Annotated in this window: 108 protein-coding genes, 1 tRNA gene and 2 pseudogenes (2 of these 111 running past the window's edge); 51 read left to right on the top strand and 60 right to left on the bottom strand. The window is 50.3% G+C overall.

The window, feature by feature from the left end; genetic code table 11:
• The 17 genes and pseudogenes from IPK30_08550 to IPK30_08470 form a co-directional block, all read right to left on the bottom strand.
• A protein-coding gene (locus IPK30_08550; protein ID MBK8103317.1) for a cyclic nucleotide-binding domain-containing protein crosses the window boundary here: on the bottom strand, positions 1-876 show its 5' portion. The gene continues 219 nt to the left of window position 1, outside the view; only the first 876 of its 1,095 coding nucleotides appear in the window; its start codon is at positions 874-876; its stop codon lies beyond the left edge, outside the window.
• A gap of 113 nt (positions 877-989) precedes the next feature.
• On the bottom strand, positions 990-1,628 hold the full coding sequence (locus IPK30_08545) for a hypothetical protein (GenBank protein ID MBK8103316.1): 639 nt from the start codon (positions 1,626-1,628) through the stop codon (positions 990-992).
• A gap of 59 nt (positions 1,629-1,687) precedes the next feature.
• Positions 1,688-2,314, bottom strand: coding sequence for a hypothetical protein (locus tag IPK30_08540; GenBank protein MBK8103315.1), 627 nt, complete (start codon positions 2,312-2,314; stop codon positions 1,688-1,690).
• A gap of 89 nt (positions 2,315-2,403) precedes the next feature.
• Positions 2,404-4,541, bottom strand: a pseudogene (gene pnp, locus IPK30_08535) (polyribonucleotide nucleotidyltransferase).
• Between the two features lie 60 nt (positions 4,542-4,601).
• Positions 4,602-4,871, bottom strand: coding sequence for a 30S ribosomal protein S15 (gene rpsO, locus IPK30_08530; GenBank protein MBK8103314.1), 270 nt, complete (start codon positions 4,869-4,871; stop codon positions 4,602-4,604).
• Positions 4,872-4,946: 75 nt separating this feature from the next.
• The gene (gene truB, locus IPK30_08525; protein ID MBK8103313.1) at positions 4,947-5,891 is read right to left on the bottom strand and encodes a tRNA pseudouridine(55) synthase TruB; all 945 of its coding nucleotides are present in this window, start codon (positions 5,889-5,891) and stop codon (positions 4,947-4,949) included.
• 11 nt (positions 5,892-5,902) lie between these two features.
• Entirely contained in the window at positions 5,903-6,289 is a 387-nt protein-coding gene (rbfA, locus tag IPK30_08520; protein MBK8103312.1) for a 30S ribosome-binding factor RbfA, read from the bottom strand.
• Between the two features lie 15 nt (positions 6,290-6,304).
• Positions 6,305-9,046 (bottom strand): translation initiation factor IF-2, encoded by a 2,742-nt coding sequence (gene infB / locus IPK30_08515; GenBank protein ID MBK8103311.1) that lies wholly within the window; start codon positions 9,044-9,046, stop codon positions 6,305-6,307.
• Positions 9,047-9,097: 51 nt separating this feature from the next.
• On the bottom strand, positions 9,098-10,579 hold the full coding sequence (gene nusA, locus IPK30_08510; protein MBK8103310.1) for a transcription termination/antitermination protein NusA: 1,482 nt from the start codon (positions 10,577-10,579) through the stop codon (positions 9,098-9,100).
• A gap of 43 nt (positions 10,580-10,622) precedes the next feature.
• Positions 10,623-11,174: a ribosome maturation factor RimP gene (gene rimP, locus IPK30_08505; GenBank protein ID MBK8103309.1), complete on the bottom strand. Its 552-nt coding sequence runs from the start codon at positions 11,172-11,174 to the stop codon at positions 10,623-10,625.
• A gap of 159 nt (positions 11,175-11,333) precedes the next feature.
• Positions 11,334-11,410 (bottom strand) — tRNA-Met (locus IPK30_08500).
• Positions 11,411-11,513: 103 nt separating this feature from the next.
• A complete protein-coding gene (locus IPK30_08495; protein ID MBK8103308.1) occupies positions 11,514-12,698 on the bottom strand; it encodes a cytochrome P450 in 1,185 nt (394 codons plus the stop codon).
• Between the two features lie 90 nt (positions 12,699-12,788).
• Complete coding sequence (locus IPK30_08490; GenBank protein MBK8103307.1) at positions 12,789-14,294, bottom strand: RNA polymerase factor sigma-54; 1,506 nt, start codon at positions 14,292-14,294, stop codon at positions 12,789-12,791.
• Positions 14,291-14,812, bottom strand: a complete 522-nt coding sequence (locus IPK30_08485) for a DUF615 domain-containing protein (GenBank protein MBK8103306.1) — start codon at positions 14,810-14,812, stop codon at positions 14,291-14,293. Before IPK30_08485 ends, IPK30_08490 begins: the two co-directional genes overlap by 4 nt.
• A gap of 16 nt (positions 14,813-14,828) precedes the next feature.
• Positions 14,829-16,187 (bottom strand): magnesium transporter, encoded by a 1,359-nt coding sequence (mgtE, locus tag IPK30_08480; GenBank protein ID MBK8103305.1) that lies wholly within the window; start codon positions 16,185-16,187, stop codon positions 14,829-14,831.
• 101 nt (positions 16,188-16,288) lie between these two features.
• Complete coding sequence (gene cysK, locus IPK30_08475) at positions 16,289-17,254, bottom strand: cysteine synthase A (protein ID MBK8103304.1); 966 nt, start codon at positions 17,252-17,254, stop codon at positions 16,289-16,291.
• Entirely contained in the window at positions 17,251-18,321 is a 1,071-nt protein-coding gene (locus IPK30_08470) for a DUF2066 domain-containing protein (protein ID MBK8103303.1), read from the bottom strand. Before IPK30_08470 ends, cysK begins: the two co-directional genes overlap by 4 nt.
• Before the next feature lie 78 nt (positions 18,322-18,399).
• Between IPK30_08470 and IPK30_08465 the strand changes: the two genes are divergently transcribed.
• From IPK30_08465 to IPK30_08455, 3 genes are read left to right on the top strand one after another with little or no spacing between them, the layout of a single operon-like run.
• The gene (locus IPK30_08465; GenBank protein ID MBK8103302.1) at positions 18,400-20,226 is read left to right on the top strand and encodes an adenylate/guanylate cyclase domain-containing protein; all 1,827 of its coding nucleotides are present in this window, start codon (positions 18,400-18,402) and stop codon (positions 20,224-20,226) included.
• Positions 20,227-20,237: 11 nt separating this feature from the next.
• Positions 20,238-20,726 carry an SH3 domain-containing protein gene (locus tag IPK30_08460; protein MBK8103301.1) on the top strand — a complete coding sequence of 163 codons (489 nt, stop codon included), beginning with the start codon at positions 20,238-20,240 and terminating at the stop codon, positions 20,724-20,726.
• 4 nt (positions 20,727-20,730) lie between these two features.
• The gene (locus tag IPK30_08455) at positions 20,731-21,606 is read left to right on the top strand and encodes a M48 family metalloprotease (GenBank protein ID MBK8103300.1); all 876 of its coding nucleotides are present in this window, start codon (positions 20,731-20,733) and stop codon (positions 21,604-21,606) included.
• A 64-nt stretch (positions 21,607-21,670) separates the two neighbouring features.
• Here the strand turns inward: IPK30_08455 and IPK30_08450 are convergent, their stop codons facing one another.
• The 3 genes from IPK30_08450 to IPK30_08440 all read right to left on the bottom strand — a co-directional run bounded on the left by IPK30_08450 (position 21,671) and on the right by IPK30_08440 (position 25,053).
• On the bottom strand, positions 21,671-22,678 hold the full coding sequence (locus tag IPK30_08450) for an aspartate carbamoyltransferase (GenBank protein MBK8103299.1): 1,008 nt from the start codon (positions 22,676-22,678) through the stop codon (positions 21,671-21,673).
• The gene (gene sbcB / locus IPK30_08445; GenBank protein MBK8103298.1) at positions 22,678-24,108 is read right to left on the bottom strand and encodes an exodeoxyribonuclease I; all 1,431 of its coding nucleotides are present in this window, start codon (positions 24,106-24,108) and stop codon (positions 22,678-22,680) included. Before sbcB ends, IPK30_08450 begins: the two co-directional genes overlap by 1 nt.
• A gap of 78 nt (positions 24,109-24,186) precedes the next feature.
• Complete coding sequence (locus IPK30_08440) at positions 24,187-25,053, bottom strand: OmpA family protein (protein ID MBK8103297.1); 867 nt, start codon at positions 25,051-25,053, stop codon at positions 24,187-24,189.
• Positions 25,054-25,266: 213 nt separating this feature from the next.
• Between IPK30_08440 and IPK30_08435 the strand changes: the two genes are divergently transcribed.
• From IPK30_08435 to greB, 10 genes and pseudogenes are all read left to right on the top strand, one after another.
• Complete coding sequence (locus IPK30_08435; protein ID MBK8103296.1) at positions 25,267-25,674, top strand: hypothetical protein; 408 nt, start codon at positions 25,267-25,269, stop codon at positions 25,672-25,674.
• A gap of 3 nt (positions 25,675-25,677) precedes the next feature.
• Positions 25,678-26,427: a sulfotransferase domain-containing protein gene (locus IPK30_08430; GenBank protein MBK8103295.1), complete on the top strand. Its 750-nt coding sequence runs from the start codon at positions 25,678-25,680 to the stop codon at positions 26,425-26,427.
• A gap of 26 nt (positions 26,428-26,453) precedes the next feature.
• A complete protein-coding gene (locus tag IPK30_08425) occupies positions 26,454-27,047 on the top strand; it encodes a LemA family protein (protein MBK8103294.1) in 594 nt (197 codons plus the stop codon).
• Entirely contained in the window at positions 27,048-28,406 is a 1,359-nt protein-coding gene (locus IPK30_08420) for a M48 family metallopeptidase (protein MBK8103293.1), read from the top strand. It abuts the gene before it with no gap.
• Positions 28,407-28,431: 25 nt separating this feature from the next.
• Positions 28,432-28,986 (top strand): hypothetical protein, encoded by a 555-nt coding sequence (locus tag IPK30_08415; protein ID MBK8103292.1) that lies wholly within the window; start codon positions 28,432-28,434, stop codon positions 28,984-28,986.
• The gene (locus IPK30_08410) at positions 28,983-29,969 is read left to right on the top strand and encodes an NAD(P)H-quinone oxidoreductase (protein ID MBK8103291.1); all 987 of its coding nucleotides are present in this window, start codon (positions 28,983-28,985) and stop codon (positions 29,967-29,969) included. Before IPK30_08415 ends, IPK30_08410 begins: the two co-directional genes overlap by 4 nt.
• The gene (locus IPK30_08405; GenBank protein ID MBK8103290.1) at positions 29,966-30,295 is read left to right on the top strand and encodes a stress response translation initiation inhibitor YciH; all 330 of its coding nucleotides are present in this window, start codon (positions 29,966-29,968) and stop codon (positions 30,293-30,295) included. Before IPK30_08410 ends, IPK30_08405 begins: the two co-directional genes overlap by 4 nt.
• A 93-nt stretch (positions 30,296-30,388) precedes the next feature.
• Complete coding sequence (locus IPK30_08400) at positions 30,389-30,628, top strand: DUF4160 domain-containing protein (protein ID MBK8103289.1); 240 nt, start codon at positions 30,389-30,391, stop codon at positions 30,626-30,628.
• A complete protein-coding gene (locus IPK30_08395) occupies positions 30,588-30,848 on the top strand; it encodes a DUF2442 domain-containing protein (GenBank protein ID MBK8103288.1) in 261 nt (86 codons plus the stop codon). The genes IPK30_08400 and IPK30_08395 overlap by 41 nt, the downstream gene beginning before the upstream one ends.
• A 142-nt stretch (positions 30,849-30,990) precedes the next feature.
• A pseudogene (greB, locus tag IPK30_08390) lies at positions 30,991-31,499 on the top strand (transcription elongation factor GreB).
• Here greB and IPK30_08385 read toward each other — a convergent pair.
• Genes IPK30_08385 through tusA form a run of 3 tightly spaced genes read right to left on the bottom strand, consistent with a single transcriptional unit; the run spans position 31,468 to position 32,827 of the window.
• Positions 31,468-32,166, bottom strand: coding sequence for a hypothetical protein (locus IPK30_08385; GenBank protein MBK8103287.1), 699 nt, complete (start codon positions 32,164-32,166; stop codon positions 31,468-31,470). The pseudogene greB and the gene IPK30_08385 sit on opposite strands and share 32 nt — an antisense overlap.
• A 24-nt stretch (positions 32,167-32,190) precedes the next feature.
• On the bottom strand, positions 32,191-32,574 hold the full coding sequence (gene gloA, locus IPK30_08380) for a lactoylglutathione lyase (protein ID MBK8103286.1): 384 nt from the start codon (positions 32,572-32,574) through the stop codon (positions 32,191-32,193).
• Position 32,575: 1 nt separating this feature from the next.
• Positions 32,576-32,827: a sulfurtransferase TusA gene (gene tusA / locus IPK30_08375; protein MBK8103285.1), complete on the bottom strand. Its 252-nt coding sequence runs from the start codon at positions 32,825-32,827 to the stop codon at positions 32,576-32,578.
• A gap of 117 nt (positions 32,828-32,944) precedes the next feature.
• On the opposite strand from tusA, the gene IPK30_08370 reads away from it, so the two are divergent.
• The 3 genes from IPK30_08370 (at position 32,945) to IPK30_08360 (ending at position 36,877) form a co-directional block, all read left to right on the top strand.
• Positions 32,945-34,207: a serine hydroxymethyltransferase gene (locus IPK30_08370; GenBank protein ID MBK8103284.1), complete on the top strand. Its 1,263-nt coding sequence runs from the start codon at positions 32,945-32,947 to the stop codon at positions 34,205-34,207.
• 85 nt (positions 34,208-34,292) lie between these two features.
• Positions 34,293-35,864: a cobalamin-dependent protein gene (locus IPK30_08365; protein MBK8103283.1), complete on the top strand. Its 1,572-nt coding sequence runs from the start codon at positions 34,293-34,295 to the stop codon at positions 35,862-35,864.
• Complete coding sequence (locus IPK30_08360; GenBank protein ID MBK8103282.1) at positions 35,861-36,877, top strand: SPASM domain-containing protein; 1,017 nt, start codon at positions 35,861-35,863, stop codon at positions 36,875-36,877. The genes IPK30_08365 and IPK30_08360 overlap by 4 nt, the downstream gene beginning before the upstream one ends.
• On the opposite strand, the gene yfbR is transcribed toward IPK30_08360, so the two are convergent.
• Positions 36,878-37,477 carry a 5'-deoxynucleotidase gene (yfbR, locus tag IPK30_08355; GenBank protein ID MBK8103281.1) on the bottom strand — a complete coding sequence of 200 codons (600 nt, stop codon included), beginning with the start codon at positions 37,475-37,477 and terminating at the stop codon, positions 36,878-36,880.
• A gap of 54 nt (positions 37,478-37,531) precedes the next feature.
• On the opposite strand from yfbR, the gene nrdR reads away from it, so the two are divergent.
• Genes nrdR through IPK30_08340 form a run of 3 tightly spaced genes read left to right on the top strand, consistent with a single transcriptional unit; the run spans position 37,532 to position 39,783 of the window.
• Positions 37,532-37,993 (top strand): transcriptional regulator NrdR, encoded by a 462-nt coding sequence (gene nrdR / locus IPK30_08350; GenBank protein MBK8103280.1) that lies wholly within the window; start codon positions 37,532-37,534, stop codon positions 37,991-37,993.
• Between the two features lie 11 nt (positions 37,994-38,004).
• Positions 38,005-39,096 (top strand): bifunctional diaminohydroxyphosphoribosylaminopyrimidine deaminase/5-amino-6-(5-phosphoribosylamino)uracil reductase RibD, encoded by a 1,092-nt coding sequence (gene ribD, locus IPK30_08345; GenBank protein ID MBK8103279.1) that lies wholly within the window; start codon positions 38,005-38,007, stop codon positions 39,094-39,096.
• Between the two features lie 21 nt (positions 39,097-39,117).
• The gene (locus IPK30_08340) at positions 39,118-39,783 is read left to right on the top strand and encodes a riboflavin synthase (GenBank protein ID MBK8103278.1); all 666 of its coding nucleotides are present in this window, start codon (positions 39,118-39,120) and stop codon (positions 39,781-39,783) included.
• A gap of 25 nt (positions 39,784-39,808) precedes the next feature.
• Here IPK30_08340 and IPK30_08335 read toward each other — a convergent pair whose 3' ends face one another.
• The 3 genes from IPK30_08335 to IPK30_08325 form a co-directional block, all read right to left on the bottom strand.
• Complete coding sequence (locus IPK30_08335; GenBank protein ID MBK8103277.1) at positions 39,809-41,386, bottom strand: FG-GAP repeat protein; 1,578 nt, start codon at positions 41,384-41,386, stop codon at positions 39,809-39,811.
• A gap of 457 nt (positions 41,387-41,843) precedes the next feature.
• Positions 41,844-43,523, bottom strand: a complete 1,680-nt coding sequence (gene recJ / locus IPK30_08330) for a single-stranded-DNA-specific exonuclease RecJ (GenBank protein MBK8103276.1) — start codon at positions 43,521-43,523, stop codon at positions 41,844-41,846.
• A gap of 61 nt (positions 43,524-43,584) precedes the next feature.
• Positions 43,585-45,222 carry a hypothetical protein gene (locus IPK30_08325; protein MBK8103275.1) on the bottom strand — a complete coding sequence of 546 codons (1,638 nt, stop codon included), beginning with the start codon at positions 45,220-45,222 and terminating at the stop codon, positions 43,585-43,587.
• 149 nt (positions 45,223-45,371) lie between these two features.
• Here IPK30_08325 and IPK30_08320 point away from each other — a divergent pair, with 149 nt between their 5' ends.
• The 11 genes from IPK30_08320 (at position 45,372) to IPK30_08270 (ending at position 55,257) form a co-directional block, all read left to right on the top strand.
• Complete coding sequence (locus IPK30_08320; protein ID MBK8103274.1) at positions 45,372-45,740, top strand: response regulator; 369 nt, start codon at positions 45,372-45,374, stop codon at positions 45,738-45,740.
• 26 nt (positions 45,741-45,766) lie between these two features.
• On the top strand, positions 45,767-46,213 hold the full coding sequence (locus IPK30_08315) for a chemotaxis protein CheX (GenBank protein ID MBK8103273.1): 447 nt from the start codon (positions 45,767-45,769) through the stop codon (positions 46,211-46,213).
• Entirely contained in the window at positions 46,201-47,157 is a 957-nt protein-coding gene (locus IPK30_08310; GenBank protein ID MBK8103272.1) for a methyltransferase domain-containing protein, read from the top strand. Before IPK30_08315 ends, IPK30_08310 begins: the two co-directional genes overlap by 13 nt.
• Positions 47,144-48,520: a chemotaxis protein CheW gene (locus tag IPK30_08305; GenBank protein ID MBK8103271.1), complete on the top strand. Its 1,377-nt coding sequence runs from the start codon at positions 47,144-47,146 to the stop codon at positions 48,518-48,520. The genes IPK30_08310 and IPK30_08305 overlap by 14 nt, the downstream gene beginning before the upstream one ends.
• A gap of 33 nt (positions 48,521-48,553) precedes the next feature.
• Positions 48,554-48,979: a response regulator gene (locus tag IPK30_08300; GenBank protein MBK8103270.1), complete on the top strand. Its 426-nt coding sequence runs from the start codon at positions 48,554-48,556 to the stop codon at positions 48,977-48,979.
• 79 nt (positions 48,980-49,058) lie between these two features.
• Positions 49,059-50,357, top strand: coding sequence for an Hpt domain-containing protein (locus IPK30_08295; protein MBK8103269.1), 1,299 nt, complete (start codon positions 49,059-49,061; stop codon positions 50,355-50,357).
• Complete coding sequence (locus tag IPK30_08290) at positions 50,318-50,779, top strand: chemotaxis protein CheW (GenBank protein MBK8103268.1); 462 nt, start codon at positions 50,318-50,320, stop codon at positions 50,777-50,779. The genes IPK30_08295 and IPK30_08290 overlap by 40 nt, the downstream gene beginning before the upstream one ends.
• Positions 50,766-51,275 carry a chemotaxis protein CheW gene (locus tag IPK30_08285; protein MBK8103267.1) on the top strand — a complete coding sequence of 170 codons (510 nt, stop codon included), beginning with the start codon at positions 50,766-50,768 and terminating at the stop codon, positions 51,273-51,275. The genes IPK30_08290 and IPK30_08285 overlap by 14 nt, the downstream gene beginning before the upstream one ends.
• A complete protein-coding gene (locus tag IPK30_08280) occupies positions 51,265-52,317 on the top strand; it encodes a chemotaxis response regulator protein-glutamate methylesterase (protein MBK8103266.1) in 1,053 nt (350 codons plus the stop codon). The genes IPK30_08285 and IPK30_08280 overlap by 11 nt, the downstream gene beginning before the upstream one ends.
• A 27-nt stretch (positions 52,318-52,344) precedes the next feature.
• Positions 52,345-52,992: an Hpt domain-containing protein gene (locus tag IPK30_08275; protein ID MBK8103265.1), complete on the top strand. Its 648-nt coding sequence runs from the start codon at positions 52,345-52,347 to the stop codon at positions 52,990-52,992.
• Between the two features lie 84 nt (positions 52,993-53,076).
• Positions 53,077-55,257 (top strand): chemotaxis protein CheW, encoded by a 2,181-nt coding sequence (locus IPK30_08270; GenBank protein MBK8103264.1) that lies wholly within the window; start codon positions 53,077-53,079, stop codon positions 55,255-55,257.
• A 9-nt stretch (positions 55,258-55,266) separates the two neighbouring features.
• Here IPK30_08270 and IPK30_08265 read toward each other — a convergent pair whose 3' ends face one another.
• The 5 genes from IPK30_08265 to IPK30_08245 form a co-directional block, all read right to left on the bottom strand.
• Entirely contained in the window at positions 55,267-56,184 is a 918-nt protein-coding gene (locus IPK30_08265) for an HD domain-containing protein (GenBank protein ID MBK8103263.1), read from the bottom strand.
• Between the two features lie 120 nt (positions 56,185-56,304).
• On the bottom strand, positions 56,305-57,015 hold the full coding sequence (gene purC / locus IPK30_08260; GenBank protein ID MBK8103262.1) for a phosphoribosylaminoimidazolesuccinocarboxamide synthase: 711 nt from the start codon (positions 57,013-57,015) through the stop codon (positions 56,305-56,307).
• 2 nt (positions 57,016-57,017) lie between these two features.
• Entirely contained in the window at positions 57,018-57,821 is an 804-nt protein-coding gene (locus IPK30_08255; GenBank protein ID MBK8103261.1) for an MBL fold metallo-hydrolase, read from the bottom strand.
• Positions 57,821-58,813, bottom strand: a complete 993-nt coding sequence (gene bamC / locus IPK30_08250; GenBank protein MBK8103260.1) for an outer membrane protein assembly factor BamC — start codon at positions 58,811-58,813, stop codon at positions 57,821-57,823. The genes IPK30_08255 and bamC overlap by 1 nt, the downstream gene beginning before the upstream one ends.
• 32 nt (positions 58,814-58,845) lie before the next feature.
• Positions 58,846-59,721 (bottom strand): 4-hydroxy-tetrahydrodipicolinate synthase, encoded by an 876-nt coding sequence (locus IPK30_08245; protein MBK8103259.1) that lies wholly within the window; start codon positions 59,719-59,721, stop codon positions 58,846-58,848.
• Positions 59,722-59,885: 164 nt separating this feature from the next.
• Here IPK30_08245 and IPK30_08240 point away from each other — a divergent pair, with 164 nt between their 5' ends.
• Positions 59,886-60,497, top strand: a complete 612-nt coding sequence (locus IPK30_08240) for a class I SAM-dependent methyltransferase (protein MBK8103258.1) — start codon at positions 59,886-59,888, stop codon at positions 60,495-60,497.
• A gap of 19 nt (positions 60,498-60,516) precedes the next feature.
• Here IPK30_08240 and genX read toward each other — a convergent pair whose 3' ends face one another.
• Positions 60,517-61,458, bottom strand: a complete 942-nt coding sequence (genX, locus tag IPK30_08235; GenBank protein ID MBK8103257.1) for an EF-P lysine aminoacylase GenX — start codon at positions 61,456-61,458, stop codon at positions 60,517-60,519.
• 75 nt (positions 61,459-61,533) lie between these two features.
• Positions 61,534-62,103 (bottom strand): elongation factor P, encoded by a 570-nt coding sequence (gene efp, locus IPK30_08230; protein ID MBK8103256.1) that lies wholly within the window; start codon positions 62,101-62,103, stop codon positions 61,534-61,536.
• 57 nt (positions 62,104-62,160) lie between these two features.
• On the opposite strand from efp, the gene epmB reads away from it, so the two are divergent.
• Together epmB and IPK30_08220 are read left to right on the top strand one after the other, a co-directional pair.
• On the top strand, positions 62,161-63,162 hold the full coding sequence (epmB, locus tag IPK30_08225) for an EF-P beta-lysylation protein EpmB (protein MBK8103255.1): 1,002 nt from the start codon (positions 62,161-62,163) through the stop codon (positions 63,160-63,162).
• An 89-nt stretch (positions 63,163-63,251) separates the two neighbouring features.
• Positions 63,252-65,360, top strand: coding sequence for an EAL domain-containing protein (locus IPK30_08220; protein MBK8103254.1), 2,109 nt, complete (start codon positions 63,252-63,254; stop codon positions 65,358-65,360).
• A gap of 14 nt (positions 65,361-65,374) precedes the next feature.
• Here the strand turns inward: IPK30_08220 and IPK30_08215 are convergent, their stop codons facing one another.
• From IPK30_08215 to IPK30_08160, 12 genes are all read right to left on the bottom strand, one after another.
• Positions 65,375-66,691 (bottom strand): DUF3391 domain-containing protein, encoded by a 1,317-nt coding sequence (locus tag IPK30_08215; GenBank protein ID MBK8103253.1) that lies wholly within the window; start codon positions 66,689-66,691, stop codon positions 65,375-65,377.
• A 146-nt stretch (positions 66,692-66,837) separates the two neighbouring features.
• Positions 66,838-67,896 (bottom strand): uroporphyrinogen decarboxylase, encoded by a 1,059-nt coding sequence (gene hemE / locus IPK30_08210; protein ID MBK8103252.1) that lies wholly within the window; start codon positions 67,894-67,896, stop codon positions 66,838-66,840.
• A gap of 76 nt (positions 67,897-67,972) precedes the next feature.
• Positions 67,973-69,436: a glutamate synthase subunit beta gene (locus IPK30_08205; GenBank protein ID MBK8103251.1), complete on the bottom strand. Its 1,464-nt coding sequence runs from the start codon at positions 69,434-69,436 to the stop codon at positions 67,973-67,975.
• Positions 69,437-69,505: 69 nt separating this feature from the next.
• Positions 69,506-74,176 carry a glutamate synthase subunit alpha gene (locus IPK30_08200; protein MBK8103250.1) on the bottom strand — a complete coding sequence of 1,557 codons (4,671 nt, stop codon included), beginning with the start codon at positions 74,174-74,176 and terminating at the stop codon, positions 69,506-69,508.
• Positions 74,177-74,290: 114 nt separating this feature from the next.
• Positions 74,291-75,088: an SPOR domain-containing protein gene (locus IPK30_08195; protein ID MBK8103249.1), complete on the bottom strand. Its 798-nt coding sequence runs from the start codon at positions 75,086-75,088 to the stop codon at positions 74,291-74,293.
• 5 nt (positions 75,089-75,093) lie between these two features.
• Positions 75,094-76,185, bottom strand: a complete 1,092-nt coding sequence (gene aroB, locus IPK30_08190; protein ID MBK8103248.1) for a 3-dehydroquinate synthase — start codon at positions 76,183-76,185, stop codon at positions 75,094-75,096.
• Between the two features lie 28 nt (positions 76,186-76,213).
• A complete protein-coding gene (locus IPK30_08185) occupies positions 76,214-76,732 on the bottom strand; it encodes a shikimate kinase (GenBank protein ID MBK8103247.1) in 519 nt (172 codons plus the stop codon).
• Between the two features lie 47 nt (positions 76,733-76,779).
• Entirely contained in the window at positions 76,780-78,918 is a 2,139-nt protein-coding gene (locus tag IPK30_08180) for a type IV pilus secretin PilQ family protein (GenBank protein ID MBK8103246.1), read from the bottom strand.
• A gap of 72 nt (positions 78,919-78,990) precedes the next feature.
• Positions 78,991-79,551 carry a pilus assembly protein PilP gene (locus IPK30_08175; GenBank protein ID MBK8103245.1) on the bottom strand — a complete coding sequence of 187 codons (561 nt, stop codon included), beginning with the start codon at positions 79,549-79,551 and terminating at the stop codon, positions 78,991-78,993.
• Positions 79,548-80,231, bottom strand: a complete 684-nt coding sequence (locus tag IPK30_08170) for a type 4a pilus biogenesis protein PilO (GenBank protein ID MBK8103244.1) — start codon at positions 80,229-80,231, stop codon at positions 79,548-79,550. The genes IPK30_08175 and IPK30_08170 overlap by 4 nt, the downstream gene beginning before the upstream one ends.
• Positions 80,231-80,818, bottom strand: a complete 588-nt coding sequence (locus IPK30_08165) for a PilN domain-containing protein (protein MBK8103243.1) — start codon at positions 80,816-80,818, stop codon at positions 80,231-80,233. The genes IPK30_08170 and IPK30_08165 overlap by 1 nt, the downstream gene beginning before the upstream one ends.
• On the bottom strand, positions 80,818-81,885 hold the full coding sequence (locus IPK30_08160) for a pilus assembly protein PilM (protein ID MBK8103242.1): 1,068 nt from the start codon (positions 81,883-81,885) through the stop codon (positions 80,818-80,820). Before IPK30_08160 ends, IPK30_08165 begins: the two co-directional genes overlap by 1 nt.
• A gap of 211 nt (positions 81,886-82,096) precedes the next feature.
• Between IPK30_08160 and IPK30_08155 the strand changes: the two genes are divergently transcribed.
• Entirely contained in the window at positions 82,097-84,448 is a 2,352-nt protein-coding gene (locus IPK30_08155) for a penicillin-binding protein 1A (GenBank protein ID MBK8103241.1), read from the top strand.
• Here the strand turns inward: IPK30_08155 and tsaB are convergent.
• The 6 genes from tsaB to cysM form a co-directional block, all read right to left on the bottom strand.
• Positions 84,445-85,128, bottom strand: a complete 684-nt coding sequence (tsaB, locus tag IPK30_08150; protein ID MBK8103240.1) for a tRNA (adenosine(37)-N6)-threonylcarbamoyltransferase complex dimerization subunit type 1 TsaB — start codon at positions 85,126-85,128, stop codon at positions 84,445-84,447. The two genes, IPK30_08155 and tsaB, sit on opposite strands and share 4 nt — an antisense overlap.
• Before the next feature lie 65 nt (positions 85,129-85,193).
• The gene (locus IPK30_08145) at positions 85,194-85,700 is read right to left on the bottom strand and encodes a histone (protein ID MBK8103239.1); all 507 of its coding nucleotides are present in this window, start codon (positions 85,698-85,700) and stop codon (positions 85,194-85,196) included.
• A 191-nt stretch (positions 85,701-85,891) separates the two neighbouring features.
• The gene (hemH, locus tag IPK30_08140; GenBank protein ID MBK8103238.1) at positions 85,892-86,872 is read right to left on the bottom strand and encodes a ferrochelatase; all 981 of its coding nucleotides are present in this window, start codon (positions 86,870-86,872) and stop codon (positions 85,892-85,894) included.
• A complete protein-coding gene (gene adk / locus IPK30_08135; GenBank protein MBK8103237.1) occupies positions 86,869-87,507 on the bottom strand; it encodes an adenylate kinase in 639 nt (212 codons plus the stop codon). Before adk ends, hemH begins: the two co-directional genes overlap by 4 nt.
• Before the next feature lie 126 nt (positions 87,508-87,633).
• Positions 87,634-89,877 (bottom strand): bifunctional (p)ppGpp synthetase/guanosine-3',5'-bis(diphosphate) 3'-pyrophosphohydrolase, encoded by a 2,244-nt coding sequence (locus IPK30_08130; GenBank protein ID MBK8103236.1) that lies wholly within the window; start codon positions 89,875-89,877, stop codon positions 87,634-87,636.
• Between the two features lie 34 nt (positions 89,878-89,911).
• Positions 89,912-90,808, bottom strand: a complete 897-nt coding sequence (cysM, locus tag IPK30_08125) for a cysteine synthase CysM (GenBank protein ID MBK8103235.1) — start codon at positions 90,806-90,808, stop codon at positions 89,912-89,914.
• Positions 90,809-90,882: 74 nt separating this feature from the next.
• On the opposite strand from cysM, the gene IPK30_08120 reads away from it, so the two are divergent.
• Entirely contained in the window at positions 90,883-93,720 is a 2,838-nt protein-coding gene (locus IPK30_08120; protein ID MBK8103234.1) for a response regulator, read from the top strand.
• 13 nt (positions 93,721-93,733) lie between these two features.
• On the opposite strand, the gene IPK30_08115 is transcribed toward IPK30_08120, so the two are convergent.
• The 4 genes from IPK30_08115 to IPK30_08100 are packed head-to-tail and all read right to left on the bottom strand — an operon-like array spanning position 93,734 to position 96,602.
• On the bottom strand, positions 93,734-94,798 hold the full coding sequence (locus IPK30_08115; protein MBK8103233.1) for a glycosyltransferase family 2 protein: 1,065 nt from the start codon (positions 94,796-94,798) through the stop codon (positions 93,734-93,736).
• Positions 94,795-95,181, bottom strand: a complete 387-nt coding sequence (locus tag IPK30_08110; protein MBK8103232.1) for a hypothetical protein — start codon at positions 95,179-95,181, stop codon at positions 94,795-94,797. Before IPK30_08110 ends, IPK30_08115 begins: the two co-directional genes overlap by 4 nt.
• A complete protein-coding gene (locus IPK30_08105) occupies positions 95,153-95,842 on the bottom strand; it encodes a glycosyltransferase family 2 protein (GenBank protein MBK8103231.1) in 690 nt (229 codons plus the stop codon). Before IPK30_08105 ends, IPK30_08110 begins: the two co-directional genes overlap by 29 nt.
• The gene (locus IPK30_08100) at positions 95,835-96,602 is read right to left on the bottom strand and encodes a sulfotransferase (protein ID MBK8103230.1); all 768 of its coding nucleotides are present in this window, start codon (positions 96,600-96,602) and stop codon (positions 95,835-95,837) included. Before IPK30_08100 ends, IPK30_08105 begins: the two co-directional genes overlap by 8 nt.
• Before the next feature lie 90 nt (positions 96,603-96,692).
• Between IPK30_08100 and IPK30_08095 the strand changes: the two genes are divergently transcribed.
• Complete coding sequence (locus IPK30_08095) at positions 96,693-97,535, top strand: glycosyltransferase family 2 protein (GenBank protein MBK8103229.1); 843 nt, start codon at positions 96,693-96,695, stop codon at positions 97,533-97,535.
• A gap of 3 nt (positions 97,536-97,538) precedes the next feature.
• Here the strand turns inward: IPK30_08095 and IPK30_08090 are convergent, their stop codons facing one another.
• On the bottom strand, positions 97,539-99,068 hold the full coding sequence (locus tag IPK30_08090; protein ID MBK8103228.1) for a hypothetical protein: 1,530 nt from the start codon (positions 99,066-99,068) through the stop codon (positions 97,539-97,541).
• Positions 99,069-99,186: 118 nt separating this feature from the next.
• Here IPK30_08090 and IPK30_08085 point away from each other — a divergent pair, with 118 nt between their 5' ends.
• Together IPK30_08085 and glpE are read left to right on the top strand one after the other, a co-directional pair.
• Positions 99,187-100,626 (top strand): YdiU family protein, encoded by a 1,440-nt coding sequence (locus IPK30_08085; protein ID MBK8103227.1) that lies wholly within the window; start codon positions 99,187-99,189, stop codon positions 100,624-100,626.
• Positions 100,627-100,695: 69 nt separating this feature from the next.
• Complete coding sequence (gene glpE, locus IPK30_08080) at positions 100,696-100,971, top strand: thiosulfate sulfurtransferase GlpE (GenBank protein ID MBK8103226.1); 276 nt, start codon at positions 100,696-100,698, stop codon at positions 100,969-100,971.
• Between the two features lie 12 nt (positions 100,972-100,983).
• Here the strand turns inward: glpE and IPK30_08075 are convergent, their stop codons facing one another.
• Both IPK30_08075 and IPK30_08070 read right to left on the bottom strand, forming a co-directional pair.
• On the bottom strand, positions 100,984-101,460 hold the full coding sequence (locus IPK30_08075) for an NAD(P)H-dependent oxidoreductase subunit E (protein MBK8103225.1): 477 nt from the start codon (positions 101,458-101,460) through the stop codon (positions 100,984-100,986).
• Complete coding sequence (locus IPK30_08070; GenBank protein ID MBK8103224.1) at positions 101,457-101,948, bottom strand: nitroreductase family deazaflavin-dependent oxidoreductase; 492 nt, start codon at positions 101,946-101,948, stop codon at positions 101,457-101,459. The genes IPK30_08075 and IPK30_08070 overlap by 4 nt, the downstream gene beginning before the upstream one ends.
• Positions 101,949-102,090: 142 nt before the next feature.
• Between IPK30_08070 and IPK30_08065 the strand changes: the two genes are divergently transcribed.
• The 12 genes from IPK30_08065 (at position 102,091) to IPK30_08010 (ending at position 113,519) form a co-directional block, all read left to right on the top strand.
• The gene (locus IPK30_08065; GenBank protein ID MBK8103223.1) at positions 102,091-103,092 is read left to right on the top strand and encodes a PstS family phosphate ABC transporter substrate-binding protein; all 1,002 of its coding nucleotides are present in this window, start codon (positions 102,091-102,093) and stop codon (positions 103,090-103,092) included.
• On the top strand, positions 103,076-103,993 hold the full coding sequence (pstC, locus tag IPK30_08060; protein ID MBK8103222.1) for a phosphate ABC transporter permease subunit PstC: 918 nt from the start codon (positions 103,076-103,078) through the stop codon (positions 103,991-103,993). Before IPK30_08065 ends, pstC begins: the two co-directional genes overlap by 17 nt.
• A 1-nt stretch (position 103,994) precedes the next feature.
• Positions 103,995-104,954 (top strand): phosphate ABC transporter permease PstA, encoded by a 960-nt coding sequence (gene pstA, locus IPK30_08055; GenBank protein ID MBK8103221.1) that lies wholly within the window; start codon positions 103,995-103,997, stop codon positions 104,952-104,954.
• A 49-nt stretch (positions 104,955-105,003) separates the two neighbouring features.
• The gene (gene pstB, locus IPK30_08050; GenBank protein ID MBK8103220.1) at positions 105,004-105,777 is read left to right on the top strand and encodes a phosphate ABC transporter ATP-binding protein; all 774 of its coding nucleotides are present in this window, start codon (positions 105,004-105,006) and stop codon (positions 105,775-105,777) included.
• Positions 105,778-105,789: 12 nt separating this feature from the next.
• On the top strand, positions 105,790-106,479 hold the full coding sequence (gene phoU / locus IPK30_08045; protein ID MBK8103219.1) for a phosphate signaling complex protein PhoU: 690 nt from the start codon (positions 105,790-105,792) through the stop codon (positions 106,477-106,479).
• A complete protein-coding gene (gene phoB, locus IPK30_08040) occupies positions 106,479-107,162 on the top strand; it encodes a phosphate regulon transcriptional regulator PhoB (GenBank protein MBK8103218.1) in 684 nt (227 codons plus the stop codon). Before phoU ends, phoB begins: the two co-directional genes overlap by 1 nt.
• A gap of 15 nt (positions 107,163-107,177) precedes the next feature.
• Positions 107,178-108,449, top strand: coding sequence for a phosphate regulon sensor histidine kinase PhoR (gene phoR, locus IPK30_08035; protein MBK8103217.1), 1,272 nt, complete (start codon positions 107,178-107,180; stop codon positions 108,447-108,449).
• Between the two features lie 96 nt (positions 108,450-108,545).
• Positions 108,546-108,986 (top strand): hypothetical protein, encoded by a 441-nt coding sequence (locus IPK30_08030; GenBank protein ID MBK8103216.1) that lies wholly within the window; start codon positions 108,546-108,548, stop codon positions 108,984-108,986.
• A complete protein-coding gene (locus IPK30_08025) occupies positions 108,986-110,098 on the top strand; it encodes a porin (protein ID MBK8103215.1) in 1,113 nt (370 codons plus the stop codon). Before IPK30_08030 ends, IPK30_08025 begins: the two co-directional genes overlap by 1 nt.
• Positions 110,099-110,241: 143 nt before the next feature.
• Positions 110,242-111,414: an ATP phosphoribosyltransferase regulatory subunit gene (locus IPK30_08020; protein ID MBK8103214.1), complete on the top strand. Its 1,173-nt coding sequence runs from the start codon at positions 110,242-110,244 to the stop codon at positions 111,412-111,414.
• A 64-nt stretch (positions 111,415-111,478) separates the two neighbouring features.
• The gene (locus tag IPK30_08015) at positions 111,479-112,798 is read left to right on the top strand and encodes an adenylosuccinate synthase (protein MBK8103213.1); all 1,320 of its coding nucleotides are present in this window, start codon (positions 111,479-111,481) and stop codon (positions 112,796-112,798) included.
• Between the two features lie 52 nt (positions 112,799-112,850).
• Positions 112,851-113,519: a FecR domain-containing protein gene (locus IPK30_08010; protein ID MBK8103212.1), complete on the top strand. Its 669-nt coding sequence runs from the start codon at positions 112,851-112,853 to the stop codon at positions 113,517-113,519.
• Between the two features lie 12 nt (positions 113,520-113,531).
• Here IPK30_08010 and IPK30_08005 read toward each other — a convergent pair whose 3' ends face one another.
• Positions 113,532-115,046: a mechanosensitive ion channel family protein gene (locus IPK30_08005; protein ID MBK8103211.1), complete on the bottom strand. Its 1,515-nt coding sequence runs from the start codon at positions 115,044-115,046 to the stop codon at positions 113,532-113,534.
• Positions 115,047-115,148: 102 nt separating this feature from the next.
• On the opposite strand from IPK30_08005, the gene IPK30_08000 reads away from it, so the two are divergent.
• On the top strand, positions 115,149-115,343 hold the beginning of the coding sequence (locus IPK30_08000) for a prolipoprotein diacylglyceryl transferase (GenBank protein ID MBK8103210.1). It continues 606 nt past the right edge of the window; only the first 195 of its 801 coding nucleotides appear in the window; the start codon lies at positions 115,149-115,151; the stop codon falls past the right edge of the window.

Here is a 115,343-nt window from a genome sequence, read left to right as displayed (position 1 = left end):
GCAAGACAAAGGTATATTCTCAGATTGATGTAGGCGCGCAACATCAAATTCCTCTAACAAGCGCACATCGATGCAAATTGCATCCGCAGCCAGTTCAGCACTCAAATCGGCTGACTTGATATGCTTCACTGCAGGCTCACGCAATAGCAACATAAAATCAGGCTTATCAAGACGCATCAACAAACCATCACTCTTCATGGTTACCGTAGCGTTGCGCACAGTGTTATGGATCAGAGCATCTTCACCAAAGCAGCGGCCGTAACCAATATCTGCCAAATGATGCTCCACATCATCTTCAGAGCGCCGCGTTACTGCAGCTCTGCCTTGACGAATAAAATAACAACCGTCTCCATGATCACCTTGACGCAGAATGACATCGCCAGCATTCACACGCATGGGCTTTAATTGTGAAAATATTTGATTCACATTTAACGGGGGCACTTTGAGAAATAAATTGGAACGCAGTAGCGTCAAGCGCCAGCTGGCTTCATCATCTTTTTCTGGGCGATAGGAAAGATCCAACTCAATAGCTGATGCCACATGATCCCAGCACAACTGTTTATCCAACATGCTGCGTTCAATACGCAAGCACACACAGTCCGTCAACGCAGTAGCAAATTGCAGGTCATTCAACCCATAACCAATAGGGAAAATCTGCTCCGCTGTATGCACAATACTGCCGGTAGTACAGCTAACCTGCGCTTCGCCCGATAACAAATAGAAATAAAAGCGTGCATTATCCGCTGCGGAGAATAGCGACAGCCCTTGCCCAATCAGCGGCCATTCACTCTGTTCCAATAACGACTGCAAAGAACCTTCACTCAGTCCACGCAAGGGCACAAGTCGTCGAACCAAAGAGAGAGGCAGACTGCGCATAGCGAATTCTCTACAAAATACTATTCAGGAAATCTTACCTGAATAAAACATAAAAAAAGCCCGCATGTCATCCATACGGGCTTTTAAATGGAGCAAATCAAGCTAACCGTACATTACGGAGCTACAACAGGAACCTTTGTAGCAGCCAAAGTGGCAGAGAATTTACCTGGTTTTGCAAATTTACCCGGCTTGGGTGGACCACTAAAATCATTCAGTTGTGAACCGCTGACTGAAATATTCAGTGTGCCTACACCATTTTTGACGACCAGAGTATTTTTCTTGATCAAGGTTGACGGCTGGACAAATGTAACGCTCTGTGTGCCACCAGTCTTGATTTTACAAGTCATACCACCAACAGCGGCTTGAAGGCTGTCGAGGAAGTCATCCAGTGTTCCTGCCGGTGGGGGAATAGTAGGATCCAGGCTCGCTACCACATCCGGGTCATCAGGAGCCGGCGCGAAAACATCCGGAGTCATGTAAACGGTGTAAGTGGTTGGCGATTTCCCAGCCAGCTTGAACCATGTACCTTTTAGCACGGTAGTGCTGGCATTGGTATCTGTGATGCTGTAAGTGCCGTCATCATCAAACACCACGGAAGCCTGAATAGGTGTTGATAATGTTTTACAGCCAGATACTGCCAGTGACTGATTAACTGTACCTGTCACTTCTATTTGCGTTGCAGAAAAAGCTGTGGAAGCAGACATCAGTGAAAATGATGCTACTGCAGCTGTAATTATTGAAGTCTTTTTCATGTTATACCTCTGTTTTTTTAAGTTATCGGATAACAAAATCTCAATAACATCTAGAAGGGTTAAATCTCTACCCAAGTGCCGCCTTTCAGTGTCGCTTTAACACTGAACTTACCCACTGCATTTAGAGACCCTTTTTGATCGTTATGCTGCTGACCAGTAATCTGTAAAGTACCAGTAGCTGTCCCTTTCTTGATGTTAAACACCAGCGTATTTTTCTTTACCAATGCTGTAGGCGCCAAGAAGTCCAACTGCGTCATGCTAGCCAGTTTTGGATTTGTCTTACAGTTTGCCAAACCGGCGTCATCCAAGTCACCCAACAAGTCAATCATTGATGCTGAGTTGATCGACAAGTAGAATGTGTCACTACTCTTTCCAGGCACCTTAGACCAAGAACCGGTCACGATAGTATCCGGTGTACCACTGAAGTCGCCTGTAGCATAGCGATATAACGCGTAGCTACCGTTATCAAATAGAGCAACTGTGTTGAATGTCGAAGGACCTGTTTTGGTCTTCTTGATGCTCAGCGTTTTACAGCCTGACACAGCCAAGGTCTGCGTCATTTCTGCATTAATTAGTTTGTACTGTTCATTAGGGTAGGTAGCATTCAGCGGCTTTTTCCAATCTGGAAGAGCCAACGCGAAAGCGCCACAAACGGCAGCCAAGGTAAAGACGGTGGTCTTTTTCATAGTGTTTCTCCGTTGTAATACTTCTTATGGGCGTACTATAACCAAACAGGGGGGCGATCAACCCCCTCTGTGCATTTTGTTTATCTTAATCAGCCTTCTGTCGGCGCATCGGCTGGCGCAGTATCAGCAGCGGCAACCGCTTCTTCTGGCATCGCCTCTTTAATCGACAGCTTAATGCGGCCGCGATTATCCACATCCAGCACCTTCACTTGCACTTCTTGGCCTTCTTGCAGACGATCAGACACGGACGCGATGCGCTCATGGCAAATTGTGAAATATGCACCAAGCCATCTTTGCCCGGCATAAATTCAACAAACGCACCAAAATCTACGATGCGCACTACTTTACCAGTGTAGATAGCTCCAATTTCTGCTTCAGCAGTAATCGACTCAATGCGGCGCAAGGTTTCTTGTTGCGCTGTGGCATCCGCCGCGTAAACGCGCACTACGCCAGTGTCTTCGATGTCAATTTGCGAACCAGTGGCTTCGGTAATAGCGCGGATAGTTGCACCACCTTTACCGATCAAGTCGCGAATTTTTTCTGGATCAATTTTAATCTGCGTAAAGCGTGGCGCAGTCTCTGCAATCGCTGTGCGCGGCGTACTGATAACTTTGTTCATCTCCGCAAGAATTTGCAGACGCGCAGCGAGAGCTTGCTCTAAAGCGCGATCCATAATTTCTTCGTTGATGCCTTCAATTTTGATATCCATTTGCAGCGCAGTAATGCCGTTGGCTGTACCGGCCACTTTGAAATCCATATCGCCGAGATGATCTTCGTCGCCCAAAATATCGGTCAACACTGCAAAGCGATTGCCGTCTTTCACCAAGCCCATCGCAATGCCTGCTACGGGTGCTTTCAATGGCACGCCAGCATCCATCAATGCCAAGCTGCTGCCACAAACAGAAGCCATAGAGCTAGAGCCATTGGATTCCGTAATTTCAGACACTACGCGTATGGAGTAAGGAAACGCTTCTTGCGCCGGCAACATCGCCGCTACACCGCGACGCCCCAAACGGCCGTGACCAATCTCGCGGCGACCTGTGCCACCCATGCGACCACACTCGCCCACCGAATACGGCGGGAAGTTGTAATGCAACATGAACGGATCTTTGCGTTCGCCTTCCAGCGCATCAATGGCTTGCGCATCGCGCATAGAACCCAAAGTGGCGACAACAATTGCCTGCGTTTCGCCGCGCGTAAACAAGGCCGAGCCGTGCACAGAAGGCAATACACCTACTTCGATAGCCAATGCACGCACAGTGCGATTATCACGGCCATCGATACGCGGCTCACCATTCAATACGCGATTGCGAACAACTTTTTTCTCCAGTTTGCCAAACATATCGGCAACATCTTTTTCATTAAAGCCGGCTTCATCACCGGCTACTTTTTCGATAGCCAGTTGACGCAATTCATCCAAACGCGCATAGCGCTGTTGTTTTTCTGTGATGCGATACGCTTCACCGATTTGCGGACCAACTGCTGCGACAACGCGATCTTGCAAGCCGCGATTTTCAGCAGGAGCCTGCCAATCCCAACGCGGTTTGCCAGCATCGGCTGCCAATGCGCTGATTGCAGCGATTACGACTTGCAGTTCGCGGTGAGCAAACAACACCGCGCCCAACATGATGTCTTCTGGCAATTCTTTGGCTTCGGATTCCACCATCAATACGGCATCTTTTGTGCCGGCCACCACCATGTCCAATTCAGATTCGGACAGTTTTTTGTAGCCAGGATTGAGAATATAACCCGCTGCATCGGTATAGCCCACACGCGCCGCGCCGATAGGGCCATTGAAGGGAATACCAGAAATAGCCAACGCAGCAGAAGTGCCGATCATGGCGATAATATCGGGATCGGTATCTTTTTCTGCCGAAACTACTGTGCAAACAACCTGCACTTCGTTGTTGAAATCGTTAGGAAACAACGGACGGATAGGACGATCGATCAAACGCGAAGTCAGCGTTTCTTTTTCGCTCGGACGACCTTCGCGCTTAAAAAATCCGCCAGGAATTTTTCCAGCCGCGTAGGCTTTTTCTTGGTAGTGCACAGACAGCGGAAAAAAATCTTGTCCCGCTTTAGCTGTTTTTGCACCCACAACGGTACACAACACCGTGGTTTTGCCCATGGAGGCCAACACTGCACCCGATGCTTGACGCGCAATGCGCCCCGTTTCCAGAGTGACAGTCTGGTCGCCGTATTGAAATTTTTTAATGATTGCTTTCACGATATTTTCCTTCTCTCTTCTACTGACAAAAATGCCGCGCTTTTGGCGCGGCATCTTCACTTAGCGACGCAAGCCGAGTTTAGCAATGAGCTGCGCGTAGCGATTGACATCTTTGCGTTTCAAATAATCCAACAATTTACGACGCTGATTAACCATGCGAATCAAACCGCGACGCGAGTGGTGATCTTGTTTATGCGCACCAAAATGTCCTTGCAGCTTGTTAATATTCGCTGTCAACAAAGCAACTTGAACTTCTGGTGATCCAGTATCTTTTTCACCTTGGCCGTGTTCTTTAACGATTGCAATTTTTTCTTCAACTGACAGTGCCATGTAACTAACCTCTTAAATATGCATAAATATTTCACAAACAGCCGTGCATATTTACAGCTGTGGTGATCTGCTGCCTTATTGCAGCAACCTTCTGGGAGCAATTCTGCCGTCGGCAAGAATTTCTGCCACCCCAAGGAACTCGCCATTATCCAGCATTAGCCGGACGATTTCACCCACCGCGACCGCGCGCAACGCACTTGTATCCAATACCGGCTGCCCTTGACGCAAGTAATAACCCAAAGACTCTGGCAGCGTTACCGTTTGCATATGCTCCAAAGCTGCTGCGACAGGAAGCAAATAGCGATCAAGTAGTGCGGCGTTTGCATCATCATCGCCGCGCAGCGCCACTAACTCGTCCAGCGTGACGCAAGCTGCTTCTGCAAACCGCCCCGCCTTGATACGACGCAGCGCAGCCACATGCGCGCCACAGCCCAATTTCGCGCCAATATCCTCCGCCAAAGTGCGGATGTACGTTCCTTTGCTGACGCTCACTTCAATATCTGCTTCCGGGTAGTCGCCCGCCCTAAAATCCAGCAGCACAAGGCTATAAATCGTCACCACTCGTGGCGCGCGCTCGATCTCCACACCCTCTCGCGCCAATTTATACAGCGGCGTACCTTGGTGTTTTAGCGCAGAAAACATCGGCGGCACTTGCTCGATTTGACCGATAAACGCGGGCAACACTGCCTGTACCGCAGCGCGCGTCAGCTCAGGCGCAGGCTGATTGTTCAGCTCCTCACCCTCCGCATCTGCTGTGGTGGTGGTGATGCCAAAACGGATAGTGCAGCGATAGGCTTTGTCCGCATCCAGTAAGTGCTGTGAAAACTTGGTTGCCTCACCAAAACACAGCGGCAGCACACCTGTTGCCAAAGGATCCAAGCTGCCGGTATGTCCCGCTTTAGCCGCCGAGAAGAGCCATTTCACTTTTTGCAGCGCAGCGTTGGAACTCATGCCGAGCGGCTTATCCAATAGCAAAATGCCATCGACACGCCGACCGCGCGCTTTGCGTGGCTTGCTCACTGCGATACGTCCTAAGATTCTTTGGGTGCTTGCAAGTGACTGTCAGCAGCGATGGCTTGATCAATCAAAGCTGAAAGATGCGCGCCGCGCTGCACGCTGACATCCAACACAAAATGTATACGCGGCGTGGTGCGCATGTGATTGTTTGACGCAATGCGGCTGCGCAAAAAACCTTGCGCCGTATTCAACACTTTCAATGCCTGCGTATTGATTTCGTCTGTGCGATCACCCACAAAAGTCACAAACACTTTCGCGTGCGCCAGATCGCGACTCACTTCCACTTCGTTGATATTCACCATGCCCACACGCGGATCGCGCAGTTCCTGCTGAATCAACAGCGCCAACTCGCGCTTGAGATAATCTCCCACGCGCTGAGTGCGACTGTATTCCTGCGCCATCGGTGCTGCCGCCAATTACAAAGTGCGCGCAATCGTGGTGACTTGATACACCTCGATTTGATCGCCCACTTGGACATCGTTGTAATCTTTCACGCCGATACCGCACTCGATGCCGGCGCGCACTTCGGAAGCGTCGTCTTTGAAGCGGCGCAAAGACTCCAACTGACCTTGGTAAATCACCACGTTGTCGCGCAACACGCGAATCGGTTTGTTGCGATACACAATGCCTTCCACCACCATACAGCCGGCAATCTGACCAAACTTCGGTGAGTTGAACACATCGCGCACTTGCGCAATACCGACAATTTCTTCGCGCGTTTCTGGCGCCAACATACCGGCCAACGCCAACTTCATTTCATCCAACAAATTGTAGATGATGCTGTAATAGCGAATTTCTACGCCTTCTTGCTCTGCGCGTTTGCGCGCTGCACCTTCGGCGCGCACATTGAAACCGAGAATGACAGCGCTGGTTGTGACGGCTAAGTTCACATCGGTTTCTGCAATACCACCGACGCCACCACTGACAACACGCACTTCGACTTCATTGTTACCCAAACCAGCCAGCGCCGATTGAATCGCTTCCAACGAACCGCGCACATCCGCTTTCAACACGATGTTGAGCACTTTTTTCTCATCCGCGCCCATGTTGTCGAACATGTTTTCCAAATTGACGGATTGCTGACGACCGTGACGCGATTGCCGTTGTTTTTGTTCACGGAATTGCGCCACTTCACGCGCACGGCGCTCATCAGGCACCACCATAAAACTGTCGCCTGCATTCGGCACACCATCCAAACCTAACAACTCCACCGGCACGGATGGACCGGCTTCGGTAATCGCATGACCAGTGTGATCAAACATCGCACGCACGCGACCGTAGTTCAAACCTGCCAGCACAATATCGCCACGACGCAGTGTGCCGCGCTGTACCAACAAACTCGCTACCGCACCGCGACCTTTATCCAAACGCGATTCGATCACGACACCTTGTGCTGGGATATCCGCAGGTGCGCGCAGCTCTAACATCTCCGCTTGCAACAACACCGCTTCCAACAAACTGTCGATGCCTTCACCCGTGTGCGCAGACACAGGAATAAATTGCGTGTCACCACCCCATTCTTCTGGGATGACTTCGCGCTGTACCAATTCATTTTTGACGCGTTCAGGATCTGCAGCCGGCTTATCAATTTTATTGATCGCCACCACAATTGGAACGCCCGCCGCTTTCGCGTGCTGAATCGCCTCTACGGTTTGTGGCATCACGCCATCGTCGGCGGCAACAACGAGAATAACGACATCCGTTGATTGCGCACCGCGCGAGCGCATCGCCGTAAACGCCGCGTGTCCTGGCGTATCCAAGAAAGTGATAACGCCGCGCGCCGTTTCTACGCGATACGCACCGATGTGCTGCGTAATACCGCCCGCTTCACCTGCCGCCACTTTCGCTTTGCGGATGTAATCGAGCAGCGATGTTTTGCCGTGGTCAACATGACCCATAACCGTAACAACCGGCGCGCGCGGAGCAGCAGTACCCTCATCACCCGCCAATAGCGCTTCCAGATCTTCTTCTACAGCATTTTCAGAAACTGAAACAGCCGTGTGCCCAAACTCTTCAACGATCAGTGTTGCAGTATCGCGATCAACCACTTGGCTGATATTCGCCATCACACCAAGCTTCATCAGCGCCTTCACCACTTCAACGCCTTTGACATTCATTTTCTGCGCCAAATCGCCCACTGGAATTTCTTCAGGCAATGCCACTTGCAACACTTGCTTCTCCGTAGGGCGCTGGAAGGTGTGCTTATTACTCATTTTTACTTTGTGCTTGCCCGTGCCACGCGTGAAAGGACGAAAATCCATATCTTCACTGTGACGCTCAACATCCTCTTCATCGAGAATTTCAAACACATCGTTGCGATTCGGCTTGGCACGCGCCGCTTTTTCGCGCGTTTTTACCGCACCTTTTTTCTTGTTCTTATCATCTTCTTCATCTTGCTTGGCGCGTTTTTTTACAGCATCTTGACGCGCATCACCCGTTGCTGCCGCAGCTTCAGCAGCGGCAGGTGTGGCAGCTGCTTTTTGTGCTTTTTGGCGCTCCGCTTCCGCCTCCAGCTGTTTTTTCTTGCGTGCTAATTCTAATTTTTCAACTTCGTCCGCTGCACGGCGCGCGAGAATCGCGGCTTGACGGCGCTGCTCTGCATCATCCAGTGCCGAACGGCCTAAGATTTTTCCCGCCAGTTTTGAAGGTGCGCGCACTTCCGGCGCAGGCACTTCTTCCACAACTTCTACAACAGGCGCTTCTTCCGCAACCACTTCTTCAACCACAGCAGGAGCTTCCGGCTCTTCAACAACCGGTGGTACTTCTTCTGTAGTTACAGGCGCCTCAACAACTGCTTCAACAGGCGCCAGCACTTCCTGCTCGACTTCTGCTGCGCTTTCCACTTCGTCAGCCGCTGCATCTTCGCGCTTCACATAAGTGCGTTTTTTTCTGACTTCAACGCTAACGGTTTTACGCGCCGTGCCTGTACCGGTTTTCAAGGTACTAACAGTTTTGCGCTTGAGCGTAATTTTTTTCGGTCCGCTATCAACTTCACCGTGCGACTCACGCAGAAATTTCAGCAACACTTCTTTTTGCTCATCCGAAACGGAATCGGACGCTTTGCGCTGTGGCAAACCCGCGTCTTCCATTTGCTTTAGCAAACGCTCAACGGGCGTGCCAATATTTTCTGCCAACTGACTTACAACAACATCGCTCATGCAACACTCCTCTACCTGATCTACCTGACGCGTTTCTACCGACTCAAGCGATCAAGCAAACCACGGCGCACGCGCCGTCATGATCAAACTGGCAGCTTTTTCTTCACCCAACTCAGGTGCAATTTCCAATACATCATCAACAGCTTGTTCTGCCAAATCTTCCATCGTGCAAATACCTTTGGCTGCCAATTTATACGCCAAGGCTTCATCCATGCCATCCATACCCAACAAATCAGCCGCAGGTTGACCACCCGCTTTTTCTTCCGAGGCCAAGGCGCGCGTTAACAGCGCATCTTTGGCGCGATTGCGCAATTCAGTGGCGATTTCTTCATCGAAGCCTTCGATGTTCATCATTTCGTCGAGCGGCACATAGGCCACTTCTTCCAAAGAAGTGAAGCCTTCTTCCACCAACACGGCTGCGACATCTTCATCCACTTCCAAAGCCGCCATGAACAGTTCAAGAATTGAACCCGCTTCTTGTTGTTGACGCGCTTCTGCTTCTTCGGTACTCATCACATTGATAGCCCAACCGGTCAGTTGCGAAGCCAGCTTCACATTTTGACCACCGCGACCAATTGCCTGTGCGAGATTTTCTTCCGCCACGGCAACATCCATCGTGCGCGTGTCTTCATCCATCACGATAGATTCCACTTCTGCAGGCGCCATGGCGCTGATCACCAACTGTGCTGGGTTGTCGTTCCACAACACGATATCAATGCGTTCGTTGTCGAGCTCGCCAGACACCGCTTGCACACGCGAACCGCGCATACCCACGCACGCGCCGACGGGATCAATACGACCATCATTAGTCTTCACGGCAATTTTTGCGCGTGAGCCAGGGTCGCGCGCGGCCGCGCGAATTTCGATCACTTGCTCGGCAATTTCCGGCACTTCAATTTTAAATAATTCCACCAGCATTTCTGGGCAACTGCGCGACAAGATCAACTGCGGGCCGCGTTGATCTTGACGAATTTCGATCAACACTGCGCGCACGCGATCGTTCATGCGGAACAATTCACGACCTACCAAATGTTCGCGCGGCATCACCGCTTCAGCATTGCCACCCAAATCGACAATGATGTTGTCGCGCGTGACTTTTTTCACCGTGCCATTGACCAACTCGCCGATGCGATGGCGGTACATTTCCACCATTTGCGCGCGTTCTGCTTCACGCACTTTTTGCACGATAACTTGTTTGGCAGTTTGCGCAGCAATGCGACCAAAGCCGATGTTTTCTACTACTTCTTCATGCACATCGCCCGCTTTGAGATTCGGGTTAATTTCATGTGCTTCTTCTAAAGTGAATTGTGTACCAAGTTCAGCCAGCACATCGTCTGGCATTACCGCCCAGCGTCTGACTGTGGTGTATTCGCCGCTGTGGCGATCTATCGTCACTTCGATGTCGGCATTTTCGTCATAGCGTTTTTTGGTGGCTGAGGCGAGCGCCTGCTCCAAAGCCTGGAAAATCATTTCCTTGTCTACGCCTCGCTCGTGGGAGACAGCATCCGCTACCAAAAGAATTTCTTTGCTCATCGTGAAACTCCTAGACTGTAATTAAACCGATTATGGCTATTGATTATTTGTGATCTGCATCGCGCGCCGGTTCGTCACCCATGACATCCCCTTCGCGCACTGCACCTGTTACAGCAGCATCACCCGCTTGTTCTTCTGCTGCGCCGAATACGGGCACCACTTGCGCTTTATCAATGGCATCCAGCGGCAGCAAAAATTCTGTGTCTTCAACTTGCAACACCAAATCGCCATCTTCCAAACCGTTCAATCTGCCTTGAAAGCGGCGGCGACCTTGATACGGCATGCGCAATTTCACTGCCACCATTGCACCGATGTAACGCGCAAACTGTTCTGGTTTATGCAACTGACGATCCAAGCCTGGCGACGACACTTCGAGTGTGTACGCACTGGTAATCGGGTCTTCTACATCCAACACCGCGCTGACTTGGCGACTGACGCGCTCGCAATCATCCAAAGAAACACCGTCGGGTGAATCAATAAAAATACGCAACAGACTGCGACGACCTTGCATAGAGAACTCAAGGCTCCACAACTCACAACCCTGCGCCGCAACTACGGGCGCCAGTAAGGTTTCTAGATCGTCTGCTCTGCTCATGAATCTCCGAACAGTTTCAAAAGTATTTCGTTACACCATAAAAAAATGGGCACAAGGCCCATCACTGCTAGCGCCGCCAACAGCGGCAAACGCCAGATAACAAAAAGCCCCATAAAGGGGCCCCGTCACAGGCAGTGAACAATCACCACCTCGATGATTTGGTAGCGGGGGCTGGATTTGAACCAACGACCTTCGGGTTATGAGCCCGACGAGCTACCAAGCTGCTCCACCCCGCAATCACACAACCTTTACAGCAGTACCACTGGCTAGAAAGCCAACCTGCTGCTGCAAGGGACGCGAAGTATAGGGAGCGTCTGCGCCTCGGTCAATGAAAAATCGTCAGAAAGTCACCGGCACATGGGTGTAGCCGCGCACATTCGCTGAATGCATGCGCTGCAGACCACTCCACTCCACCTCGTAGTTCGGCATCATTTTGAGAATTTCTTCAAATGCGACTCTGCCTTCCATGCGCGCCATGGCTGCGCCCACACAAGAGTGAATGCCAAAGCCAAAGCCCATGTGATCACGGTTATTGCGCGCGAGATCAAACACTTCGGGATTTTCGTAGTGGCGCTCGTCGCGATTGGCCGACACCAGCAACATGCCCACGCGCTTGCCCGCTGGAATTGTCACGCCGTGCAGGGTGACTTCCTCGGTGGTTACGCGCCCGATCAACTGCGTAGAGCCTTCCATGCGCATGGTTTCTTCCACGGCTTTGGCAATCAATGAAGGGTCAGCCACGCACTGCGCGCGCGCAGCGGTTTGGCGTGCCAATGTCACCGTCATGTTGCCGATCAACTTGGTGGTGGTTTCATTGCCGGCGATGCCGAGTATCATCAAAAAGCCGATCACATCTTCGTGCGTGATTTCACCTGAGCGCTTGGCCTCCAGAATTAAACTCAGCAAATCACCCGTTTCCATGTGCTGCTCGCGCTCTTTCACAAAATCCTCAAAATACTGCGCCATGTTCAAATAGCTCTCGGCGACGATGGGCGGCATGGCCATCACGCCGTCTTCGCGCTCCAGCAGGTTGTCGGTCCACACGCGGATCTGGTCGTGATCGCTTTCGGGGATTTTCAGCATGGTGCCGATCACATACATCGGCAAATACGCGCCGAAATTGGCGACTGTGTCCATGCAGCCTGTGTCGCGGAACGGCTCCAGCAATTTGATGGTCTTGGCGCGCGTCATGGGTTCCAGTGCGGCCACGCTGTCGGGCGTGAGGACACGGCTGATGACCTTGCGCGTGCGCGTGTGCTTGGGCGGCACCATGGTGATCACCATCGGGTAGCCTTTGGCGGCATCCGCCTCTAACGCCACGCCCTCTTCGCTGGAGAAACGCTTGAAATCGCGCATCGCCATCTGCACATCATCAAAGCGGCTGAGAATGTAGAAATCGCCGTCTTTGTCGTAATGCACAGGTGCGTTATCGCGCAGCGATTTGTAATAGGGATACGGGTCGTCGTGCACATCGTGCGAATAGGGGCTGTACAGACCGAGATGATCTTTTTGAGCGGCGTTCATGGCGGTTTCCTCGACGCGAGACATAACATGACGAGGATGGTAAGAACGCCCAGAGATTTAGTCAAGCGAACTTGACTAAATAAGGCCCGATCAAGTCAGGCGCTTACGCTCGCTGGAGGGCGAGATATTCAACTGCTCGCGGTATTTGGCCACTGTGCGGCGCGCTACATTGATGCCCTGCTTTTCCAACAAGGTGACAATGGCGCTGTCAGATAAAGGCTTGCTCGCACTCTCTTCCTCAATCAATTTTTTGATCATGGTGCGCACGGCGGTAGAAGAACACTCGCCGCCACCGGCGGTACCGACATGGCTGGAGAAAAAATACTTCAACTCAAACACACCGCTGGGTGTGTGCATGTATTTTTGATTCACCACGCGCGAAATGGTGGATTCGTGCAAACCGACAGTTTCGGCAATATTTGCCAACACCATCGGCTTCATCGCCTCGGTGCCGTACTCCAGAAAGCCGCGCTGGTATTCCACAATCGCTGTCGCCACTTTCATTAGCGTTTCATTGCGGCTGACCAAACTTTTCAAAAACCAGCGCGCCTCTTGCAAGCAATCGCGCAGAAAAGCGTTATCCGCCGAAGAATCGGCACGGCGCACCAGTGCGGCGTAATCGGCATTCACGCGCAGACGCGGTGCAATTTCTGGATTTAATTCCACCACCCAGCGCGAGCGTTTGCGGGTGACATACACATCCGGCACCACATATTCCGTTTTTTCCGCTTCGATATACGCGCCCGGCTGCGGCTTGAGGCTGCGAATCAGCTCCATCGCTTTTTTTAGTGTGTTTTCGCGAATCTCGGATTTTTTCATCAGCTGTTTGTAATCACGCGCTGCCAATAAATCCAAATAATCTGAAACGATCAGTTTGGCATCCAACAACCACGGCGTATCTTCGTGCAGTTGATTGAGCTGGATTAGCAGGCATTCGCGCAGATCGTGTGCGGCGACTCCTGGTGGATCAAACTGCTGCACGCGATGCAACACCGCCAGCACTTCATCGCACTCCAGCACATCTTCGTCTTGCCACTGTTCTAACAAACCTTGATAAATATCTTCGGCAGAAATTTCAAGAAAACCGCTGGGCGCAACAGCATCAACAATTGCCAGCGCAATAATGCGATCGCGATCCGTCATCGGCGTGAGATTCAACTGCCACAACAAATGCTCTTGCAGTGTTTCTGTCGCCGCATTGCGACTGTCAAAGCTGTAATCGTCATCTGCCGCGCTTGTGGGACTCGTGCTGGTTTCATAGACATCGCCCCACTGGCTGTCTACCGGCAATTCCTCGGGCAGGTATTCATCCTGCCATTCGTCAACGGATTCCGTTGCTTGTTCGGGCGCACTGAAATCAATCACTTCATTGGAGGTTTCGCGCAAACGCGCAAGGTCTTCTTCGCTGATTACGGGTAAATCATCTTCAGCGGATTCGCCTTCTTCCAACATTTCCAACATGGGGTTGGATTCCAGCGTCTGCTGAATTTCCAGTTGCAACTCTAGCGTTGATAACTGCAACAGTTTGATCGCCTGCTGCAACTGCGGCGTCATCGCCAGCGATTGCCCCTGCCTGAGCTGCAGCGTGGGCTTCATGCTGTTTGATACCGCTTCAAATACTGGAACAATTTACGCGCCGCTGCCGGTGGTTTTTCCTGCTCTATTTCTCGTTTGGCATCACGAATCAGTTGACGCAATTGCTGCACATCCACGCCGACAAATACCAACAACGCCTCGCCGATTGCTGCATCACCTTCTTTCAACAAACGGCTGCGCCAGTGTTCCAGTTCGTGCAGCGCGCGCGTTGCCGCCACACTGCTCGACTGTGTTTCCAAAAAAGCGTTTTGAATGGCATCGACATCGGCCACACGCATCAATTTGCCGATCAACTGCAAATGCCTGCGCTTGGCCTCGTGTTGCGGCATTTTTTGCGCCTGCAACAGCGTTTCCAACAAGCGTTCATCCAATGGCATTTTTTGCAGCACATCGGGGCGCAGTTGCAGCAACTGTTCGCCCAATTCTTGCGCGGCTGTCATATCGCGTTTGCGCTGCGACTTGCTGGGTTTTTCATCCAGCTCAGCGTCTACTTGCTTTGATACGCCGCGAGTTCGCATGACTGACAAAATCTCACTAGAGATAAAACAAAGAAGCTAAGCCTAAAAAGGCGAAAAAGCCCATGCAGTCGGTGAATGTCGTCAGCACCACACTGCCCGCCAAGGCTGGATCAATTTTCATACGCTTCATCATCAACGGCAACAGCACGCCAGACAGCGCGGCAACAACCATGTTGATAATCATCGCCGCGCCGATAATCAGCCCCAACTTCACATCCGAGAACCAGTACGCAGCCACCACGCCGACCACCACGCCCCAAATGATGCCGTTGAGCAAACCGACGATCATCTCCCGCGAAAACAGCCAGCCTATGTTGTGGCGCGACAACTGCCCCAGCGCCAAACCGCGTATCACCACCGTCAAAGTCTGCGTGCCGGACACGCCGCCTTGGCCCGCCACAATCGGCATTAACACCGCCAGTGCCACGACTTTTTGAATAGTGCCTTCAAACATGCCCACCACCCACGACGCTAAAAAAGCGGTGGCGAGATTGATGCCCAGCCAAACCGCGCGCAGATGCACAATTTTGCGCGCCGGCGCGAAAATATCTTCTTCTTCGGCGATACCCGCCATGCTCATCAGAGAGTGATCGGCTTCGTCGATGATGACATCGATCACATCATCAACCGTGATACGCCCCAACAGCTTGCCGTCCGCATCCACCACCGGCGCGGTGATCCAGTCATAGCGTTCAAACAACTGCGCCACTTCACTCGCCTGCATGTCGGCGGAAATGGATTGCAGATGCGTCACCATCACTTCACGCACCGAAACCGCAGGATCCGTGGTCAAAATTTTCGCAATCGGCAGCAAGCCGACCAATTGATCATCACTGTTGACGACAAACACGCAGTCTGTGGTCGGCTGCAGCTCTTTGTGCATGCGCAGGTAACGCAACACCACATCCAGCGTTACACGCGGATGAATGGTGATGGTGTCGGTATTCATCAAACGGCCGGCGGTGTCTTCGTCATACGACAGAATTTGCTCAACGCGCTGGCGATCTTGCTCCGTCATCGACGACAGCACTTCTTCGATCACCGTCTCTGGCAGGTCTTCCAAAATATCGGCGATATCGTCGTCGTCCAGCTCGTCGATCATGTCGGCCAAACGATCGGTGTCGATGTCTTTTAGGAAGTGGCTTTGAATTTCGTCGTTCAACCAGAGAATGATTTCCGCTTGGCGATCAACATCCACCAACTGCCACAACACCGCGCGGTTTTTTGGTGAACTGGATTCCAACAGCGCGGCAATATTGGGGGGCGACAAGCTGTTCAGCATGTGTCGCACTTGCAAAAAGGTTCCGCTAGATAGCGCGTCGTTCAGCTGCTCCAGCTTCAGCTGGGTCTGCTGTTTGTCGAGTACTTGCGACATGCGGGCAGTCCATCATGAATGGGGTGGGCGGGTGGACGAACAAAAAAGAGGGCGCGCGATTTTAACCGGCTGCGCCCGAAGAATACATTGCGCGCGGCGAATTACTGCTGCTTTTCCTGCTCGCTAAACAAGCCCTCAAACAGCGGCGACGACAAATAGCGCTCGGCGGAATCCGGCAGCACCACCACCACGGTTTTGCCTGCGTTTTCTGGGCGCGCCGCCACGCGCTCGGCCACGGCCATGGCTGCGCCGCTGGAAATGCCGGCGAGTATGCCCTCCTCTTTCATCAAGCGGTGCGCCCACTGCACGGCTTCCGCATCGCTCACTGCTTCCACAGCATCCACCATCGCCATATCCAGTGTGCCCGGAATAAAACCCGCGCCCAATCCCTGAATTTTGTGCGGTGCATGTTTCAAGTCTTTGCCTTCTTTCACAGCGCGCATCACATAGGACGATTCCGGCTCTACGGCCACCGAGGTAATGGCCTTGCCCATCCGCTGTTTGATGTAGCGCGAAACGCCAGTAATGGTGCCGCCCGTGCCGACACCGCTGATCAAAATATCAATTTCGCCGTTGGTGTCGCGCCAAATTTCTGGCCCCGTGGTTTGCTCATGCGCTTGTGGATTGGCTGGATTTTCAAACTGCTGCAACATTAAAAAATGCGCGGGATTACTCGCCACGATTTCTTTTGCTTTAGCAATGGCGCCGTTCATGCCGAGCGCAGGATCTGTCAGCACCACATTGGCACCCAGCGCTTTCAATAACTGACGGCGCTCCAAACTCATGCTGGACGGCATGGTTAAAGTCACGGCATAGCCTTTTGCAGCGCCGACAAAAGCGAGCGCAATGCCGGTGTTGCCGCTGGTTGGTTCTACCAATTCCATACCCGCTTTTAACACGCCGCGCTGCTCGGCATCCGCCACCATGTTGGCACCGATGCGACACTTTACCGAGCCCGCTGGATTACGGCTTTCAATTTTTGCAAAAATTTTATGTTGCGAAATACGGCTGAGTTGAATCAGCGGGGTACCACCAATGCTCTGACTGTTATTTTGAAAAAGACTCATTGCACGCCTCCATCGATCCAAAGATAGTGCCACACAGGCACAGCTGCTGCTTCACCTTCTTGTATTGGTGAAGCGATTTCTTCTTTCCATTGCACGGATTTAAACAGCGCAAATAAATTGCGAAAACTTTCGCGGCCTTTCACATCCAAATCCACCATTACGGTACTGCCGTTGATTTGCATGCCGCGAACGCGCTCCACCGTATCCAGCTGTTCTAAATACTGGCGCAGCTGCATAAACGCCGCATAGCTGCGCACATCGTCAATCTGTAAACGCAGTGCTGCAGGGCCGGTATCCGTGGTAACACTGTTGCGATAACTATTTGACAACCATTCTGCCGATCGACGCATCACAGCATCCAACAACGCAGCCAGCGTTGCTGCTTTTTCTGTCAACTGCTGCTCTTGCTCACCCGCACGCAACACCCACTGACCCAACCAGCCTTTTGCGTCACTGCCGCTAACATTGCCCAACAACAGCGCGTTGGCACCGCGTTGTATCGCCAGCGGCAGTAGCGCCGCTGCATCCAAACTCTGCACGCTGGCTGTCGTGGTGATATCCGTTGTCGCTGCATCCAATAACAAGACCGGCACACCACGCGCTAAACCTACTTGCTGCATCATTGTCGCGGCCGCTTCGTTATCGCTCGCTGATAACAAACGGTTTTGTTCATCCACCATCAGTAACAACACTTGCGGGCGATCCAGCGGCCACACAGCAATGCCCGCATCGCGCAAAAGTTTTTCTATCGCCGTTTGTTGAAACACTAAATGCAAACGCCAGCCCAAGATTTTTCCATCCGCCGTTTTGTCCTGCAAATAAGAAAACTGCGCGACGAAATTTTCGGCTTTATTTTGCGTAGCGGCGATTTGCGTGTTGCCATCCAAGCGCTGGCCACTCATTTTTTCCAACACACGCAACAAACCGGCGCGCTCAGCAACAACTCTGTCTTCAGCCGATTGACTCGCCACGGGCACATCCACCGCATACGGCTGTTCCAAACGCACAGCGTGCGCAACGCTGCAACAGCACAACAAAAACAGAGCGACGACAGATGAAATTTTCATAGCGCAGACAACAAGATGAGGTAACAGAAAGCGGCGGTCAGACTGCTACAATACTGCTGCCATTACAAGGATTGACACATGTTGGCACGCCCACTTTCCCCCACACTGCTCGTCACTACGGCACTGGCCGTACTCGTTCTCTGCTTGCCCGCACTGTGGCCTGCCAGCGCGCGTTTGGATTTTCTGTGGCTGGATAAACTCACCGCGCAACAAGCCCTGCGCGAGCGCGCCGACAGCGACATCGTGTTGATCGACATCGACGACTACAGTTTGCGCGCCATGGCCGACAGCATTGGTCGCTGGCCCTGGCCGCGCGCCACTCACGCCGAGTTGGTGGAGTGGCTGTTGGCGCAAGGTGTACGCAGCGTGGTGTTTGATATCTGGTTCAGCGAGCCGGATATCCAACGCCCAGAATTCGATCAATATTTCGGTGAAGTGCTGAATCAACACAGCAACATTTTTCTGCCCACTCTGCTGATGAATACCGCACAGCCTGAGCAAGCAAGATTGCTGAGCAACTATCCCAACAACCTCCCGCTGCAACGCACAACGCAAGCACAGGCCGATGCACGCGGCGATTTGCTGCTGCCCGCTATGGGCGCGCCCGAACACTGGCAACTGGGTTTGATCAACTATTTAGCCGATGCCGATGGCATTGCGCGCCACTATCAAACACGGCAGGAAAAACAGGGCTGGCAGCTACTCTCGCTGCCGCAGGTTGTGGCGGATACACAGCAACTCGACACGCGCAACACGCCCTCTCCACTGCGTATTGCATGGCGCGGCAACGGCGTAGATTCCCCGCATGCACGCCATAGCTACGCGGATATCTGGGTCAAGGTACAGGCGGGGCAGTCGCAGGATTTCGCGGGGAAAACCATCTTTATTGGCGCCACCGCCGCCGGCCTGCACGACCTGCGACCCACCCCGCTCAATGCGCAATACCCGGGGCTGTATTTGCTGGCCAACACCTTCGACAACCTGAAAAACCAGCAGTGGCTGAACTACCACGCTGGGGCTGGCGTGCTGATCGGCCTGCCCTGGTTGCTCTGGCTGCTGTGGCGCTTGCAACAGCAAAAACCGCTGTTGGCGACAGCGTGGCAATCAACCCTGATCGCCGCACTCTTGGCTACCGCCAGCCTGTTGGCCATCCGCCAACACCAGCTGTTGCCGATCATTTCACCGATGATCGCCAGCTTGCTGTTGCTCGGCACCGGCACAGCACTGCGCTACTGGCAGGAGCGCGCCGCCAAGCAGGCCGCCATCGATATGTTTGGTCGTTTTCTTGACCCTATCGTGGTGCAGCAGCTTGCCGAACAAGGCTTAAACGCCGAGACACAGGCAAGTAAACAGTGCGAGATCAGCGTGCTGTTTTCGGATATACGCGGCTTTACCAGCATGTCGGAAAAAGCGAGTGCTGCCGAAATCATGGCGCTGTTGAATGCTTACTTCACGCGGCAGGTGGGCGTAATTTTTAAAAACCACGGCACGCTGGACAAGTTTATTGGTGACGCCATCATGGCCTTCTGGGGCGCGCCGCTGGCGGATGAGCGACACGCGATCAACGCCGTGTCTGCCGCACTGGACATGGTGGACGAACTGGAGCAGTTCCGCGCCGAACACAATCTCAGTGAGTTTGATGTGGGCATCGGCATACACTCCGGCCCCGCCGTGGTCGGCATGTTGGGCTGTGACCAGCGCTTGGAATACACTGCCATCGGCGATACTGTGAACCTCGGCAGCCGCTTGGAAGGTGTTACCAAGGGCATCGCCCGCATACTGGTCTCGCAGAGCACGCGCGATTTGTGCGGCGAGCAATTTGATTTCATACCGCACGGAGCCTGCACGGTAAAAGGCCGCGAAGAACCCGTGAATCTTTACGAACCTAGGAGGAAAGCACCGTGAGGAAAAACACCATGACCAATACACGCACCACCGCACCGCGGCTGTTGTTAAGTAGCTGCCTGCTAGCTACGGCGCTCGCCGCGCAAGCCGACACAGGGCAAACCACCGCTGCTACGGAGCTGAAGCAGGCACCGAATGCCAGCAGCGCCACGGTCAGCCAGCTGTCTTCCGGCCAGACTCTGCAAATTGGCACGCGCCAAGGCGCTTGGTACCAAGTAAAAACGCCGCAAGGCGAAGGCTGGGTGCGCATGCTGAGTGTGCGCCTGCAAGGCGGCGCCACGCGCGGTGGTGAATCCACCATGAGTGGACTGGCGAGTTTGGCGCAAGCCTCGCGCAGCAACACTACCGTGGCCACCGGTGTGCGCGGGCTGTCACGCGAGCAATTGCAGAACTCGCAGGAAGATCTCGCCGAAGTTGCGCGCATGAATCAATACCAAGTGAGCGCAGAAGAAGCGCGTCAATTTGCTCAGGCCGCTGGCCTGCCCGCGCCAAGGAGATAAGGCCATGCGCTATTCAAAAGTGATTTCTCGTCTTTCCATACTGCTTGCTTCTCTGCTGCTGATGAGTTGTGCCGCGATGCGTGGCGTGAATGTCGGCGGTTATGACCTAACGCCACTGGCCGACGCCGGCGACAAGCTCGCCAAAAGCTCGGCCGGTACCACCGAACAGGAAGAAACCGAAATCGGCCGCCACATGGCTGGCACGCTGCTCGGCGCTTCTAAACTCAGCCGCCAGCAAAATCAGCAGCGGTATGTAAACCGCGTAGGGCGTTTGCTCACTCTGCACAGCACGCGCCCCGGCTTGAACTGGCATTTCGGCGTGTTAAATGACAACGATGTGAACGCTTTTGCCGCACCCGGTGGTTATGTGTTTGTCACCAGCGGTTTGCTGAATATGTTGGACAGCGAAGCGCAACTGGCCGGTGTGTTAGCGCACGAAATCGCGCATGTGACACACAAGGATTACCTCAACGCGATGCGCAGCAATAACCTGCTCGGCGCAGCCTTGGATGTGGGCGCGTTTGTCGGCTCGGCTGCCACGGATGGACGCATGAGCAGCACTGAGCGCGAGTTTGCGCAGCGCGTGGTAAATGCCTCCAAACAAGTGTACGCACGCGGTTTGGATAAGAGCGACGAGTACGCCGCCGACAAAGCCGCCTTGGATCTGATGACAGATGCCGGTTACGACCCTTACGCGTTTGTCGCCGTGATGCAGAAACTGGAAGCGCGCTCGGCGCGTGACAGCGGCATGGCGTTATTGCTGCAAACGCACCCTAGCCCTACGGATCGTTTAACAGAAATGAGCACCACCATGGACAGCATGCGCGTGCCTTCCACAGTGCAGACTTTGGAAAAACGCTTCCAACAATCTGTGCGTTAAACCCCTCAAACAAACTGGCGCGACGACACCATCGTCCGCCAGTTTTTTTATTTCCGCTCGCTGCTTATCGCCCGCGAAACCAGCGCACATCCAGCGCGTGTTTATCCACCAACTCCACCACATCCAACACCAGCGCAAACAGCGCCATGCGGATCAACACGCCGTTGTCTGCTTGACGAAAAATAGCGAGGTTGGGGTTTTCATTTAAGTCGTTATCTAATTCATTCGCTTCTGCACGCGAATCGCGCGGCAACGGATGCATGATCACGGTGTTCGGTTCGCAATATTGCGTATAAACCTGTTGATTGAGACGAAACTTGCCGCGATACACATCCGCTTCTGCCTTGCTGGAAAAACGCTCTTCTTGAATGCGCGTGGAGTAGGCAATATCCACCTTGCCTATGCTCGCTTCCAGTTGATCCGTTTCTGTCACGCGTATGCCGGCACTGCGCATCATCTCCACCAGCTCCGGCGGCATCGCCAATTCTTTGGGAGAAATTAATGTCACTTGCACACTAGGGTACAAACAAAATAATTTGCACAAGGAATGCACGGTGCGACCGTATTTCAAATCGCCAATCATCGCAATGCGCAACTCCGACAAACTGCGCCCGCGCGATTCAATTTCTTTGCAGATGGTGTACAAATCTAGCAATGCCTGACTGGGATGCTCGTTCGCGCCATCACCGCCGTTAATTACCGGCACGCGGCTCGCTGCGGCAAACTCCGCCACGGAACCCGCTTGCGGGTGGCGCATGCAAATCACATCGCTGTAGCCAGACAGCACGCGCGCGGTATCGTGCAGCGATTCGCCTTTTGCCAAGGCCGAGGATTCAAAACCGGTGGTTTCGCGCACTTCGCCACCGAGCAAATTAAATGCGCAACCAAAACTCACGCGCGTGCGTGTGCTCGGCTCAAAAAACATATTGCCGAGAATCGCGCCTTCCAACACCCGCGTAACGCGCTTGCGCTGTGCGTAGGGTTCCATGCGATCAGCTACCGCAAAAATGCGCTCAATATCGGCGCGTTCAAATGACGCAATAGAAAGAATATGTGATCCGGGAAAATGCATCAGTGAACCTCCGATTCCCACGCCCGCAACGCACTCAGCACGGCTAAGTTTTCTGGCGTTTGTTGCTGAGCTTGTTCTAGTTCTTGCAGTTGTGTGAGATAACTCTCTCGCGTCAACCAATCGTCGCTTATTTTAGTGTGCAAGCGGTGCTGGCGAAACTCATCCCATTGCGCCTTTTCATCCGCCGACAAAGATTCAGGGAAATTGCGCGCACGATAGCGAAACAACAACTCGGCTAAGCGACCATCGTGGAAAGAAAAATTTCGCGCTGCTAGTTCCTGCGGCGCGGCTTTGCGCACGGCCTCTTGCTCGCGTTTATCGGATGGACTAAAAAAGCCATCGTAGATAAGAAACTCTGCATCGCGCACTGTGGGCTCGTATGCCTGCTGAAAAACTTCCATCAATTTGCTGCACACTTGCGGCAATGCCGTTTGCAATACCTGCCAATGTTTTTCACACAGACTGCGATCTACACCCAAACGCGCTGCAACCGTTTCATTCAATAATTCTAGCGGTGCCAGCATGGGAGATTTATTTCTGTGTACGGTTTTGATCGCCAACCTTTCCACGCCTTCTTCCAAATCGGCACTGGCAGTAAAAATGCGGCGGCGAATTTCATCAGCAGATAATGCGATCAGCGCCGCAGGATCCTGCATCAAATCAAAAACCACCACACCGTTACTATTGGTTGGATGTGGCATCAAGGGCATCACCAAGGTAGTGAATAAGCGTTTGCCGCCTAACTTGCCTGAAGTGTGCAGCACTGGCCGATGTGTTGTTAAATCCAGCAAATCGGCTACATTTTTTTTATCGCGTAAGCGAAAAGCAAAATCATAAAAACGCGGCTGTGCCTGTTTCAATTTTCGTGCGATGGCAATCGTCGCACGCACATCCACCAAGGCATCGTGCGCGCCGGCATGTTCAATACCGTTGGCCGCCGTTAGCGCCTCTAATTTCATCACCGGATTGCCCAGCTCATCCACCGGCCATTCGATGCCCTCCGGTCGCAGCGCGCGCGCCATGCGCAGCACATCCAAAATATCCCAGCGCGAATTGCCGTTTTTCCATTCGCGCTCGTACGGATCGTAAAAATTGCGGTACAGCAGTTGCCGCGTAAATTCGTCGTCAAAACGGATGTTGTTAAAACCCACACCGCAAGTGCCGGGGCGGCTCAATTCGCGCAACACTTGTTTGGCGAACTGCACATCCAGCACGCCGTGTTGACGACAAAACTGTGGCGTGATGCCCGTAATCAGGCAGGCGACTGGGTCAGGCCAGCTGTCTTGCGGCGGCTGGCAATACAGCATCAGCGGTTCGCCAATTTCATTGAGATCTTCATCCGTGCGAATGCCGGCAAACTGAGCAACACCACACCAGCGCGGGTTGCGGCCGAAAGTTTCGTAGTCATGCCAATAGAGCGTCGTGCTCATTGTTTTCCTCTGCTAACTCAAAAATTCTGGGCATAAAAAAACCCGGCGAACCGGGTTTTTATTCTACGCATCTAGCACTTATTGTGGCAGACCAGTCACAACAGCTTCGATACGGCGGTTGGCTTGACGGCCAGCAGAAGTCTCGTCGCTTTCAACAGGCTCCAACTCGCCACGACCAGAAGTTTCGATAGCGTCTTGGTTTCCACCCTCTTCTACCATCCCTTTCTTAAAGGCATCAGCGCGACGCTCAGACAGACCTTGGTTATAGGCATCTGACGCTTGGCTGTCAGTGTGACCTACGATAGTCGCTGTGCTGCCTGGGTTGGCTTTCATTGCTTGTGCAACAGGGATGATCTCTGCGCGGTCAGCTGGACGCACTTTGCTCTTATCAGTGTCGAAGTGAGCGTGCAGGGTTTTGGTCATTACTACAGCTGGCGCTACTTTTTCTGGCTCTGGCTCAGCAACGGCTTCTTCATGTGTGCCGAAGTGATAGTTCACAGACAAGGTGCTAGTCATGTATTCGGTATCTTCAACACCGCCCAACACAGTGAGGCGCGCCTCAACATTGTCAGTGAAGTAGTGAGATACAGCCACGCCCAATACTGGCTCTACTTCGCTGTTGGTGTAGCGCAGGTTCTGAATACCACCCACAGCCAAGATCTGAGTTTGCTCGCCCCACAGGCGATATGCAGCAGTCAAAGAAACTACTTCTTGGTCATCAGTATTGAAGCCAGACAGTTGGCCCAGCTCTACAGACCAGTCTGGGTTGAAGTGGTAACCCACTTGTACGCCGGCTACGCCTTCATTGACAGTTTTTTCGAGGTCAGCGTGGCTGTCGAAGTAGCCTGCGCTTGCACCAGCGTAGAAGTGATCGTCTGCTTGCGCAGCGCTTACGCCCAAAGCCAGAGCAGATACCGCAAAAGCGGCAACCAGTTTGTTTTTCATACCCAGTTCTCCTTAGTGATAAAAAACCTAGTCGGACGAAAAGCCCTGACATAGGCCAATGTGAAAAAATTGTTAAGCACAACATTTACCGCGCGCAGCGTATTACAAAATTTTCACAATTGCCATGCCTATATCTATTTTTTTTAGAGATAAATCGGGGGGATAACAGCCGCTACAATGCCGTTCATCACTCTATAAGTAGAAGGAAGCCCCATGACCCTCGGCAGTTGGAACCCCACTGACGGTACTGAAACCGTCACCTATCGTGTAAGCGGCGATCTACTCCAGCGCTGCATTGCCTTTGCTGTGGCAGATAACTGGCAAGAATTGCCCGCGTGGGAACGGCAGCTCCCCTCTGGCAGCAACCAAGTAATGAAGCTCGGTGCTCACGACTGGCAGGATGTACTGACGCCTCTTGCTGAGGGCGCCCTGCTGCAGCTGGTGCGCTTCTTCACCTTGATAGAACAACAGCTCCCCCACTGGCACGGCGGCGATAAATCGCCTGTGATCTGGATCAGCCGCTTGCTCAAAAAACGCGGCACGCCGCTGTCGCGTGAAACTGTGCTGTGGATCAAAGCCAACTCCGACAATCGCTTCCTGCCCAACGGCCCTGTGCTGTAAACCATGCAAGCTCCTCACTTTCTGATTATTGGCACCCAGAAAGGCGGCACCTCCAGTCTTTACAGCGCCCTCACTCAACACCCGCAAATACTGCGCGCTGCCCGCAAGGAAGTGCATTTTTTTGATCAGCATTACGGCCGCGGACAGGCTTGGTACTTGCGCCAGTTCCCAACCTGCGCCGCCGAACAAATCACCGGCGAAGCCTCGCCTTTTTACATGGCACACCCGCTGGCTGCTCAGCGCATCGCCGAACACTGCCCGCAGGTGAAATTGCTGGTGCTGCTGCGCAACCCCGCCGACCGCGCCATCTCCCACTACCACCAGGAGTTTCGTCGCCAACATGACTTGCTCACGCTGCCAGAAGCTTTGGCAGCCGAAGAAGAACGCACACAGAGTGATTGGTCGGCGCTGGCCGCCGGCAAGTTACTCACTCACAGCGCAGCGCAGCGTTTTAGCTACCGCGAGCGCGGTCACTACGCCCAACAACTACAGCCTTTTTTGCAACGCTTTCCGCGCGAACAAATAGCCATTTTTAGCAGCGAATCTTTTTTCCAAGAGCCGCTTACCGTATTGGCGCAGCTGTACCGTTTTTTGGGCGTCGATTCCGCGTTTCAACCAACTGACCTGTTTCCACGCAAACCCGGCAACTATGGCCAAGCCGATCAAGTCGTGCGGCAATCTTTGCTACAGTACTACCAGCCACACAACGAAACCCTGTTCTCTCTGATTGGACAGCGCTTCGACTGGCAGTAACCCCACTACTCACACGGAGGCTCATCATGGGCAGCGGATTGATTACCTTAATTGTTCTCGCGGTGATCGCGTTTTATCTGATTTCTTTGTTCAACAAGCTCGTCAATTTAAAAAATCGCTATCAAAACGCGTTTGCACAAATCGATGTGCAATTAAAAAGGCGCTACGACTTGATTCCCAACCTGGTGGAAACCGCCAAAGCCTATATGGCGCACGAAAGCAAAACTTTGGAAGCGGTGATAGAAGCGCGCAACACAGCATCGAAACAATTACAAACGGCTTCCTCCAACCCAGCGGATGCGAGTGCCATCACCAATCTCGGTCACGCTGAAACACAACTGGGCGGCGCACTGGGCAGATTTAATGTCACCATGGAGGCCTACCCCGATCTCAAAGCCAATCAAAATATGATGCAGTTGTCTGAAGAACTGACCAGCACCGAAAACAAAGTGTCTTTTGCACGACAAGCCATGAACGATTCCGCCACCGAATACAACACGGCGCGCCAATCCTTCCCCGCCAATTTCTTGGCTGGTTTTTTTGGTCACACCAAAGACATGGCGCTGTTGGAATTTGAAGACCGTCCGGCGATTCAAGCGGCACCGAAAGTCAGTTTCTAAATGAATTATTTTCAATCGCAGGCAAACGCCAAGCGTCACACCGGATGGCTAGTGCTGTTGTTTGCACTGGCCGTTATCGGTTTGATTGGCTTGACGCAACTGCTGGTACTGTTTGTCATTGGCTACAGCAACAGTACAAGCACCGCACAAAACAGTTTGCCCTTCGCGCAAGACTGGGTGCTGATGGCAGAAATCGCTGTCGCTATTGCTGTGGTTGTCGGCTTGGCTTCGCTATACAAAATGCGGCAGTTGCGCACCGGCGGCGCGGCTGTCGCCACCCTGCTCGGTGGGAAATTATTGGAACGCGCCAGCAGCGACCTGCATGAAAGAAAAATTCTTAATGTCGTCGAAGAAATGGCTATTGCATCCGGCGTGCCTGTTCCTCCCGTGTACATTTTGGAGGAGCCATCTATCAATGCCTTTGCCGCCGGCCACGATCATCACGATGTCGCCATCGGCATCACACGCGGCGCGATTCAACTGCTGTCGCGCGACGAATTGCAAGGCGTAGTCGCGCACGAATTCAGCCATATTTTTAACGGCGACATACGCATCAATTTACAACTGATGGGCTGGCTGTTCGGCATTTTATTTATCGGCTTGATCGGGCGCTTTTTACTCGATAGCAGCAGCAACAGCCGCCGTTACAGCCGCAACAACAAAGGCACTTCCGGTGTAGCTATGCTCGGTTTGGGTTTCATCATTATCGGCTATGTCGGTACTTTTTTTGGGAAATTAATTAAGGCAGCGATCAGTCGTCAGCGTGAATTTCTTGCCGATGCTTCTGCCGTGCAATACACACGCAATCCAGAAGGCATTGCTGGTGCGTTAAAAAAAATCGGGGGCTACGCTTCCGGTTCTTTTATCACACACCCCAATGCCCCGCAGGCCAGCCATTTATTTTTTGGCGAAGGCATCAATGCGCTCACCTCGATGTTTGCCACGCACCCGCCGCTGGAAGACCGCATCCGCGCTATTGATGCGCGCTGGGATGGTGAATTTACTGCTATTGATGCCAACTCCATCGTTGTTGATAAACCTGCTATCGATCCATCGCGCGTACAAATCGTGAACGGTGAAATTCAATACACGCCTCCCTCTGTAACACCAGCTAGCATTGCCGCAGTCAGCATCGCTGCCGCTTTAGAACAGCATCGGCGCACCGCAACCAGAACATTTGCGCGAAGCCAAACAGCGTCTGATCGACATACCCGAAGATTTACAAAAACTGGCGCGAGAATCTTGGGGGGCCAGCGCCATTGCTCACTGCTTGCTGCTAGAGCGCCACACACTAGACAACGCACACGCGTTTGCTGTTTTACAAAAAAATACGCAAGGCAGTGTTTTTACTCTCTGTGAAAAAATTGCCGAACCCGTAAAACAATTGCCTTACAAATTGCGTCTGCCCTTGTTAGATTTGTGTCTGCCCAGCTTGAAATTATTAGGCACCGAGCAGCGCGAGCAATTTCTGCAAGCTGTCATCACACAAATCAATGCCGATCAACACATCTCATTATTTGAATGGTCGTTGTATCGAATTTTGCGGCAATCACTCGACGCACAAAAATACGCCAGCAGTTCACACTCTTTAGCAGCAACGCAAAATAGTTGTCGCACAGTGTTATCGGCTTTGAGTTTGGCCACTCACACACAGGAGACTGCACCAACTTTTTTCAACACCGCTTGGCAGCAACTCGGCCTACCTGCTGCCGCTTGTGATCTAGCTGTGTTGTCAAACATCAGCGCGCTCGATCAAGCCGTGCAACAATTACGCGGTTTGCAAGCCTTGGCAAAACCTCGCCTGTTAAAAGCCTGCTGCGCCGCCATTGCAGACGAGCAGCAACAATACAGCGCAGAAGCCATAGAATTGCTGCGCGCGGTGGCCGACACACTGGACGCACCTATTCCACCGATTGCCGCGCAACAAACTGCTGCATGAAACAGCGTTTTATCCAACATCTACCCAATCAATCCCTGCAAATTGCAGAACAAACACTGCGCAATATTGGTGACGATGAAGTGCTGATTGCCGTGGCTGCTTTCGGCATCAATCGCCCTGATTTATTGCAAAAAGCAGGGCTGTATCCTGCACCAGCTGATGCTTCGCCCATACTCGGTTTGGAAGTGGCTGGCACCGTCATTGCCTCTGGAAAATCCGTGCAGCAATGGCGCGCAGGTGATCGCGTCTGCGCACTAGTTAACGGCGGCGGCTATAGCAATTACTGCTTTGCACCCACAACACAGTGCTTGCCTTGGCCAGACAACTACAGCGCGGCAGAAGCCGCCTGTTTGCCCGAATCTTTTATTACGGTTTGGCACAACTTATTGCAACGCGGGAAATTACAAGCAGGCGAAACCGTTTTAATTCAAGCAGGCAGCAGCGGCATAGGCACCACCGCCATCCAACTTGCCACACTCGCTGGTGCGCGCGTTTTCACCACCGCCGGCAGCGCAGAAAAGTGTGTGCGCTGTGTCACTTTAGGTGCAGAAAAAGCTTTTGATTACCACCACGAAAATCTCACGGAACAATTATTGGATGCCACACAAAAACACGGCGTGGATGTCACGCTGGATATCCTTGGCGACGCTGCGCTGGCACAGCACATCAAACTCGCGGCAGTGGATGGGCGTATCGTCAACATCGCCGTACTGAACGGCAGCAAAAGTGAAATCAATCTTGCCGCAATGATGATGAAGCGTTTAACCATCACCGGCTCCACGCTGCGCGCGCAATCTGCTGCACAAAAAGCCGCTATCGTGAGCGATATTCGTCAGCGCGCTTGGCCGTGGATAGCCAGCGGCGCGTTTCGCCCTATCATCGACAGCACATTTGATTTCCAACAGGTGGAAACAGCGCATCAACGCATGCAAAACCGTACACATTTTGGAAAAATCGCCATCACGATTGAAGAAAACTCATGAGCAAAAAAGACAGCAAACTGGTTTACTCCACCGATGCAGGTCGCATCAAATCCATCGACCCGCTGCCCACTTTGCCGCCTAAAGGTGACGGCTTTATTCGCATACGCCGCGAAACCGCTGGGCGCAACGGCAAAGGCGTGACCACACTTACCGGCTTTGAGTTGCCTGCTGCTGAATTACAAATACTCGCCAAACAATTGAAACAACTGTGCGGCACCGGCGGCACGGTAAAAGAATGGACGATTGAAATTCAAGGCGACCAGCGCGAAAACCTGAAAGCCGAGTTAGAAAAGCGCGGCTTTAAAGTGAAGTTGGCTGGTGGTTAAACAAAAGTAAGCGGCACCACTGGCATAGATACCACCGTATAGGCCGGTATGCTATCTTGATTGACACTGCATGTTGCATAAGGCGCAGGAGACATGAGCCCAACTATCCACCGAGAGAAAGGCTATCGTTTCTTCTTCTTTTCCAGAGAAGAGTCAAGAATACATGTGCATGTCATGTGTGAGTCCGGCGAAGCTAAATTTTGGTTAGAGCCGGAGATTGAGTTGGCAAAAAATTTTAACTTGAGCCGCGTTCAACTTCGTGAAATTGAAACAGTTATTGAGGCACATAACCATGAGTTCATTAGCGCTTGGAAAGAGCACTTCGGCGGCTGAAGTAACCCACATCTCTAGTCATGGCATTTGGATTTTTTCTCAAGGCGAAGAGTTGTTTATGTCTTACCAAGATTTCCCTTGGTTCAAAGAGCAACCATTAAAATCTATTCTTTTCGTACAAGAGTCATCAAATGGTCATCTGTACTGGCCAGAGATTGACGTGGATCTAACCTTAGAAATCATTAGGAACCCTGAGCGGTTTCCACTCCAAGCAAAGTGAATTCGTGGCAAGTTAGATCACTTGTCACACACAACCATCTCGCACCACGAGCCATCATTTTTTGCATACAGACAGTCAACGCAACTTTCTTGTGCTTTAGGCCTCACAGTAATGAGCTTGCTCTAGAAATCGGACACCCATCATGGGACGCTATCGACCGCCAACACCCAAAGGCTCCGCCTACATCACGGCAGAAGGCGCTGCGGCGCTGCGCGCTGAATTGCATCAATTATGGAAAGTGGAAAGACCGCAGGTGACTGCCGCTGTACACGAAGCGGCAAAAAACGGCGACCGCTCAGAAAACGGGGATTACATTTACGGCAAACGCCGCTTGCGTGAAATTGACAGTCGCGTGCGCTATTTGAGCAAACGCTTGGAAACACTCACTGTGGTGGATCGCATCCCAGATCAACAACACAAAGTATTTTTTGGCGCGTGGATTACGGTGGAAGACGAAGACGGCAATGAGGCGTGCTACCGCATTGTAGGGCCCGATGAAATTGACCCAGCGAAAAATTGGATCAGCATGGATTCACCCCCTTGGCGCGCGCGGCGCCTGGCAAGCAACTCGACGATGAAATCACCTTCCAAACCGCACACAACCAACGACAATTATTTATCACAGCAATAAGCTATCAGCCTGCTCACTGATACCGAACATCCGGCGATACAACACACCGATCACCGCCATCATCATCGGCATAGTCCAGATTAAACCGATTCCCAAGGGCAACATCGACAAAAACAGAATTAATCCCATCACAAATAACAGGCCAAACAGTTTGAACCAGTGGTGCGTTACAGCTTTGCGCGATGCTTCAAAGGCATCGATGATGGAGAGATTTTTTTCCAACATCAGCGGCACTGCAAACATCAAAGCAATCGACAAATAAATACCGGGGATAATAAACAACAACAAACCTAATACGATGGCCATCATCATGACAATTTGTAAACCGATAATCGCCAAACCTTTGCTGTTGTAATAAGCAAACAACTGTTTAACAGTAATCGGTCTTCCCATGGCCATGTGAAGACCCATCATTGTGAGCGCAGCACTCATCGGCATCATGGCAAAACTCAATAACTGAATAACGGCTTGTGCGCGTGCGCTCTCTTCTTCACCCAACCCTGCAATCACCAAAACCAACGCAATAAAATAAACAAGAAAGTACACAGAAGTGATGATGGCATATGGCAACTTGTAGCCATCAATCCTCGCCCAAGCTTCCGACAACACTTCGCCAATGGTGAAATCGTATTGACCAGCAACGGCTGTTTCCAACGAGCCATGTTGATTGTTAGGTGTTGCGCTCATTATTCACTCCTGATTGTTTTATTTTTAATGTTTTGCCAATAACTCTATGCGGTAGCCATCAGGATCTTCCAAAAATGCCAACACCGTTGTACCTGCTTTCATCGGCCCCGGTTCGCGCAAAATCTTGGCGCCCTTAGCACGCATAGCATCCACCGCTGCCTGCACATCATCCACTTCTAGCGCGATATGCCCGTAAGCCGTTCCCAATTCATAACTGTGCACACCCCAGTTATAGGTGAGTTCAATCACGGTGTTTTCTGCTTCGCTGCCGTAGCCGAGAAATGCCAAAGTGAATTGCCCGTCGGGATAATCTTGCTGACGCAACAAGGACATTCCCAACACATCGGTGTAAAAAGTAATTGAGCGCGGCAAATCGGTCACGCGCAACATAGTGTGCAATAAACGCATTTCAAACCTCTTTTACGATTTTGCGAATGACATAGCGATACAACTCGCCTTCCTGCGTTTGCACCAACAATTCATGCCCCAAAAAATGACAAAACTTTGGCACATCGCGCGTGGTAGAAGGGTCGGTCGCCCACATTTCAATCAACTGCCCTGCCAACACTTCACGCACGGCTTTGTGCAGCAGCATCACCGGCTCTGGGCAATACAAACGGCGCGCATCAATGGAATGATCGGGGCTTAACGAATCTGACATAAGCAAACAGCGATAACGGCAGGGCGCAAAGGGTTGCTGGCATTCTGCCGAAAGCGACCCCTCGTGTACAATGCGGCATCGTTTTTTCCACCGCATTACCGTTTTGGAGCCATGACCATGTTCAGTAAAGATGTCACCCTCGCCTCGTTTGATCCCGCCCTGTGGAGCGCCATTCAAAGCGAGCAAAAACGGCAGGAAGACCACATTGAATTGATCGCCTCTGAAAACTACGCCAGCCCTGCGGTGATGGCCGCGCAAGGCTCCGAACTGACCAACAAATACGCCGAAGGCTACCCAGGCAAACGCTACTACGGCGGCTGCGAATATGTGGATGTGGTAGAGCAACTCGCCATCGACCGCGCCAAGCAATTATTTGGCGCAGATTACGCCAATGTGCAGCCGCACTCCGGCAGCCAAGCCAACGCCGCTGTTTACATGGCGCTGTGCCAAGCGGGTGACACGGTGCTCGGTATGTCACTCGCGCACGGCGGCCATCTCACGCACGGCGCAGGCGTGAATTTTTCCGGCAAGATTTATAAATCGGTGCAATACGGTCTGAATCCAGAAACTGGTCTGATTGATTACGATGCGATGGAAAAACTCGCCATCGAACACAAACCCAAAATGATCGTCGCAGGCTTTTCTGCCTATTCCGGCGTGCTGGATTTTCCACGCTACCGCGAAATTGCCGACAAAGTGGGCGCGTATTTGTTTGTGGATATGGCGCATGTCGCAGGCCTAGTTGCCGCCGGCATTTATCCCAACCCTGTGCCATTTGCCGATGTCGTTACCACCACCACGCACAAAACGCTGCGCGGCCCGCGCGGTGGTTTGATTCTCGCGCGCAAAAACGAAGAGCTGGAAAAGAAATTGAACTCTGCCGTTTTCCCAGGCCAACAAGGTGGTCCGCTGATGCATGTCATCGCCGCCAAAGCGGTGTGCTTCCAAGAAGCGCTACAACCAGCCTTCAAAACCTATCAACAACAGGTATTGGCCAACGCTAAAGCCATGGCGTCTACCGTGATCGCACGCGGCTACCAAGTAGTGTCTGGCGGCACAGAAAACCATTTGTTTTTGCTGTCATTAATCGACAAAAACATCACCGGCAAAGAAGCAGATGCAGCACTCGGCCAAGCGCATATCACCGTCAATAAAAACGCCGTGCCCAACGATCCGCGCCCACCGATGGTGACCTCCGGCATCCGCATTGGCACACCGGCCTGCACCACGCGCGGTTTTGGCGAAGCGGAGTGCCGTGAACTCGCCAACTGGATTTGCGATATTTTCGACGCGATGGAAAAAGGTGATGCCGAAGCTACGATTGCCGCCGTGCGCGACAAAGTGTCGGCGCTGTGCGCGAAGTATCCGGTGTATCGATAAATCTGTAGAACTAGTGCATATTGCACAGACTAAAACCGATATAAGCCATTCCAAATAATAACCAAAGGTTTATTGAGACTATTTCATGGCCAAGGTGTTATTAATCAATCCATCTTATGTTGCTAGCTATAGCGGCACAAAAGGGTCTATTGCCAACCCTGTTTTCCCCACACTTGGCTTATCCACAATTGCAGGCAGCGCCATACAGCGAGGACACGATGTCCGTATCTTGGATCTATCCTACACCCCCTACTGCTACTTAACCGTTAAAGAGAAATTAGAAACATTTAATCCAGATATTGTTGGCATTACCGCCACCACACCTCTGATGAACCAACTGCGCGACATCAGTGTTCTGGTCAAAGACATCCTTCCTTTCGCTAAAGTTGTTGGTGGTGGACCTCATATTTCGGCACTTCCTATGGAGTCTATGTTGGAGTCAAAACTGGATGCAGTTTTTGTTGGCGAAGCAGATTTTTCTTTTGCTGACTACTGCGATGGAAAGCCCGAACAGACCATCAAAGGGCTGTACTATCGCTGCAACAATGAAAATATTACCTTCACAGGGATGGCGCCACCCATTGCTAACCTTGATGATTTACCCATGCCTGCATGGGAGCTTTACAACAAAGATATTTACCAAAAACATAGCTCACGACTTTTTGCTCGCCACCCGCCTATTGCCAGTGTAGAGTTTTCACGCGGCTGCGTTTATAAGTGCGACTACTGCGCCAGCAAAATGACGATGGCACTTGGCTATCGAAAAAAATCCCCTGAACGCTGTGCAGCAGAACTAAAGAAACTTGCCTCTATTGGGTTTCGTGAAGCTTTAATTGTTGATGATATTTTCACATCTGATCAGGAATGGGCTACACAGGTCTGCGATGCCATTATTGCTGCAGGCACACCTTTACCTTGGGCATGCACTAATGGTATTCGCGTTGAAAGTGCCGACGAAGCTCTATTCAAGAAAATGCGCAAAGCTGGTTGCTACCGCGTATCTTTTGGTTCCGAATCAGGTAATGACGACATACTAAAAGCCTTCGGTAAAGGCGGCAAAGCCAGCATTAAGCAAGGAAAAAAAGCAGCGGCACTAGCACGCAAAGCCGGCCTGGAAGTCAATGGTTTTTTTATGCTTGGCCTTACATCTGATACCGAGCAAACAATGCTGGACACCATCAATTTTGCCAGAGAGCTACCGTTAGACATGATGAAGTTTGGCAGAACCGTTGCCTTTCCTGGCACAGAAATGTTCAACCATTACCACACCAAAGATATCATCAACTCTTACGATTGGGATGAATACTTCACTTACTCCAACGAGTCTCTATTTACACACGAGCACTTAAGCAAAGAAACTATTGAGCAGTATACGAAACTGGCCTACAGGCGTGCGCTACTTTTCAACATAGGCTTTGTTTGGCGAAGACTTATTCACGGAATAAAAACTGGCGGTTTTTTTTGGGATGCCTACTACGCTCTAAAACTCTACTTTCTACCCCCACTCTCTGTACCAATAGCATCACGCTACTACGCTAAGGAGCAGTGGCCTCATTATGAGTTCAACGATAAACCCCTATCTAGAACAACCTATCAAGTTGTACATAAAACAAAAACAGATCGCACCGCCATTATCTCGGCTCAGAAAGCATCATGATTCACAGCATACAGCGCAAATGGGGCAAGATTTCAACTTTCACCCACATGCTTCATTACAAGGAAGCGCTGCGGGCACCTCTACCTAATTTCATTGAAATTGAACCAACTACACGTTGTAACGCCACTTGTGGTACTTGCTCTCGTAGCAGCCTTGCAAAAGACGATCTAAAAAATGATTTATCAATCAGCACAGCCCAGCGCATCCTAGAAAGCTTTCCTGACATAAAATTTATAAGATTCATTGGCCTAGGAGAAATATTCCTAAATCCTCATATTGAGGAAATTCTTGAGCTATTTAAAAAAAAATCCATAAAAGTTTGGATCATCACCAACGGCAGCCTACTGCGCAATACAAAAGTTCGACAACTGATTCATAAATATATTTACGATGTAGGCATCAGCATTGACTCAACTGACAAGGTCTCTTTTCAAGCCATTCGCCCAATGGGGAAAATAGGCTTAGACGAGGTAACAGATGGCATGCGCGAACTGATAAAAGAAAGAAATAACAAAGCATCTAATGTCATTATTGGCATCCATAACACCACGAATGAATTAAACCACCAAAACCTACCAGACTTAAGCTCTCTAGCCATAAAACTACGAGTTGATTATCTTGCCGTTGGATTTATGGAAAACTGGCTTATGCAGGGAGATTCTGGTTATCACTCTACTGCCGAACGAATTCATGCTTCTTTACACTTGATCCCGCACATTCAAAAAACCCTCAGATACCAACAATGGCGACTGGCTCTGCACGGCATCCTTCTCGGCTATAAATTACCAAAGCGGCGTATCGGTAAATGCGCATGGCCTTATCGCTCTGTGCATATCACTGCCGAAGGACATGTAACACCCTGCTGTGCACGCACTCAACCAAACCATGGAACATTTAATATTAATACAGGAAATTTTAGTGAGTATTGGAACGGGAACGAATACCAAGCACTTCGACTAGCGCATATGCAAAAAGACACTCTCAATCCCATTTGCGGTAATTGCCCTCTTTAATCAAGCCTTCGGCTTAATCAACTCATCCAGCGTCAAGCTGAAACTCGGCAAAAACATTTCACAAAACTGTCGCACTTCTGGCAGTGCGATATGCGAAAGTTTTTCTTCCATGTCTTTCATCGCCTTGCTGAACTCTGGATTGCCAGCCACCGTTTCGGCTTTGCACTTGGTGTAGGCCACAATAATGTCGGCTGCTTTAATCAGTTGCTTGGCGGTGGGATCCACGCGCTCCGACAACAAATACGGCGCGTACGCCGACTGCAAATGTTTGGGCAACATCGCCAGCATTTCTCGCTCGGCGGCATGCTCTACTTCTTTGTAAGCATCGCGAATTTTTTCGTTGTGGTATTTGATCGGCGAAGGCAAATCGCCGGTCAGTACTTCCGAGGCATCGTGATACAGCGCCGTTAGCACCAGCACGCCCAAATCCATTTTTTCTTCATGATGTTGGTTGTACAGCTCGCCCAGCGCGTGCACCACCGCCGCCACTTCAAAGCTGTGCTCCATCACATTTTCACGAATGGCATTGCGTTTCATGCCCCAGCGCTCTATCCAACGCAGTTTGCTGAGGTAGGCAAAAAAATGGCTGGTTTCGGTCATGGTTGGCATTCACAGTTACAATCAGCGCCATTGTAGATCAAGGATCCGCCAGCCATGCACTGCCCGTTTTGCTCCGAAACCGACACCAAGGTTATCGACTCGCGCCTAGTGGCCGAAGGCGACCAAGTGCGCCGTCGCCGCGAATGCCTCACTTGCCACGAACGCTTCACCACCTACGAAGTCGCCGAACTGTTGATGCCGCGCATCATTAAAAGTGACGGCTCGCGCGTGCCATTTGATGAACATAAATTGCGCGCCGGCATGCAAAAAGCCTTAGAAAAACGCCCCGTGAGCATGGAAGACATTGAATCGGCGCTCACACACATCAAACACAAATTGCAGGCCACGGGTGAGCGCGAATTGTCCTCGCGCAGCATCGGCGAACAGGTAATGGAACAACTGCGCAAGCTCGATCAAGTGGCTTATGTGCGCTTTGCTTCGGTATATCGGGATTTCAAAGATCTCGATGAATTCCGTGCCGAAATTGATAAATTGCAACCGCAACAAACACCCTAATTTTTATGACGATGACACCGCACGACACCGCACACATGACGCGCGCACTGCAACTGGCAGAGCGCGGCTTGTGCAGCACCTCGCCCAACCCACGCGTAGGTTGTGTGCTTGTCGATGCTGGTGATCAAGTGATCGCCGAAGGCTGGCATGAGCGAGCTGGCGCAGCGCACGCTGAAGTGCATGCGCTGCAACAAGCGAGAGAAAAAGCGCGCTGCGCAACGGCGTATGTCACGCTAGAACCCTGCTCACACCACGGTAAAACAGGCCCTTGCTGCGAGGCACTCATCAACGCAGGCGTTTCGCGCGTGGTATTCGGCATGCAAGACCCCAACCCGCAAGTGTCCGGTCGCGGTTTACAAAAATTGCGCGCCGCTGGTATCGCAGTGGATGGTCCATTGATAGAAAAAGAAGCACACGCAATCAATCCCGGTTTTATCAAACGCATGCAAACCGTTTTACCGTTTGTGCGCGTAAAAATGGCGATGAGTTTGGATGGACGCACCGCAATGGCGTCCGGCGAATCACAATGGATTACCGGCGCGGTAGCGCGCCAAGATGTGCAGCACTGGCGCGCGCGCAGTTGCGCCATCATCACCTCGGCTAACACCGTGTTGCGCGATAATGCCAAGCTCACCGTGCGCGATACCGATGCCCGGCAAGCATTACGCCATAGACAACCGCTACGCGTGTTACTCGATCAACACGCTCGCGTTGCGCTCGATACGCCGTTTTTTACCGACACCACGCCTGTGCTGTGGTGCACTCATCAAAACCAAACCACCGCACTTCCCGCGCATGTCACACATTCCGCGCTGCCACTAAAAAACAATCAGCTAGATTTACACGCTCTGCTCGCTGAACTCGGTAACAGACAATGCAATGAAGTTTTGATAGAAGCCGGCGCAACATTGGCGGGCGCTTTTGTGCAAGAAAATCTGGCAGATGAGTTGGTGATTTATATCGCGCCACAACTGATGGGCAGCACGGCGCGCCCACTGTTTGATTTTCAAATTGACGCCATGATGGATGCAAAAAAACTCAATATTATCGACGCGCGCGCCATCGGTGATGATTGGCGTTTTATTCTTCGCCCAAACATCTAGAGAGAAACCAGAGAGAAAATTATGTTTACCGGCATCGTGCAAGCAGTGGGCAAATTGGTCGCCAGTGAAAATCGTCACGGCGACAAACGCTTGCGTATTCAAACAGCGGATTTAGATCTCTCTGATGTGATACTCGGTGATAGCATCGCCACCAACGGCGTTTGCCTGACCGTGGTAGCTCTCCCCGGTGACGGTTTTTGGGCCGATGTGTCGGTGGAAACACTCGATTACACCACGCTGGGTTCACTGAAAAATGGCAGTCCCGTGAATTTAGAAAAAGCCCTGCGTGCCAGCGATCGCTTAGGTGGCCATATCGTCAGCGGGCATGTCGATGGCGTCGGTGAAATTGTCAACATCCACAGCGATGCGCGTTCGATTCGCTACCGCTTGCGCGCACCGGCAGAGCTGGCGCGCTATATCGCACACAAAGGCTCCGTGTGTGTCGACGGCGTGAGCCTCACCGTCAACCAAGTCGAAGGTGCCGAATTTGATTTGAATATTGTGCCGCACACGCAACAAAAAACCCTGTTTGGTGAATACAAAACCGGCACCAAGGTCAACCTGGAAGTGGATGTCGTTGCCCGCTACTTGGAGCGTTTACTGTTGGGCGACAAGGCTGCAGAGAAAAACAGTGCTGAAAAATTGACGGCAAGCTTTCTGGCAGAACACGGATTCTTGTCGCATTAGAGAATGGGCGCGATAAATCGCGCCCCTACAATGCAGATCCATTTACCACTGTCACTTTCCCTGCGTCTTTTTTTGGCAAATCAAAACCCGGCACACCGATAATCACATCCGCCTTGCCATCGCTGTTGATGTCGCCTGCGCTCAATGCCGCGCCAAATAAATTACCGAAAGCCGAACCGTACACCGTGATAATTGGCACGTAAGTCGCACCACTCCATACCGTGACGCTGCCGGTTTTTTTGATGGTGCTGCTATCGTTTTGTGGCGCACCAGCGATGATGTCCATTGTGCCGTCACCATTGACATCCGCCAGCACCACACTGCTGCCAAGCCACGCTTTTTTCACTGCGCCAAATAATTGTACTGGTAATAATTCGCCATCGCTGCCACTAAACACACGGATGCTGCCTGTGTCTTTTGTACGAGTGACAGCATCATCATCCAGAGGTGCGCCAACGACAATATCGGCATGGCCATCGTGATTGATGTCGGCACTCGCCACGGCTTTGCCAAATTGTGATTTTTTGCCTGTTCCGGTCTTGTGCAGCAATTCGGCTCCATTACGACTGTAACCACGAACACTGCCCACACCGTCTTCATCCGGTGCACCGATGATAATGTCTGCCAGACCGTCGCCATCGGCATCACCCGTTGCAACGGCGGTGCCTGCATGGGCATTGGCGGCGGCACCGTAAAACCGTTTGCCAACTTCCATAGTGCTGCCGTCATACACGATCACACTGCCCGCCTGTTTCAGCGCAACACCGTCACGGTTGTACGTGGCTTTTGGTACACCGACAATCACATCGGCATGGCCGTCACCGTCCACATCCGCCAACGCCAGTGCTGCGCCAAACAGCGCCTTGGACTCTGTGCCGTGCAACGTGTTGGTGACAGTGCAGTTTGCAGCGCAGCCGTAGATCACCACCACCTCACCCACGGCTTTGCGACCGGGAATGGCAGCCTGTGGCGCGCTGACAATCACATCGGCAAAACCGTCACCATCAATATCGGCGTTACCTGCCACGGCAAAACCCATCGCATATTTTGCGGCGGTGCCTTCAACCGAAGCGAGAATGCTGCCGTCTTTGCCGGACATCACAACGGCTTTACCTGAACCCTTGTTGGCACCCGGTGAACCGACCACATAGTCGCCATAACCATCGCCGTTGAAATCACCAGCAAATGCCACAGAAGAACCGGCTTTGTCGGCTTTCAATTCGCCCTTCACATCTTCAGGCACTGGCACAGGTTCGTCGCAGGCATCACCGATGCCATTGCCATCCCAATCCAGTTGATTGCTGTTGGAAACAGCCGCGCAGTTGTCACTTAAGTTATCGATGCCGTCGTTGTCCGTGTCACCGTTCGGTGTTGCGTCGCATGCATCGCCCACACTATCTCCATCAGTATTCAACTGATCTGCATTTGAAACGAATAGGCAGTTGTCCGTTGCATTGAGTACGCCATCAGCATCTGCGTCTTGATCTGTCAGCGCAAAATTAAATGCGTAGCTATATTTATTCGATACAACAGACTCAGCAACGCTTAAAACGACATCCCAGCACTGGTTACCCAAAGCAGTATTTGCACATAATTGAGTCATCGATAATGTGATGCCACTGATATCTGCAGCCGCATTCACTGTCACAGAACTTGAGTAACTATCCTGTGCGCCGCAGGCAGGAAAAGAACCAGGCATAGAGGCACCACTACTAAGCCCAACACCGTGATAGGCGCGACACTGTAGCGTGGTGGAGCCTGTAACATCACACTCCAATCCATTTCTGCGCACATACATCTTATTGGGGGAGAAGATCGGCTTACATGTTCCACCACCGTAAATTGCCCCATAAACATTAGATGGAACCGCAAAAACGTGTGCAGAAAATAGTCCGCCAATAATCAACAAAACAACAGCTGACATTCGGTGAAAAACCGAGGCTGTAGTGCATGCAGCAAGACTGCTCATAAACCTTATCCTTTTAGGTTATCTGAAGTTTCTTTTACCATGCCAGCGTGCAGCTTTCAACAGATAGCCGTTGAAATGGTGGAAGACGCTCCTACAACTCCCCCACCCCCTGCACCAACAGCTGCACGCTGCGCTGGCCGTTGTATTCGTTCACATCCAAACGATAAGCGAGATGCACATAGTCGCCGACTGTTGGCGGCCATTGCTCGATGTCAACATTAAAAGCAATCGCATCAAAAAAACTTTTATCGTCGAGTGCAGCAACGCGCAGCCGGACGTGTTTTTCACCCACCAATTTTTGATTGATGATTTTAAACACGCCATCAAAAACCGGCTCGGGAAAACGCTGCCCCCAAGGGCCAGCGGCGCGCAACTGTTCCGCTGTTTCCAGAGAAATAGTTTCAGCAGGCAGCTCACCATCACTTAACAACACTGCATCCAAATCGGTTTCATCCAGCCACAGTTGCACTTCCTGCTCAAACAACTCCACAAACAGGGAGAAATGCTCACGCTGAATGGTTAAACCCGCCGCCATGGCGTGACCGCCAAATTTATTCAGGAGGTGTGGATGCTGCGCGGCAATGCTGTCTAAAGCATCGCGAATATGCAGCCCCGCCACGGAGCGTGCAGAACCTTTGATTTCACCTGCTCCCGCATCGGCAAACATAATGGCAGGGCGATGAAAACGGTCTTTGATTTTCCCCGCCAATACGCCGATCACGCCTTGATGCCAGCTGCTGTCGTAGAGGCATAAACTCCACGGCAGCGCTTCACCATCTTGCCACGCCGCCAAACGCGGATCGTTCAACGCAATGTTTTGCATATCATCTTGAATTGCACGCCGCGTTTTGTTCATGGCATCCAATTCAACTGCGTACTGCTGTGCCAACACTGGGTCATCTGTTAGCAAACATTCAATGCCGTGCTTCATATCATCCAAACGCCCAGCGGCATTCAAACGCGGCGCAATCGCAAAACCAAAATCCGTCGTCATCAAACGCGGTAATTTTTTGCCAGCAATATCGGCTAAAGCGCGAATACCGGCACAACACTGTCCTGCTCGTATGCGCTGTAAACCCTGCTGCACCAAAATGCGATTGATGTGTGACAGCGGCACCACATCCGCCACCGTACCCAAGGCGACTAAATCCAACAAACTCGCCAAATTTGGCTCGATTATCTTTTGTTCGGCAAACCAACCCGTTTCACGCAAACTTTTGCGCAACGCCAACAAGATATAAAACATTACGCCGACACCGGCGAGTGCTTTATCAGGAAACAGGCAGTTGGGCTGATTGGGATTGACGATGGCATCCGCGTTGGGCAATTGCGCGCCAGGCAAATGGTGATCGGTCACCAACACTTTTACTCCAGCTGCTTTTGCCGCCGCCACGCCATCAATACTGGAAATGCCGTTATCAACCGTGACAATTAAATCTGGCTGCTGTTGCTGCGCTAACTCCACAATCGCCGGCGTTAAGCCGTAACCGTAAACGAAACGATCCGGCACCAAAAAATCGACATGTTTTGCACCCAACGCGCGCAAACCGCGCAGCGCCACCGCGGTAGAAGTCGCGCCATCGGCATCAAAATCGCCCACCACCAAAATGCGCTGCTGTTGTTGCAAAGCAGCAACTAGCAACGCTAAAGCTTCTGGCAAACCTTTGAGTAAATCAGGCGAAGGTAGATGAGCGAAGCTGTAATTCAACTCATCGCCACTGCGCACGCCGCGATGGCGATACACGCGCGCCAAAATAGACGGCACCCCCATTAATGGCGGGCTGTCTTCCTCAGAAACATAGTGGCGAATTTGTTTGTGCAACAAACGAGGCTTATTCCGTAGCGAGATAGGCGCACTCGAACAGAATACAACTGTCATTTCGTTTGATCGGCTGCATCAACTGAATCGTGCGCGTGTGTCCCATTTGTGCGATTTGCAGTTTTTCACCCATCTGGCAAACCGACTTCGGCACGACAGCGGTTGCGCTTTTTCGATTCAACGATTTTTCTGCTGGACACAATAAAATCGGCAACGAATCAATTTTATTGAGCAAACGCGCAACCACGGGCACCGCTTCTGTGCTGATCAAATTGATGCCGGTGCGCACTTTTTTATCGTCCGTATGCGTGATGGAAACGATTTCACCAACCTTCCAATACGGCGACATTTTGTGGCGAATACTAATGATTTTCCCTACCGACAATTCATCCTGTGCGTCACTGACCCACTCCAAACAGTAACCACCCGGGCTTTGGTCAACCGCCATCACTTTCTCGTAAGCATATTCCGGCTTTTCAATTTTCATTGCTGGCAGAGTGCTAGTGAGCGTGCGAAATGCCGTGGGCAACTCACCGTACAACAACTTACCGGCAGGGTCTTTTTCGGCAAACACCGCATTGCCCGTCAATACTTCTGGCGTGCGAAACCCTGCCAAATAATAATGCACAGGCAGCACACCCAACACCGCCACCACCACTTCATTCAATTCAACACGATCAGTGGATTTTGGCTTGTGCACAATCCACTGATCTAGCAATTGCTCAATCATGGGCTTATCAAACAGCCACTCTTCACTGATACTGACACGCAATGAATATTTTTTTAACCCTCTTAGGTGGGCAATAAATTTATCCAGCTGCAAAAAAACCAATTTACTACTGTATTTATTGCCAAGATCGGCATAAAACACAGCGCCGGATGGCGCTTCTAAATTGACCACCAACGGGTTTTCTTCTTTATCCGATTTACTGTCGACGATGCTGATGTACGACACCCAATCTTTTAGGGCTTCAGACAATGTGCGAATATCGCCACAATTCAAATGCCGGCTGTCCGAACAATCCAACATGACAGCGTAGAGATAAATTTGCCGCAGGTTGAGCGGCTTGCGCGGAAATACCAGCGGATCCGGCGTGGTTTGGATCAGCAATTTATTTTCTGCAGCGATTAAATACAACTTGTTGAACTGCCGCCAAATTTGCTGCGGCACCGGCAAATACAATTGCAAATAGCAGTACAACAGAAAAGCCTTATCCGCCATAGCACGCTGAATAGCGGCACCGAGAATAAATACCTGCTTATCGCCCTGCGCGCGCGTCTCCTCCACCACATTGTCGTAAGAGGAAGTCATGTGGCTCAGCAGTGCAACAGCCTGCCCGAGTAGCTCTTGGATGCGCGCTGGAAACACGGCTGATCGCCCCAAAAAACGCGAAGTCAGCATATTGAACTTTTCGTACACCACGGGGCGCACTGTCTCCAGCAGAGAAAATACCTGCACAGGAGCCACATCGAGCTCGCTCAATACCTTCAAAACAGCGTTTAGATACGCAATTTGCTCAGACACACCTGCCGGCATGTCGGCCAAGTGCGCCTTCAGGGATTGCGGCGTGGCTGTACGAAAAAACTTCTCCAGCTGCTTTTCCTGCTGGAGCTGATTTTCGATCAAGTCACTAATAGCCACTTTCACCATGCTGAAGCCTCTTTACTTTCTTATGGGCGCAAGGATAACGCCTGAACCCACCGCAAACCACACTCGCCGTCTCGGATCGTAAAATCATTGACAAGACCTGCGCTTTTGTAAAACCATGACCCCATTCACACACCACTTGAGGATGCTCCATGAAAATGCTGATTGTTGACGATTCCACGGTCATGCAGCGCAAGATCCAGCGGTCGATCACCCTAGATCAAGTCACCGATTTCTTCACCGCTAGCAACGGCGTAGAGGCCGTTGAAGTGTTCAAACGCGAGATGCCCGAACTGGTGACCATGGATCTCACCATGCCTGAAATGGACGGCGTGGAATGTGTGCAACATTTGGTCGCCATCAAGCCCGATGTGCTGATCTTGGTGATCTCATCCTTGTCAGACAAAGCCACCACCATCCAAGCCATGAAAAACGGTGCCAAAGGTTTTTTGACCAAACCCTTCGACGATGAGCAAATCAACGCGGCATTGGAAGAGTTGATCGAGGAAGCCCAGGGTTGACATCGTCTGATAGGAGAGCCAGGCCCATGAAAGAAGCTGAACTGCAAATTTTTATCGACAGCCTGCGCCACTATTTTGCCACCAATATTGGCGGCAACTTGGAGATTCAGCCGTCTTACCATACCGAGACCACAGGCACACCTGCCAGCGAATACACCGGCATCATCGGCGTCAGTGGTGACAAGCAGGGCTCTATCTACCTGACCGCCACCAAGGAGATGTTGGGACAAGTGCTGCTGGCAATGGGCGAACCCAAAATCGACGAAAGTCTATTCCACGATGTCATCGGTGAAATCACCAATACCGTGTCCGGCAATGCGAGAAAAATTCTGGGCTCGGGTTTCATGATTTCCGTGCCGGTTGTTGTCAGTGGCAGACCGGAACATATCTACTTTCCGCGCAACTTCGACATTGGTGTCGTACCCTTCCACTGGAATGGCCACAAAGCGTCGCTGGTGGTGTGTCTGCAATAGCCTTCCCTATTGTCAGCGAGACACTGGGCATGGCCAACCTCAGCCACAGTTCACTAGCAGACACCAAAGCGTCTGCCTCAACACGCATGGTCGAGCAGCTCATGCAGCTGCTAAAACAATTTGCCGGCTTTCGCGCCTCACCGCAAATTCAACGCAAGCTCGAACGCATTTTTCAAAACTCAGCAGACCTCTCTACTTTTTTACACAGCATTGAAAATGATGCCGGCAAAAGCCAATTGGCTGCTCTGGTGGAAGATTTAACCAATCACGAAACCTATTTTTTTCGCGAACGCGCCCATTTGAATGCATTGGAAGATGTGGTTATTCCTGCTCTGGTGCAAAGAAAGAAACAGCAGGGCGGTATCAAAAAAATCTCTCTCTGGTCTGCCGCCTGCGCCACGGGTGAAGAAGCGTATACGCTGACCATGCTCACCCTTAACACCCTAGTGCGCTTGGGTATTGCGCACGAAGCAACGCGAGGCAATATCACTTTGCCCGCCGACTGGAAACTGGAGGTTTTAGGTACTGATATTTCGCGACAAGCCATCCGCATCGCGCGTGAAGCCACCTACACGCAGCGCCAGGAAGGGCTTTCGTCCTTCCGCCAATTTCCTCCCGCTTATCTGCGTTTTTTTGATTTAATCAGCAGTGATGACAGCGACAGAAAAACTTGGCAAATCAAAGACAGCGTGCGGCGCCATGTGCACTTTGATCTTCATAATTTGATGAACCCACTGCCGCCGCAGCGCGAGTTCGATGTTATTTTTTGTCGCAATGCACTGATCTATATGGATCATGAACCACAAAAAATTATTGTTCGTGCACTGCATCAAGCCCTGCAACACGGCGGCTGCTTGATGTTGAGTTTGGTAGACACGATGGCTGTCCCGAACCTCTATCACGAAAACCGCCAAAACAAATGTGTTATCTATGAAAAACAATGAAATCACAGCAACACAGCACCTAGTCATTACCAGTGGCAAACACTGTTTTGCACTGCCTGCTGTCTGTGTGCGCAAAATAATTCCCACACTGCCCGTCACGCCCATCCCCTTTGTTCCCGCTAGCATCGATGGCTTGGTCAATGTTGATGGCACCATCGCTATTCAAGTCAATCTTGCCACACTGAGTAATACCACACACACAGGGCGCACCGAACTGATACTGATTGATACAGGACGGGCTTTGTGCGCATTACAAGCCGAGCGCATTATTGAGCGCACACACTTAACCAGCCCGTCATTACTGATGGAAGCTCCTCCCATCGACATAAATTTATTGGCCGGCATGGTGCAGCACGCAAATAACAGCGTTTATATTCTCGATCCACAACGAATTGGAGAACTCATACAGACCAGCCCACTGCACGAAGGCACAGCGGGCATTTTGGGGAAAATAGCTGACAACAACCTTACAGAAGATCGCTCTACTATCGCCTGTCTCACTGTCAGCATTGGCAAGGATCAATACGCGTTTGAACTACAAAGTGTTGTTGAGATTTTAGAAGCCGGTGGCTATACCACCATCCCCGATGCCCCCATTGGCCTGCTCGGCTTTTTCTTGCTGCGAGAGCAAACCATCCCTGTCATTGCCCTTGCAGACTTGCTCACCACAGAAATCAGCGCCACAGAGCAGGCATGGCTAATTGTGATTGAACGCGAAGGCATACTGTACAGCGTGTTGGTCAATCAGTTACTTGGCGTACAAAAATTTCCCTTTGCCAACTTTCAGCCAATTATTGATGCCAACCAAAAGATTTCTGGCATGTTTATCCATGAAGAGACAACCACCCTGCTATTAAGCCCGCAACAAATTATTGATGCAAGCATGATAGATTTCCTAGCCCCTTATGTAGAAAAAAATACTTCTAATACCACGATGGAAAAGGAAGAAACCAACAGCTTTCTAAAAATCACACTTAGCGAAAAGCCCTTTATCATCCCATTAAAAAATGTAAAGCGCATTGTTCCTTTTTTCCCTATGAATCACCTAGATGATAAAACCGACAATATTTGTGGCGCAATCAACATCGAAGGGAAAATTATTCCAGTACTCGCCATAGAGAAAATTCTGAAAATAAAACAGTCTCATACTTACAACGAATACATTATCGTTGGTGATGACGCGCAAGACTGGGCCATCTGCGTGGAAGCAGCACAGTACATCGTACAAATACCTCTCTCCAGCATTCACAGCGAATCAACAACTGATTCCCGCCCTCTCAGTGGCATTGCGCGTATTGCGGAAGAGCTCATTCCACTACTCAACCCTAATTTGTTCAGTCTGCAGCGGTCGACACAAGCTTAACCACGAACACCGAGCATTTCCGGAGAACGCACCATGAACGATACCGCCACCGCAATACCAGACAATACATTTAAAGTATTGATTGTGGATGATTCTTTTTTAATGCGGCGAATCATTCGAAATATTGTAGAAAATGACCCTGCTCTCAACATTGTCGGCGAGGCAGAAGACGGGGTAGTCGCATTGGAAAAAGTCTCTGAATTGTCTCCTGATATTGTTTTACTAGACATCGAAATGCCCAACATGGATGGCATTGAGTTTTTACGCCGCTCCCGATTAGTAACCAGCGCAAAAATCATTATTATTTCCTCGGTAGCTAGACTCGATTCTCACGAAGCGCGTGAAGCATTGGCGCTGGGTGCAGCAGACATCATCCCCAAACCATCCGGTGTGCTCAGTTTGGATTTTGAAGAAAAGAAAAGCCGTGAACTGCTTGATGCAATACACAAATGTCTCTAATCATTAAATACGCATTGGCATTATGAGCAGCATGCTAGAACAACTGTGGCCGGTTTTCACCGCTGAAGTGGGTGAAAAATTGGATACCTTAGAAGCGATGGTGACCAAAGCCGCCTCTCAAAATCGCAACGCCGGTGACAGCCACGCCGTCGACGCGCTATTTCGTGAATTCCATACCTTAAAAAGCAATTTATCCATGGTTGATTTCAAGGAACCCATGGAAATTGCCAATGCCTGCGAAGATATCCTACATGGTTTACGCAAATCCAAAACACATCCAAGCCAAGAGATTCTTGACGCACTACTAGAGTCTGTGGACTGGATTAAAAAACAAATGGCCGAAGCCGCGCCCGGGCAGTATCCTCGCACCAGCAATGAAGCACTGCACAAGAAACTGGCCCCCTTTCGCCAAAAAGAAGAATCTTCTACCACTGAACGCACGCCAACTGAAAAAGTTGAATATGCAGAAAAATCCAATATTGCAGAACAAAAAGAAGCTTTGGCAATAGACACACTTCGAATCAGCAGCAGCAGCCTTGATGCGTTAGTAACCCAAATAACACAGCTTATTTTGACCGAACACAGCATTGACAGTGCAACGAGGAAATCCAACATAGACAATGCAATCTATGCCGTTCAACAGTTATTAAAAAATGAGACCATAGCAAACACGAATTTTGTTACTTCACACTTTGAAACTCTTCTCAACAGCTTTTCTGATCACCAGAAAACGCTACAACAAATAGACGCCAATATAAAAACGATAAGCGACAACTTGCAGACCAACATGCTGTCGCTGCGAGCGATACCACTCTCCACCATTTTTACGCGCCTGCCGCGCATTGTTCGGCAAAAGGCTTCCACCTACCAGAAAACAGTGCAACTCTTCTCTGATGGTGGCGATATAGCTATCGACAAGAGCATGGTTGATATCATTGCAGAGCCAATCATTCATCTACTGCACAATGCCGTTGTTCACGGACTGGAATCCGCCGATGAACGCAAAGCCAAAAACAAACCCGAGACCGGGAAAATTCATATTTCCGCAAAAAAAAACGGGGACACGATTCAGATAGATATCCAAGACGATGGTCGCGGCATTGACCACAATAGCATTCGTGAAAAAGCCATCAGCAAAGGATTAACCAGCGCTACCGATGAAGCCATCTCCTCGCAAGATCACTCAAACGAATTCTGGCTCAACTTTCTTTTTCACATGGCTTCAGCGCAGACATACCAAACCGAACCACTGGGCTCGATGTCGTGCGCGACAATTTATTGCGCATCGGAGGCTCAATCACGATTAAAAGCACACTCGGTTCTGGTACATGCTTTACGATGCGCATACCCATCACAGTCGCCATTCAAAACACCTTAGTTATACAGGCTGAATCCCAGCGTTTTGCTATCCCACTGCGACAAGTCGTTGAAATCATCGAGGTCACACCAGACCAGATAGAAACAGCTGCTGGTTTTTTACAACTAAACTTACGCGGCAATTTGCTGCCTGTTTATGCACTAAAGACCTTGCTGCAACTCAACATCGAGCCACCTGAAACGCATAAAAAAATGTTGCTTGTAGTATTGCAGCATGAAAAGCAATACATCGCGCTGCTCGTTGATAGTATTGATGGCAAACAGGATCTTTTTCTGCGCAATGTCCATCAGGATATTCTGAACATTCCAGGCATCAGCGGCATTTCCTTACTCGGAAACGGCAATGCCATTATCATCTTGGACTGTGAAGGGTTATTTCGCCTCACTCAACACCATGTGGAGCCTCTGTATGCTGCACAGTGAAGAACAATGCTTGCAATTTCACTGCGGCCCGTTTGTGTTGCTACTGCCTGTCAGCGGCATGGCAAAAATTTTAGACTTTGATCACACACTCTGCTCACCTTCTGGTGACTCGCTGACACACCACGGCCAAAGCACCGATTGGAATGACACGGCATTACCGTATCTTGATTTACGGCTGGTTCTGCAACTTCCTCACGAACAACTACGGCCGCCAAACAGCGCACTTGTCTTGCGTAACAGTTCAACTTTTCAACCTATCGGCATCCTTGCAGTCGATGAGGTAATCGGCTTTGTTGAGCCACGAGCTCACGAGTGGTATCAAGCCAGTGGCATCAACCCCAACATTGATATTTTTTTTGACCGATTGTACGCAAAGAGTCTCAACGATAGCCTGATGATGTGCCTAAAAGACCCACTGCAATGGCTACCAAACACCGTTAAAAAAGCAACCCAACCGTCAACAAACAACAGCAGTGAACCACTCCATGCCCATTAATGTGTTTCTAGTTGATGATTCAGCTACCGTGCGCGCGGTGTTGAAAATGTTGCTGGAAAAAGACCCAGATATCTGCGTCATTGGTGTGGCAGCGACAGCAGATATCGCTCTCAAAAAAATGAGCAAGCAGTGGCCAGATGTCATTGTTTCTGATTTAGAAATGCCTGGCATGCACGGCTTAGAATTTCTAAAATATATTCGTGAACACCGACCAACACCATTTGTGGTTTGTTCATCGCATGTTGGGCCAGGTGCGAAGGCCTCGCTAGATGCATTGGCACTAGGTGCCGTTGATATTATTTCAAAACCCAATATTGGCGTTGAATCCTATTTAGAAGAAATCACCAACACGATTACGCAAGCAATCAAAGCAGCCGCCTGCGCAACCACACGCCACGCGGCAGACACCGCCAGAAAAACACCCGCACAAATACCTGCCGCTACCACGACACAAATTCATCGCACACCGTCTGTCATTGCTATCGGCAGCTCTACAGGCGGCACCACCGTGGTAGAACATTTGTTACGACAAATGAATAAAGAGTCGCCCTGTGTACTCATTGCACAACACATGCCGAAGCACTTCACTGCTCTTTTTGCTAAACGACTAAACGGCATTTGCGATATTGAAGTGCGCGAAGCTGTTGATGGTGATAACGCAACAAAAGGTACCGCGTTGATTGCACCCGGCGGCATGCATATGCAGCTCGTTAAGCAAAACAACGCACTGCGTGTTTGCATTACAGAAGATCCACCGGTCAACCGTCATCGCCCCTCTGTCGATGTATTATTTCGTTCTGTTGCCGCTCAACTTGGTGCTAAAGCACTGGGCATTATCCTGACGGGTATGGGTGAAGACGGCGCTGCCGGCCTACTGGAAATGCGCAAAGCGGGAGCCGCCACCATCGGGCAGGATCAAGCCACTTGCGCTGTTTACGGCATGCCACGCGTAGCAATGGAAATTGGCGCAGTAGAGTGGCAGATGCCGTACACCGCGATGCCTGACCTCATAAAACAATGCTTACAAAATAGTAGGGACTGACACCTCTATGCCCATTACATATTTGATATGAAAAACAACGACCTCTGGCAAGCCTTCTTTACAGAAGTATCCGAACAACTCGACAACCTTGAGCAGATACTTGCGGCCAATAATGCCGAGGCACACGCCGATATCCATCAACTGTTTCGCGATTTTCACACAATAAAAAGTAGCTGCGCGATGATGGAATTTTACAGCATGGAAAAAGTTGCGCATGCCAGCGAAGATTATTTGGACCTCGTGCGCAAAGGGAGGACCGCATTAGATGCATCAACCATTAACACTCTACTGGAAGGTATAGACTGGCTCAAATCGCAGTTGCAACAAATGCGGAATACCGGCAACACGCCGCCAGAAAATTCAGAATTAGTCGCGCGGTTGCACGAACTCTCACAAGGCTTTTCAACCATCGCAGAACCCGAGGAGCAGGATAACAACGAAGAATCATCACCAGCAGGCTTTTTCACAGAAGTACAACTGAGCACCGATGAATTGCACGAATTTGCCTCTGCCTGTTCAGAAGAATTAGTCACCGGTCTCACCCCCAGTCAAGACCCTGCGAAAGTTAAACGCTCGCTCAACAAATTGGTAAGCATTAGCAACCTGCTGGGCTTTACAGCTATTGCATCATTGTTGCGCAAGTACATCACAGCAACCAATGCCTTGGATCAATGACTAGCCGCCAACCTTGCCGCTGAAATCCTTAACCGCATTGCTCTCTTTGAAAATCACTACGGCGTTAATTGCGGCACAGCAATCTTGCACACCGCCTACTTCGACGCCATGTTTGTCAACTTTACGCAGTTATCTGGAAGATTAGACTACCTATTAGACTTAATCGAAGAAAACCCTGATGCAGCAGACTCTCTTGAAGCCGGCGAATCACTACTGAAACACCTCACTATCAATGCAGAACTGTTTGGGCACTTACAACTAGCGACTTTGTTTCGCTACATTTTACAAATTCTACGCCACATAAAACGCAACGAAATTCCTGATAAACGCACGGCTTTTTACGCAATAAGGCGTGCTGCCGATATTTCCTTTACTGAAGAAATGCAAGCAGGCGAGTCATCTTCCGCCGCACAAACATTAAAAAACAGAATCGCCGAATTAGATGACAGCATTGCACAAGCCATGCTGGGAAGCATTAGCGCCAGCACCAAACAAAATCTTGCCGATAGTCTATCTGTTGCACCAGCCGTTATTAAAAATCTATCGAGCAAAGCTGTCGTTGATCTGGATGGCGCACTTAATACTGGAAAAACCATTTCCGAAGTCGGCATAGTCGCCGATTGCTCCAATGAAATACTAGAGTCCATCCTATCTGCCATCAAAACAACAAGCAGGATCATTCACAGCTACTCCATATTTCACAACCGCGACGAAAACCTTACAACAAAGGACCAATTTGTTTTTATCGTCATACCAGAAATAGACCTATCAACACTTTCTTCTTCCATCTACACAGCTGATCCAGCAAAACAGTTTTCATCAATCAGAGATATTCGCCTACAAAAAGACAACAAAACTACGCAGACAACAGAAAAAAAATCCAGTACCGAACCAGATATAAAACTAACTCCATCATCCAGTGCCACTCTGCGCATTGAAAGCTCCACGCTAGAAAATCTTATGACACAAACCGGTGAATTGCTGATGGCGCACAACACCCTGTCTCATGAAATAAGAGATACATCCATAGAACAAGCCATAAGCAAAGGGAAAAAGTGGCTATCTAGCTACAAGAATGGAGCGTTTACTCCTAGCGACATGGAAACCATGCGCTCCACGCTGAACACCCTACAACAAGCACAAAATAAAATTTCCGCAAGTCACGAAAAATTACGCGCATCGCTGGATGCGATGCAAAACCGCATCTTAGATTTACGCGTAATTCCCATCGCCGCCGTATTTAATCGCATCCCTCAACTTGTGCAAAAAATGGCGGATACGCAGGGGAAAAAAATCAACCTATCTGTTGAGGGGTCTGATGTTCGCATTGATAAAGGCATGGTGGATATCCTGATGGAACCACTCATTCACCTTGTCAGAAACTGTATCGACCACGGCATAGAACCACCCAGCGAACGCAATGCCGCCGGGAAAAACGACACTGCCGCACTTGTACTATCTGCTTCGCAAGAAGGCAGCACACTCCTGTTGGAAATTGCCGACGATGGGCGCGGCATGAACTTATCAAAAATTCGCGAGAGCGGCATCCGCAAAGGGTTTATCCAGCCTAGCGATGTACTAACTGACCAAGAAATTTGCCAGCTAATTTTTCTACCTGGGTTTTCTACCGCAGAAACCATCACGGAGACATCAGGGCGCGGGGTAGGCATGGATGTGGTGATCACACGCATCCAACATATTGGTGGCAATATTGATGTACAAACCACGCAGGGAGCTGGCACGCATTTCACCATGACGCTCCCACTATCCGCTGCACTACAAGATGTCGTCATCGCACAAAATAATGGCAACACCTACGCCGTTGCACAAACACGGGTGCTAGAAGTTCTTTCTGCCAACGACTGCATTATTCAGAGCATCATGGGGCAGTCCGCTATCCTATTGCGTGACACAGTTATTCCTCTTTTTTACCTTGAGGACCTCGCTATGGCACGCGGCACTCGCATCGACTCACACAATCAGGCACTGCGGTTTCAGCCTATAAACGAGAGCGCCACGACGCCAATTCTTATTCTTGGCCAGACGAAAAATAAATTTGGTGTCTGTGTTGACCGTATTGTAGGAAGAGAAAATGTTTTTGTCCGAGAGCTGCATCGTGATTTACGCAACATCCCCTCTATTAGCGGAGCCGCCGTGCGTAGCAACGGCGAACTAGCATTCATTTTGAACAATAACTTTTTACAGCAATACGCACAAAACAATGCGCTTTCTTGGATAAATCGCGCAGAAGAAAGGATTAACTAAAAAAATCCTTTACACTCTACGCTGCAATCGATACAAACGCTTTTCTTCTAACAATGTCTGTAAATATGTGCAGTTTTTTTCCAAACCCAACATATATAGATTTTCGCCATCAAAAAACTGTTCTGCGTAACGGTATACCGCGCCAAACAATTTATTTAATCGACTGTCCACGGTTACCCGCATAAATTCTGGCGTTTGATTCAGCAAATCTGCGGGCGACTCAAAAGGCTGACCATCTGTACTTTTGGGTGCTGGCACATTGCCGATACGGAACTCGTTATACAAGCTGTCACGACAGCGTTCCAGATAAGCGCGATCTGACATCTGCGCAATCAAATCGCCCGTACCCAACAAACAGCCGAGCATATGGTCGCGCGCCTCTTTCATACGCACGATTTTTTCATAGCCGGTGTAATGCAATAGCTGACGCATGCGTGGCACCCAGCTCGCGTGACCAATTTCAGGCAAATAACGCGCTAGAAAGCGCACACCACGCGTAACATGCGTTTTGGTGTACTCCGCACCGTGCTTATGACGCGTATCCTTCACATGCCGCAAATAACCAATATCGTGATACAGCGCCGCAATAATCCCCATTTGCACGCGCTCAACGCCCAACACATCCTGCGTATTGGCATGTACACGCTCGTATCCAATCAGCAAACGCGTTACAGCAAGAGTTACATCCAGAATGTGGCGCAAATCGTGGTAGTCCGTATCACATGCATGGTAATTAGACACCTCACCACGATACATCCGCGCCACATTCGTAAATGCGGTCTCAATTACGGCGAAAGCTTCCACTGAAAAATGTGAGACAAACGCGGCACGCACCGCATCGCAGACATCGACCGGATTATCAATACAAACCGTGTGACTAATATCGTAGCTAGCAGGCTGTTTTGCCTTGGGTTCTGTCTGCTGCATTCTCTGTTCCATTGGAGTGCGTCACATGTATGCTGCTCACCGGCCGCCTGATTATAGTCAGGGCAGCCATTCCTTCTGTGAGTTTTTTACCATTTTGCCAAGCGGTTAACAATTTCTTTATTACAAGGGCGCACCAATGCGTTGCGCCACTTGCTCATAGGCCTCAATGACATTGCCCAAGTCCTGACGAAAGCGATCTTTGTCCATCTTTTCACCAGTGGTTTTATCCCATAGACGGCAACCATCCGGGCTGAACTCATCACCCAAAGTCAGCTCGCCTTTGAATAAACCAAACTCCAACTTGCTGTCTACCAGCACCATACCACCGGCTAGGAAAATCTCTTTCAAGATCTGGTTCACGCGAAAAGTCATGGCCTTCATCGCCTCCACTTGCTCGCGCGTCGCCCATCCAAAAGTTTCGATATGCGATTCATTGATCATAGGATCGCCGAGTGAGTCATCTTTCAGAAAGAATTCAAAAGTAGGCGGTGACAATTCTTCGCCCTCTTTAATTCCTAAACGACGACACATACTGCCCGCTGCACGATTGCGCACTACACACTCCACCGGCAGCATGGTCAGCTTTTTCACCACACATTCCTGATCATTCAGCAAGTTCTCAAAGTGCGTAGGAATACCCGCCGCTTGCAACTTTTGCATGATGAATGCATTGAATTTATTGTTCACCATCCCCTTTCGATCCAGCTGCGCCAATTTCTTTCCATCAAACGCAGATGTGTCATTGCGAAACAACAAAATTAAACGATCGGGATCATTGGTGGCATAAACAGTTTTTGCTTTACCTTGGTACAACTCAGCTTGTTTTTCTATGCTCATGAGACATCTCTCGAAGTGTTGCTAATAACATCATTTGTTGACTGACCAATAGCAAGCCAATCAAACCCATTCTCCTGACAAGCAAACAGGACATTGCGTATGCCCTGCAATACTTTCTCCATACTCTGCTGCACGCGCTCCAGCGAGTTATTTTTCTCACTGAGATGCGCAATAACCAAATGCTGCAAACGCGCAGTATCAACCTCCTCCAACAAGCTCGTTGCCTGCGCATTACTCAAATGTCCAAAGCGACCACTCACACGCAACTTTAGTGAAGGCGGGTAATCACTGCGCGCCAACATATCCAGGCAATGATTGCTTTCAAGTAACAGCGCATCACACGCACTGTAGTGCTGTTTTACAAACGGCGTGATCGCACCTATATCAGTCAGCAAACCCAAACAACGATTTTGCCAAGAAAACACAAACTGCACTGGCTCTGCAGCATCATGCGGCACAGCTACCGGCTGCACTGCAATTTCTCCCACCGCAAACGGCGCATGACTGTCGATAATAACGGTGTGCGCCACATCCGCTAAAGCTTTTGATCGCGCCGTGCCTGCGGTCATATACACCGGCAACTGATAGCGATTCGCCAACACCCGCACGCCGCTGCAATGATCACCGTGTTCATGCGTTACTAACACCGCACTCAACTGCTGCGGCTCAATACCCAACTTCGTTAAACGAGCAATTGTTTCTTTCAGTGCGAAACCACAATCCACTAACAACAAGTTATTGCCAGCCTGCACCAAAGTGCCATTGCCGCGACTACCGCTGCCGATGGAGGCGAAACGCATCAGAGTAAGTTGTCCCAGATGTGGCGCAACAACGCATCACTTTCATCTTCTGGCAAAGCTTCGCCGCTGCCATTACGCACCGTTACCTGCACCTTCTCATCACTCATGCGCTGCAACTGCACACGGTAATTCACAGTTTCTTTTTCATCATCATCCACAGCAGTTGAAACAGAAATTAACCACTGCCCCTGCTCGCGATTAGCACTATCGACACGATAGCCATCACTGTTCCGCGAACCACTTACAGAAGCCCATGCACGGCCGTAATCCACCTGCATCAACAACCACGGTCCCGGTCCTTCCACCACACTACCACGAGCAGCTCTATCGCCTATACCTTGTGCCAACATCGACGCTTGTGAGCTGGTATTACTGGCAAGATAGGTCGCCAGCTCTTTAATCATCGACGCTTCGCGTTCTGCGCTTGCAGAACGCTCCGGCCACTCTTGGCTGTATTGTGTCGCAGAAGTTTGCGCCGACATCTGCACCACTTGTATTTCTGTCGAGCGCGGACTCAAACCATTTTGCAGCTGAATGCGGTAACGGTCTTCTGTGCTAGCGGCCTCCAATACGCCAGCACTAGGATTTTGGTCTAGCACCGCAATGCCTTTGGTAGACAAAAAGCTACGCACACCCGGCCATACTGCTTCCGGCGGTCTGCTAACACTAATCCAACGCTGCTCGCCCAATTTCTGAATTTTTATTTGATCTGCTTTCTGTGTCAGTGTTTCAGGGCTGGCAGGTTTCGGCACACGAAACTCCGCTGCCGAATGACCGCTGACATTGCCGGCCTCGGGGATAACAAAGAGCTGACCGATGCGCTCGCCTTTGCTATCGGATGGAATTTTGATCGGCTCCACACTCCGCGCTTTTAAGTAATCATCGCCACGGTCACGAAATATGCCGTCATCACCAAAAAAAAGCCCGCAACCACTCACAGAAAACGCCAACAGAGAAACTGCCACGCTGCTCACTGTTTTTTTAATCAACATACTGTTTTCCTTTTTCAAATCGCGCGCAGATATCACAGCAAACCCGCAGCAATTAAGGCTGTTCTTACTGCATCATGTTGTTTGGCTGACAACACGGTCAACGGCAAGCGAATACCTGATTTAATTTTCCCCATTTGTTCCAACGCCCATTTCACAGGGATAGGATTGGATTCCACAAACATTGCTTTATGCACCGCCATCAGTTCTTCATTGACCGCGCGAGCTTCTTCCGCTTTTCCAGCCAATGCCAGCGCATTCATTTTGGCAACCAGTTTAGGTGCCACATTCGCGGTCACAGAAATATCACCTTTGCCACCGAGTAAAATCAATTCAACTGCTGTTTCATCATCACCAGAGTACACTGCAAAATCGCTAGGTGAACGCTCAATCAATTCACGCGCACGCTCCAAGTTTCCAGTTGCATCTTTAATGCCGCGAATATTGGAAATTTGCGCCAAACGCAGCGTGGTATCCGGCAACATATCGCAAACTGTACGCCCTGGCACGTTGTACAAAATTTGTGGAATAGCCACCGCTTCTGCCACTGCTTTGTGGTGCAGATACAAGCCCTCTTGTGTCGGTTTGTTGTAATACGGCGTGACCAGTAAACACGCATCCACTTTGGCTTCTTTGGCAGCGCGAGTGAGCTCAATTGCCTCCGATGTTGAATTGGCGCCCGTACCGGCAATCACAGGAATGCGCCCACGCACCTGATTCACTGCACTGCGCACAACCGCAATGTGCTCTTCAAAACTCAAGGTGGCAGACTCGCCCGTGGTACCCATCGCGACAATAGCGTGCGTACCCTGCTCAATATGCCACTCGATCAACTCGGCCAGCGCATCCCAATCCAGAGCCCCACTTTCATTCATGGGCGTTACCAGAGCCACCATGCTGCCCGTAATCATCTCAATGTCCCCTAAAAGCCTGCCGCGAAAGAGGGCACATATTAAAGTCGCACCGAGGCTGGCTCAAGGTAAAAAAACAGCCGTGCGCCTTCATAAAAAATAGCGCCTGTATAATGCGCCGCTCCGCCTATTCCTACGCCGTCTTCTCCATTTTCCGAGGCTCTATGCAACTCCCTATCGACATCGACACCATCAAAGGTTTTCTCGACCCCGCAGAAGGCGCGGCGCTCTATCAACACGGCCTAGCAACTGCGCCACTCGGCCCCTGTTTGGAAGTGGGTAGCTACTGCGGCAAATCGACGGTCTACCTCGGCACAGCCGCCAAGCAAGCTGACAACATTGTCTATGCAGTCGATCACCATCGCGGCTCAGAAGAACACCAACTCGGTGAGGAATACCACGACCCCGATTTGTACGATGCTGGCGTCGGTTTGATGGACAGTTTTCGCGAATTTCGCAAAGCCATGCGCGCCGCACAATTAGAAAATCATGTGGTGCCGATTGTTGCGCCGTCCACGGTTGCCGCGCGCCACTGGGCAACGCCATTGGGCATGGTGTTTATCGATGGCGGTCACTCGTGGGAAGCGGCGCTGAACGATTACCGCAGTTGGGTGGCGCATATTCGCGTGGGCGGCATTCTTGCGATTCACGATATTTTTCCTGACCCAACACAGGGCGGACAAGCGCCCTACGATATTTGGAAACTGGCCAAAGCTTCCGGCTTGTTTGAAGAATTGCCGATGGTGAAAACGCTGGGATTGTTTCGCCGCGTTTAATTTTTCACACAACAATTTTCTACACCATAAACGGCATAACTGCGCGGATAGTTTTTTCGCTGCTCGTCACCATCAACAGGCGATCAACACCCAGAGCCACGCCTGCGCAAGCGGGCAAACCCGCTGCCATTGCCGCCAGAAAACGCTCATCCATCTCTGGCACAATTTGCTCGTGCTGTGCGCGCACGGCTTGGTCTTGTTGAAAGCGCTGTCTCAACACATCCGCATTCAATTCTTCTTGATAGCCGTTCGCTATTTCCACACCGTCGATGTACAGCTCAAAACGCGCCGCTACAGTGTTGCCGTACTCGTCCGTTTTTGTTTGTGCCAACGCCGCTTGTGCAGACGGAAACTCCGTCACAAACACCAAACCTTGTAACTGCGGCTCGACCAAATGCGAGAACAACAAATCCAACCAAATAGCGCGCTCATCACTATCAAACGCTGGCGACAATTTTTCTTGCGCACACTGTTTTAATTCAGCAACAGACGCACAGAAAGGATCAACACCCGCATGCTCTAAAAACGCTTGGCGATAGGTTGTATACCGCACTGCACCCGCAACCACTCCACTCACTAACTCGCGCACTTCCTGCATCAAAGCATCCAGATTCCAGCCGATGCGATACCACTCCAACATAGTGAACTCGCGATGGTGGCGCGTAGCCGATTCATCCACGCGAAACACATGCCCCAAGTAATAAATATCGCCACTGCCTGCAGCCAACAGGCGCTTCATATAAAACTCAGGTGAGGTAATCAAACAGCTATCAAAATCTGTGCGCCCTGCAAAACTCACTTGCAAGCTGTCGATATTGGTGTCGGTTACCGCTGTCGCCGTGATAGCAGGCACATCCACTTCCAACACTTTTTTCTCTGCAAAAAAAGCGCGAATAGCCGCCAACAACGCCGCGCGTTTTTGCAACATATCTAGCGAAGCAGAAGGTTTCCAATCAGGCATGAGACGCTCTCAATGCTTCACATAAAAAAAACCGGCCGGAGCCGGTTTTTCGTGCAGCGCAAAACAAATCTGCACTCACTCTTTAGCGCGGCTGAGGTATTCACCCGTACGCGTATCAATTTTGATCAAATCACCCACATTCATAAACAACGGCACTTTTACCACGGCGCCTGTTGCCAATTTCGCCGGCTTGGTGCCGCCGGTGGCGGTATCGCCGCGCAAGCCTGGGTCCGTTTCTACCACTTCCATCACCACATGGTTCGGCGGAGTTACCGCCAAAGGAGAACCGTTGTAGAGCGTGACGATGCAAGTGTCTTGTTCTTTCAACCACAGCGCCGCATCACCAACGGTTGCTTTATTGGCTTGATGTTGCTCGAACGATTCCGGCTCCATGAAATGCCAGTATTCGCCATCGTTGTACAAATACTGCATGTCCGAATCGGACACATCAGCGCCTTCCAATGTGTCGCCCGATTTAAAAGTTTTTTCCAACACGCGACCGGTTTTCAAATTCTTCAATTTCACGCGGTTAAACGCTTGCCCTTTGCCGGGTTTAACATGCTCGTTCTCCAGAATATTGCACGGATCCCCGTCCAGCATCACTTTGAGTCCGCCTTTGAATTCGCTGGTAGAATAGTTCGCCATAAACCCTCGCTGTCGCAACAAACAGGCCTGAAAAACAAGCCCAAAAAAAGAGGCGCAATGATACCCGTTTCCCATGCAGCCTGTCAGGATTGGCAAAGCCTTTTGCGTACAGCGATCAGCGATCCCGCCGTTTTATGCCAGCGCCTTGCGCTGCCGACAGCCGAGTCTTCCGCTATCGCACTAGCCTGCCAAAATTTCCCCCTGCGCGTGCCGGAACCCTACTTAGAACGCATCGAAATCGGCAACTCGCAAGATCCCTTGCTACTGCAAGTTTTGCCGCAAACGGCTGAGCTGTTAGAGCAGCCAGGGTTTGTCAGCGATCCGCTGGACGAAAGCGCGCACAACCCTGTTCCCGGTCTCGTGCATAAATATGGCTCCCGCGTGCTGCTCATTAGCACCAGTCTGTGCGCGGTGCATTGCCGCTACTGTTTCCGCCGTGAATTTCCCTATCAGGACAACCGCAATAGCCGTTTGGAATGGCAGCAAGCCCTCCACTACATTCGCCTACACACCGAGTTGAACGAGGTCATTTTGTCGGGCGGCGACCCGCTCTCGCTGCCTGACAAACAGCTCGCGTGGCTGACCGAGCATATCGCAGCCATCCCGCATATCACTCGTCTGCGCATCCACACGCGCCTGCCGGTGGTCATTCCCCAGCGCCTCACCGACAGCCTACTGCACACCCTCAGCAACAGCCGCCTGCAAACCGTGATGGTGCTGCACTGCAACCACCTCAACGAGGTAGATACCGCTGTTGCCGACGCCATTGGCAGACTGCGCCGAGCGGGGATTACTGTGCTCAACCAATCCGTACTGCTGGCAAACATCAACGACAACGCCGACACGCTAGCCGATTTGAGCGAACGCTTGTTCGCCGCGGGTTGCCTGCCCTACTACCTGCATGTGCTGGACAAAGTAAATGGCAGCCATCACTTTGCCTTGGACGATCAGCGAGCTGTTGCCATTCACCGTGAGCTGCAAGCGCTACTGCCGGGTTTTCTGGTACCGCGCCTAGTGCGCGAAAACGCAGGGGAGCCCTCGAAGTCTTGGCTGGTCTAAACGAAGCGTTGGCTTTTCCTTTAATCGGCAAGTTCGCTATCATCGTCCACCAGTCTTACATCCTATAAAACACTTATAAAAAGCCTGTCATGAGCAAATCTGAAACCACCCGCCTTCTCATCATCAACGACAACGCCAGCGAGGTAGAACGCCTGCTGAGTATGTTGCGCAACTCTGGTCACGCCATGCGCTCGCAACATGTGCCCAGCATTGAAGGCTTGGAAAAATTGTTGGGCGATCAAGCGTGGGATTTGCTGTTAGCCGTAGACGCTGCAAAATCTTGCAACCCAAAAGATGCACTGCGTGCGATCAAAAAATTGGACAAAGATATTCCAGCGATTTTTCTGACAGAAACCGATCCCGATGAAATGGCGATGGCGCTCATTGATGGCTTGAAAGCGGGCGCGCGCGATGTAGTGATCCTGGATGACGATCAGCATTTGCTGATGGTTATGGCGCGTGAACTGGGCAACTTGCAAGAACGCCGCGAACGCCGCACGGCTGATAGAAAATTATTAGCTTCCGAAAAACGCTGCCAACAATTATTGGACAGCTCACGCGATGCGATTGCCTATGTAGAAGACGGCATGTTTTTGTACGCCAACCAAAGCTTTGCTGAGCGTTTTGGCTACCAAGAAACCGACGACATTATTTCTATACCCGTTATCGACATCATCGCCACTGCCGATCAAGAAAAATACAAAAGCTTCATGAAAGCTTTTAAATTCAGCGAAGATGACAAACAAGAGTTGGCGCTCACCGGCACACGCGCTGATGGCAGCGCTTTTAATATTGATATCGCAGTAACGCACGCTGTTTATGAAAACGACCCCTGCACACAGCTACTCGTCGCGGCACAAATTGGCCTTGATAGTGCCGCCGTTGCTGCAGAAATCAAAAAAGCCAGCAACATCGATCCACTCACCGGTATTTACAACCGCCTGTATATGAACAGCGCTTTGGAGCAAGCTGTTCACAACGCATCAGAAAAAGACAAATACAGCTCACTGCACATTATCAGCATCGATTTGTACGACGAAATGCGCGCGTCATTGGGCGCATCCGCACGCGACAGCGCCACCAAAGACCTCGCCGATTTCATCAAAAGTACGCTGGGCAGTAATGGCACGCTAGGCAGAATTGCCGACGGTGAATTTGCTTGGCTGACCAGCGGCACCGACGAAGATCAGCAAACGCAGCAAGCCAAAACTTTGTGTCAAAAAATAGCTGCCCACATTTGCCAAGCGGGCGGCAAGACCACACAAGTGACGGTCAGTATCGGCATTTGTCCGATCACAGAAAAAATCACCAATCCTGATCAAGTTTTGGATCGTGCGCATACCGCCTGCGCAGAAGTGCGCAGCGCCGGCAAAAATGGTACCGGCAACGATGCCCGTTACTTCATTGCCAAACTGGGCGCTGCCGATGCAGAAAAAGATGATTCACTCATCACTGAAGTTATTGAAAATACTTTGCGCAAAGATGGCTTCTCGCTGAAGTATCAACCTTTCATCAGTCTGCAAGGGGATACCACCGAGCACTATGAAGCGCTGCTACACATGGTTCCCGATGAAGGCGGCAAAACCATCGACAACAAAGAAATATTCCGCGTACTTGGCAGCAACAACGAATTGGGCAAAAAAATAGATCGCTGGACAACCATCAATGCTGCAAAAGCCCTAGCTGCGCATCACAGCACCGGACATGACACGACCATGCTAATTAACATCAGCGCCGCCACACTGCGCGATGAAGGCTTCCCCGCTTGGTTAAAAGTTGCATTGAGTACCGCCAACATTCCTGCGAAATCTATCATCATGCAGCTTTCTGAAACCGATGCCGCCAACTACCTCACGCATGCCAAAACTTTCTGCGACGCCATGAGTGACCTCAATATTCGTTGCAGCATTAAACACTTCGGCTGCTCATTAGACCCTTTTAAAACACTGGCGCACCTGAATGTAGAAATGGTAAAAATCGATGGCTCATTCGCCAACGACATTCAACACAAAAACGAAAAAACAGATACGCTCAAAGAGCTGATCACAAAACTCAATGAAACAAGAAAAACTTCCATCGTGCCTTATGTAGAACAAGCATCACTGATGGCCACACTTTGGCAGTCAGGCGCACACTTTATTCAAGGCAACTATGTACAAGCACCGCGCGAAAAAATGGACTATGTCTTTGAGGAATAAAAAAGGCGCTGATTTCAGCGCCCTGTAATATTGCCCAACATGGTGCGCCAGTTCCAAGTTTCCTTAAGGTAACTGTCGCGCACTTCGGCGATATCAATATCAAAAGCGCCGGGCTCTAGGTCTTTCACAATTTCGATTGCTTTAATAGAACTGGTTGGTTGGCCGCGTTTTTCTGCTTTGCGCAATTTCTCTGAAAAATCTTCAAACAAATCAAGAATCGCAGGCTCTTTGAGTCTATTTTTATCTTTATCAACAACGATAGCCACTTTTGGTTTTAGGCGGCGCGCAAAAGTTTGCTCCACGACAACAGCCACTTCACCGGTATTCAACTCAATCAATGTGCCAGTAGGATAAATCCCCAGCGCCTGAATAAACTGCACAACCAGCTCTTCTTGGAATTCGATGTTGCGCATGTCATACAGCTTCGCCATGGCCTTCGACGGTGCCAATGGATACTTACTATTACGCGGATTTGTCACCGCGTCGTAAACCGTAACAATGCCGGCCACTTTGGCTAAGAAAGGAATTTTGTCGCCAATCAAACCCTGAGGAAAACCTGAGCCATCAAAACGCTCGCAGTGATTGCGCACAATATGAATAATTTCAGCGGGCACCCCTGGGGTTGTACGCAAAATCTCAACGCTGTGTTCGATAAATTTCTTATATTCTTCTTGTTGTTCTAGTGTTCGATCTTCTTCTGGAATCACCAACAACTGCTCAGGCAATTTCACCTTACCTACATCTTTTAGCAAGCACGCAGATACCAAGGCATTCATTTCTTTTTTATCAAGACCGATGTGCCTGCCAAATACGCCAGCCCACACTGCCGAGCGCACGATATGACCATAAGTAAATTCGTCTTTATCCCGTATGCGCGACAGCCATGAAAACGCATCAGGGTTGCGCACAACGGAATCAACCACCTGACTCGCCAACTGCGTCGCTTTTTTGACCTCTACAACTCCACCTTGGCTCACCCCGCTCATTATTTCATTGAGATTGGCCTTGATATCACTGTGCAGTTTTTCTGCCGCTACATTTTCTTTTTTCAGCGCAACTGGATCGCTGTAAAAATTATGGCGCAATTTCAGTGGCGCAGCCGTGATCTGCTGGCGTTGTCTTGCCTCAGCCGCATCAGCAGCACCGCCGCCACCTTTCTTTTCTATCGTGGAATGTTTAACCGCAACCGGCTGCTTGCCGCGCTGCACATCAATCAGCACATATTTGCAGTACAAACGCAGTTGATCGATTTCATCCGGCTGACGGATGAAAAAACCCTGCAATGGAAAGGGCGTTTGCGACCAGGGTCTATCCAACCCTGATACATACATGCCAATGATCAGCTCATTGACATCAACTTTAACCTGTTTAATACCGGACACGCTGAACTCCCTTGAGATCGCCTGTTCTTCACTACTTCTGCGATCAATTTACCGTTTTTCAGCGGCAGTGCAAAGCCTTTATCTGCACTAAATGCTTATTTTTGTTGAGAAAATTCGTGAACCGCATCAATAAGACATCCTGCATGCTCTGGCAACACATCCGGCGTTATCCCATGCCCCAGATTAAAAACATGTCCCTGATGTGTGCCAAAGCTCTCAATAATGCGTTTCACTTCTGTGCGTATCGCCTGCGGTGAGGCGCGCAAAATTGCCGGATCCATATTACCCTGCAATGCCACTTTACTACCAACACGCTGGCGTGCATGACCAATATCAACTGTCCAATCCAAGCCTAGCGCGTCACAACCTGACTCTGCCATCACCTCTAACCACTGCCCACCGCCCTTGGTAAACAAAATCACTGGCACGGTTCGCCCTTCGTGCTCTCGCTGTAACTGTTTAACCACACGACGCATATACGCCAGTGAAAACTCCTCGTAAGCCGCATGGCTCAGAGCCCCGCCCCAAGTGTCAAAGATCTGTACTGCCTGCGCACCCGCTGCAATCTGCTCATTGAGATAGGTCGCCACGGAATCTGCTAGCACCGCCAACAACTGATGCATCAATACGGGCGTGTCGTACAGCATTTTTTTTGCGTGGACAAAATCGCGGCTAGAACCGCCCTCTATCATGTATGTCGCTAGCGTCCACGGGCTGCCAGAAAAACCAATCAACGGCACTGCACCGTTCAATTCACGGCGAATTAATTTCACCGCATCCAACACATAGGGCAAATCTTTTGCGGGATTGATTACCGCCAGCTGAGCAACATCATCTTCCGTACGGATTGTTTTACGAAAACGCGGGCCTTCGCCTTCTTCAAAAAATAAACCCAAGCCCATTGCATCAGGAATGGTGAGAATATCTGAAAATAAAATTGCAGCATCGAGTGCATAACGACGCAAAGGCTGCAAAGTCACTTCACAGGCCAATTCAGGATTCATGCACAGCGCAAGAAAATCGCCCGCCTTGGTGCGTGTTGCACGATACTCAGGCAGATAGCGCCCCGCTTGGCGCATCATCCACACTGGCGTCATATCCACAGGCTGTCGCTGTAAAGCACGCAAAAAGCGATCGTTCTTTAATTCAGTCATCACAACACACTCTGGCTGTTATTAAAAAAATAAGGCCGCAGTCGGCGGCCTTTGTGTAAAAATTTGCCAACCAATACTAGCGCGGCAAATCAGATGCCCCCATCAAGAATGCATCCACTTCTCGTGCACATTGACGGCCTTCACGAATAGCCCATACAACCAATGACTGCCCACGGCGCATATCGCCCGCCGTAAATACCTTATCTACCGAAGTGCGATAGCAGCCTTCGCCATCGGTAGTCGCCTTCACATTGCCTCGCGCATCTTTTTCAACACTGAAAGCATCCACCACCGCAGCAACCGGTGAAACAAAACCCATCGCCAACAAAATCAAATCGGCTTTGATTTCAAACTCGGAGTTTGGCACTTCTTCCATTTTTCCATCTTTAAATGCAACGCGGCAGGCGATGATTTTTTCCACCTTGCCATCTTTGCCTTCAAAGCGTTTTGTCGAAACAGCCCAATCGCGCTCGCAACCCTCATCGTGTGAAGTAGACGTGCGCAATTTCATCGGCCAGTACGGCCACACCAGCGGTTTATTTTCCTGCTCTGGCGGCTTAGGCATCACTTCCAACTGCGTCACGCTCAACGCACCGTGGCGATTGGATGTGCCTACGCAATCCGATCCGGTATCGCCTCCAGCAATCACCACCACATGTTTACCCGCAGCAAGAATTTGTTTGGATAGTTTGTCACCCGCATCTACTTTATTTTGTTGCGGCAAAAATTCCATCGCAAAATGAATGCCTTGCAACTCACGACCAGGCGCAGGCAAATCACGCGGCATTTCTGCTCCGCCCGCCATAACCACCGCATCAAAATCTTTCTGCAGTTGTTCTGGCGAAATTGTTTCTTTTGACCAGTTGTTCACGATGCTAGGGAAATCTTTACCAACCAATACGCCCGTGCGAAATGTTACGCCTTCCGCTTGCATCTGCTCCATACGACGATCAATAACGGATTTCTCCATTTTGAAACCAGGTATGCCGTAACGCATCAAACCACCGATACGATCATTTTTTTCAAACACGGTGACATCATGCCCTGCACGCGCCAATTGCTGCGCCGCTGCCAAGCCCGCAGGGCCAGAACCAACCACCGCCACTTTTTTACCTGTTTTTTGAGCAGCGGGCTGCGGCACAACCCAACTATTCTCCCATCCTTTTTCTGCAATAAATCGCTCGATGGACTTAATACCCACCGCGTCGCGATTTACATTCAAAGTGCAAGCCGCTTCGCAAGGCGCAGGACAAATGCGCCCCGTAAACTCAGGAAAATTATTGGTGGAATGCAGTGTATTCAGCGCTTGCTGATAATTGCCTTTGTAAACCAAATCATTCCAATCAGGAATGATGTTGTTAATCGGACAGCCTGTTGTACAAAACGGCGTACCGCAATCCATGCAACGCGCAGCTTGCACTGTTGCCTTTTCATTTGCCATTGGAATGACACATTCTTTGTAGTGTTTGAGGCGCTCTGCCACTGCGCCATATTCGTCTTTCTGACGATCAAACTCCATGAAGCCTGTAACTTTACCCATACTAAAAACCTCTATATCCAAATTAGATTCTGATTGCGTGTTTACGACACAAACAGAAACCCTTGGCTTTTACGCAGCCACGCTGGCAGCTGCATTAATTTCGCGCAATGCGCGGCGATACTCGTCAGGAAACACTTTCACAAATAATTTGCGGCTGTTATCCCAGTCTTTGAGAATGACTTGCGCACGCTCACTGCCTGTATATTTTGCATGGCGCTCAATCAAACTCTTCAACAAGGTTTCATCTTCAACACCCTGTTCACCGCGCAGTTCGCTGTGCCACATAGCGCGCTCAACTTGTTTGTCTTGTTCCGCTGCTGTCAAAACTGGTTCCAGTTTCACCATATCCATATTGCACTTGCTAGCAAAATTGCCTGCTGGATCGTATACATAGGCGATACCACCCGACATACCCGCTGCAAAGTTGCGGCCAGTGTCGCCTAACACCACAACTGTTCCGCCCGTCATGTATTCGCAGCCGTGATCGCCCACGCCTTCAACAACAGTGGCAGCGCCAGAATTGCGCACCGCGAATCGCTCACCCGCCACGCCGCTGAAATACGCTTCACCGGCAATCGCACCGTACAGCACAGTGTTGCCGATGATCATGTTTTCAGAAGCGACTCCACGAAAATCTTTGTTAGGACGAACGATTACGCGACCACCCGACAAACCTTTGCCCACATAGTCGTTGCCTTCACCCACCAAATCCAGTGTGATGCCGTGCGCCAAAAATGCGGCGGCTGACTGCCCCGCCGTGCCATTTAATTCGATATGAATGGTGTCATTCGGCAAACCGGCATGACCGTAGCGCTTCGCCACTTCACTGGACAGCATGGTGCCCACGGTGCGGTTCAAGTTTTTCACCGGCGAAGTGAAAGAGACTTTTGTGCCTTTTTCTAAGGCCGCAGCAGACTTTGCAATCAACTCGTTATCCAGTGCTTTATCAAGGCCGTGATCTTGATTCTCCACATGATAACGCTCTGCAACGCTCGCCACTTTTGGTTGATACAGCAGTTTGCTGAAATCCAAACCTTTGGCTTTCCAATGCGTAATCGCTTTGGATTTATCCAACAAATCAGAACGACCAATCAATTCATCAAATGTACGCACACCAAGCTGCGCCATAATTTGACGCGCTTCTTCCGCCACAAAGAAGAAATAATTCACCACATGTTCAGGCTTGCCAGAAAACTTTTTGCGCAACACTGGATCTTGCGTGGCCACACCGACTGAACAAGTATTCAAATGGCATTTGCGCAACATAATGCAGCCTTCCACCACCAAAGGCGCCGTAGCAAAACCGACTTCATCAGCGCCCAGCAGCGCTGCAATCACTACATCGCGACCGGTTTTCATTTGACCATCCGCTTGCACGCGAATACGGCTGCGCAAACCGTTGAGCACCAGTGTTTGTTGCGTTTCAGAGAGACCCAATTCCCACGGCGCACCGGCGTGTTTTACAGAAGACAATGGTGACGCACCAGTGCCGCCATCGTGACCGGCAATCACCAAGTGATCCGATTTCGCTTTAGCCACACCAGCAGCAACAGTACCTACACCCACTTCAGCCACCAACTTCACCGAAATATCAGCGCGTGGATTGGCGTTTTTCAAATCGTGAATCAACTGCGCCAAATCTTCGATGGAATAAATATCGTGATGCGGAGGCGGTGAAATCAAGCCCACACCCGGCACAGAAAAACGCAGTTGTGCGATGTATTCCGACACTTTGCCACCGGGCAACTGACCGCCTTCACCCGGCTTTGCGCCTTGCGCCATTTTGATCTGGATTTGATCGGCAGAATTCAAATATTCAGCCGTGACACCAAAGCGCCCAGCCGCTACCTGTTTGATGCGCGAACGCAGTGAATCGCCCGCTTGCAGCGGAATATCCGCCACGATGCGATCGCTGCCGATCACCGAGGCAATGGTGTCGCCATCTTTAATCGTCACACCTTTCTGTTCACCGCGATAACGCAATGGATCTTCACCGCCTTCACCTGTATTCGATTTACCACCAATGCGGTTCATTGCCACTGCCAAGGTGGTGTGCGCTTCACTGCTGATCGAACCCAATGACATTGCGCCGGAAGCAAAACGCTTCACGATTTCTTTTGCCGGCTCCACTTCTTCCACAGGAATAGGCTGCGCTTTGTCAAAACGGAACTCAAACAAACCGCGCAGCGTCATGTGACGCTGGCTTTGGTCGTTAATGATCTGTGCGTATTCTTTATATGTGCTGTAGCTGTTGGTTTTTGTGGAATGCTGCAATTTGGCAATCGCATCCGGCGTCCACATATGCTCTTCACCGCGCACACGGAAAGCATACTCGCCACCCGCATCCAACATAGAAGCCAACACTTGGTCGTTGCCAAACGCTTGTTTGTGTAAACGAATGGCTTCTTCAGCAATTTCAAACAACCCAATGCCTTCCACATTAGAGGGTGTGCCGGTGAAATATTTATCCACCAAGGCGCGATTCAAGCCAATCGCCTCAAAAATTTGCGCGCCGCAGTAAGACATGTAAGTCGAGATGCCCATTTTGGACATGACTTTCATCAAGCCTTTACTGATGGCTTTTTTGAAGTTGTAAACCGCTTTTTCAGCCGTCAATTCGCCAGGCAAACTGTTCGCCAATTCTGCCAATGTTTCAATAGCCAAATACGGATGCACAGCTTCTGCACCGTAACCGCCCAACAAAGCAAAGTGATGTACTTCTTTTGCCGAGCCTGTTTCTACCACCAAACCTGTAGCTGTGCGCAAACCTTTTCTCACCAAGTGCTGATGAATAGCGGCCGTTGCCAACAGCGCGGGAATTGCAACGTGTTCTGCGTCCATTTTTCGATCAGACACAACCAAAATGTTGTAACCATCTTTGATCGCATCAACCGCTTTGGCACACAGAGAAGCCAAGCGCGCTTCTACACCTTCTTTGCCCCATGCAACGGGGTAACAAATATTGAGTTCAAACGATTTGAAGTTGCCGCCAGTCAATGCATCAATGCCGCGAATACGCTGCATGTCCGCCACATCCAACACCGGCTGCGACACTTCCAAACGCAGCGGCGGGTTGATGTTATTGGTATCCAGCAAATTCGGTTTCGGGCCGATGAAAGACACCAAGGACATCACCATCGCTTCACGAATTGGATCGATAGGCGGATTGGTAACCTGCGCAAACAACTGTTTGAAGTAGCTGTACAGCGGCTTCAATTTATCGGACATCACCGCCAGCGGTGAGTCATTGCCCATCGAGCCGGTAGCTTCTTCGCCGTTTTGCGCCATCGTAGACAAAATGGTTTTGATGTCTTCTTGCGTATAACCAAAAGCCTGCTGACGATCCAACAAACTCACCGTTGACGCATCAACAGCAGCATCCGCCGCTTTCAATTCTTCCAATTTGATGCGCACAGAATTAATCCATGCTTTGTAAGGTTTGGCGCTGGCGTAAGTATCCTTCAACTCTTTGTCGCCAATGATGCGACCTTCTTCCAAATCAATCAGGAACATTTTTCCTGGCTGCAAGCGCCATTTTCTGGTGATATTCGCATCGGAAATTGGCAGCGTGCCAGATTCTGATGCCATCACTACCAAGTCATCATCGGTGACGATAAAACGCGCTGGGCGCAGACCGTTGCGATCCAAGGTGCCACCGATGTAACGGCCATCCGTAAACGCCAGTGCCGCAGGACCATCCCACGGCTCCATCATTGCCGCGTGGTATTCGTAAAACGCGCGACGATTTTCATCCATCAACGTGTGGTTTTCCCACGCTTCAGGCACCATCATCATCATTGCTTGCGCAATCGGATAGCCCGCCATCACCAGCAATTCCAGCGCATTATCGAAGCATGCGGTATCAGATTGCCCTTCATAAATCAGCGGGAACAATTTCTGTAAATCATCGCCCAACACAGCAGATTTCATCACACCTTCGCGCGCGCGCATCCAGTTGAAATTGCCTTTCACGGTATTGATTTCACCGTTGTGCGCGATCATGCGATACGGATGCGCCAATGGCCATTCTGGGAAGGTGTTGGTTGAGAAACGTTGATGCACCAGCGCCAATGCGGATACGCAGCGCGGATCTTGTAAATCTTTGTAATAAACACCAACTTGGTTAGCTAACAACAAGCCCTTATAAACGACCGTGCGCGCCGACATCGAAGGCACGAAGAACTCTTTGCCGTGACGCAATTTCAAAGACTGAATAGCGTGCCCCGATGACTTGCGGATGATATACAGCTTGCGTTCTAACGCATCTGTTACCAACACGCTTTGACTGTGGCCAATAAAAATCTGACGGATCACAGGCTCTTTGGCGCGCACGGTGGGCGACATGGGCATAGCCAAGTCAACCGGCACATCGCGCCACCCCAAAATTACCTGCCCTTCGTTGCGCACAGCGCGCTCAATTTCTTGCTCGCAAGCAATGCGCGAAGCTGATTCTTTCGGCAAAAATACCATGCCCACACCGTACTCACCGGCGGGCGGCAGGTTTACGCCCTGTTTTGCCATTTCTTCGCGGTAAAACTGGTCAGGAATCTGGATCAAAATACCCGCGCCGTCGCCCATCAACGGGTCAGACCCCACCGCGCCGCGATGCTCAAGGTTTTCCAGAATCTGCAGGCCTTGCTCAATAATAGAGTGACTCTTTTGGCCTTTTATATGGGCGACAAACCCGATACCGCAGGCATCGTGTTCATTGGACGGGTTGTATAAGCCGCGCGCACGCATAACTCTTCTCCGCTACTAACTAGAGTGATTTGAAACATTGCTGGGAGGGCAAGGGGGGGCGATTCTAGCGAAAAAACCCACCTCTTGTGAAGGAAAAAGTGCAGCAATACCAGTCTATTGCGCGAAAACCTCGCCCTGTTTGCGCACCCAAGGTTTCACGCCCTTTTTCGGTGCGTCCGGTAACTCAGACAGTGCGGTCTGCGCCTCCTGCTTTGTAGCAAAAGAGCCGTAAACCAAAATGAACCACGGCTTGCCGTCTTTAGTTGTTTTGTGAATGGTACTGGGCGTTGTTGGGGGCAATTGTGCTCTGATGCGCTCGACACCAGATTCATTGAAAGCTGCAATCAACTGTACAGTGTAGTTATCTGGCTTCGCCTTCCACTTCACGCCACCGGATTTAACAGGCTTTTCAGCAGTCGGTGTTGGCTTTGCCACTTTCTTGGGCGTTGTCTGTTTATTCTCTGCAGGCGTCAACTTCGTATCGGTTTTGGGCGGAACAACCGGCTTTGAAGTCACACTCACTGGCTGCGCGATGGCTTCAGGCACATTGGCATTGGAGCTTTGCAATGCGGCAGGCGGAGGTGCTTGCTGTGCGGATGGCTGCAGCACAGGAGGTTCAGCACTGACTGGCTGCGGCGGCACTACGGATAAAGGTTGCAGTACAACGCTTTGCTGCGACTCCTCGCCTGATCGACTTACCAGCCATACAATACCGCCCAAACAAATACACACCACAATCAACAACGGCAACAAAAAAACTTGCTGCTTGCTATGTCGCGCTGTAACCGCCACATGATCGCGTCTGTTTTCAGCGGTAAAGCCACTGTATGTTTCTTCTATCAACTCCGGATCGACATCGGAAGCTGTAGCATCAGAAACAAATGGCTCTTTTCTGGATGGATAGTCGTTCAAACTGTTCACCGCCCAACATCTTCGCGACAGGCATCTATCGCTCGATTAATTAGATCAATAGGCACGGAATCTTTAATCACCGCTTTACCAATAGCTTCAAGCAGAATCAGACGCAAGCTGCCATCCAAGATTTTTTTGTCACGCTGCATAAATTCAATAAAGTCATCCGCAGTCATGCCTGCTGGAGCACATGTCGGCAAACCCAACCGCGCCATGATAGTGCGCACGGCATTACCGTCTTTTTGAGACAACAGACCCAAGCTAACCGACAGTTCAGCAGCAATCACCGAGCCAATAGCAATCGCCTCGCCATGTAAATAACCCGTGTAATTTTGCCAAGCTTCAATGGCATGCCCAAAGGTGTGGCCGTAATTCAACAGCGCACGAACACCCATCTCTTTTTCATCAACTGCAACGATATTGGCCTTATTGCTGCACGAACATTCGATAGCGTGAACCAACGCATCTGAATTTCTTTGCAACAAAAGATCAGCATTTTCCTGCAACCACTCATAAAACGGTTTGTCATTGATAAGGCCGTACTTAATCACCTCAGCCAGACCAGACCGATACTCACGATCCGGCAATGTGTTCAATGTTTCCACATCAATCAACACACATTCCGGCTGATGAAAAGCGCCGATCATGTTTTTTCCCAGCGGGTGATTCACACCCGTTTTTCCGCCCACCGAAGAATCAACCTGCGCCAGTAAAGTAGTGGGAATTTGCATAAATGCTACGCCACGCTGATAACAGGCAGCAGCAAAACCCGTCATATCACCAATTACGCCACCGCCCAGTGCTACCAGCGTAGTTGTTCTGCTGTGCTTTTCACGAATCAATGTATCAAAGACAAGGTTCACGGTTTCTAGGTTCTTATGCTTTTCACCATCGGGAAGCACAACAGCGTGGCATGTCTGTCCAGAAAACAACTGTTTCACTTTTTCTAAATACAAGGGCGCAATACGATCATTGGTAACAATCAAAACCTGCTTGGCAGCCAAGTGAGAAGACAAATAGGAGGCGTTATTTAATAGTCCGTTACCGATATAAATCGGGTAAGACCTGCTACCCAGCTCAACAGAAAGCGTTTTCACAGCACACACCAATCACGACAAAACACTGTCAGCAATTATAGTGCAACCTGTATAAGCGAATAACCTCACGAGCGACATACCTCATGGGCTTAGCACTGGTTTGCACAACGCAGTCAGCCACATCCATGTACAACGACTCTCGCTCTTCAATGATTTTTTGCAGAATCTCTCGAGGGTTACCATTTCTTAGCAACGGACGCTTCTTGTCGCGACCAACTCGCTGCACTAACTGTTGCAATTCTGCCTTCAAATACACGCAAAAGCCTGTATTTTTTATGATTGTGCGATTAACTGGAGAGAGTACGATACCGCCGCCTGTCGCTATCAGTTGGCCTGGCTGCGCAGCAATTTCTTCGAGGGTGCGTGATTCACGAAGCCTGAATCCTACTTCGCCTTCAACATCGAAAATCCAAGGAATATCTGCGCCAGCGCGCAGCTCAATCTCCCTATCAACATCTACAAATTTTAGGTGCAGCGCATCAGCTAGCGCCTTTCCTACTGTAGTCTTGCCGACCCCCATGGGGCCGACAAGATACAGATTTGGCAAACTGCCATCTTGCGTACCGACAACGGACTGATTAACGCCTTCACACATCAACGCTTATCAGCAAGTGGATCCTGCAACAAGCGAGGCGTTACGAAGATCAACAACTCTGTCTTGCTATCACTCTGTGATGTGTTACGGAAGAAGCGCCCAACCAAAGGTAGATCACCCAAGAAAGGAATTTTCTTCACCTCGTCTACCGTTTCGTTCTCAAAGATACCACCAAGCACCACGGTCTCTCCGTTGTTAACCAAAACGCGCGTGGTCAATTCCGTGGTGGCGATAACAGGAATACCGGCAACAAAACTCTCAATGCTATCCTTGTTAATGATCAAATCCATAATAATGCGATCATCTGGTGTAATTTGCGGAGTAACCTCAAGTTTCAGCACTGCTTCTTTGAAAGATGTAGTAGACGCACCACTAGACGAGGCTTCTTGATAACCAATTTCCTGACCACTTTTAATCACAGCCTTCTGCTTATCGCCAGTAATTACTTTTGGCTGAGAAACGACTTCGCCCTTACCTGTTTTTTCTAATGCTGAGAGCTCAACAGCCAACCAGCCATCATTGCCCAGCAACCCGATTGAAAACGAACCCGGATCACCCTCTTCTGGCTTAGCTCGCATATCGACAACCATGGAGTCAGCACCAGTAGGCGTACTGATAATGTCAAGATCGTCCGGTTTTACATAAGAGCCCGACTTATCGCCCCTGTTTCTAAATAGGGCATTATTGCCACTCAACACATTATTAATAGACCCATTAACAAAAGTATCTTTTGCACTAAGATCTAAACCCCACATCACACCCAAATCTTCGCGGAAACCTGAAGTGGCTTTTACTATACGCGCTTCGATAGACACTTGGCGCACAGGGATATCAATGCGCTTGATGTAATCACGAATCTGTTGAATTTTTGCCTCTGTATCATGGACAGTAATAGAGTTGGTTCTGCTATCAAGCGTTGCTGAGCCACGCGCTGACAGTAAACTCTCCTCTGACTGCCCATTTGCACTCACCCCGCCAGACTTTTCAAATAATTTATAAATATCATTTGCATCTGCGTACAAGATTTGCAAAAACTCCGTACGAATTGGAGCAAGCTCTCGCATTTGCTTCGCGGTTTCAATTTCTTCACGCTCACGCGTAGCAATTTCAGCAGCCGGAGCGACCATCAGCACATTACCAACTTGGCGCTTATCTAGACCTTTGGTTTTCAACACCAAATCCAAGGCCTGATCCCAAGGCACATTATCTAGGCGCAGTGTGATTTTTCCTTCAACCGTATCACTGGCAACCAAGTTCAGCTCTGTAAAGTCAGCAATTAGCTGCAACACAGAACGCACAGGAATGTCTTGGAAGTTTAATGACAGCTTTTGACCAACATAACTAAATTTCTGTGCACGCTCTTCCTGTTCCTTTTCAGACAATTGCTTAACACTAATTACATATTGATTGTCTGTCTGGTACGCCATGTAGTCATAGTTACCGTTCGACTTAATGGTAAATACCGCATTGCCGCCGCTGAAATCAGACGATACAGATTGAACCGGCGTAGCGAAATCAACCACATCCAATTTTCTTCTCAGAGCTACAGGCAATTGCGTCCCGCCGAAATTTACAGTGATTTGATTGCCTGTGTCCTCAACACCCACATTAACATTGGGATCAGTCATTGAAATAACAACTTTACCCTCACCGCCCTCACCACGACGGAAATCGACATCCTTAATGGCAGATCCATAAGTCGAAGTATCTGAAGCGATCTTCTCAGCCAAGCTGACGCCTTTTTTACTAACTTCCTGAATCTCACTCTTGCCAACGGTCATGATGAAGCTACTGCCTTCAAACCGTGTTTTATAGGTTTCCAATTGTGTCATATTCAAAATCAAGCGCGTTCTGCCGCCATCAGACAACACATTCGCGCTCTTCGCGCTACCAAAAGATAGCGGATATTTTTTCTCTTTAAGCGCACTATCAACGCCCTCAAAGTCCATGACAACACGAGCGGGCTTATCAATGTTATAGCCCTTTGGCTCGGGAGGCTTAACATCGAAATCCATTTTTACTTCAAACTTGTCACCTGGAAGTGACGCAAATGAAATGTTTTTCAATGTTGTAGCTTGTGCAGCCACAGCCAAGAAAGAAAAAAGAATCGGCGAAGTCGCCACCAATATTTTTTTCATATTATTCACAAGGCCACCCCTTTCCTTTCCAGTTGTATTTAACTGATGTGTCATTTTATTTACCCGGATCAATTATTGTTCTGCGGATTCGCGTAATTGCAGCGTCTTAGGACGCTCTACCCACAAATCGTCCCCATTAGGCACGATTTCCTTTAAATCAATGCGCCCATTATCAATATGAAACACTTTTCCATGGTTACGCCCCATGTAGTTACCCACTTGCACACGGTGGATATTAGATGTTCCGTCATCAACTAACCCCCATATTTCGCCATCCTTTGTAACTGTGCCAACCATGGTTATTGAGCTGATATTGTATTGCTCAAGATATTCCTTAGGCCGCAATTCATCCGGCTTTACAACCGCACCACCCGTTACTTTATTCCCATCAATTTCAATCTCGATCAAAGCCTGAGGCTTTTCAAATGGGCTACGCTTCCCTGCAGCTTTGTATATAAAAGCCTCGAACTGTGGAAATGTTGGAATTGGCTCAATCGGCGGAACTGGCCTCAACCGCACTTCTTGCATGTAACTATCTAGGTCTGATAAACCACTGTCACCGCACCCCCCCATTAATAAAGAGGCGCACGACATCACAATAATCTTGAGTGTGAGGTTGTTTTTACTATTCATTTGCCACCATCCTTGCCCTTCTTGGCAGCATCATTAGATGACGAATTACCGTATCGATAAGTTTTTGCTGTGATCGTCATAGTAAGTTCTTCACTATTACGCACATCACTACTTGCTTTGCTTGCTCCTGACTTAGCATCCACAGGAGCAATAAGGAAATCATGTAAAGTCACGATACGCGGCAAACCCGCAATTCCACTAGCGAAGGTAGCAAAGTCGTGATATCCACCACTCACTTGGATATCAATTGGCAGCTCCACATAAAAATCAGCTTTCTTTTCTGGCAACAATTTGATGGATTCAATATTCAACCCACTAGATTGCCCCGTGTTGGATATGTCATCCAGCAACCCAGGCACCTCGGTGTCTTTGGGCAACTGTAAAACTAACGCATCGAAAGATTCCTTCATCTCTTTCATTTGAGCCCTGTACGCTTCCAGATTTGCAGCTTCACCAACCTTGCTTTCAAAGCTAGTGCGCAGCGTCTGCTCCTTTTGAATTTCCTGATCGAGCACCGCCGTTTGTTCTTTTAATACAAACTGATAAGAGAGAACAATCACGATTATAGCCATCAGCACCCAACAAACAACTTTGACAGGCAGCGGCCATGAACCCATGTTTTCCGGGTCCAAATTACTGAAATCATTTTTAATTTTTTCTAAATTATCTTGGAGTGACATTATTTTTCACCCTCTTTTTTGGCGTTATCTTTTTTATCGTTATCGGGCAAAACCACATCGACACTTAGATCAAAATTTGTTCCTTGGTCTCCAAATGACGGGTTAGCCTCTACCTTCGTTAATACTGAGTTTTTTAGCCACTCGGAGTTATTCAGGTCGCGCATCAAGGTGGAAACTCTGTTATTTGACTCCGCAGTACCGCTGATCAAAATCTTCTCTCCCTTTCGCTCAACGCGACTAAAGAAAACCCCGTCTGGCAACTTGCTAACCTGCTCATCAAAAATATGGACAATTAATGGGCGAGTTCCCTGCAAACTCTGAATAACTTTCATTCGATCAATCATGTCATTACGCTGCTTTTTCAATGCATCAATTTCAGCAACTTTTTGATCCAACAGCGAAATCTCATTTTGAATTTTTGCATTTCGTTGCTGTTGATGGCTGATGAAGCCTGCAATCGCCATATACCAAACAGCAAAAACGAGAAGCCCTACAACGGCGCTCGCTCCCAAAACCGCCAGAAACTCTTTCTTTCTTTGCTCCCGCAGCTCAGCGCGCCAAGGAAGCAGGTTAATTTTTGTGGCCATCAGTCAAAACTCCTTAGAGCCAAACCTGTCGCAATCATTAAGGCAGGCGCATCATTGCTCAAATCAACCGGATTGATGCGGGAAGCCACCGACATATTGGCAAAAGGATTTGCAACGGTGGTTGGTGTTCCTAATTTGCCCTGCACCAAATCACTGAGGCCTTCCATAGAGGCCACGCCTCCAGCCAGAACGATGTAATCAACTTCGTTAAAGTCGCTGGAAGAAAAGAAAAACTGTAAGGAGCGCGTTATTTGCTGCACTACTGCATCTTTGAATGGTTGCAGAACTTCACTCTCATAATCATCTGGCAAGCCGCCTTGTTTTTTAGCAAGACCCGCTTCTTCGTTTGACAAGCCATAGCGCCGCTGAATTTCTTCAGTTAATTGCTTGCCTCCAAACAACTGCTCGCGCGTGTAAATAATTTTGCCTCCGTGCAATACATTCAAGGTGGTCATGGTTGCACCAACATCCACAATGGCGACAACAGAATCCTCACCCCCACCCAACTGCGGCAGAATCAGAGAAAACGCTCGCTCCATTGCATAAGCCTCAACATCAACAACCGAGGCAATTAGCTCGGCATCTTCAATAGCTTCCTTACGACTATCAACATTCTCGCTACGACAAGCCGCCAGCAGTATCTCAACGCGATCTGCCTGACCAGGTACAAGGCCAATAACTTCAAAATCTAACGCCACTTCATCGATGGGATAAGGAATGTATTGGTCAGCCTCCATACGAATCTGGAGATCTAGAGCATCTCCATCCAATCCAGCAGGCATTTCGATGATTTTGGTAATAACAGCTGAACCAGCAACTGCAACGGCTGCATGTTTCAGCTTGGTCTTAGATTGTTGAACGGCTCTGCTAATCGCATCCGCAACGGCATCCTGTTCTGCTATATTCTTTTCTACTACCGCACTAGGGGGGAGCGGCTTAACGCTGTAACTCTCAACGCGGTAACCTGCTGCGCTACGGCTCAGCTCCAACAGCTTCACTGATGTCGAACTAACGTCCAACCCCAGTACGGGTGGTTGTTTTCTTTGGAAGAGTCCTGAAATAGCCATTTTCCTATTCGCATCCGATACTTACGACGAGGTGATGCTACATTACTTTAAGTAAGGTCTGCAAGCACCCAAACTGATACCTAATTCACAAAATCACATTTATAATACCAACACTGCAGTAAATCCTCACAAACAAACTCCAACATATTGATTTAAAAGACTTTTGATGCGACATCTTCTCTGGCTCATTCGAGTCACCTTCCTGAGTATCATGCTTGTTTTAGCCGCTGGAACTGCTGTTATCTGTGGCTTTACCCTTTATTTAGGGCCTCAGCTACCCAAAATAGACAGCATTGTCGATCTGAAGCTGCAAACTCCACTAAAAATAATCAGCAAAGATGGCTTGTTGTTGGGCGAGTTTGGTGAAATGCGTCGCGAACCATTGCCTTATTCAGCTCTTCCTCCCTCTTATATAAAAGCTGTACTAGCTGCTGAAGACGACCGTTTTTTCACACATGGCGGCGTTGACCCTACAGGCTTAGCTCGAGCTGCCAGTGAACTGGCCAAAACAGGGCGTATTCGGTCAGGTGGTAGCACAATCACCATGCAGTTAGCACGCAATTTTTTTCTCAGTTCTGAAAAATCTTTTATCCGTAAATTCAATGAAATTCTTCTCTCTATACAACTCGAAAGGACTCTACAAAAAGAACAAATCTTTAGTTTGTATGTCAATAAAATTTATCTAGGCCACAAAGCCTACGGTGCACAATCAGCCGCGTATGTTTATTACGGAAAAACATTAGATCAGTTATCCCTTGCACAGTGGGCAATGTTGGCGGGGCTACCTAAAGCGCCGTCTAAGTACAACCCGCTGGTGAATCCTGAGCGCGCGCTCATAAGACGCAACTGGATTTTAGGGCGCATGTTATCTTTGGGTTATATCGATAAAACCGCTCACGATAAAGCATTGGCCGAACCAGAAGTCGCCACCTATCACGGCCTAAAGACGGATATTGATGCGCCTTATATCGCTGAAATGGCCAGACAATTTGCGGTCGAAAAACTGGGCAGCGAAGCCTACAACGGCGGTTATATCGTGCGCACCACTGTCGATTCACGCCTGCAGCTAGACGCACAAAAAGCCGTGTGGGACGGCGCGGTTGATTACGACAAACGCCACGGTTATCGCGGCGCTGAAAAACAATTTCCTGTCCCAACGCTACCCGCCAAACAAATGCCTAGCTACTGGTCTGTTGTACTGAGGGACTATGGCAAAGTGGGTACTCTTGAACCGGCGATTGTTGCGAGTATCAACAAATCGTCGCTCTCTCTTGTGCTCTCCAATAATCGTAGTGTCACCCTTAACTGGAGCGCCTCGGAAGCAAAACGCCTACAACCTTATAAATCTGAAAACTATATTGCTCCAGCACCAAAAAGTTTTGCTGAAGTGTATCAAGTAGGTGATCTCATTCGCTTACACAGCACCGGTGAAAATAAATGGGAGATCAGCCAAATTCCACGCATTCAAGCTGCACTCGCTTCTCTCGACAGCAAAACAGGTGCAATCATTGCGCTATCTGGCGGAACCGACTTTGCCTACAGCAAGTTCAATCGTGCAGCACAAGCACTCCGGCAACCCGGCTCTAGCTTTAAGCCTTTTATCTATCTAAAGGCACTAGAAAATGGGTACACACCTGCAACACTCGTAGACGATTCTCCCATTGTCTTTCAGGAAGCTGGGATGTCGAAACCATGGCGACCAGAAAACCATGGCGGTACTTATCTCGGCATGATTCCACTGCGACAGGCTCTGTATCAATCGCGCAACATGGTTGCCATCCGTCTGCTGCAAAGTATTGGCGTGAAATCACTGATCAGCAGTTTGCCGCGATTTGGGTTTGATACACAAAACATGGATCCAAATCTTTCTATAGCTTTGGGCTCTCACGCATTCACGCCTCTCACCATGGCAACGGCATACACCGTGCTGTCCAATGGCGGATTCAAAGTGGAGCCTTTTTTAGTGGAGCAAATTGCCGACCCTAAAGGAAATGTTGTCTATCAACAAAAACACAAGGTCGTTTGCGCAGACTGTGCGGCTGACACACAAACAAGTACAGACAACATAACGACACTTGCACCGCGTGTTGTCGACGAACAAACAGCGTACATTATCGACAATATGCTGAAGGATGTTATTCGACGCGGCACAGGGCATGCTGCTACCGTACTCAACCGTTCTGACATTGCGGGTAAAACAGGAACAACGAACGGACCTACCGATGTTTGGTTTGTTGGTTACAACCCCGCAATAGCTACCGCTGCATGGGTTGGATTTGACGACAACACTATGCTGGGTAAACGCGAATTTGGCGGTACCGCTGCACTGCCCATCTGGATTTCATACATGCGCGAAGCACTCAAAGACCAACCTGTGATTGAGAGAACAATGCCGTCGGGGCTGGTTACTGCGAGAGCACATGCCGATGCAGAACAAGCGTCTGACAAGACGGATGTCAGCGGCGAGTTTGAAATTTTTCGCGGTGATGATGCAGAAAATAACGGTTCGCCCGACGCTCAAGAGGGAGAGGCAACCCAAAGTGGCGATGACTATCTGTTCTAAGGTGTTTGGTAGCGGGCGCGCTTTTGCCAATTAATGCTCGACTGCACATAATTTGGCAAACATTCTTCAGCTCGATATTGCCACGCTTGTTGCGGTTTTGTTTGTGCCAATGCGATTAAATCGCCAATCGCTGCGTTGACATGTGTTTTTTTTCCAGTAGTTAGCCAAACATCTCCAGCGTATACCGTACCCAATTCCATTTGCTCACTTTGCGCCGCAAACACCTCTAGGCTTATCAAATGGTCATCTTCTGTGCGCTTTAGCTCACCACTCGAACTATAAAAAAAGCTTGCCCAATAGATGCCGTTCATACGCGCATCAACGGCGACTTTAATGCGCCGCTCTTGATTGCTCTCATCCAAGGTGCGCGCCGATGCAAAGGCAAGCGCCTCTAAAGCAGACACAGACAGGAAAGGGATTTGTAAGCTATAGCTCAAAGATTGCACCACGCTAGCGGCAATGCGTATGCCGGTAAACGAACCTGGACCCGCATTCCACACCAATAACTGCAAATCCGATAGCGACAATGCCGCATCACACAATAGAGCGTCGATTGTGGAGAGAATGCAACGCGAGTGAGACTGCGCAGAAGACTTTGTCTGCAAAAAATGCAGACCGTCCTGCCTAGCAATACCTACGCAACATTCTGAACCCGTGGTATCAATCGCCAATATATTCAAACCGTATCTCTCGCTTAAAAAAAACCCCCGGGGTTGCCGGGGGTTTTTATCAACCTACGCGTGCATTACTTCTTGGCAGCGCGACGGCCTTTTTTAGCACCAGCTTTTTTCTTGGCTGGCTTAGCAGCTTTGGCTTTCTTCGCTTTTGCTGGCTTAGCCGCTTTGGCTTTCTTCGCTTTTGCTGGCTTAGCTGCAACCTTCTTAGCAGCCTTAGCTTGCTTTTTAGCGGCTTTAGCAGCTTTAGCAGCAGCTTTTTTAGCAGCTACTTTAGCTTTAGCAGCAGCTTTTCTTTCTGCTACTTTAGCTTTGGCAGCAGCTTTCTTAGCAGCGGCGGCAGCTTTCTTGGCTGCTTTCTTGCTAGCAGAGGCCAGTTTCTTCTTATCAGCAGCAGCACGCTTCTTCGACCACTTAGCAACGAACTTCGCCTGTGCTTTTTGCAGATCAGCTTCTGCCTTGGCAGCCAGTTTGGCTTTCAGGGCGCTAACGATTGCTGAAGCAGACAGTGCTTTAGCTGGTTTAGCGGCGACTTTGCGCTTAGCTGGAGCTTTCTTTTTGACTTTGCCATGTTTCATTCCTCAATGGTTGGTAGTGTTAATAGTTAGATACTACAAGCTCGTAACCACTCCCATACGGGCTTGACACAGATATTATTTTAATTTTTTGCGTTTTGCATCCATCTAAAACAGTTTTTTGCCTAAATCAGGACTTTTTTTCATCATTTTGGCTAATTTTTTATAAAAAAGCGCCGTGAACACTTTCGTATTTACTTTTTAGCAGCACCAAAACCATTTTCAACAACGATGGAATGCAAGACAGCAATGTGCTCATCCGAGTCGTTGAGACAATCAATGCGCGAAAAATATTCACCGCCAGCAGCCATGAAGCAATGTCGACTCCCATGTTCAATTTCTTCTAGGGTCTCCAAACAATCCGCCGCAAACGCCGGACAGACAACATCAACGCGACGAACTCCACTTGCTGGCAACGATGCCAACACCTCATCTGTGTACGGCTGCAACCATTTCGCACGACCAAAGCGTGACTGAAAACCAATGCGCCACTGCTCATTAGCAAGACTCAATGCATTTGCCACGGCTTCTGCAGTGTATTTGCACTGTTCGTAATAGGGATCGCCACGATCAACACAAGCTTGTGGAATCCCGTGAAAAGAAAACAGCAACACATCGGCAGTACCGTTTTTTGCACGATGTTGGCGAATCGACTGCGCTAATGCAGCGATGTAGTCCTTGCGGTAGCAATATTCTCTGACAATGCGAATATCGGGCACATAGCGTTGCTGCGTAAATAGCGCTGCAACTTGATCGTACACCGCAGCGGTGGTCGTAGCGGAATACTGTGGGTACATCGGTAACACTAAAAACTGTTCGATGCCCTGTTTACGCAGATCATCAATACACTGTGCGATTGATGGCATGCCATAGACTGCTGCTGCGCGAACTATCACATCGCTTGTGTTGAGTGACTTTTCCAATCGCTCAGCTTGACGCTGCGTAATTGCTGTCAGTGGTGAACCTTGTTCTGTCCATATCGACCGATACAATTTTGCTACGCGCTGACTACGCAGCGGCAAAATAACCGCTCTTAACAAAGGCAACCAAAGCCAGCGTGGTATCTCTACCACGCGCGGGTCGGAAAGAAAGGAATTGAGAAATTGCCGAATGGCAGAAGGCTCAGGTGCGATAGGTGAGCCGAGATAAACCAGAATGACTGCGTGTTGTTTCACTGCAATGCGGCCAGCACGCGACGGCTGATTTCCTCCACGCTGCCAACACCAGGCACATTGCGATAAACATTATCGCCACCGTGTTGCTGATAAAAATCCACCAAGGGGCGCGTCTGCTCGTGATACACCTGCAAGCGTTTGCGCACGGTTGCTTCGGTATCATCTGTTCTTTGTATCAAAGCTTCGCCGGTCACATCATCCACACCTGCCACTTGTGGCGGATTGTGTTCAATGTGATACACGCGTCCTGAAGCTTCGTGCACACGGCGACCACTGAGTCGGCTGATGATGTCTTGGTCTGGCACATCAATTTCAATCACACGATCAATTTGCACTTCCGCACGCTGCATGGCTTCGGCTTGTGGAATCGTTCTAGGGAAACCGTCAAATAAGAAACCTTTTGCACAATCTGGCTGTGTGATGCGTTCTTTCACCAAGGCGATGATCAAATCATCTGACACTAAACCGCCGGATGCCATGATGTCTTTTACTTGCAAGCCCAATGCCGTGCCAGCAGCAACAGCAGCGCGCAACATATCACCAGTAGAAATTTGCGGGATACCCATTTTTTCCATAATCAATTTTGCTTGTGTGCCTTTGCCAGCACCGGGTGCGCCCAACAAGATAACTTTCATTTTTTACACTCCACACACTTGATGCCTATTCAGGCCGTTGATTTGATAATGTTCGCTACCTTACACAGCTGAATCTGCTTACTCAAGTTGTCCACCTCTCTCCAAAATGTATATATAGAAGAAAGATCACACCTGCCTGCTAGCTTTATATACATTGGGGATCTGGTTGATGGCTTCCAGCAAACGACTCAATAACTGAAAGCTCTCCACTTCCAAGGTAATTTGCATTTCTACCAAGCGGGTTTGCTGGTCGGTCACTGTATCTAAACGAATGACATTGGCTTCTTCTTTATCTAACAGTGAGCTAATGTCGCGCAATAAACCTCGCCGGTCGTAAGCGCGCACGGCAATAGATGCTGGAAATGTACTGCGGCGCACACCACCCCAATTCACTGCAATAATTTGTTCAGGATGATCCAACTGCATCTGCAACGCCTGATCGCAGGATTGCTGGTGCACTGAGACAACATTATCAGCATCCATCACACCGACAACAGCATCGCCTTCTGCAGGATTGCAACACGGCGCTAAACGCAAGTTATGTCCTTCAGCACCGACAATAGAGCGCGAGAGCGTTTCCATCTGCTCATCCCATTCCAGCAACAACTCCGATTGCGACATGACATTGCCAGAATGCATCGCCGCATCAAGTACCGCTGTCATACTGCATTCGCCAGTACCAATGGCGATGTACAAATCGTGCAGATTTTTATGCCCCAGCGTGTGCGCAAGCGATTCCAAATCCAGTTGCGGTGATACCGCCAAACGCTGAAAGGCGCGATCCAATATTGCGCGACCGTTCTCCAAGTTTTCATCCGCGGCTTGCTGACGAAACCACTGCTGCACACTGGTGCGTGCGCGCACGGTGCGTAAATACTCCAAACCAGAAGTTAGCCAATCGCGGCTGGGCGCTTCGCGCTTGCCTGTAATAATTTCCACTTGGTCGCCCGTGTGCAGCGCGTGATACAGCGGCACAACACGACCATTCACACGGCAGCCACGGCAGCGATGCCCAACACCGGTGTGAATGTGATACGCAAAATCTAAAGCAGTCGCATTGCTGGGCAAATCAATCACATGTCCTTCTGGCGTGAAGACATAAATGCGGTCTTGGACAACACTGGTGCGCAGCTCTTTGACCAAATCCAAATTGCCGCCCGTTTCTTCGTGCCACGCTAAAACTTGTCGCAGCCACTCAATTTTTGAATCGTAGCTATTGGCTTGTTCGCCTTGCTGATTCACTTTGTCAGCGCCTTTGTACTGCCAGTGCGCGCACACACCAAACTCTGCATCTTGGTGCATGGCAAAAGTGCGGATCTGTACTTCCAGCACTTTCCCTTCCGGCCCAATGACCGCCGTGTGCAAAGATTGATAGCCGTTCTCTTTTGGATTGGCGATGTAATCATCAAATTCATTGGGAATATTACGCCACAAACCATGCACGACTCCCAAGGCTGTGTAGCAATCTTGCACCGTAGCGACCAATACACGCAGCGCGCGGATGTCATAGACTTGCGAAAAACCAATGCCGCGATTGCGCATTTTCCGCCAAATACTGTAGATGTGTTTTGCACGCCCTGTAATATCTGGCTCAACACCCGCTTGTTGCAATGCGGCTTCTAACTGCACTTTGGCTTCGGTAATAAAGCGCTGGCGATCAACGCGGCGCTCGTCTAATAAACGCGCGATATGGCGATAGGCATCAGGCTCCAAATAGCGAAACGCCAAATCTTCCAGCTCCCATTTGAGGTGACCGATACCCAAACGGTGCGCAAGTGGCGCGTAGATTTTCATTACCTCGCGCGCGACGCGGCGGCGCTTTTCTTCCGGTGCATTTTTTACCGCACGAATCGCACAAGTGCGCTCTGCAATTTTGACTAAGGCAACACGCACATCATCGATGATTGCCACCAACATTTTGCGCAGATTTTCTACCTGCACATTGGCTGTACGCCCCAACACAGCTTCATCGCCGAGGCTTTGTATGGCACTGACCGATGCCATGCGTAAAGCCCCCTCGATCAAACTCGCTACTTCTTGCCCAAAATTCTGTACAACCTCTGTCAGTGGCAAGCGCTCCTCGCGCACGGCGCGATACAAGATAGCCGCCACTAATGTTTCTGCGTCTAAGTTCAACTCGCCGAGAATATCGGCCATCTCTAAACCGGTGCGAAAACAACTGGTTTCCTGCCAGCGTTTGTCTGATTCAGAGCGTGTTTGCTCTGCGTTATGACTCGCCAAACAAGCCGCTCGCAACTGCATTATTTGTTCTGCTGAAAATCCATGTGCCGCTTCTAAACCAGCTAACCACACATCAATATCGACATCGCCACTGGCTCCCAGCGGATGATCTTCACGAATCTTAACCATAGAGATAACTGCTACTTGTTAACAACAAATCGTCTCAACCGTTATAAATACCAGAAGACAAATAACGATCTCCACGATCACAAATAATCACGACGATAGTGGCATTGCTTACTGTTTTTGCCAACTGCAGCGCAGCAGCCACCGCACCACCGGAAGAAACGCCGCAAAAAACGCCCTCTTTGCGCGCAAGATCGCGCATGGTGCACTCGGCGTCTTCCTGTGCAATATCTATCACCGTATCCACACGCGCCGCATCAAAAATACTTGGCAAGTATTCTGGCGACCAGCGACGAATACCGGGAATGCTAGCGCCTTCTTGCGGTTGCAGGCCCACAATTTGAATCGCTGGATTTTTTTCTTTCAAAAAGCGCGAAGTACCCATGATGGTACCGGTTGTTCCCATCGCACTCACAAAATGGGTGATTGTTCCAGTCGTCTGTTGCCAAATTTCTGGGCCAGTGCCTTTGTAATGTGCCAGCGGGTTGTCGTTGTTGCCGAATTGATCCAGCACTTTGCCACGCCCCTCTGCTTGCATTTGCAAAGCCAAATCGCGCGCACCTTCCATACTCTGTTGCTGCGAAACCAACACCAACTCGGCGCCGTACGCCGTCATCGCCGCTTTGCGTTCGGCAGTCATGTTGTCAGGCATCACTAAAATCATGCGATAACCTTTGATGGCTGCCACCATCGCTAAGGCTATGCCAGTATTGCCACTGGTGGCTTCAATCAAAGTGTCGCCGGGTTGAATGCGGCCGCTGCGTTCCGCTTCCGCAATCATACTGGCGGCAGGGCGATCTTTGACAGAACCCGCAGGGTTATTGCCTTCCAGCTTTAATAAGATGTGGTTGTTATTGCCCTGCCCCAATCTCTGCAAACGCACCAAGGGTGTGTTGCCGATACAGCTTTCGATTGTGGGATAATCCATCGCAATAGCCGCCTTGCACAATAATAACCAGTCGCGGATTCTACCGTGGTTTCACTCATGACAACAAAACAGATTCCCTAATGCGTCATAGCAATCTACGCACTTACATCGCGATATTCGCCCTAGGTCCTGGCATCGTATGCGCCTTATTAATTGGCGCCTATCTCACTTACGCATTGGTGCGCGATATTGCACAGTATGAAAACGAAATGAGCGATGTATACAGCCAGCAAGTAGCACGGCAAGCCTATCGCGCATTACGAGATGGTGATATCGCCACACTGGAAAGCACTGCTCAACTTGCGCTGGAATATCCTCTGCTGCGTTCAATCAGTTTTTACGATGCCACTAGCAAAGAAATTGCACATGCAGGTCCCTTGCATACACAACTGGAAACAGTAACGAATCTCTTCACTTCAGACACCCTAGATTTCAGCGCCAAAAACACGCGACAAGTGGTGATACCCATAAAACAACCACGCCTTGCAGGTTCCATCCGTATTGAAAGCAGCGACCCTCGCAACCTCCCCATCGGCTGGGCGCGTTTAGAGTATTCGCAAAGTTTCATCATGCTGCATAAATACCGCACCACATTGGTTGATATCAGCATTGTGTTCATCGTGCTGGCTGGCGCCTTTTGGTTCGCCATGCAGTTTGGCGAGCGTCTCACTGAAGTTGTCAAAAGAATTATCAGCAACACCAACATCCGAGCCAAAGGCGAGACTACTGAGCCCATCACTGATAGCCGCATTATTGAAATGCGTGAACTCGACAACGCCATCACCGAAATGCACGAAGCTCTACTGGCAGAGCAAGACAGTTTACAAAGCCATATCGAACAATCGACGCAGGATTTGCGCGAAACCCTAGAAACGATCGAAATTCAAAACATCGAATTGGACTTGGCGCGTCGTGAAGCCGTGCAAGCCAGTCGCATTAAATCTGAATTCCTAGCCAACACCAGCCACGAAATTCGTACGCCGCTCAACAGCATTATCGGCTTCAGCAAGCTGTTACTTAAAACACAGCTCAACACACAACAACAGGACTACCTAAGCAATATTCGCAAATCTTCCGAGGGTTTGCTGACGCTGATTAACGATGTGCTAGACCTCTCTAAGATCGAAGCTGGAAAGCTGGTTCTGGATTACACCTCATTTAACATTCAAGAAGTGCTGGAAGATGTGCTACAAATTCTTGCTCCAGGCGCACATGACAAAGGACTAGAGTTACTACCCATCATTTACAGCGATGTACCACGCCGCTTGCTTGGTGACCCTTTGCGCATCAGACAAGTACTGACCAACTTAATTGGCAATGCCATCAAATTTTCGGAAGAAGATAATATCGAAGTACGCATTGCTGCCGACATACTGGAGCAACAAAAAGCATTGCTCAAAATCGAAGTCACCGATCATGGCAAAGGCTTACCCAATGGCAACAACGAGATTTTTAAAGCCTTTACGCAATTGGATAGCACTTCCACACGCAAGCACGCAGGCACAGGTTTAGGCTTAGCGATATCTCGAAATATTGTGCGCCAAATGGGTGGCGATATTGGCTACCACAGTGATCCAGGCAACACGACTTTTTGGTTCACCATCAATTTGGATATTGCCAATACCACCACTACGGAAAACAGCAATGACCTCCTGAAGAACCATCACATTCTGGTGTGTGACAAAGAAAAACTCTCTCGCTTGACCAGCGGTCACATATTGACAGCCGTGGGCGCACAACCGGTATTGGCTGATGATATCGATCAAGTAATTCCCACACTGAATCGCCATGCTGGCAGCGAACACCCTATTCACGCTCTATTGTTCAATTTACCTGTCCGTTACAACGAACAAGATGTGCGGCAACTCACACGAGTAATACATCACTGCCAACAACAACGCTGCCCTGTCATTCTCTCGTTGACAGCTCCTGCACGCGCGCAACTGGCGTCATTATTTCCTTCCGCTGTGCTGTTACAAAAACCGCTGCCCGAAAGTCGTCTATTAGAAATTTTGTGCCAAACGCTCAACATCCCACACAACATCCCGACCAGCAGCGCACAACGCATTGCGATGACAGGTACGCCGCCCGTTGTGTTGGCCGTCGATGACAACGCGCCCAATTTAAAACTGATCAGCGCGATGCTGCATGATCTCGGTGCTCATGTTGTGCAAGCAAGCAACGGCGAGGAAGCCATTGAATGTTACAAAGCCAACCCTGATATCTCGGTCATTTTTATGGATGTACAAATGCCAGTGATGGATGGCATCGAAGCAACACAAAAAATTCGCTATCTTGAAAAGCAAAGTACGAGACGCACCGGCATCATCGCACTCACTGCGCACGCACTGGTAGAACAAAGACAGCGCATGCTCAGCATCGGCATGAATGATTTTTTGAGCAAACCAGCCAGCGAACAGCAGTTGCTACAAATGCTTCAAAAATGGGGGAAAGCCGCGCAAACCAACTCACACACAACTACCGTGGCAACGCCCACCACCTCAAATACACCGATCGAAGCTACTGAACAGACCGATGCTACCATCGTTTTTATCCCACCTTTCTACGGGGATTGCGTGGACAGAAAATTGGCGTTGCAAGCCTGCGGCAATAAACCAGAAGCGGCTGGGGAAATCTTACAGATGTTGTTTCAAACACTGGCAGAGGACAGCGCGGCCATTGTGCAAGCCATAGAATCTAACGACTTGGTGCAAGCGAGAGAGCGCATCCACAAGTTACATGGTGCCTGCTGTTACTGCGGTGTCACGCAATTAAAAAATAGCTGTGACGCAATGGAAACATTGCTTAAAAAAGAAATGAACGAATATCTCGTTGATGTATTGCCAAGCTTTCGCACAGCGGTCGGAGCATTATTGGATTGGCGGCGTGAAAATGACCCCGCCACTTACTTTCAGTAGGCTGGCAGCGCCATTAACGCGGCATGTCCTGCTGGTTCATAATCGCAGGCCGCTCATAGCCATCGTTCAAACAACTGATCGCGTTTTCGGTAAAGCGATTGAACGGTGCATCGTCATCCCAGAACGGTTTTTTATTGGCGGTTAAACGCGCAAAACGCTGGCTCGCCATCTCTGATGCTTTTTCCAAAAACGGCTGCGCCCAGTGCGTGACCGCACCGAGCAATATCGGCTCACGCGTTAGGGCTTTGAATGGGCCGCCCCACACTTCTTCCAAACGCGTATCAAAAGATTTCAATACGGCGCGGCGCGTATCGTCTTCCAGCAATTCCTGTGTGGTCACACCGCCATGAAACTGGTGAAACGAGCCTTCGCCGGGCAACACATACAACACAATATCCGGCAACATGCCGAGCTTGCGATACAAATACAAATTGATAGAACCGCCACCGGGCTGATCGAAGCGTTCATCGGCACCGCCGATGCGTTTGAAATTTTCTGCCGAACAAAACAGTGCATTGCACTCTTGCATGGGCTGCAAATAACCGCGCTGATTGCTGGAGCTCCAGCACGCCCATTTGAACAAACGATAGCCGTTTTCCTGCCACGCCAACTCGGATAATTTTTCTATTTCCAAGGTTTCGCTGTGCCCTGCTTGCACATGGAATTTATGGTCTTTTTCGCCGAGGTGGTAGCCGGGCACCATCACCAGTGCTTGCTCTGTCATGCGCGCCGCTAACATGGCGTACTCGATCACACGCGGCGAGACGATACGCGCACCATCAATAATCAAACCGATTTGTTCGCCTCGGCACTGACTAAATGCAAAATTGACAGCGGGAACAGGCGACACACCGGCTTCATCGCGCAAAAAATAGCGAAACTGCGAACCCAGTGCAGCAACGGCAGCGGCATCCAAACAATGCGCAGAGCGATTTTCCACCACGATCACTTCGTAATCATTTTCTGTCACATTTTTTTGATACGGCAGCGCAAGACTGAACAGCGTGTTCATAGCCTGACGCGGCATGTCATACACAATCACAATAATCGACAGCAATAGCTTTTTTTCTGTATTCATTTCCAATCCCTCGGTATATCACCGCGATTTTTCATCACCACACTGGCTGAATGGCGCACAAAACGCAGCGCGCAATCCGGCAGTGCACCGAGCACAATGCTGCGTTTGAGTGGTGGCGTGTATGCTTGCCCGCGCAGCGCGGCGTATTGATTAAAGTGATCTTGCATCGCTTTCAAACGCTCCTCACCCTTTGTGCCGGTGGTAATGCCACCGTGAAATTGATGGAAGGAACCTTCACCGATCAAGGTCACCAACACCGTTTCTGGCAATTCCACTGCGCGTTTATGCAAATCCAAATTGCACTGTCCGCCACCTGTTTCGGTAAAACCCGCATCGTAGCCGCCCAGTTTTTCCCTAAATATGGCGCGGCATGGCCAACACATTGCTCTCACCCAAAGGCTTTAAATAGCCACCGGCACTGGTGCCCGACAAACAGCAAATTTCAAACAGGCGGTAACCGTCTTGCGGCCACTGCACTTTGTCTAACAATGTTTGTTCGTACGCTTCGTCATAACCTTCCAGCATCGCCTCCTGCTGCACTTTATTGCCCAAGTGATAACCGGGCACGGCCACCACCACGTCTTGATGCAAACGCTCGGCTGCCAAAATGTAATTCACGATACCGGGCGACACCATGCGCGCTCCGTCTATCATCACCGCAATCATGCGCCCGCGTGCATGCGCCGCACCAAAGTTCATCGCATTCACCGGCGTGGGCAGAGTTTCTGGATACGCTTGATAGTGGAAGTTGCCGCCCCATTTTTCCGCTTCTGCTTTACCCAGCATGCGCGAAGAAGGATTTTCCATCACGATCACTTCGTAATCGTTTTCTGTCACGCCGCGCTGATACGCCGCACTCAGGGAATACAGTGTTTTTTTCGCCTGCTCCGGCATTTTGTACACCATCACCACAATCGACAATCGCGGCGCATCACTCTGTAAATACTGCGCATCATCGCGCGGTATCACAGGCATCGCCGCATCAAACCATTTAATCGGCTGTGGCGAATTGGGAATCCCTTTCGGTGTGGGTGTATTACTCATGATTTGCGGCTATCTGTTCAAGTTGTTGATATAACTGTTGCACTGGCTCAGGCAACACCACAGAAAAATCTGCCGCCTGTTTGTGCAATTCTTTGGTGTAAAACCGTTCGTTTTCTGGCACAGGGGCCAAGCCAATCTGTGCATGCAACACATCCAAAGCGCGATGAAAGCGCTCCTCACTCCAATCAAAACACAACACGGGAAACGGTTTTTTTTGATGCGCCTGCAATAATTTTTTGTTGTAGACATACCACATTGCCAAGCCTTCTTCGATGGACACTGGCATCGCTGGGCGACTAGCCAAAGATTGTGCCACCGCAAATGGATGCCGATAAATGCCCACAAATTCCATATCCGGCACCAAAGCACGCCAGCCGTCCAATACCAATAAAGTGCGCGGATCTTTGAATCCCCAAAGCGGCTTATCGGCATATTCGGCGAGAATTTCCTGCGCGCGCTCGCTATGTTGAGGCTCCCACTGCGCCGATTTGCTATCGCCTAAATCTGCCAAATCAGACGGAATACCTTGCGCTAAAGAAATGCCAGTAGGCTTTTTCCAGGTGAGCGCATTGGCTTTGAAAATCGCTTCGTGCAAATTGACGACATCCTGATTTTCACGATTGCCGCGACGATTGTATTCGTTCCAAGTGTGGTGCTTGCCGAGAAACAGCCCGCCCTGCTGCAAGGAACCGGTTAAACAGCTCGTGCCAGAACGGTGCATGCCGAGGACACACAAAATACGCTGAGGTCTTCCTATCATTCCGTACTCAATATCGTTTTTATACTGGTTAGAATCATAAAGCAGGCTAGCTAGGATTGGCACCCCACGCCGGTGCCGTACAATGTCAGCATGAACACCGTCGTTTATGAAACACCTATTTTTCTCTCGATCAGCGTGGTGCTATTTCGCAATAGCAGCACCGAGCTGTTGCGTTTTCGCACCAGCCTCAGCGAGAGCATCCGTCAGTTACGCGAGCAGCGCCCCGTTGCGCGCATCAGTCTCGTGGTGGTCGATAACGCAGCCAGTGAGGACGGCGACAAGTTTTCCTCACTATTTACACGCGTAGACGGCGTGGACTCCCTGCGTTTTATCTGTCCAGAAAAAAACTTAGGCTATGGACAGGCACACAATCTCTGCCTACAGCAAGGCAGCGACTTCCATTTGTTACTCAACCCTGATGTGTATTTGGATACAAATGCCTTAACTGTTGCCTTGGATTATCTGCACAACGATGCCAACACCGGCATGGTGACGCCATATGCTGTCAACAACCATGGTACGCCGTTATTTCTTAGCAAACGCCACCCCACCGTATTGGATTTTTTACTGCGCGGCTTTGCTCCCACCGTTTTAAAAAACCTGTTTGCCAAGCGCCTCGCGCGCTATGAAATGCACAGCGAATATTTGTCTAATCAACCTTGTGATGCCGTAGAAATTGCCAGCGGCTGTTGCATGCTAGTGCGCACGGCGCTCTTGCAAAAATTGAACGGTTTTTCTGAAAATTACTTTCTGTATTTCGAGGACTTTGATCTATCGGTTCGCCTGCGCGCAACGGCAAAAATCACTTTCCTGCCTGAAATGCAGATTGTTCACGATGGCGGCCATGCCGCGCGCAAAGGCTGGTGGCACATCTCACAGTTCGCCCGTTCCGGTTACCGTTTTTTCTCACAACACGGCTGGCATTGGCTCTAGACGCTATTTATTGACGATTTCTACCACTTTGTTGCTATTGCGCACATCACCAAACGAAAACACCGGCACACAGGTGTGTAGTGGGTTTTCACGACAAAAAAATGCGCGTGCACCGTCGTTATCTACCAAATAATGAATGCCGCGCTCATGGATATATTCAGGCTGTCGCTTCTGCCAATGCGCCTGCATGGAGCGTACATCTACCACGCCATCCAAATTGATTACTTTGCGCTGCGCCAAATAACTCAACACACCTGAGTTCATGGAGCCGATAACGGCATTGGGTGGTGTGTTGGCATTGATCCAATCCGCTACTACTTGATGCGAAGAAGGCTCAGCTACTTTCCGCGTTAATTTTAACGGTGAATACAACATAACCACGGACAGCACACACAACATCAACACCGATACACTCCATTTTTTCGGCATCTGCGCTACTACTGTCGTCACCAAGAGCAAGAGAACCATGGCTACGGGGATGTAATACCAAGTCCGCACAAAACTGCGGAATGCCGCGTGATAAATAAAGACAACCAGCACCGCAGCACAAAAAATCGCCAATGCCTTCATCTCACGAGAAACGCGTCTACTGCGACCAAGCCAAAGCAGCGACCCCGCAAAAAAAACCACAACGCCAATAGACACAAATTTCGCATTGCTTACCGGCGCAATAAACAACCGACCAAAAACCTGCAACTGCTCATAAACTTTCCATGGCAACATCAAAAAACCAAACACCGTACGCTGCCAATTGAATTGTGGCTCGCCCCAATAAATCGTTTCTATTTTTCCACTGCTCTGTACAAAACTGCCAAAATTTAACCAATTCCACAGCAACCACGGCAGCACGATCAAACCGGCAACAACACCTGCGCTCAATAAGCACAGATAATTTATCCGCCACTGTTTGCGTGAATACCACGCCAAACAGGCAAACAACAACAGCACGGTAATGGCATTATCCGTACGCACCAGAAAAGCCAATCCTGTTAGCGCACCAAGACAAACACAGACTCGCCACGCAATATTTTCTTGTCGATATATCTCAATGAAACCATTGCACAACAACAACAGCAGCAAGGTGTTGAGCGATGTTTCCAGCCCATTCATTTGAATATCAACAAACGACGAATGAATACAAAATAACAAAGCTCCAATAAAAGCGACCAGCAGACCCGTCTTTAGCTTTTGCAAGAGATGAAACAACGCAACGACTGTCAGCAAATCAACACCAAACATCAACCACTGCACGCGATACACAAAATCTACACCATGATTGGCGGCGGTATAAAACGGTGTAATCACCGCCAACCACAGCGGATGAAAACCATTACTTAATTGTTCTCCGTCGTAAGTAATGCGATGATCAATGGCGAGATGACTGGCGATTTTAAAATAGTAGAACGCATCGTCTGCAAGATAAGTGGTGAGCAGCGAATTGAAATCCAGTGTCGTGAACGGCCAACGCACGACGGCTGCAATCAATAGCAAGACAGCCAGCGCAAACCACTGGCGCGACTGAGTAGGCAACATAAGCTTCATTGCTGTTTTTCAATCTCAATGGGCATAAGCCCTACATTTTGTGTCGTCGTCAGAATAAACGCCAGCTTTTACAATGTGCTTTTCTCTTTGTTGAATTGTCGCTGTGTCACTGCCACTACAAACTGCCCGCTTTGCCCACTTGGGCGACACCTTTTCATCACCGGTGTGCATTCAGCCACTGCGCGGCGCGCGCTGGGCTGTACACTCACCTTCCACAGCCGCATTGCTTGGCATCAACAGCGCACAGCTTTTGGCCGACGACACGCTGCAACACTGCAATGGCACTGCATCCACCGCTGTGTCACCTTTGGCGATGGTGTATTCCGGCCACCAATTTGGCAGCTACAACCCACGCTTGGGCGATGGCCGCGCCATGCTGCTCGGCGAGATAGAGCACGCCGGACAACGCTATGAAATCCAGCTCAAAGGTGCAGGCGGCACACCGTACTCACGCCAAGGCGACGGACGCGCCGTGTTGCGCTCCAGCATCCGCGAGTTTCTCTGCTCCGAAGCCATGCACGGCCTCGGCATTCCCAGCACGCGCTGCTTGGCACTCATCAACAGCAACGAGCCGGTGTACCGCGAAACCGTGGAAACGGGCGCGATGATTTTGCGCGTATCGCCTTCACACATCCGCTTTGGTTCCTTTGAATATTTTTTCTACACCCAGCAACACGAGGCACTGCAACAACTCGCTGATTTCGTGATTGAAAACCACTACCCAGAATGCCAAACAGCTGCACAACCTTACGCCGCTTTTTTAACTGCGGTGGTGCAACGCACCGCAAAACTCATGGCGCACTGGCAAGCGGTGGGTTTTGCACATGGCGTGATGAACACCGACAATATGTCGATACTCGGCGAAACTTTTGATTACGGCCCTTTCGGTTTTTTGGACGAATACAACCCGCGCTTTATCTGCAACCATTCCGATTACAGCGGCCGCTACGCGTTCGACCAGCAACCCAATATCGGCCTGTGGAATTGCAATGCGCTGGCGCACGCGCTGTCACCCCTCATTCCCATTGAAACGCTGCGTGAGATTTTGCAGGGCTATCAACCCACCATTGAACAGCATTACCTGCAATTGATGCGCGCTAAACTGGGCTTACAAACCGCGCAAGCGGATGACAGCGCGCTGATCGGCCAGCTCTTAGCTCTGCTGCAACAATTCGCGGTGGATTACTCCATCTTCTTCCGCCGTCTGTGCGATTTTTCTACGCAAACAAACAACGCTAGCATCCGTGATTTGTTTCTTGATCGTGAGAGTTTCGATCAATGGGCAGCGCAATACCGCAGCAGGCTGCAACAGGAAAACAGCGACGATGCACTGCGCCGCGAACGCATGCAGCGCAGCAATCCAAAATACATTTTGCGCAACTATTTGGCGAAACAGGCGATAGATCTAGCCAAACAAAATGACTTCAGCATGATGCAAAATCTATTACAGGTATTGCTCACACCGTTTGATGAACATCCCACTTTTGAATCTTTTGCCGCTTTCCCTCCTGAATGGGGCAAGCACTTGGAAATCAGTTGTTCGTCCTGAGTTATTCACTCCATTTTCCTGAGGAATTTTTATGCCATTCACCTGTATTCCTGCCGCAACTGCAAAGCCATGATCGACCAAGGCAATGTCACTATTGTTGATATTCGCGACCCCAATGCCTTCGCCGCAGGGCATGTGCCCCATGCTTTTTCACTGAACAACAACAATGTGCAAGATTTTATTTTGCACGCCGATTTCGAGAATCCGCTGCTGGTATTTTGCTACCACGGTCACAGCAGCCAAGGCGCAGCTGACTTTCTCAGCCAGCAGGGTTTTTCTGCGGTGTACAGCGTGGATGGCGGTGTGGAAGGCTGGCGCGGGGTGTATCCCGTGACGACAGAATAATGGAGGGCAGACTTAATTTTCTGCTAATAACTCTCGCAACACGGCTTCCAATTTTTCCGGCGTCATGTGCCCCTGCACCACTTTATCCACTGCGATATTGGGGCCATTGACACAGTTGCCCAAACAGCGAAACGGCTCTAAGCGCACTAATTTTTTTTCATCGCATTGATAAAAATCAGTCGCCAATACGCGTTTAGCAGTAGCCGCCAATTCCAAACCGCCTTTCGAGCAGCAGTTATCGGCGCTGCACACATACAGCAAATGCTTACCGGGCGGCATCAAAGAAAAAGATGGCGACAATTCAATGGCTTTGTAAATCGCTGGGCGCTCCATGCCGGTGGCATCCGCAATCAAAGCAACGGTTTGCGGCGGAATAAAGCCAAGCTGATCTTGCAGTTGCGTCAGCAAATCCACCAGATCATTGTCTGGCACGAAGGCAGCGATAATTTCAGCGGCGCGATCTAGCACCGATACAGCAGGTACAGTCATACAGGCTCACAAATCAGCACAGGGATATCGCGGTCCGTGCGCGCTTGGTATTCATCAAAATCCGGATACAGCGACAATAAATGCGGCCACAGTGCGCGCTTTTCCTCACTGCTCGCTTGGCGCACGGCGTAGTTTTTTGTCACGCCGGTGGCCGTGATATCCACTCGCGGATTTGCCATTACATTTTTGAACCACACGGGGTCTGCATCCAAACCGCCCTGCGAGGTCACCAGCAGTTTGTTATCGCCCTGTGGCAGATGTATCAGCATCACTTCGCGGCGCTGACCACTTTTACGCCCGGTCATGCCCACCAAACAAATCGGCGCGCCGCCCGGAAACTTATTCATCCAACGGCCATTACTTTTTTTGAACACCCACACATTGAGCCGCGTGTAAAACTTCATCATGGCGCGCACAAACGGCACGATCTTAGCCGGAATCACATCGACATCACTGCGTTTTTTCTTAATGTAATCAAGCTCACTCATGGTTTTACCTTATCTCTAGCAACTAAAAAAGGGCTGCCCAGCAGTGGGGGGTAGTCTAGCAGCATCGTCGTTGACGCTGTCATATTGCTGTAACAAAGGGCGGCTAATCTGCGCATCGAATTAACCCGCACAGGAAATATCCATGCAAAAATCACGGCTCTATATTGCTGCAGCACTCACTGTCGGCGCGCTTATCGGCTCGCCATCTATCCAAGCCGCTATTATAAAAATTGACGGTTCTTCCACGGTTTACCCCATCACGGAAGCCGTCGCAGAAGAATTTCAAACCAGCAAGAAAAATGCCATTCAAGTGACAGTCGGCATCTCTGGCACCGGCGGCGGCTTTAAAAAATTCTGCCGTGACGAAATTGACATTGCCAACGCATCGCGCCCCATCAGCGAAAAAGAAATAGAAGCCTGTAAAAGCGCAGGCATACAATACATTGAGATGCCGGTGGCATTTGATGCCCTAACCATCGTCGTCAACCCTAACAACACTTTTTTCAAAAATATAACGACCGTCGACGAACTCAAAGCCATGTGGGAACCCACTGCGCAAGACAAGGTAATGCGCTGGAACCAAATCAACCCCGCCTGGCCTGATGCACCGATTAAATTGTACGGCCCCGGCGCTGACTCCGGCACCTTCGAATACTTCACCGATGCAGTAGTAGGCAAAGCGAAATCTTCGCGTGGCGATTACACCGCTTCTGAAGATGACAATGTACTGGTGCAAGGTGTATCACGCGATCCCAACGCCCTAGGCTATTTTGGCTATGCCTACTATGCGGAAAATAAATCACGCCTCAAAGCACTGGCCATCGTCAACCCCAAGACCAATGCAGTTGTTGAACCCTCCAATGCGACCGTGATGGATGGCACCTACCAACCATTGTCGCGCCCCATTTTTATCTACATCAAGGCGACCTCATTGGACAAACCGGAAGTCAAAGAATTTATCGACTTTTATATGAAAAATGCCACTCAACTCACGCAAGAAGTGAAGTATGTGCCGCTGCCTGATTCTGCTTATACCAGCAATATGGAAAGCGTGGCCAATAAGAAATACGGTTCACGCTTCGGCGGAAAAAATGAAGTAGGCATCACCATTGAGGAGCTGATGAAGCGTGAAGCCAAACCCTAAAACCAACCGTCTAGCACACAATGCTAGACGCCATTTCGGTGAGCGCCTCATTGAGGCGCTTCTTTTCATTACTGCTGCGATTTCTGTATTGACGACCATCGCTATTGTTTATGTCTTGGTCTCAGAATCCATCCGTTTCTTTCAACATGTCAGCTTGTGGGACTTTTTGACCGATACGCAATGGACTCCGTTATTCGACGACGCGCACTTCGGCATCATGGTGCTTATTTCTGGCACGGTAGTTTCCGCATTTGTCGCGCTTTCCATCGCCATCCCTGTCGGCACGACCATTGCCATTTATCTCTCAGAATTTGCCGGAACGCGTGTGCGAGAAATTGCCAAACCTACGCTGGAATTGCTGGGCGGCATTCCCACCATCATCTTTGGCTATTTTGCTTTGTTAATGGTCACTCCATTGCTGCAAAAGTTCTTTCCAACACTGCCAGGCTTTTCGCTGCTCTCCGCTGGCATCGTGATGGGTATCATGATTATTCCGTACATTACTTCGCTCTCTGAGGATGCCATGCGCGCTGTGCCCATGTCCTTGCGCGAAGGCTCTTATGCCATCGGTAGCGGCAAATTGCACACCGCGATCCATATTGTCGTGCCCGCTGCGGTTTCTGGTTTGGCAGCTTCGTACATTCTTGCGATTTCACGCGCAGTGGGTGAAACCATGATCCTCGCGGTAGCAGCAGGCATGCAACCGAACCTCACTTGGAACCCTGCAGAGCCCGCCGCAACCATCACCTCTTTTATCGTGCAAGTAGCACTGGGGGATTTGCCGCACGGTTCTATCGGCTACCAAACTATTTTTGCCGCCGGCCTCACACTGATTTTGATCACACTATGTTTCAACATTCTCGGCCTGTGGCTGCGCCGCAAATTCCGCGAGGCTTACTAATATGACAAGCGACAACACGAACCCAAACACGCTCACTACAGCGCATCTGCGCAAACTCATTGCCAAAGGAAAATTGAAGGATCGTATTTTTCAAATTATCGGCATGCTATTTTTAACTGCCGGACTCGCTGTAATTTTCCTGCTGATTTCAGACATGGTCATGCGCGGCTGGGATCGATTGAGTCTCGACTTTTTCATGAATTTTGCTTCGCGTCGCGCCTTACAAGCTGGCATTTTGTCGGCGTGGGTAGGCTCGCTGCTTGTCATGGCAGTTACTGCATTCGCCGCGATTCCATTGGGAATTTGCGCAGGGGTTTACTTAGAGGAATACGCCAAACGAAACTGGGTTACCGATTTAATTGAGATCAACATCACCAATCTGGCGGCAGTGCCATCTATTGTTTACGGTTTGTTAGCGCTGGGTATTTTTGTCTACGCACTGGGTTTTGGCCAGAGCATACTCACCGCAGGCTTAACGCTCGCACTGCTGATTCTGCCCATCATTATCGTTTCAACACGCGAGGCGATACGCGCCATTCCCACCGCGATCCGCGAAGGTTCCATGGCCGCCGGTGCAACACGCTGGCAAACCTGCCGCTATCACATCATCCCCTACGCAATGCCTGGTATTTTGACCGGCATCATTATTGGTTTGGCGCGTGCGATTGGTGAAACAGCCCCCATTATCACTATCGGCGCCCTCACCTTTATCGCCTTTCTGCCTCCCATGCCTTTCACTGAAATCAGTGCGGGTGTTACAGCGGCACCGTTTGATTGGTTGATGTCCCCATTCACCGTACTGCCTATTCAAATTTTTAACTGGACCTCGCGCCCAGACCCAGCCTTTGAAGCAAATGCCGCTGCCGCCAGCTTTATTTTGATGGCTATGGTATTGACCATGAACTGCATTGCGATTTGGCTGCGTTACAAGCTGCGCAAAAACATTCGCTGGCAAAATTAAACCCAGTAAATTAAAGAAAATTATTTAATATGAACGAGAATTTATTCCTATGAACACAAGCAAACCATTAAAAGCTGAAGTAAAAAACTTCAATTTTTTCTACGGCAGCACACAGGCGTTAAACAACATCAACATGCCGATACACAACAAAAAAGTGACGGCACTGATCGGCCCTTCCGGCTGCGGAAAATCCACCTATCTGCGCAGCTTTAACCGCATGCACGATCTATATCCTGGCAACCGCTACGAAGGCGAAATTATTTTTCACCCAGACAATGTCAACTTGCTGTCAGCCGAAATAGACCCTATCGAAGTACGCATGCGCATAGGCATGGTGTTCCAAAAACCCAACCCCTTTCCAAAATCCATTTATGAAAATGTGGCCTATGGTTTGCGCGTACGAGGCGAAAAAAACAAGCGCGTACTGGAAGATAAAATTGAAGTCGCGCTAAAAAACAGCGCCCTGTGGAATGAGGTAAAAGATCGTCTGCACGATTCTGCATTTAATCTCTCCGGCGGCCAGCAACAGCGCCTCTGCATTGCCAGAGCGTTGGCCACGGATCCTGAACTGCTGTTGTTCGACGAACCCACCTCAGCGCTGGATCCCATTGCCACCGGCGCCATTGAAGAATTGATGCACGAACTGAAAGAGCATGTCACCATTCTTATCGTCACCCACAATATGCAGCAAGCGGCGCGCGTCTCTGACTACACGGCGTATATGTATCTCGGCGAAATGATTGAATTCGGGGAAACCGATAGCATTTTTATCAAACCAAAAGACAAGCGCACCGAAGACTACATCACTGGCCGCATGGGTTAAGGGGAGAATACGATGAACGACAATCAGCATTTATCCAGCCAATACAACGAAGAATTGGCGCAGTTACGCACACAGGTTTTACAAATGGGTGGCCTAGTAGAAACACAGGTGTCTGCCGCAATGGATGCCTATATTTCCAGCCAGTCTTCACAGTTGGCGGATATTGTTGCAGCCGACCAAAAAATTAACAGCTTAGAAAAAAATATCGACGATAACTGCGCACATATCATCGCCAAGCGCCAGCCTACGGCTTCTGATCTGCGCTTGGTGCTTGGCATTATCAAGATTGTCACCGACCTCGAACGCATGGGCGATGAAGCAAAAAAAATTGCCAAAGGTACGCGTCGCATCCACGATGCAGGACAAATCCCCGTACAGCACAGCGTGGGCATTCACCACCTAGCGGAAGCGGCGCTCAATTTGGTGCGGCAGGCTCTGGATGCTTTTGCGCGCTTGGATGCCACACAAGCACAAGTCGTCATTCGCGCTGATAACGAAGTGGACGCAGAATTTAAATCCATTCTTCGTCAATTGATTACACACATGATGGAAGATCCGCGCACCATCACCGTTGCCATTGAAATTATCGCCATTGCTCGTGCGATTGAACGCATTGGTGATCACGCAAAAAATATTGTTGAACAAGTCGTATTTGTGGTGGAAGGTCGCGACATTCGTCACCTAGAAGAGAGCGCTCTCTGATGCCGACCATATTGGTTGTCGAAGACGAGCCCGCCATTCGGGAATTGATCGCTATTCATCTCAAACATGCCGACTTTCAAGTGCAATTAGCAGAGCGCGCCGACATTGCAGAAACCGCTGTGCAACAGATGCTGCCCGATGCGGTAATTCTCGACTGGATGCTTCCCGATGGTTCTGGCATCGCGCTGGCCAAAAAATTTCGCGCCAACGAGCGCACGCGCAACCTTCCCATCATCATGCTGACAGCCCGCGCGCATGAAGACGACAAGATTTCAGGTTTGGAAGCTGGCGCCGACGATTACATTACCAAGCCGTTTTCGCCGAAAGAATTGGTAGCGCGCATCAAAGCGCTGCTGCGTCGTCGCACGCCACATCTCTCCGGTGACAGCATTGAAATCGGCAATCTTTCGATCAACCCTGCCACGCATACACTATCCGCAGGAGAAACTGCTATTGAATTAGGGCCAACCGAATTCCGTTTATTGCTGTTTTTTATGACGCATCCCGATAGGGTTTATTCCCGCACACAATTACTGAATGAAGTGTGGGGCGATCATGTTTTTATTGAAGAGCGCACGGTTGATGTGCATATTCGCCGCCTGCGCGCAGCTCTCGAACCCACGAGCCACGACAACTGGATAACCACCGTGCGCGGCAGTGGTTATCGCTTTCAACAGACCTAACTTTTCTTCACCCGCATGCGCCACGCTCTTCCGCTTCTCCTTATCACACCGATTACTGTTGTTATTGGATTGGCCTTTCCATCTTGGTACGGCTGGGCTTTTTTATGTGCGAGTCTGCTTTGTTTATACGCTTTTCAAAGCTGGCATTTCACGCGCCTAGATCGCTGGACACGCAACCCTGTGATCGACACCAGCCTAGAAGGAAAAGGTGCGTGGGATACCATTTTTGGCAGACTGTATCACCACGAGAAAGATTTACGCGAGCAAATCGCCTTCCGCGAAAAAAATATCGACTTATTGCGCTCTGCAGTACAAGCATTGGCTGACGGCGTGGTATTGCTGGACTTACAAAACAATGTTGTTTTCTGCAACAGTACCGCTGAAATGCAATTGGGTTTGCAGCTCTCAGCAGATCGCGGACAATCCATCTTGCACTTGGTGCGCCAACCAGAATTTGTGGACTATCTGGAACATGCTGATTTTGCACAGCCACTCACACTGCGCCCAGAACGATATCGCGATCGCATCTACACCATCCACATCATTCCCTACGCGGGCAGTCGCCGTCTGATGCAGATTAAGGATGTGACGCAAGCAGAACGCATTGATCAAACGCGGCGCGATTTTGTCGCCAATGTCTCGCACGAATTGCGCACACCGCTCACCGTTTTAATTGGTTTTTTAGAAACACTGCAAACGCTGGAAATCACCACAGAAGAACGCGATCATTTTTTGCAATTGATGGCAGAACAATCACAGCGCATGCAATCCATCGTACAAGATTTGCTCACCTTATCAACCATCGAATCTGCGCCGCCACCAGAAAATACCACGGTCGATATGACCACCCTGACGCAAAAACTGCAGCGCGATGCGGAAACACTATCGCAAGGTAAGCATCACATTGTTGTCGCCGGTTGTGATCCCGAGAATTTGCGCGGCTCAGAAACCGAATTGTTCAGCGCACTGGGCAATCTCGTCACCAATGCGGTGCGTTATACGCCTGAAGGCGGCACCATTACGCTGCGTTGGCATGTTTCTGCTCGCGGTGTAGATTTTTCCGTGCAAGACACCGGCGCAGGTATTGCCGCCGAGCATATCCCGCGATTAACCGAGCGCTTTTATCGCGTTGATAAAGGCCGCTCACGCCACTCCGGCGGCACCGGCCTAGGTTTGGCTATCGCCAAACACGCTATTACCCGCCATCAGGGGCAACTGGAAATCCGCAGCGAATTGGGTAAAGGCAGTTGTTTTGTCGCGCACTTCCCTGTCAGCAGATTGGCATAAAACTTATTTTAATTTCAGCAGCGCGACGACTGTCATAAAGCTGTAACACATATCACCTACGCTTATCAAACCATCTGATTGGAGAGATATAAATCCATGCAAAACTCGCTTTTTATTAGAAGACTATCCGTTACGCTTCTGGCTGTGGTTTTTTCCACGCACACATTTGCAGAACAGGTAATGGTTCCGCCAGAACTCTTACAGCAACTAACCACACTCGCCCAACGCGTACAACAGTTGGAAAAACGCGTGGTAGAACAAGACCAGCAACTGGCTGCAGCACAACGCAGCACAGCACAACCTGCCGTGGCGCAAAACGCTGACACACAGGCGCTGGAACAGCGTTTGCTCATTATGGAACGCAAGCAAGAGATGATGGCGTATGAGAAAAAGAAAGCGCCTGTCATTCTAGCCGGCGGTGAAAAAGGTTTTGGTCTGCAATCTGCCGATGGTGATTTTGAGCTACGCTTTCGCGGTTTGATACAAGCTGACGCGCGTAGCTTTGACAGCACTGACAGCATCAATGACAACTTTTAATGCGTCGCGTGCGCCCAACGATTGAAGGTAAATTCAACGACATCTACGGCTTCAAACTCACGACAGACTTCGGCAACGGCATCAGCGGTTCCAGTCATCTCGTCGATGCTTACATCGATGCCAACTACGATCCTGCTTACAAAATCCGTGTGGGCAAATTTACGCCTGGGTTGAGCCTGTACCGCTTGCAAAGCAGCAGCGATACGAAACTCAATGAATTGGGATTGAGCAGTAACTTTCTTCCTTCCCGCGATCAAGGCGTGCAGTTGTCCGGCGATCTGTTTGATAAAAGACTCAACTACAGCATCGGTTTGTTTAACGGCGCAAACGACAGTGCGAATGGCAGTGAAGACAGCAACACCGACAAAGAAATCAACGCGCGTCTTTTTGCCACGCCTTTTGCCAATACATCAGGCGCACTGCAAGGATTGGGTTTTGGTGTAGGCATGAGCACCACCGATGCCAGCGGCAAGAACGGTGCCACTTCACTGGCTGGTTACAAAACTTTTGGTCAGGAAACTTTCTTTAGCTATCGCAAAGACACCAGCAGCAGCAATACCGTGTTTGCCGATGGCGAGCGCACACGCTTGGTGCCGCAGTTCTCCTACTACAACGGTCCGTTTGGTTTAACGGGTGAATATGTGTTTGAAGAGCAGGATGTCACGCGCGTTTTCGGCGCGGCACCTAACGATCAACGCACTGCAGGTTTGGACAACAGCGGCTGGGATATCACCGCGTCGTATGTCCTCACTGGCGAAAAAGCGGCTGGCGGCAAGAGCATCAAACCTGCCAAACCGTTTGATCCTGCGAAGGGCAACTGGGGCGCGTGGGAAGTGGTGGCAGGAGTCGGGGAAATGGATCTCGACAAGAACATCTTCCTCGACAGCAGCGGCACACTGGCAGGCAATGACAACTTTGCTCAAGCCACCAGCGCTGCCAAGCAGGCCCAGAACTATGCGGTTGGCTTGAACTGGTACCCCAACAACATCCTGCGCGTTTCACTGGACTACAGCGACACCAACTTCAAGTGGGGCGGTGGCGGCACAGCAACAGCGCCGGATGACCGCGACAACGAACGCGTGTTAATGGGCAGGGTACAAGCCAGCTTTTGACGCTTTATCCCAGCTGAGTTTTTGCAAACCACGGCGAGTGATGGTGTATCATTACTCGCCAATAACCGGGGCGACCCGGTTTTTTTGCGTCCGGCTTCGGCCGACCTAGGCTCCTATCCAACCGATTGTCTTGCAGGTTTGACATGAGTATCGCTGATCGCTGGTTGCTGCCCGATGGCATTGAAGAACTGCTGCCCGCACAAGCGGCTCGCGCAGAGCAACTGCGCAGCCAACTGCTCAAGCTGTATCGCCGCTGGGGTTACGCCCTTGTTATCCCACCCTTGGTGGAATTTACCGATTCATTGCTGGTCAGCGGCACCCATGATTTAGACCTGCAAACCTGCAAAGTCACGGACCAACTCTCCGGTCGCTTGATGGGCGTGCGCGCCGACATCACACCGCAGGCCGCCCGCATTGATGCGCACGGTTATGCTCGTGAAGGTGCTACCCGCCTCTGCTACGCCGGCAGCGTCCTGCATGCTCGCCCTAAAACGGCACTCGCCTCGCGCTCACCCATCCAAATTGGCTGTGAGCTGTACGGCAGCAACGGTGTTGCCGCTGATTGCGAAGTGATCGGTTTGATGTTGGAAACTGCACGCGTCGCGGGCATTCAAAACATTACGCTGGATTTAGGGCATGTCGATATTGTGCGCGGCCTGACCGCATGGGCAGCGCTGAACAGCGAGCAAGAACAAACCTTGTTCGATATTTTGCAGCGCAAAGCCAACACCGAATTGCAGGCATTCGTCGCAGAACAGGTGTCACTCCCAGCGGCCGCTGCACTACTGCTGGAGCTGCCCAATTGGAAGGGCAATGCCACTGTATTAACGCACGCTGCCAACATCGCGAGTGCGGCGCCCGCTGCCGTGCGCGACGCCATTCAAGAATTGGCCGACATCGCCGCCTGCATCCAACAGCGCACACCAGAAGTGACGCTGTATTTTGATCTCTCTGAATTGCGCGGCTACCACTACCACACCGGCGTAGTGTTTGCGCTGTTTGTTGCTGGTGCCGGCACAGCCATTGCCAACGGCGGCCGCTACGATAATTTTGGTGCTGCTTTTGGTCGCGCGCGTCCAGCCAGTGGCTTCAGTGCCGACTTAAAACAGCTCATGCAGTTGGGCGCGATTGATGTGCCTGTAACATCTACCATTCACGCAGCTCTCGACGGCTCTGCCGCACAGTGGCAGGCGATCTGCGCGTTGCGCAACGCCGGTGAATGCGTGATTGCGGCCACCAGCAGCGAAACACGAGACCCTGCTTGCACGCGCGAGCTGGTGCGCGATGGCGAAGGATATACCGTCAAAAATTTGTAATTTTTTATTCCGTTTATTTTTAATTTTCATCCGAAATTGTGGAGCCAGTGAAACCGTGAATAGCATGCAAGCCAGCAAAAGTATCGTTGTGTTAGGCACCCAGTGGGGCGACGAAGGCAAAGGGAAAATTGTTGACTTATTAACCGACCAAGCGGAATTAGTCGCGCGTTTCCAAGGCGGTCATAACGCTGGTCACACCCTGGTGATCGACGGCAAAAAAACGGTATTGCACCTCGTACCATCCGGCGTGTTGCGTAAAAATGTGCTGTGCTTGATCGGCAACGGCGTGGTGCTCGCCCCCGATGCGCTGTTGAAAGAAATTCATAGCTTGGAAACCAACGGCGTGCCGGTACGCGAACGCTTGCGCTTGTCGCCAGCCTGCCCGTTAATTCTGCCGCACCATGTGGCGCTGGATCAGGCGCGCGAAGCGGCCAAAGGCAGCGCGAAAATTGGCACCACCGGTCGCGGCATCGGCCCGGCGTACGAAGACAAAGTCGCGCGTCGCGGTTTGCGCCTCGGCGATTTACGCAATGAAAAACAATTCGCAGAAAAATTGCGCGAAGTAATGGAATACCACAATTTTATTTTGACCAATTATTTCAAAGTTGCCGCTGTCGATTTTCAAACCACACTGGATGCCGTGCTGGAGCAAGGACGACAAATTTTGCCGATGATGGCTGATGTCACTGCTCTGTTGCACGAAGCGCGCGAACGCGGTGCCAATATTTTGTTTGAAGGTGCGCAGGGTTCACTGCTCGATATCGACCACGGCACTTATCCTTTCGTCACTTCGTCCAACACCACCGCCGGTGGCACCGCCACTGGCTCCGGTTTCGGCCCGCTGTATCTGAATTATGTATTGGGCATCACCAAGGCTTACACCACGCGTGTGGGTTCTGGCCCCTTCCCCACCGAGCTGCCTTATGACGCCGCAAACGACAAAGGTGACGCCATTGGCAAACATCTCGGCACCGTCGGCCACGAATTTGGCGCTACCACGGGTCGCCAGCGTCGCTGCGGTTGGTTTGATGCCGTAGCAGTGCGTAAATCTGTGCAGATCAACAGCATCTCCGGTTTATGTTTGACCAAACTCGATGTGCTTGATGGTTTGCAAACCGTAAAAATCTGCACGGCCTACCAAGACAAAAACGGCAAGCCCGTTTCACCGAGCCACAGCGACGATTATGAAGACCTCGTGCCGGTATACGAAGAAATGCCTGGTTGGAGCGAATCCACTGTCGGCGCAAAAACGCTTGCCGAATTGCCACAAGCAGCGCGCGATTACATCAAGCGCTTAGAAGTTTTGAGCGGTGCGCCGATTGATATTATTTCCACTGGCCCCGATCGTGTAGAAACCATCGTGTTGCGGCACGCGTTCACCTAATTGCGTATAGTTTTCGTCATATTTTTTCATCACATGAAGCAGGGATCGCACCATGAAAAAGAAAAACATTATCGCTTGGCTGAGTTTAGTTTTTGCTGCACTACTGTCTCACAGTGTTGCGGCAGCTGAAGCCGCAGTTGGCGTTGTACTTGCCACCGCAGGCACGGTCAACATTCAACGCAATGGCCAAACCATTGCCGCTGAACGCAAAACAGAATTAACGGTTGGTGATGAAATTCACACCGGCAAAGATGCGCGCGCGCAGCTGCGTTTTGCCGATGGCACCATCACTACACTGGGTGGAGACACCGCTTTTGTTATCAAACAATTTGCGTGGGAAAACAAAGCCGAAAAGCCTTCTAATGCAGCATTTGTCTTGCTGACCGGCGCGTTCCGCACCGTGACAGGAAAAATTATGGAGGCGTCGGGTTCTCGCTTTGGCGTCGATACGCCTGTCGGCACCATCGGTATTCGTGGCACCGATTTCTGGGGCGGCTATTTGGATGGCAATTCTGTTGATGTGTTATTGATCAGCGGCGAACACGCGGTGGAAGTGAGTAACACCACCGGCAAAGTGTTGCTGGAAAAACCAGGGCAAGGTGTCACGCTCAAATCCAATCAATCCGCACTAGCGGTAAAAACCTGGCCGGCAACAAAAGTAAACCGCGCCGTTGCCACCATCACTTGGCCGGATGGCAGTACACCACCAACAGAACTGTGACAGCACGCCTATCTAACCCAAACCAAAAAAGTGCTTGATGCTGGCCAAGATGTGCGCTTCGTGCTCTTGGCTATTGACTGAAGTTTTTTCTGCGTGAGCCAGTGCTATTTGCCGCTCGCGCTCAGCAATCGTACGCGCACATTCTTCGGCAATTTCTGGACGCGCTTGAATAATTTTTTGAAATCCTATTTTGTCGAGGCGATAACAAAGTGCGTCGGTGCGTGCCGTCACCGTGGTGCGGCGCGGCTCACCGGTGAGCAAACCCATTTCACCAAACACAGAGCCCACTTGTAGTGTGTTTAACAAACGACGCGGTTGATTACCCACTTCCAGCCATACATCGGCTTCACCCTGTACTAAAAAATACAACCAATGCGCTACTGCACCCTGCCTGGTCATCACATCGCCTTTAATAAACGGCGCGTCATGCAGTGACTCTGCCAATTCGCGCAACTCGGCTTGATTCAAACTAGAAAATGCCTCCACACCTGCCAACAGCTGCAATCGTTGTTGCACTTCTTGTTCATGCAATGCAGTTTGTCTTTCAGCGCTGTCCGCCGTGAGATGCGTATCTAAATACGGTCGCGCTAATTGCATGTTATTGCGTAGCAATGCAGAGTAAATATGTACGCGCACCGTTGAATCTGTCGTGTCATCGTGTAACTGATCTGTCAGCCAGTAGCGCAACGCATACAGCGCTATACCGTCTTTGTAATCCATTACTACACATTGCGGCGCAGGTCGCGGTGCGACATACGGGATATCCGCTTCACGAATAGTTTTTTCAATTATCGGAATCACAGACTGCGGGGGAATTGAAAACTGCACCGGAAAATACACCCAGCGCCGAAAATTGGGATGCGAGGGCGTGCTGAACACATCCACTTTGGATTTCACCAATACACTGTTGGGAATCACCACCACATTGCCATCATTAGTGCGCACTGCCGTGTGCCGCCAATGCACTTCAATCACTTTGCCCTTGGTGGTATCAACCTTAATCCAATCATCAATCCGCACAGAATTATCAAGTTGCAGCGCGATGCCGCCAAGAATATTGCCCAGCGTATCCTGCATGGAGAACGCGACAATGCCGGTGATAATGGCAGATGTGGTGAACAAACTGGCCGGATCAATGCCTGTTGCACGCAAACGCACCAAGCCCCAACCGCAATAGAGCAGCACCACCAACACATCTTCCACAATGCGCGGCGGCGTGTTTCCCGTGCGTGGCAACACCGCACGAAATAGCGTGAGCACAAACAAACGAATCAGCAACACACCCATTACCAATTCGGCGATAGCAATAAACCAACTCGCACCATCGTGCAGTTTGAGTTGTGGCAACAGCCAGCCCAACGCGCTGCTCGCCACCACCAATACCGCCAGTACTGTGTTCTGTATCAGCAACTTGTAGCGGTCGTGCGCGACAAAACGCAACAACAGCAGTTGTAGCAACACCGCCAACAGCGCAGCACTCAACCAAGCTGTACCCCACCCCGACTCAAACAGTTTCGCAATATTCATGTAGTGCGCGCCCATCACTCCTGTCGATCTAGTCTAGCCTGTCCCCAGCCGTTAAGCTTGCACCCCGCACTCTTTGCTTGCCCACATTTTCTCGGTTACCTGATGCTCACCTTCCCTACCATTGATCCCGTCATCGTCCAACTCGGTCCACTCGCCATACGCTGGTACGGCATGATGTATCTGCTCAGTTTCCTCTTGGTTTGGTGGCTGGCGGTGCGCCGCACCACCATCGGCTTGGCCGCCACCAAAACACGACAGGAAGTAGAAGACATGATTTTCTACGGCGCACTCGGCGTC

The organism is Cellvibrionales bacterium, from assembly GCA_016713115.1.
Taxonomy (GTDB): domain Bacteria; phylum Pseudomonadota; class Gammaproteobacteria; order Pseudomonadales; family UBA7239; genus UBA7239.
The sequence above is the reverse complement of the archived record's forward strand: the minus strand, read 5'-3'. Positions and strand labels throughout refer to the sequence as shown.

Excerpts from the sequence above, each read along its gene's own strand:
- IPK30_08315 (MBK8103273.1), top strand. The coding sequence starts at position 45,767 with ATGAAAGAAGCTGAACTGCAAATTTTTATCGACAGCCTGCGCCACTAT.
- IPK30_08160 (MBK8103242.1), bottom strand. The coding sequence starts at position 81,885 with ATGGCTATTTCAGGACTCTTCCAAAGAAAACAACCACCCGTACTGGGG.
- nusA (MBK8103310.1), bottom strand. The coding sequence starts at position 10,579 with ATGAGCAAAGAAATTCTTTTGGTAGCGGATGCTGTCTCCCACGAGCGA.
- IPK30_08470 (MBK8103303.1), bottom strand. The coding sequence starts at position 18,321 with ATGAAAATTTCATCTGTCGTCGCTCTGTTTTTGTTGTGCTGTTGCAGC.
- IPK30_08100 (MBK8103230.1), bottom strand. The coding sequence starts at position 96,602 with ATGATAGGAAGACCTCAGCGTATTTTGTGTGTCCTCGGCATGCACCGT.
- IPK30_08120 (MBK8103234.1), top strand. The coding sequence starts at position 90,883 with ATGCGTCATAGCAATCTACGCACTTACATCGCGATATTCGCCCTAGGT.
- phoB (MBK8103218.1), top strand. The coding sequence starts at position 106,479 with ATGCCGACCATATTGGTTGTCGAAGACGAGCCCGCCATTCGGGAATTG.
- IPK30_08145 (MBK8103239.1), bottom strand. The coding sequence starts at position 85,700 with ATGAAACATGGCAAAGTCAAAAAGAAAGCTCCAGCTAAGCGCAAAGTC.
- pstB (MBK8103220.1), top strand. The coding sequence starts at position 105,004 with ATGAACACAAGCAAACCATTAAAAGCTGAAGTAAAAAACTTCAATTTT.
- IPK30_08115 (MBK8103233.1), bottom strand. The coding sequence starts at position 94,798 with ATGAATACAGAAAAAAAGCTATTGCTGTCGATTATTGTGATTGTGTAT.
- efp (MBK8103256.1), bottom strand. The coding sequence starts at position 62,103 with ATGGCGAACTATTCTACCAGCGAATTCAAAGGCGGACTCAAAGTGATG.
- tusA (MBK8103285.1), bottom strand. The coding sequence starts at position 32,827 with ATGTCAGATTCGTTAAGCCCCGATCATTCCATTGATGCGCGCCGTTTG.
- IPK30_08180 (MBK8103246.1), bottom strand. The coding sequence starts at position 78,918 with ATGAAAAAAATATTGGTGGCGACTTCGCCGATTCTTTTTTCTTTCTTG.
- IPK30_08405 (MBK8103290.1), top strand. The coding sequence starts at position 29,966 with ATGAGCAAAAAAGACAGCAAACTGGTTTACTCCACCGATGCAGGTCGC.
- IPK30_08495 (MBK8103308.1), bottom strand. The coding sequence starts at position 12,698 with ATGAACGCCGCTCAAAAAGATCATCTCGGTCTGTACAGCCCCTATTCG.
- IPK30_08440 (MBK8103297.1), bottom strand. The coding sequence starts at position 25,053 with ATGAAAAACAAACTGGTTGCCGCTTTTGCGGTATCTGCTCTGGCTTTG.
- IPK30_08540 (MBK8103315.1), bottom strand. The coding sequence starts at position 2,314 with ATGAAAAAGACCACCGTCTTTACCTTGGCTGCCGTTTGTGGCGCTTTC.
- mgtE (MBK8103305.1), bottom strand. The coding sequence starts at position 16,187 with ATGTCGCAAGTACTCGACAAACAGCAGACCCAGCTGAAGCTGGAGCAG.
- IPK30_08465 (MBK8103302.1), top strand. The coding sequence starts at position 18,400 with ATGTTGGCACGCCCACTTTCCCCCACACTGCTCGTCACTACGGCACTG.
- IPK30_08360 (MBK8103282.1), top strand. The coding sequence starts at position 35,861 with ATGATTCACAGCATACAGCGCAAATGGGGCAAGATTTCAACTTTCACC.
- phoU (MBK8103219.1), top strand. The coding sequence starts at position 105,790 with ATGAACGACAATCAGCATTTATCCAGCCAATACAACGAAGAATTGGCG.
- IPK30_08075 (MBK8103225.1), bottom strand. The coding sequence starts at position 101,460 with ATGACTGTACCTGCTGTATCGGTGCTAGATCGCGCCGCTGAAATTATC.
- IPK30_08450 (MBK8103299.1), bottom strand. The coding sequence starts at position 22,678 with ATGCATTTTCCCGGATCACATATTCTTTCTATTGCGTCATTTGAACGC.
- IPK30_08485 (MBK8103306.1), bottom strand. The coding sequence starts at position 14,812 with ATGCGAACTCGCGGCGTATCAAAGCAAGTAGACGCTGAGCTGGATGAA.
- IPK30_08155 (MBK8103241.1), top strand. The coding sequence starts at position 82,097 with ATGCTTGTTTTAGCCGCTGGAACTGCTGTTATCTGTGGCTTTACCCTT.
- IPK30_08065 (MBK8103223.1), top strand. The coding sequence starts at position 102,091 with ATGCAAAAATCACGGCTCTATATTGCTGCAGCACTCACTGTCGGCGCG.
- IPK30_08300 (MBK8103270.1), top strand. The coding sequence starts at position 48,554 with ATGAACGATACCGCCACCGCAATACCAGACAATACATTTAAAGTATTG.
- IPK30_08265 (MBK8103263.1), bottom strand. The coding sequence starts at position 56,184 with ATGCAGCAGACAGAACCCAAGGCAAAACAGCCTGCTAGCTACGATATT.
- IPK30_08385 (MBK8103287.1), bottom strand. The coding sequence starts at position 32,166 with ATGAGCGCAACACCTAACAATCAACATGGCTCGTTGGAAACAGCCGTT.
- nrdR (MBK8103280.1), top strand. The coding sequence starts at position 37,532 with ATGCACTGCCCGTTTTGCTCCGAAACCGACACCAAGGTTATCGACTCG.
- IPK30_08340 (MBK8103278.1), top strand. The coding sequence starts at position 39,118 with ATGTTTACCGGCATCGTGCAAGCAGTGGGCAAATTGGTCGCCAGTGAA.
- IPK30_08490 (MBK8103307.1), bottom strand. The coding sequence starts at position 14,294 with ATGAAGCCCACGCTGCAGCTCAGGCAGGGGCAATCGCTGGCGATGACG.
- rbfA (MBK8103312.1), bottom strand. The coding sequence starts at position 6,289 with ATGGCGCAGGAATACAGTCGCACTCAGCGCGTGGGAGATTATCTCAAG.
- pstA (MBK8103221.1), top strand. The coding sequence starts at position 103,995 with ATGACAAGCGACAACACGAACCCAAACACGCTCACTACAGCGCATCTG.
- IPK30_08090 (MBK8103228.1), bottom strand. The coding sequence starts at position 99,068 with ATGTTGCCTACTCAGTCGCGCCAGTGGTTTGCGCTGGCTGTCTTGCTA.
- rpsO (MBK8103314.1), bottom strand. The coding sequence starts at position 4,871 with ATGGCACTGTCAGTTGAAGAAAAAATTGCAATCGTTAAAGAACACGGC.
- IPK30_08285 (MBK8103267.1), top strand. The coding sequence starts at position 50,766 with ATGCTGCACAGTGAAGAACAATGCTTGCAATTTCACTGCGGCCCGTTT.
- IPK30_08325 (MBK8103275.1), bottom strand. The coding sequence starts at position 45,222 with ATGGTGAAAGTGGCTATTAGTGACTTGATCGAAAATCAGCTCCAGCAG.
- genX (MBK8103257.1), bottom strand. The coding sequence starts at position 61,458 with ATGCCTGATTGGAAACCTTCTGCTTCGCTAGATATGTTGCAAAAACGC.
- yfbR (MBK8103281.1), bottom strand. The coding sequence starts at position 37,477 with ATGACCGAAACCAGCCATTTTTTTGCCTACCTCAGCAAACTGCGTTGG.
- bamC (MBK8103260.1), bottom strand. The coding sequence starts at position 58,813 with ATGTTGATTAAAAAAACAGTGAGCAGCGTGGCAGTTTCTCTGTTGGCG.
- cysK (MBK8103304.1), bottom strand. The coding sequence starts at position 17,254 with ATGAGTCTTTTTCAAAATAACAGTCAGAGCATTGGTGGTACCCCGCTG.
- gloA (MBK8103286.1), bottom strand. The coding sequence starts at position 32,574 with ATGCGTTTATTGCACACTATGTTGCGCGTGACCGATTTGCCGCGCTCA.
- IPK30_08455 (MBK8103300.1), top strand. The coding sequence starts at position 20,731 with ATGCGCTATTCAAAAGTGATTTCTCGTCTTTCCATACTGCTTGCTTCT.
- IPK30_08005 (MBK8103211.1), bottom strand. The coding sequence starts at position 115,046 with ATGAATATTGCGAAACTGTTTGAGTCGGGGTGGGGTACAGCTTGGTTG.
- IPK30_08130 (MBK8103236.1), bottom strand. The coding sequence starts at position 89,877 with ATGGTTAAGATTCGTGAAGATCATCCGCTGGGAGCCAGTGGCGATGTC.
- IPK30_08110 (MBK8103232.1), bottom strand. The coding sequence starts at position 95,181 with ATGTGTTGGCCATGCCGCGCCATATTTAGGGAAAAACTGGGCGGCTAC.
- phoR (MBK8103217.1), top strand. The coding sequence starts at position 107,178 with ATGCGCCACGCTCTTCCGCTTCTCCTTATCACACCGATTACTGTTGTT.
- IPK30_08425 (MBK8103294.1), top strand. The coding sequence starts at position 26,454 with ATGGGCAGCGGATTGATTACCTTAATTGTTCTCGCGGTGATCGCGTTT.
- IPK30_08165 (MBK8103243.1), bottom strand. The coding sequence starts at position 80,818 with ATGGCCACAAAAATTAACCTGCTTCCTTGGCGCGCTGAGCTGCGGGAG.
- IPK30_08435 (MBK8103296.1), top strand. The coding sequence starts at position 25,267 with ATGACCCTCGGCAGTTGGAACCCCACTGACGGTACTGAAACCGTCACC.
- IPK30_08200 (MBK8103250.1), bottom strand. The coding sequence starts at position 74,176 with ATGCGTGCGCGCGGCTTATACAACCCGTCCAATGAACACGATGCCTGC.
- IPK30_08370 (MBK8103284.1), top strand. The coding sequence starts at position 32,945 with ATGTTCAGTAAAGATGTCACCCTCGCCTCGTTTGATCCCGCCCTGTGG.
- ribD (MBK8103279.1), top strand. The coding sequence starts at position 38,005 with ATGACACCGCACGACACCGCACACATGACGCGCGCACTGCAACTGGCA.
- IPK30_08460 (MBK8103301.1), top strand. The coding sequence starts at position 20,238 with ATGACCAATACACGCACCACCGCACCGCGGCTGTTGTTAAGTAGCTGC.
- IPK30_08275 (MBK8103265.1), top strand. The coding sequence starts at position 52,345 with ATGAAAAACAACGACCTCTGGCAAGCCTTCTTTACAGAAGTATCCGAA.
- adk (MBK8103237.1), bottom strand. The coding sequence starts at position 87,507 with ATGAAAGTTATCTTGTTGGGCGCACCCGGTGCTGGCAAAGGCACACAA.
- IPK30_08305 (MBK8103271.1), top strand. The coding sequence starts at position 47,144 with ATGAAAAACAATGAAATCACAGCAACACAGCACCTAGTCATTACCAGT.
- IPK30_08010 (MBK8103212.1), top strand. The coding sequence starts at position 112,851 with ATGAAAAAGAAAAACATTATCGCTTGGCTGAGTTTAGTTTTTGCTGCA.
- IPK30_08015 (MBK8103213.1), top strand. The coding sequence starts at position 111,479 with ATGCAAGCCAGCAAAAGTATCGTTGTGTTAGGCACCCAGTGGGGCGAC.
- IPK30_08290 (MBK8103268.1), top strand. The coding sequence starts at position 50,318 with ATGCGCATACCCATCACAGTCGCCATTCAAAACACCTTAGTTATACAG.
- epmB (MBK8103255.1), top strand. The coding sequence starts at position 62,161 with ATGATACCCGTTTCCCATGCAGCCTGTCAGGATTGGCAAAGCCTTTTG.
- IPK30_08220 (MBK8103254.1), top strand. The coding sequence starts at position 63,252 with ATGAGCAAATCTGAAACCACCCGCCTTCTCATCATCAACGACAACGCC.
- IPK30_08175 (MBK8103245.1), bottom strand. The coding sequence starts at position 79,551 with ATGAATAGTAAAAACAACCTCACACTCAAGATTATTGTGATGTCGTGC.
- IPK30_08095 (MBK8103229.1), top strand. The coding sequence starts at position 96,693 with ATGAACACCGTCGTTTATGAAACACCTATTTTTCTCTCGATCAGCGTG.
- IPK30_08420 (MBK8103293.1), top strand. The coding sequence starts at position 27,048 with ATGAATTATTTTCAATCGCAGGCAAACGCCAAGCGTCACACCGGATGG.
- IPK30_08170 (MBK8103244.1), bottom strand. The coding sequence starts at position 80,231 with ATGTCACTCCAAGATAATTTAGAAAAAATTAAAAATGATTTCAGTAAT.
- IPK30_08410 (MBK8103291.1), top strand. The coding sequence starts at position 28,983 with ATGAAACAGCGTTTTATCCAACATCTACCCAATCAATCCCTGCAAATT.
- IPK30_08430 (MBK8103295.1), top strand. The coding sequence starts at position 25,678 with ATGCAAGCTCCTCACTTTCTGATTATTGGCACCCAGAAAGGCGGCACC.
- hemE (MBK8103252.1), bottom strand. The coding sequence starts at position 67,896 with ATGACTGAATTAAAGAACGATCGCTTTTTGCGTGCTTTACAGCGACAG.
- glpE (MBK8103226.1), top strand. The coding sequence starts at position 100,696 with ATGATCGACCAAGGCAATGTCACTATTGTTGATATTCGCGACCCCAAT.
- IPK30_08205 (MBK8103251.1), bottom strand. The coding sequence starts at position 69,436 with ATGGGTAAAGTTACAGGCTTCATGGAGTTTGATCGTCAGAAAGACGAA.
- IPK30_08335 (MBK8103277.1), bottom strand. The coding sequence starts at position 41,386 with ATGACTCAATTATGTGCAAATACTGCTTTGGGTAACCAGTGCTGGGAT.
- IPK30_08245 (MBK8103259.1), bottom strand. The coding sequence starts at position 59,721 with ATGATTACGGGCAGCATGGTGGCTCTGGTAACGCCCATGAATGAAAGT.
- IPK30_08030 (MBK8103216.1), top strand. The coding sequence starts at position 108,546 with ATGCAAAACTCGCTTTTTATTAGAAGACTATCCGTTACGCTTCTGGCT.
- IPK30_08545 (MBK8103316.1), bottom strand. The coding sequence starts at position 1,628 with ATGAAAAAGACTTCAATAATTACAGCTGCAGTAGCATCATTTTCACTG.
- IPK30_08105 (MBK8103231.1), bottom strand. The coding sequence starts at position 95,842 with ATGAGTAATACACCCACACCGAAAGGGATTCCCAATTCGCCACAGCCG.
- recJ (MBK8103276.1), bottom strand. The coding sequence starts at position 43,523 with ATGGGGGTGCCGTCTATTTTGGCGCGCGTGTATCGCCATCGCGGCGTG.
- IPK30_08255 (MBK8103261.1), bottom strand. The coding sequence starts at position 57,821 with ATGCGTTTCGCCTCCATCGGCAGCGGTAGTCGCGGCAATGGCACTTTG.
- IPK30_08320 (MBK8103274.1), top strand. The coding sequence starts at position 45,372 with ATGAAAATGCTGATTGTTGACGATTCCACGGTCATGCAGCGCAAGATC.
- IPK30_08240 (MBK8103258.1), top strand. The coding sequence starts at position 59,886 with ATGCAACTCCCTATCGACATCGACACCATCAAAGGTTTTCTCGACCCC.
- IPK30_08365 (MBK8103283.1), top strand. The coding sequence starts at position 34,293 with ATGGCCAAGGTGTTATTAATCAATCCATCTTATGTTGCTAGCTATAGC.
- IPK30_08070 (MBK8103224.1), bottom strand. The coding sequence starts at position 101,948 with ATGAGTGAGCTTGATTACATTAAGAAAAAACGCAGTGATGTCGATGTG.
- IPK30_08280 (MBK8103266.1), top strand. The coding sequence starts at position 51,265 with ATGCCCATTAATGTGTTTCTAGTTGATGATTCAGCTACCGTGCGCGCG.
- IPK30_08025 (MBK8103215.1), top strand. The coding sequence starts at position 108,986 with ATGCGTCGCGTGCGCCCAACGATTGAAGGTAAATTCAACGACATCTAC.
- IPK30_08395 (MBK8103288.1), top strand. The coding sequence starts at position 30,588 with ATGAGTTCATTAGCGCTTGGAAAGAGCACTTCGGCGGCTGAAGTAACC.
- IPK30_08400 (MBK8103289.1), top strand. The coding sequence starts at position 30,389 with ATGAGCCCAACTATCCACCGAGAGAAAGGCTATCGTTTCTTCTTCTTT.
- sbcB (MBK8103298.1), bottom strand. The coding sequence starts at position 24,108 with ATGAGCACGACGCTCTATTGGCATGACTACGAAACTTTCGGCCGCAAC.
- IPK30_08020 (MBK8103214.1), top strand. The coding sequence starts at position 110,242 with ATGAGTATCGCTGATCGCTGGTTGCTGCCCGATGGCATTGAAGAACTG.
- rimP (MBK8103309.1), bottom strand. The coding sequence starts at position 11,174 with ATGAGCAGAGCAGACGATCTAGAAACCTTACTGGCGCCCGTAGTTGCG.
- infB (MBK8103311.1), bottom strand. The coding sequence starts at position 9,046 with ATGAGCGATGTTGTTGTAAGTCAGTTGGCAGAAAATATTGGCACGCCC.
- IPK30_08215 (MBK8103253.1), bottom strand. The coding sequence starts at position 66,691 with ATGTATGTATCAGGGTTGGATAGACCCTGGTCGCAAACGCCCTTTCCA.